Origin of the sequence: Neobacillus vireti (genome assembly GCF_036962345.1) — a bacterium.
Taxonomy (GTDB): Bacteria; Bacillota; Bacilli; order Bacillales; family Cytobacillaceae; genus Neobacillus; species Neobacillus vireti_A.
The window spans coordinates 48833-164175 of sequence record NZ_JBALNB010000007.1; the positions used below are offsets into that span (position 1 = coordinate 48833).

The window sequence follows — 115343 nt, forward strand, 5'->3', positions numbered from 1 at the left end:
AAATTAGGTGGGAGTGGGAATATCGTAAGAATCCGCCGTTGATTGTGCCGATAAATTGGTCGGAGTAGGATATGGTAAGAATCAGTCGATTATTGTGCCTGTAAATTAAGCGAATGTAGGGGTATGGTAAAAATTCAAGGTTTTTCTGCAATATTGAAATAATATAGGCAGCTGGGAAGTTACAAATAGAAAAAACGACGGAGACATTGAGTCCCGTCGATTCATGAATCAAATTTCTTTTGATAATGAGCCAATGCAAGCAGCGGAAAAATATAGCGGTAGCTGTGATAATGGATGTAAAAAGCACCCGCCATACCTTGGCCTTTGGGGTACGCAGTCGTCCAGTCATCTTTTTGCAGGTTTCTCAATAAATAGGCAATACCTTTTCGAATCTCTGATGTCGGTTTGTCTGAAACACTTATTAAAGCATCCAATGCCCAGGCGGTGTGGGTCAAAGTACTAATCTTAAGCGGAACATATTTTTCTTTACTATCACTATAACAAGATTCGCCCCAGCCACCATCTTTGTTTTGAATTCCCTTCAACCACTCTATTGTCTTTTGAAGCGATGTATCGGTGACAGGCACCCCAACGGCTGTTAATCCTGTCACTGCACCCCAGGTACCATAAATATAACAAATACCCCATCTTCCATACCAAGAGCCGTCAGCCTCTTGATGATCCATAAGCCATTTTATACCTTTTTTTATGATCTCATGGTCTTTTGGCAGATTTGTATAGTTACCGAAGAACTCAAGCGTCCTTCCTGTGATGTCCGCACAAGATGGATCGGTGAGGATAAACTCGCCTTTTTCAATTGGTAAAAATTCAATCAGTTTTGTATCGGTATTTTTTTCAAAAGCCGCCCAGCCACCATCGTCATTTTGCATCGACATCAACCAGTTAACCCCACGGGCCCAGGCGTCTTGACCTTCAGAAGGCATTCGAGAAATAGACCTCATTGAAGCGGTTGTATCATCAACATCAGGGTGGATAGTATTTATATTGGAAAAACCCCAGCCCCCAGGTAAACTGTTAGGATTATGAATCACCCAATCTCCGAACTTATCATGCTGTCTTGCTAATAAATAGTGATTTGCTTTCCTAACCATTTCATCCTCAAGGGAAACACCAGCCTCTTGAAGCGCATACCCAATTAACGATGTATTCCAAACATTTGCGGTTGTGTATTGCATATGCGGGAGGCCGTTAATTTCAGTTTTCATCGAATTAATTCCATTAATGGCAGCTGTTATGACAGGGTCGGTTTTCTTATACCCGAGTGAAAGAAGTGCGAAAATCATTAAAAAAGTTGAGCTGTAGTAGCTGTAGAACGTTCCATCCTTTTCGATATGGTCAAGCATATATTTTTTAGCACGATCAATCGCAAGCTTGTGAAGATGGTCAGGCAGCCCCATTAAATTCTTTACACCATCCTCGATAAAAGAAAACAATGAACGCCATTCGTTAGAACGGACCCAGTTATCATCGGAATTCCGACTAACCATTAAATCAGAAAGGTCAGGACTCCTTTTCGTTATTAAGCTAAATTTCTTATCAGCGAGAATCATCATCGGTGTAAGATTTGCCCTTCCATAAACAGATAAAGAATAGAAATTAAATGGGAAATGAAGTGGGAGCAGGATAATTTCAATTGGCAGAGGCGAGAATCTTGGCCATTTAAGTTGACCTGTTAAGGACAACATCACCTTGGTAAACATACTAACCTCTTCGATTCCGCCCTTAGATAAAATAAACTTTTTTGCAGCGGCCATCCGTTTATCCGTTTTTTCAAAGTAGCCAGAATACAAAAGAGCATAATAGCATTCTACTGTAGCCGACAGATTTCCTTCATGTTCATCATAAAAAAGCTTCCATGCGCCATTTTGTTCTTGCTTGCTTAAAATCCTCTCAGCAAGCCCTTTTATTAATTCCTCATCATTAATTTCTAATGTCCGTAATAAAATGATCATATAGGCATCTGTGGATAGTCCAGTTTCAAATGGATCACTCCAAGAGCCGTCGGGAGATTGATTCCTTCTCAGCATTTCAACCAGCCAGTCAATGCCTTTCCTAGTATCCATCATCGCAGCGTTCATTCCTCTCCCTATTGTATATTCTCATCTATACATATTCAGGAAGTTGAAGGAGAATTCTCGAAGGAGGTGATTGTTATCTTTTCTATCAGGAGCCGGGAGAAGACGCCGATAGACACCATCAAGGAGGCATCACAGTTAAAGTTAAAAATTACAGAAGTCCATCACTTAACGAAAGATGAGCATGCTCTTTTAGAAAGGATTAGATGTGATACACAGGAACTGAATCTGAATAATGTCACAAGAACGAAGGCTTATTTTGATTTTTATCAAAAACATCCGGAAATCCATTGGGCATTTTTAGGGCATATGGTGTCACGGAATGGCGGCTGGAACATGACGGATTTAAAGGGGGACTTGCTCACTCGCCTTCTGACGAAAAAGGAGCGGAATGACTTTTTTAACTTTTTAGAACGCGGCAATTGGCTGATTTTTCAAGATGCATATCCACAATTTTTACTCTACAGTGAAAGTTTAAAAAGGGGGAAACCGCTGTTTTACCTTCTGCCCAATTTAAATATTTCTACATTCATGGAGACCATTTGGGATTATTTTTGGAAAAATCCGAACACTTATATCCTTACTATAGCTCTCGTAATTAACGAACAAAATTATTTAGAAAAAAGGGTTATACAAAACTCAGTCTATCAAAAGGATGTTCTAAACACGCTGGAGTTTAAACTGCAGGATCACCTGTCTTTTAATCATATTTTGTTTCCCTATCGAAAAAAAAGCCTAGCGGGTCAGACGCTTCATCAGTTTCAATCTTTACACGAGCGGATTGTATTAGGAAAACGGCTGTACGGTGTTCTTTTTAAAAAGAGAGATTTATTTATGAAATGGGCAAAGGAACATCCTCATACAGGTTCAAGAAAAGATTATTGGCCCCATATATTCAATAATGTGAACGAAGGAATTCCTGGGATTCCCTATCAGCTCCGCTTAAACTCCTGCAAGCTGAGGTGGGGAGCTAGAAAAATTTACAGTCCTGATTTAAAGTCTGCATGGAAAAATGTTAACCACCAAGAAGCGGAAAAGGGAGATTGGTTTCATGATTGGCAGGTAGCCGACTATCTCTCGGAGCTAGATGAAACACAATTAAGTGGGGAGATTGAATATGAATACTGTAAAACGCTCGAAAGGCTTGAACTTGCCGCCTTGGCCAAAAAAGTCATTACCCTTTTTGATTAAAGAATTTGGTCCAACACTCTTTTTGGCGATATTGCTGGGAACTAGCTTGGATCTTTACTTTGTTGGCAAGAATATGTACATGTTCCCGATTAGACCATTTCCTGAGGTGTTTTCGGTTAATATTGCATTTACGTTTGTAGCTTTGCCCGTTATGGTCCTTGTTTACCTTAAAATCATGAAGCAGGTTTCAAAATGGGGGAAAGCAGGAGTTATTTTATTTCTAAGTTTATTAATGCCAATTGTTGAGAGGTTTTCTGAACTGTTTGGTTTATTTGAGCATAGCCCCGAATGGAGGCATATCTATACCTTTTTTGGCTACTTAGTTTTCTTATCGATCATTTTAATATTTTATCGTGTGACAAATAAAGAACATTAAAAAAGCCAAGACCGAAGTCTTGGCTTTACGGAATGCCGCGCGAGCGACACTACGTACCCCTTCCGTCCGTACAGTGGTTAAGTGTCCCGCAACAAGCGAATGTTCGGAAGGGGTACAGTTATAATACCACAATATTGAAGATTTGAACCATGAAACTTTCTTTTCTGCGCTGGAAAGTGTATCATAAAGAAGAATTTTTTTACATAAAGGAGATGTTTATTGTGGCAAAAAAAGGACACATACAAATGCAAAACGGTGAGAAAATCGAATTTGAATTGTATCCAAATGAAGCACCGGGTACAGTTGCAAACTTTGAAAAGTTAGCAAAAGAAGGTTTTTACAACGGGTTAAATTTCCATCGAGTTATTCCTGGTTTTGTTAGCCAAGGTGGATGCCCAACTGGAACAGGCACTGGTGGGCCAGGTTATACAATTAAATGTGAGACACAAGGAAATCCACACACACATGTACCTGGATCTCTTTCAATGGCACATGCTGGTAAAGATACAGGTGGTAGCCAATTCTTTATTGTTCATGAATCGCAGCCACATCTAAATGGTGTTCACACTGTTTTTGGTAAAGTGACTTCTGGTCTTGAAGCAGCAAAAGCAATGAGAAATGGCGATGTCATGGAAAAAGTTGAAGTTTACGACGAATAGGATGTTCGGTAGGAAGGGCCTTTTGATAAGGTCCTTTTTTTGTTCACTTGCCATTGCAGCCAAGAGGCAGCTTACCTTGTGGGTAAATGGAATTACAAATGGGGATAATAAGTGACAAAGATGTGGAAGGGTCTGTTTTTATGCAATGAATCATATAAAAAGAAAACTCCTGCTTATTTTTAGCATGATCTGTATGCTATTTGTTGCAGGTTTTGACAAAACAGCAGAGAGTGAAATTACTTTTACTATTTACTCGATGACAATGGCAATGAATAAAAAAGATTCCCAAGGCTATATACAAACCTTAAGTGATTTTTTTATTAAAGAGAATTATGGAGATGAAAAATATATTACTGAAAAAATTAATGAATTTGGTCAGGTAATTGAAATTGATTTTCAAATTAAAGAGATAAAATCTTATACGGCTGTTGTTCAATATAAACTTTTACATATAAATGCTAACAGAGAAAAATCGACCTTTTATGGGGAAATGATCCTTATTAAGACTAAAGATGGCTGGAAAATCCATTTCGTTGAGGAAAAGATGATTTCTTGAAATACAACTGATTTCAAGATAATGATCGTAGTTGATGATATTTTTCTTACAAGAATGAATCGTCTCTCCCGGGGTAAATTAACGATATCATTTTACTATAGGGGGTTTTTATGAAGATAAAATTTGCAATGCTGGTGATTCCTTTTCTTTTCTTCTCGTTCCAGAGCTCATCGTTTGCAGAAAACAAGGAAACAAAAGAACTTAAAGCAGCCATTATTATTGACGATTTTGGTGGAGGGAATGAGGGCGTTAAAGAATTTTTGGAAGGGAATATTCCGATTACAGCAGCGGTGATGCCTTTTACAGAAAACTCAAAGGCGCACGCAGAATGGGCACATAAAAATGGCTTTGAGGTGATGGTTCATTTGCCCATGCAGCCGAAAAGAGGAAAAAGATCATGGCTTGGCCCTAAACCCATTACCGTGGAACTCTCTCCAGAGGAAGTAAAAAAGCGGGTGAAGGAAGCGCTCGAAAGTGTACCATATGCAGTTGGGATGAACAACCATATGGGGTCTCTAGCTGTTGAAAATGAAGGAATAGTCAGGGCAATTGTTGAAGTGGCGAAGGAAAGGAAATTATTTCTTGTCGATAGTGGTACAAGTCCCGGCACGAAGTTCCCAGAAATTGCAAAAGAACTTGGTGTACCCTTATTAAAACGAGACGTATTTCTTGATGATATTTCGTCCTCAGCACATGTTCGAAAACAAATGGCTAGGCTGGCAAAAGTAACCGAATTTCAAGGCAAAGGAATTGCCATTGGACATGTAGGAGTTACAGGAAAGGAATGTTCAATTGGAGTATTTCAATCAATGGATGAATTTAAGAAAAGAAATATTAAAATCGTACCAGTTTCACAGCTTTTCTCAGGAGAATTAGCGGACCAATATTTTATTCCATAAAACAAGGCACCTGCGGGCTGCCTTGTTTTGTGTTAAAATGACAGTCGTATAAAGAGATAAGCAGTAAGGGAGATGGAATCCGAATGAAACTTGTATCTTGGAATGTTAACGGCCTAAGAGCCTGTGTAAATAAAGGATTTTTAGATTATTTTAAAGAAGTTAATGCAGATATTTTTTGTGTGCAAGAAACAAAATTACAGGAAGGTCAAATCAACCTTGAACTGGAGGGTTATCATCAATATTGGAATTATGCTGTGAAAAAAGGCTATTCCGGCACTGCAGTTTTTACAAAGGTTGAACCGATTTCTATAAGTTATGGTTTAGGAAATGAGGATTCACAGGATGAAGGCCGAATCCTAACATTAGAATTTGAAAAGTTTTATCTAGTGAATGTTTACACACCAAATTCACAAAGAGATTTGGCTAGATTAGGTTACCGGCTTGAATGGGAAGATCGAATCATCTCTCATCTGAAAGAATTAGACGAGCTAAAGCCGGTTGTTCTTTGCGGGGATTTAAATGTGGCGCACCGGGAAATTGACTTGAGAAATCCTAAATCAAATTTAGGGAATTCTGGTTTTACTGTAGAGGAACGTGGAAAGATGACTGCGCTGCTAGAGTCAGGTTTTGTGGACAGCTTCAGGCATTTTTATCCGGAAAAAGAAGGGGCATATTCATGGTGGAGCTATATGGCCAAGGTTCGTGAGCGGAATATTGGGTGGCGGATTGATTATTTTATCGTCTCCGAAAAACTTCGTGACCAACTTATCAACGCAGATATTCATTGTGAAATTATGGGAAGTGATCATTGCCCCGTGGTCGTTGAATTGGAAATATAAGTATTTCTTATCTTAAATTATAAAAACCTCGTAATTCTATTACGTAACAGGATGGCTTAAAATAGAATGAAGAGGTGATTCCGTATGGATATTAAGAAAGAAGTTCAACAACAATTTGGAAAAAATGCGGCTTCATATGTTTCCAGTCCGATTCATAAGGATGGAAAAGACTTAGTAAAAATGGTCGAAATGGCAGATCTAAAGGGTCAGGAGGTTATGCTCGATATTGCTACAGGCGGCGGGCATACTGCTAACGCATTTGCATCGCTGGTTAAAAAAGTAACAGCGGTTGATCTTACGGAGAAAATGCTGATTGAGGCCGAGAAGTTCATAAAAGGAAATGGTCACAAAAATGTAGAATTTGTACATGGAGATGCTGAACAGCTGCCTTTTGCATATGACGCATTTGATATTGTCACCTGCAGGATTGCACCGCACCATTTTCCGAATGTGGATTTATTTATAAAGGAAGTACATCGAGTTTTAAAGCCAAAAGGGCAATTCTTATTGGATGATAATGTAGTCCCAGAGACACAAGAGTTTGATCAATTTTATAATTCGATTGAAAAAATGCGTGATTACAGTCATTTTCGTGCCTGGAAAAAATCCGAATGGATTCAGAAACTTGAGGATAGCGGTTTAGAAGTCTTTGAATGGCACCGATTTGAGAAGACATTTTTCTTTGATCCATGGTGTTCAAACATGAAACTAGCCGATTCTGAAAAAAATCAGTTAACGAATTACATTCTTAAATCTTCACAAGGAATCAAGGATAAGTTTAGGATGGTTATCGAGAATGATAAGATAATTTCCTTTGTTGGTGAAGCAATTGTTTTAAAAGCAATTAAAAGGTAAGCAAAAGCCCAATGTACAAAAGAGAGCTGCCTCTCATTCATACATTGGGCTTTTTAAAATTCGAATGGACTGTGGAGGTCATTCAGCGCTGTACCGAAAACATCAAACTCAGGAGATCTTTCACCGTTACTAGTGTGTTCTTCTTGATCTGCTTGGTTCATAATGGTTTTTTCAGCGTCTTTTTTCTGGTAATAGCTCAAGGTAATTCAGCTCCTTTTTATGGGAATAAAGTATATTGTATTTTTACCCATAAAAAAGGTTCTAAAACATTTTTATATCTTTTCGCTTAAATACTGTATTTTGGTATAATAACAGTAGCTTTTAACTTTTAAAAAAAATCTTTAAAATTTGTTGTTGATTTCTGTCGGAATTCGTTGTATTATTATCAATGTCGCCGATACGAAGTGGCGAAGTTAGTAACTTAGTTTTCTAGTTCGTTTTTATACTATGCGGGTGTGGCGGAATTGGCAGACGCACCAGACTTAGGATCTGGCGCCGCAAGGCGTGGGGGTTCGACTCCCTTCACCCGCACTTATTATTTTTGCGATAGCAATATAATAACTTTCATGATGAATGCGGAAGTAGTTCAGTGGTAGAACACCACCTTGCCAAGGTGGGGGTCGCGGGTTCGAATCCCGTCTTCCGCTCCAAAGTTGCCGGGGTGGCGGAACTGGCAGACGCACAGGACTTAAAATCCTGCGGTAGGTGACTACCGTACCGGTTCGATTCCGGTCCTCGGCACCAGAGTTTTTTCGCGTTAGCGAAAATAACTTTCAATAATGCGCCCGTAGCTCAATTGGATAGAGTGTCTGACTACGGATCAGAAGGTTATGGGTTCGACTCCTTTCGGGCGCGCCATATTTTATCGGGAAGTAGCTCAGCTTGGTAGAGCACTTGGTTTGGGACCAAGGGGTCGCAGGTTCGAATCCTGTCTTCCCGACCATCTTCAAATTAACAAAATGGGGCCTTAGCTCAGCTGGGAGAGCGCCTGCTTTGCACGCAGGAGGTCAGCGGTTCGATCCCGCTAGGCTCCACCAAAGTTTTTTCACGATAGTGAAAATAACTTACAATTTAATCAGATATTTGGCGGTGTAGCTCAGCTGGCTAGAGCGTACGGTTCATACCCGTAAGGTCGGGGGTTCGATCCCCTCCGCCGCTACCAAGTATTTTTATGAAGTAAAAATACAAAAGTATTTTACTAAGCAACATAATTTTCAACATTTAGTATTACTGCGGAGGAATACCCAAGTCTGGCTGAAGGGATCGGTCTTGAAAACCGACAGGCGGGTCAAACCGCGCGGGGGTTCGAATCCCTCTTCCTCCTCCATAAAATTTAATTATTTATTTCTCCGATGTGGAGGGGTAGCGAAGTGGCTAAACGCGGCGGACTGTAAATCCGCTCCCTCCGGGTTCGGCGGTTCGAATCCGTCCCCCTCCACCAATGTTTTTTGCGAAGCAAAATAACCATAGTTTTTTCACGTTAGTGAAAATAACTTTCCAATTTCCATTTAGGGGTATAGTTTAAAGGTAGAACGAAGGTCTCCAAAACCTTTGGTGTGGGTTCAATTCCTACTACCCCTGCCAACGATTTGCCGGTGTGGCGGAATTGGCAGACGCGCACGACTCAAAATCGTGTTCCGTGAGGAGTGTCGGTTCGACCCCGACCACCGGTATCACAAAGAACAAAGTACGTTCATTTTAATAAATATAAATAAGCTCACAAACGTTGATAAAACAAGGTTTGTGAGCTTATTTATTTATTTATTAAGAAAGGATAGAAAAAGATAAGAATTGATTTTGTTTTACTCAATTTTTACGTTTCAATTGCAAGCTGACCTGGCACTCTTTTTCTATTCAATAAATGAATCAATACAACGACATACTGGTTTGTCCAAAATTCCACTTTTGTTTTTCCCATGGTGTAAAGACCGCCTTCCAAGGCTATTACTAAAATATTGGTGAAATACCTGAAAATGCCTTTTAATCTTAACAGATTTATAGTATCGTTCGATATGGAGCTAACGAAGAGGGGAAGAAGGAACTGTGTTGGCAGCCGTTTTTCTTTAAAAGGGCAGGAATTTATGTGTATCGACAGTAATATAAAACATGAGTTTTCCTTCACGCCTTCATTTTCGAACTATGTTACTTGCGAATCAGAAGCTTAAATTGACCATCTCTATCAAAAATTAAATGATGGTGGGGGAGCCTTTATGCCGATTGGGGACTATGGTTTTCAGTCAAAAATTTGGTTGGCTAGTTGATCGTTCCGGTGTGCCATGGCAGCTTGATTTACCTAACTGATATACATACGAACATACGCTTCTTTATAGAAAGTAAGCTTTCACCACCTGTAGATTATTGTTCCACTCTCATAAAAGAAAAAGAAAAAAGGAAGGATAAATTATGGCCCGTTGGCTGACAGGATATAGCCAAAAAGAGTTAGAAGCACTAATGGAAAACAAGACAGACTAGAACTAAGTAAAGACAAGCAAAGAAACACTGGTTTATATCAAATGGAAGAACAAATGCAGACGATCAAGCTAGCAACAAATAATTCCTAGCCATCTGAATATCGTCTTATTTAACAAACAAATTTAATTATTTTTTGGAGGTAACGATTGATGTCGCAACATAATATTAGCCCGGAACAAATTGAAAATGAACAAATATACAAGGAAATGGGATTAACAGACGAAGAGTATCAACTAGCAAAGGATCTATTAAAACGTCATCCGAACTACACGGAAACAGGCATTTTCTCTGCCATGTGGTCCGAGCATTGTAGCTACAAATCATCGAAACCATTACTTAAAAGGTTCCCAACGAAAGGTAGTCATGTTTTACAAGGGCCTGGTGAAGGTGCTGGGGTTGTTGATATTGGTGACAATCAAGCCGTTGTTTTTAAAATTGAAAGTCATAATAGCCCGTCTTTTGTCGAGCCATTTGAAGGTTCAGCAACTGGGGTTGGTGGAATAATGCGTGATGTCTTTTCAATGGGAGCAAAACCAATTGCAGCCATGAATTCCTTACGTTTTGGCAATCTAGATAATGACCATACGAAAATGTTATTTTCTGAGGTTGTCCGTGGGATTGCGAGCTATGGCAATGTGATCGATGTTCCAACGGTTGGTGGCGAGATCCAATTTGATAAGCAATATGAAGAAAATCCATTAGTCAATGCGATGGTTGTTGGACTAATTAATCATGACGATATGCAAAAGGGTGTTGCTGCTGGTGTAGGAAACGTCGTGATTTATGCTGGTGGGGATACCGGAAAGGATGGAGTTGGTGGCGCATCATTTTCTTCAGAGGTTGTTGAAGGTGGAAAAGAAGAAAATTCATCTGCAGTCGCAATTGGTAATCCACATATCGGTAAAAAATTAATGGATGCATGCTTAGAAGTCGTTCATTCGGATGCATTAGTAGGGATTCAAGATATGGGTGCGGCAGGATTAACATCATCTGCGAGTGAAATGGCAGCTAAAGCTGGTACAGGTGTTGAAATGAATCTTGACCTTGTTCCACAGCGCGAAGAAGGCATGAATGCATATGAAATTATGCTGTCTGAATCACAGGAGCGTATGTTATTAGTTGCGAAAAAAGGGCAGGAGCAGGAAATTCTTGATATTTTTGCAAAACATGATGTGGATGCGGCAGTAATCGGTGAAGTTATTGAGGAAAAAGCCTTCCGTATTAAGCAGCATGATGAGATTGTCGCAGATATTCCTGTCAATATCTTAGCTGATGAAGCACCTGTCTATCATTTGCCATCAAAAGAAGCGGCATACTATCAAGAATTTCAAGCGATGGAAAATGAAGTGCCAGCGGTTGACGATCATCAAGCGATGTTAAGACAACTCTTACAGCAGCCGACCATTGCTAGTAAGGAATGGGCATACAAGCAATATGACGCTGAGGCACAAGGAAACACGATTGCTGGTCCTGGATCTGATGCAGCAATCGTGAAAATCGATGGAACGGATAAAGCCATTGCGATTACGACGGACTGTAATTCTCGTTATATTTATTTAGATCCAAAAGTGGGTGGGCAAATTGCCGTTGCTGAAGCAGCACGTAATCTTGTTTGTTCTGGTGCAAAACCACTTGCCATTACAGATGGCTTGAACTATGGGAACCCAAACGATCCAGAAGTATTTTGGCAAATGGAAGAGAGCATTGATGGGATCAGCGAGGCATGTCTTGCGCTTGAGACACCAGTGATTAGCGGTAATGTTTCCATGTATAATCAATCAAAAGACGAAGCGATTCTTCCAACACCAATCATTGGTATGGTTGGACTAATCGAACATACAAAATATGTAACACAAAGCCATTTCCAAAATAATGGTGACCTTGTTTATTTAATTGGTGAAACGCTCCCTGAATTCGGTGGCAGTGAATTGCAAAATATAATTGCTGGAAAATATTCAGGAAAAGCGCCAGTCATTGATTTACAAATTGAAGCGAACCGTCAAAACATACTTGCGACTGCAATTAGAGAAGGTCTTGTCGTATCTGCACATGATTTATCTGAAGGCGGACTTGCTGTTGCCTTAGCTGAGAGTTTGTTTAAGGGACAAGCTTTAGGTGTTGAAGTTAACTTAACAGGTGACGCAACGGTAGTGTTATTTAGTGAATCACAATCAAGATTTTTAGTAACGGTAAAAGCAGAAAACAAAGAGCAATTTGAAACTCTATGGACAGATGCGAGCCAAATCGGCTCGGTAACGAACGATGGGAAATTGATTGTATCTGTAAATGGTGAACCTATAATTGAGGATACCGTTGATGAACTTCATAAACTTTGGAATGAAGCGATTCCTGGGTTAGTAGTAGCAAAATAAATTTTTTGTAGAACACGGCACCTTTCTGAATGGGCCGTGTTCTACCTAGTAATGTGCAAAAAAGAGGAATGTATAATGTTTGGAATTTGGAAACATGAAAAGGCATCAGAAATGAGAAGGGATATGTATTTTCTCTAGTGGGTCACCATTTATTATGCTTCCGAGTTATATTAAAGCACTTTTCTCTTTAACGATGATTATAAAAGCGAAAAAAGTGCTTCCGACACGTTATTGGAAGCACTCTTTTTTCTGCAGAAAGCGTTCTAAATCGTCTATCGAATAGATAAATACATGTGTGCTGCTACTCGGGTATTTAATAATCATAGTTGAAATCGATCCACTAAGAAAACTTACTACCATAGTATCGGCATGATCTTTTTAAATTATATAGAATCCTGTCGGCTTTAACCGCAAAGAGTTTCTGTATCAACTTTACTTGTTTAAACCCTTCATGTATTATTTGAATTGAAATACTTTATTGATTTTTCAGATTTTAAAAAACAGGAGGAAGATGAAATGGAGGAGCGAATTTTACATTTAATACGTAAGAAAAAGCAGTTGATGGCGCCTGCTTTGGCTGCTGCATTACTGTTTTATTTTTTGCTTCCTTTATCTCTTATTTTCATTCCTGATGTGATGACTCGGCCAAGCTTTATTTATAATATTTCTTGGGCATGGTTTTATGCATTTTTACAAATTCCGATGACATGGTTCTTCTGTTGGCTATATCATACAACAGCAAAAAAAATTGAACGACAGATAGAAGCCAGCGCTAAGGAGGAATCGCTGTGAATCCTACTTATTTTTTATTCCTTATTTATATTATTGTTTGTACATTGATTATTACCTATTGGGCAGCCAAACGAAGTAAAACAACTAATCGGTTTTACATTGCTGCTGGGTCATTATCAGGTTTTCAAAATGGAATGGCCATTGCTGGCGATTTCATTAGTGCAGCCTCCTTTCTCGGTATCGTTGGGATGGTTGCAATTCGTGGCTATGATGGTTTTTTATATTCCATTGGCTTTTTAGTATCTTATCTTGTTGTATTATTTTTAGTTGCTGAACCTATTCACCGCTTAGGTAAATATTCACTTGGAGATGTCATTTGTTCACGATTTCCAAGTGAGAGTATGCGATTACTTATGGCATTTTGTACATTTATCATTTCCATCCTATATATAATCCCTCAACTAGTTGCTTCAGGATTTTTACTTCGTTTGCTGCTTGATATCAATTATTCTATTTCCGTCATTGTCATAGGGGGATTAATGACGATTTTTGTCGTTGTGGGTGGGATGATTGCGACTTCTTGGGTACAGATTGTGAAGACCGTTCTTCTTATGTCAGGAACATTTCTCCTCACACTTATCGTTCTTTCTCATTTTAATTGGGATGTTGCGGAGCTGATTGGAGAAGTAAAAACTGGTACGCCATTAGAAGAGAAATTTTTCCTTCCTGGAAATTTATTTGATCATCCACTGGAATTTCTTTCGCTACAACTTGCTTTAGTGCTTGGAACTGCAGGATTGCCTCATATATTGATACGACTATTTACGGTTAGTAATGCTTTTGAGGTTCGCAGGTCTCTAATCAGTTCAACATGGATCATTGGAATTTTTTATGTGATGACACTCGTCTTAGGGCTTGGGACTGTCGCATTCTTGGGATATGAATCGCTAATGTTACTGGACCCTACTGGAAATTTAGCTGCACCATTACTTGCAAAGGCGGTTGGAGGTGACTTCTTATTGGCATTTGTTTCTGCGATTGCCTTTACAACCATTGTTGCAGTCGTTGCAGGGCTTGTTATTTCCGCCACAACAGCTTTTTCCCATGATTTTTTTCATCATATTTTGAAAAAAGGGAAATCAACGGAGAAGGAGCAATTGAGGGTAGCTCGTTGGTCGGCATTAGGAATCGGATTGATTTCCACCTTATTTGCATTACGTTTAGAGAACATTAATGTAACATTTCTCGTTTCGATGACTTTTATTGTTGCCGCATCAAGTATTTTCCCAGTTCTTTTATTAACGATTTATTGGAAACGCTTTACTCAAGTTGGCGCCATAATAGGGATGTTTAGTGGACTTGCTGCTTCTTTATTATTTGTCATTTTAGGTCCTTACATTATGAATCCAAGTGATGGTTGGATTAGAGGAGAGGCAATTTTTTCTCTATATAATCCAGGTATAATTACCATTCCTATTGGTTTTCTAGGTGCATATTTGGGAACTATTCTATCAAGAAGGCAATCCCAATCCATTGTAGATTTTAATAAATTTTATATTCAATCGCAGTCTGGCATTGCCTCTAGGGGAGAAAAGAAATGGAAAACTTAACGATTATATTGTTTGAACGTTTGGGACTACTTCTTATTATTGCATTTGTGATGACACGGACACCTGGTTTCAAATCATTAATGTACCGTAATTATAGTATGAAGATGTCGCTCGTTCATGCAGGAGTGTTTGGTTTATTTGGAATGGCTAGTACGGTTACAGGGATTGTCATACATGAGGATGGATTCATCAGTCATAATCTAGTTATTTTTCCAGTAGAGGATCAACATTTAATTGTTAGCATGAGTCTTGTTGCGATTGTGATTGCGGGTTTATTAGGCGGGCCGATACTTGGTTTTGGCGCTGGGGTTATTACTGGAATCCATCTCCTTTTTCTTGGCGGTGTTGGGGGATTAGCGAATGGCCTTGTCAATCCTATAACAGGCTTACTTGCAGGATTAACGGCAAGATTTTTTTCCAATGAACGCGTTATTTCTCCGCTGAAGGCATTATTTATTGGGGTTTTTCCTCCAGTTTTACATATGCAATTATTACTTATTATATACACAGATAGAATTGATATGATTGCACTTGTCAATACGATTGGCTTACCACTTGTGTTATCAAATAGTGCAGCGATTGCCATTTTTACAGCGATGATAGGAATTGTTTTACGTGAACAAGAGAATGAGGCAGCTCTTGCATCGAAACAAGCATTAACCATCGCGAAGGAAGCACTTCCATTTTTAAAAAAAGATTCTCCTTTTGATGTTGCGAATGGCTTAGCAAATTTATTATATAATCGTCTGAGGCTTGCTGCCGTTTCCATTACAGATCAAAAGGAGGTCTTAGCCCATATAGGATTAGGAGAAGATCATCATCATTTTGGTGATCCGATTACAGCACTTCCAGCACAAAAGGCGATTACATCGAAAAAGATCCAGGTTACACACGAGAAATCAGATTCGTTGTGCACTCATAAAAAATGTAGCCTAGAGGCAGCTATTTTCATTCCAATTATTGAAGATGATCAAGTAACGTATCTTATTACTTTCCATTTTCGAAAAGCAGAGCATATTTCTCCAGTTGAAATGATGATGGCACAAGGGCTTGGACAATTTATTTCAGATCAATTGAACATGCTTGGGGCTGAGAAACTAAAAGCACATATTCGAGATGCAGAGTTAAGGAATTTACAGGCACAAATCAATCCACACTTTTTGTTTAACACCCTTCAATTAATTGCAGGTTTGTTTCGGGAAAATCCAGCGAAGGCACGTCTCTTAACATTACAGTTAGCCAGTTATATGAGGTTTAATCTACGCTTAGTATCGAGATCTTTGGTTGAACTTGAAAAAGAGTGTGAACATGCGGAGGCTTATACTTCTATTATTCAAGAACGATTTAAAGGAAGATTACATATTAATTTTGTAAAGCCAAATGATCTTTCCAATATTTATATTCCGCCATCGACCATTCAGCCTTTGATTGAAAATTCGGTTCAGCATGGTTTAAAGAATGTAATAGATGGTGCAAAGATTGAAATTATAATAGAAAAAGAGAATGGGAGACTTGCCGTTTTCGTTCGGGATAATGGCAGCGGTTTTCCTAAACATATTTTACCGATTGTCAGTCTACAGCCATTAGTAGATCATATTAATGGTGGGATAGGTATTTATAATGTGAACCAACGATTAGTTCATTTATTAGGAGAGTCAGCGAGAATGCATATTCGAAATTTGTCCGATGGAGGCAGTGAAGTGAAGTTTTCGATTCCAATACCAAATCAATTGGAAGAAATGAGGTGATAGGATGAATATTCGTGCGATGATTGCTGAAGATGAGATGATGGCAAGAAAGGAATTGCTTTATTTATTGAAAGATGAAAAGGGAGTTATCCTTACTCCGCATGCGGAAACAGGCGAACAATTAATTGAGTTATATTCTGAACATCGCCCGGATGTTATTTTTCTTGATGTAGAGATGCCAGGTTTTACTGGTATCGAGGCAGCACGATATATTATGAAACAGGAGACAGACACAGTTCCCCTATTTGTGTTCACCACTGCATATGATGAGTATGCAATGGATGCTTTTGAAGTAGAAGCAGTTGACTACTTATTAAAACCATATGACGAGACAAGATTTCGAAGGACGATGAACCGAATTCGCAAAAGTATGGCAAATCGAAAGATTAGTAGTGAAGCAACGGAAAAAAAGGCACAAACGATTGTATCAAAGATGTTAATTGATGATGGAGAACGGATGATTGTAGTCTCTCCTGATTCCATTTTCTACGCTGTACCAAATAAACGATTATTAGAGATTCATACCGAGGATAAAGTCATTATGAGTCGGATGACCTTACAAGAATTAGAGGATCAGTTGGCTGGTCATATGTTTTTCCGTGCACATCGTAGTTATTTGGTAAATCTAAATCACGTTTTAGAAATTACCCCATGGTTTAATGGAACAAGTAATTTGACATTAAAAGATAAAAGTCGAACACAAATCCCTGTAAGTCGTTCTGCGAGTAAATCTATTCTTGATATTTATAAATGATAAGATCCATAGACTAGGATCTACAACCATTCACGAGCTATATATAACCATTGAACCTATGTTTTCGACCGTTCATCCATTTTCTAGTTACAAAATATTCAAAAAATATATAATTATCTATAAATTGGAGCAGAAGGGGATGGTCAATTTTGGCTCAAAAGGAATTAATGACGGGCAAGAAAAAAAGTGTAGATTATGAAAGGGTTCAAAGCAGTCCGCAATTCAAACAATTTTTGAGCAGAAAGAAGAAATTTATTGTACCGTTAACAGTATTTTTCATGATTTTTTACTTTTTATTGCCAATTTTCACCTCTTACACAACATTTTTAAACAACCCAGCGATTGGAAATATTTCTTGGACTTGGATTTTCGCATTTTCACAGTTTCTGATGGTTTGGGTGTTAAGTGGAATGTATGTAAGAAAAGCAGCTTCCTTTGATAAAGAAGCCGAGCAAATCATTCATGAGCAGTTAAAATAAGGGGGTATGTAGATGGATCCGATAGTAGTAGTTCTTTTTCTCGCAATCGTTATTCTTACGTTAGTCATCACTTATATAGCAGCAAAACAAACAAAATCCACCGGTGATTTTTATACAGCGGGTGGAGGATTGACTGGATGGCAAAATGGATTAGCGATAGCTGGTGATTATTTATCGGCGGCATCCTTCCTAGGTATTGCAGGTATGATTGCTTTAAAAGGGTTTGACGGATTTTTTTATAGTATCGGATTTTTGATTGCTTATTTAGTTGTATTGTTTTTAGTTGCAGAGCCATTGCGTAACCTTGGTAAATACACATTAGCGGATATGATTAATTCTCGCTTTGATGCGAAAAAAGTAAGAGGGGCCGCTGCGCTTAGTACGATTACCATTGTCCTTTTCTACATGATTGCACAACTTGTTGGTGCTGGTGCACTTATACAGCTTTTATTCGATATCCCGTATTGGATTGCAGTGTTAATTGTTGGGGTAATGATGACGATTTACGTTCTATTTGGTGGAATGATTGCTACAAGTTGGGTACAAATTACAAAGGCTGTCCTTCTGATGGCAGGAATGGTTGTCATCTCCTTCCTGGTATTATTGAAATTTAACTTTAATATTGGGGCAATGTTTACGGAAGTGAAAACGGCGACCAGTCATGGTGCAGATTATTTAAATCCGGGAGTCAAATATAATAATCCTCTAGGAACGCTTTCCTTAATGCTTGCCTTAGTACTTGGAACAGCCGGTCTTCCGCACATTCTAATGCGTTTTTTCACGGTAAAAGATGCAAAAACTGCCAGAAGCTCCGTTATTACTGCAACTTGGACGATCGGAGTTTTTTATATTTTAACATTATTCCTTGGCATGGGGGCAGCAATATATGTCGGGGAAAGTGAAATTCTCGCAGCAAACCCTGGTGGAAACATGGCTGCACCACTACTAGCCCAGGCAATTGGCGGCAATATTTTATTTGCATTTATTTCAGCTGTTGCATTTGCGACAATTTTAGCAGTAGTTGCTGGCCTCGTGTTATCTGGAGCATCTGCATTTGCACATGATATTTACGGACAAATTATTAAAAAAGGCGAGATAACAGAGAAACAGCAAATGTTAGCAGCTCGCTACGCAGCATTAGGTGTATCTATTTTATCCATCCTATTATCATTAGGTGCTCAATACTTAAACGTAGCCTTTCTAGTTTCTTTAGCATTTTGTATCGCAGCAAGTGCGAATTTGCCAGTTATTTTATACACAGTATATTGGAAGCGCTTTAATACATCGGGTGCAATTTGGGCAGTTCTTTCTGGGTTGATTTCAGCATTAATTCTAGTATCGATCAGTCCTAGCGTATTCTCACCAGTTGAAGGGGCCGCTCTATTTGTAGGAAACCCAATCTTCCCATTAGATAATCCTGCACTTGTTAGTGTACCATTAGGCTTTCTTGGTGGTTATCTCGGAACAATTTTCTCGAAAGAAAATGATATGAAACGCTATGCTGAAGTCACTGTGCGGGCACATACAGGCTTTAAAAAGGCGGAATGAGAGTAGATTAGGAAACCGCGTTTTAAAAATGGGATGTTGTGTGTCTATAAAAATGACCTGTCCTGATAAGGATGGGTCATTTTTTTTGGTTATGATAAGCCGATACCAAAAGCACTTTCCTCCTTAACGATGGTTATCAAAGCGAAAAGAGTGTTTCCGACACGTTATCGGAAGCACTCTATTTTCTGCAGAGGGCGGCTGCAGAAGTATCTATAAAACCATTAATTCATTTAAAGTTTCTATAGATATTATTCAATTTGTTTGTTGAGGTTAAATACATATACCTCCTTTCTTATTTAGAGTTACTTTCTGATCACCTGGACCTATAAATTGTAATGCGGCAGGAGAAAATACCCTAACTTTTCTCTTCGTTTCCTCAAGCTGTATTCGAATTTGACTTGAAATTCTTTTACCTTCTTTTAAGTTAAAATGACATTGTATTGCCAGCTTTTTGCACTCTTTCACCACTTCTTCGGTCATTTTATACATCGTCATGACCTTTACCTTGGGAGGGATCTTTCGGACGGAATCCTTCATTACTTCACCATTGGATTTTTCGGTTTGAGCAGGAACCTTTCGATGTAGCTTAAGAAATTTCATCTTTCAAATCACTACCTTTCCGAAAAGAAATAGGGGATTTTTTTCCCTGTTGGTAATAATTCAGTAAATATTCCTAAAATCCTTTGACGAAGATATCCTTTTTCTTCGTCATTTTCTCTCGAAAACTCTGTAAAATCTATTTATACCGAGTTAATAGGAGAAATTCTTTTATCGAAATTGGAAGATTGCTAGCATTAAATGAGGAAAAGATTCATATTATTTTACCCTGAATTTTTAGAGAAATTTTCAATTTTTATAGAGATGAAAAAATTTTATATGATCCTCAAATTTTTATAGGCATTGTGTGTATTTGTATAGGCTGATATTAGCCCGTTAGCCTTTATATCCTCTTTTTTTACCTCCTTAAATACTAACTGCACTTGTGCTTCCTTCTCCAAAGGAGACATCGAGAGCGAGACGGTATTTATATCATTCCAATTTAACTGTATTGGTTCATTATTAGCGAATGAGAATGCAGGAGAGATTCCATTCCTGAAAAATGAATATTCATTTTCTTTTGTTACACCTGGTTCGTGTAAGCAAATATAAAGTGATAGGTTATCACACCATTTTAAAATGCTTAGATGGTGGAGAAACAGCTTTTCCTTTGCCATATTCCCTAGTATCCCGCACTGTTTTAATAAGCGCAGCCTCCTTGTGCTTTCGTCCTCCATAAATTTAATGCCTATTGGATCTTCTTCATATTGGAGAAAGGACGCATAATGTGCGCTGCAAAGAAGACCTGCATATTTGCTCATTTTTGCGACTTCGTCGATTCCATTTTTATAAAAAGAAACCTTTGCTTCCAAAGGATAATCCATAAAAGTGTACGGTTTTTGCTGTTCCATATTCCATAAAGGGGCTAAATCTGGTTCAATCCAACCACGATCATGTTCGTAAATCCCTAGAACCACTTCTTCTTTTCTTTCCTCTCCCTTAAAATATTCATCCTTCCACTGATGGGCAATTTCCCCAGATATTTTAGCATGGTCATGTTGGGTGATCATAATAAAGCTATCTTCAAGTTCGCGAATAATCATGTTCTCATCCTTTCTACGGCAATGTGTTATTTTTATTTTCCCTAAATTTCTTTAATTATTACCTAATCTTAGAGGCGGCATTGCTGCACGAGAAGTATCCCAAGTGATTTCGTTTCACTTGGGACCTTTTATTAACAATAAAATAAACGAAAGTGCACAAATGATGGCAAATCCAATCAGGAGCCAAAATGCTGCATCAAATGAGCCTTTTGCGGCTTCAACAAGGAATCCAATCGCAATAGGGGTTACAAAGCCTGCAAGCTGCCCGCCGAAACTGACAAACCCCATTGCTGTACCAACAATTTGTGAAGGCACTGTCTTTAGCACGTTTGTTGGAAGGAAGATAATAATAAATGCACCAAAAATCATAATAATAGTCTGATAAATCATAAATTCGGTGACACTGTTTGCAATAAACATCAGATAGAGCAAAATGCCAACACAACCTGCACTAATAATTCCATAAAGATATTCCTTTCCTTTTGGCAGTTTATCTAAAAGATAACCTGATCCAAATGTTCCGATGATGGCCGCTAATCCTGGTATGGCCGCAATCCAGCCTAATTGAAGTAATTCTAATCCACGAACGCTAACAAGATAGGTTGGCAGCCACGATAAAAGTCCCCAGTTAATCGCATTTACACTAAAAGAAGCGATAAACAAGCACCAAATATAAGGGTATTTTAATAATTGAACTAGGGAAGTTGACTGGTTCGTTGTTGTTTCTTCTCGAAGATTCTCTTCCTCTGGCTGAGGATCCTTTATGTAATACCAAAAAATCGCTGCTAAAACTACGCCAATGATACCGATAATATAGAACATTGCCCTCCAGCCAATGGTTGCCATCAAAGTCGTTGCTATTATGGGTGAAAGAATCCCTAAAAATGCTCCAGATGAAAGCACAATGGACATAGCTCTGCCTCTTTCCGAATACGGAAAAGTTTGGGCAATCAGCTTTGAGCCTGCTGGCATGTAACCTCCTTCGCCAATACCAAAAAAGAAGCGAATAATTAATATGGAAGTTAACGACCAAGCAACTCCCGTTAGTACGGTAAAGATGGACCACATAATGATGGCTGTTAATAGAACCTTTCTTGAACCAAAACGATCGGCCAACCAGCCGCCAGGAATTTGCATTAAGGCATACCCAGCAAAAAAACTGCTAAGCAGAAATCCTGTTGCAGCAGCATTAAGATGTAAGTCCTTCGCAATTGAAATGACTGCGTAATTCATGACAAATCGATCTAAATTTCCGAGTGACCATCCAGCAAATAATAATGCTAATATGAAGTGTTTTCCTTCCAATGCTTTAAATTTCGCCAATAGCTTCTCCCCAGTCATTGATTTTCTAGGTAAAAAGTACGGTATCAAATATATTTTTTAAATTATGGATATAGCACTCTTTAAAAAAATAAAGATTCATTAACGAGTAGGCATAATGATCGGAGTATTTTGTTCTATACCTACCTAAAAATTCGATTAACCGCTAGTACTACATCCTTTATTAAATTATGACGAATATGTGAAAGTCTTTAAAAGGACTTTACAAATTTTTTTCAAATCGTATAATACCCATATAGGTATAAACCCTATGGGGTATTATGGTTGTTTCCTAAATACAATTAGATGATATAGACATGAATCAATTAGGAGGGACTAATATGGCACAGAAAGTAATCATTGTAGGCGGGGTTGCCGGTGGAGCTACTGCAGCGGCTAGATTAAGAAGAATTAGTGAAGATGTAGAGATTGTTCTTGTGGAACGTGGGGAACATATATCATTTGCAAACTGTGGATTACCCTATTACATTGGTGAGACTATTAAGGACAGAAGTAAATTATTAGTACAAACAGTTAAAGGAATGTCGGAACGTTTTAATCTAGATATTCGAAACTTAAGTGAAGTAACGAACATAGATCCAGAAAACAAAAGTGTTACCATAAAGAATCTACAAACTGGAGAAGTGTATGAAGAAACGTATGACAAGTTATTATTATCTCCGGGTGCGAGGCCAATTGTACCACCTATCCCAGGGTTAAATGAAAATAAAACATTATTTACGCTAAGAAATATCCCAGATACAGATAAAATTAAAAACTATGTAGATCACAATCATCCCAAAAAGGCTGTTGTTATTGGGGGAGGATTTATTGGAATTGAGATGGCCGAGAACCTTGTCGACAGAGGAATTGAAGTTACACTTATTGAAATGGCAAATCAAATTATGGCACCGATTGATTTTGAAATGGCTAGTATTTTACACACCCACTTACTTGAAAAGGGTGTGAAACTAATCTTAGAAAATGGTATTCATTCTTTCGCTAATCAAGGAAAACAAGTGCTTCTATCAGATGGAACAGAAATTCTAACAGATATGACAATTCTTTCAATTGGGGTAAGACCTGAAAACGAATTAGCCAAAACAGCAGGATTGGACTTAGGAGAGCGCGGAGGAATAATCGTAAACGAATTCCTCCAGACATCTAATGACGATATTTATGCCGTTGGGGATGCTATAGAAGTGGTAGATTACATTAGTGGAACAAAGGCGATAATTCCACTTGCTGGACCAGCCAATCGACAAGGGCGGATCGCTGCCAATAACATGATGGGGAAGAACGAGAAGTATCGGGGGACATTAGGTACTTCGATTGCAAAGGTATTTGACTTAACTGTTGCTGCTACCGGAAACAATGAGAAAATACTAAAGCGTTTAGGAATAAACTATGAAGTGGTACACATTCACCCAAGTTCTCATGCTGGATACTACCCTGGCGCAGCACCCATTTCCCTAAAATTAATTTTTAATAAGAATAATGGAAAAATATATGGTGCACAGGCAGTTGGTGCGGATGGTGTTGATAAGCGTATTGATGTGATTGCAACAGCGATTAAAGGTGGATTAACGGTAGAAGATTTAACGAATTTAGAATTAGCCTATGCACCTCCATATTCTTCTGCAAAAGATCCTGTAAATATGGCAGGTTACGCAGCAACAAATATTATGGAAGGTGAATTAGAACATATCCAATGGCATGAAGTGAATCAAATTGTTTCTGAAGAAGGTGGACTACTTATCGATGTTCGGGAACCAATGGAAAGAGAATTTGGCTTTATAGAAGGTTCTATTAATATCTCCCTTAACGACCTTAGAACTGCATTAGATGAAATTCCAAAGGATAAAACTGTCTATGTAAGCTGTCAGGTAGGATTAAGAGGCTACTTAGCGAGCCGCATTCTAAAAAATCATGGCTATCAGGTTAAGAATGTCGACGGCGGTTGGAAAACGTACTCCTCTGTATATGGCAACAATATAAATAAAAATGTTGAGAAGCAGACAAATGACCTTGGGGAAACGGAGGCAGTTGAACAAATATCAAATGAATTAAAAGCCGATTCTGTGGTGGATGTTAGTGGATTAACATGCCCAATGCCAATAATTAAATTGAAAAAAGGTATCGATTCATTGGAAAGCGGACAAGTAATCGAGCTTCTTGTGACTGACCTGGGTGCCTTAAATGATCTGCCAGCATGGTCTAAAAATGCTGGTCATACTCTTTTAAAAATGGAACAAGAAAAAAAGCTTATAAAATTTTGGATTAAAAAGAAATAATAGATATCTAAAAAAAGCAGGACTTGTATTTTCGAGTTGCGCTTTCTATTTTTTCTTTTTCGCTAGTAGAAGGTGTCTTTAATAATGCGAAATGAATATTTATGGTTGACATTATACCCATAGGGGTATAATATTGATTTTGTCATTGATATTTGTTTCATTCCAGGAGGCTTACATGATATATTTAATTCTAGTGTTGCTTGTAGTAACAATTTCTATATATAAAAGATATTTTCCTGTTTTGGGTATAAAATGTACTCCGTTAACAGAACTTGAATTATCTAGAATGGAAATTCTTGATGTCAGAGATTTTATTGATTCTTACAAGAATCCGATAGAAGGAGCAATAAATATTCCTTTAGCCTATTTTAAAAGAAATATCAATGAGATACCACATAAAGATTTACATTTAGTTGTATCCACCTTACTTGAAAAAAATGTTGGTATACGTACTTTGAAAAAAAAGGGTTATCGAGTTGTTGGATACACCCTTGTTAGGAATAATGAATATAAAAAAAGACATTTGGAAATACACGCTAATTGTTAGGAGGTAAAAAATAATGGAATATAATGATCAAGTCAAAAATCGAGTGAAACGGATTGAAGGTCAGTTAAGAGGTATATTACGATTAATGGATGAAGATAAGGATTGTAAAGACGTCATTACTCAGTTGTCTGCTGCTCGTACCGCTATTGATCGAACAATTGGAGTCATTGTGAGTTCCAATTTAGTTGAATGTGTCCGAAAGGCCGAGGAAACAAATGAAAGAAGCGCCGAAGAGTTAATTAAAGATGCTGTAAACTTATTAGTAAGAAGCAGATAAAAAAGGGTAGACACCCTCTTTTATTTTTGTTGCGATAATACCCATAGGGGTAATGGTAATTAAATTATTTTTTTAATCGAATTAATACCCTGCGGGGTAAAATTTCAGGAGGTCATAAACATGACAGAAAAGAAAAAAACTACAATCGTCCTATTAAGCGGTGATTACGATAAAGCTATGGCAGCTTATATTATTGCAAATGGTGCAGCAGCTTATGATCATGAAGTAACAATTTTTCACACTTTTTGGGGATTAAATGCTTTGCGAAAAAATGAAAGCATTTCGGTGGAAAAAGGGTTTTTGGAAAAAATGTTTGCCAGAATGATGCCTAGAGGCGCGGATAACATGGGATTATCAAAAATGAACTTTGCTGGATTTGGTCCAAAGTTAATCAAGAAAGTAATGAAAAAACACAATGCGCTTCCACTTCCTGAACTCATTGAGATGGCACAAGAACAGGATGTAAAATTAATTGCATGTACCATGACGATGGATTTACTGGGTCTTCAAAAAGAAGAACTGTTAGACAATATTGAATATGCAGGGGTGGCAGCCTATTTAGCTGAAGCGGAAGATGGTAATGTAAATCTGTTTATTTAATTTAAATAGGGATTTCGGCCTACAAATTAGGAGGTTTTAGGAATGGAATTTATAAATTATCTCTTTATTGGACTTATACTCTTTTTGATTGTGAAACGTTTCATTCCAATAAAAGGCATAAGAACGATTTCAACAACAGAATTAAAAAATGAATTAAATGATAAAAATAAACAATATATTGATGTTCGAACAGCTGGTGAATTTAAGGGAAATCATATAAAAGGGTTTAAAAATATTCCCCTCCATCAACTTGCTCAAAAAGCAACTGAGCTTTCAAAAGATAAAGAAGTAGTAGTCATTTGCCAAAGCGGAATGAGAAGCCAAAAAGCTAGTAAGCAGTTAAAAAAACTTGGTTTTACAAACGTTACGAATGTTAAAGGCGGTATGAGTGCTTGGTTTTAAAATAAAAAGGAGGACTTAATCATGAGAGAAATAACAGCTAAAGAAGTGGAAAATAAATTAAATGAAGGATTAACCTTAAACATTATTGATGTGCGCGAAGTAGATGAAGTTGCGTCTGGAAAGATTCCTGGTGCTATGAATATCCGTTTAGGATTATTAGAATTCCGTATGCATGAATTAGATAAAGCAAAAGAATATATTATCGTTTGCCGATCTGGTGGAAGAAGTGCTCGTGCATCACAATTTCTAGAGTATCACGGATATAATATCATTAACATGACAGGCGGCATGATGTCTTGGGAAGGAAAAGTTGAATAAAATTTTTTATCGAAAATAATACCCTGTTAGGTATATAAAATGGAGGTTTTTAGATGGAAAACATAAAAGCAAATGTCATTTTAGACGCAAAAGGATTAGCATGTCCAATGCCAATTGTTAAAACAAAGAAGGCAATGAATGGTTTAGAAGCTGGACAAGTTTTGGAAGTCCAAGCAACAGATAAAGGGTCAAAAGCTGATTTAAAGGCATGGGCACAAAGCACAGGTCATCAATATTTAGGTACATTAGAGGAAGGCGAGGTATTAATGCACTACCTAAGAAAATCCTCTAATGATGAAACCATCGAAAGGAAACATTCAAATGTTATCGATAATGATGAACTAGAAAGAAGACTCGAAACAAATGATAAAATGGTTGTTCTTGACGTTAGAGAAAATGCCGAATATGCGTTTTATCATATCCCAAATGCTATTTCTATCCCGTTAGGTGAATTAGAAAAACGTTATGAAGAGTTAAGCAAAGAAGCTGAGATTTATGTTGTCTGTCGAACAGGCAGCCGCAGCGACCTTGCTGCACAAAAGTTAACAGAAAAGGGATTTACCAAAGTGATTAACGTAGTTCCAGGAATGAGTCAATGGTCTGGGAAAACTACTAATATGGTAAAATAAATTTTTTTAAATGAAAATATACCGTGGGGGGTAAATGGTGATGGCGATAAATGTTATGACTTCAAAAGAAGTAGCGAAAAAAGTCTTTAATAAAGAAGAGTTATTTATTCTCGATGTTCGCAATGAAGGTGACTATTTGGACTGGAAGATTGAAGGTGAAAACTTCGAACATTTCAATATTCCATATTTTGAATTACTAGATGGTATCGAAGGGATTATGGATAAGATTCCTTCAGATAAAGAGGTTTTAGTGGTTTGTGCAAAAGAAGGTTCATCCATTATGGTGGCGGAAATGCTCTCAGAAGCTGGACTTACAGTTTCTTACTTAAAAGGTGGAATGAAAGCATGGAGCGAACACTTAGGACCTGTTAAGGTTGGAGATCTAAAAGGTGGCGGCGAAATTTATCAGTTTGTCCGTATTGGTAAAGGATGTTTGTCTTACATGGTTGTATCGGACGGTGAAGCTGCGATTATTGATGCCACCCGTATGACCGATATTTATCTTGAATTTGCAGAAGGTATTGGGGCAAAAATCACACAGGTTTTTGACACACATCTACATGCAGATCACATTTCTGGTGGAAGAAATATTGCAGGAAAAACGGGTGCAACGTATTGGCTGCCTCCAAAGGACGCAACAGAAGTAACGTTTGCATATCAGCCATTAGAAGACGGAAATAATGTTGAAATTGGAAATGTAAAAATCAATATTCATGCCTTGTATTCACCAGGTCATACGATTGGATCTACTTCATTTATTGTTGATGAGAAATTCTTACTTTCAGGTGATATCTTGTTCATTGACTCCATCGGCAGACCTGATCTAGCAGGCTTGGCACAGGATTGGGTAGGAGATCTAAGAGATAGTTTATATATACGCTACAGAGAATTATCAGAGGATTTAACCGTTCTTCCTGCTCACTTTATGATTATTGATGAACTGAATGAAGATGGTAGTGTATCAGAAAAATTAGGAAACTTATTTGCCAAAAATCATGGCTTAAATATTAATGATGAAAATGAGTTCAGAAAAATGGTAACAGAAAACCTACCGCCACAACCAAATGCTTATCAAGAGATACGGGAAACGAATATGGGAAAAATCAAACCTGATTTAGAAAAACAACGTGAAATGGAAATTGGACCAAACCGTTGTGCGGTCCGTTAAAAATAGGAGGTTATATCAATGGAAGTAAATAAAATTTTAGACGCAAAAGGGCTGGCATGTCCAATGCCAATTGTGAAAACCAAAAAGGCGATCAATGAATTGGAAAGTGGCCAAGTTTTAGAAATCCATGCAACAGATAAAGGAGCAAAAAACGACCTTACTGCATGGGCAAAATCAGGCGGGCATGAATTAGTGAAACACGAAGAGGAAAATGATGTTTTTAAGTTTTGGATTAAAAAAGGTTAAGAATAAGGGAACCAGATTGGTTCCCTTTTCTTAATAGGGGAGGCAGTAAAATGGATATGGCTTTTATTATTATCATTTTCTTAATAGGTTTTATTGGTTCATATATATCCGGGATGTTAGGAATCGGCGGGTCCATTATTAAGTATCCCATGCTTTTATATATTCCACCATTATTTGGTTTAGCAGCATTTAGTGCCCACGAAGTATCCGGTATAAGTGCCGTTCAGGTATTCTTTGCGACGATTGGTGGTGTTTGGGCATATCGTAAAGGTGGCTATTTAAATAAAACGCTTATTGGTTATATGGGAGCAAGTATCTTATTTGGTAGTTTTATCGGGGGATATGGTTCAAGGATAATGACAGAAGGTGGTATTAACGTAGTTTATGGTATTTTGGCAGTAATTGCGGCTGTCATGATGTTTATTCCGAAAAAGGGAATCGATGATATTCCACTTGATCAAGTGAAGTTTAATAAATTGCTTGCAGCATCACTAGCATTCATTGTTGGGATTGGTTCGGGAATAGTTGGAGCGGCAGGAGCATTTTTGTTAGTTCCGATTATGCTAGTTGTATTAAAAATACCAACACGTATGACGATTGCGTCTTCATTGGCGATAACGTTTCTATCTTCAATCGGGGCCACTGTAGGGAAAATTACCACGGGGCAAGTAGAATTCATACCCTCTGTCATTATGATTATTGCCAGTCTAATCGCCTCACCATTAGGTGCAATGGCTGGGAAAAAGATAAACACCAAGATTTTACAAGTTGTACTAGCTTTATTAATTTTAGCTACAGCTATAAAAATTTGGATGAATATACTATAACCTTAAAAACATAAAATGAGTCTGCCTGTCTACACTATTAACTTCGTGAGACAGGCTTTTTTTTATGCCCCTGCCAAGGACCTTTATTTTACCATAAATGATAGGAAGCGTGTAATCTTACATAGTCTTTGTACTAAATCCCTACCTAAAAATTAGATTTAACAGCTTGAAGTATTTTATTAATCAAGGTCCCAGCATCATCAGCCTCGATGGTTGTTAATTGAATCCGGCAGAACGGTCTTACTCTACATTCTAAACACCTGCTAAAGCAGTCTACAATATGAACATCTACGTCATTTTGATGATGCTGGAGAAGAAGGTAAATGACTTTCTCAGCATCGGTCACTTTTATATTTCGCACGCAAAACTTAGCCACTCTCACTCTGTTTTACCTATTAGAATAAATATGCTATTCCTGATCGTAATGGGTAAATTGGATATCTAAAGTACGAAGGTAGGTTTGCAGACCCGCATCTTGAATTGGAATAATGAAGGCAGGTTCCCCTGATTCATTGTGATGAGAGTGCCACAGCCCTGGAGGGGTAACGAATGCTTTTCCTGTTACCCACTCAATCCGAATCGGATCAATGATTTGTTTTGTAAAAGGGTCTACCTTATCCCCAACTAATGTATAGGTCCCAGGTGCAGCATATGCAACAAAGTCGAGAGCAACTGATTTATGACTATGCGGTGCTTGACTTGCGCCAACCGGGACAATTCCATACATAGCCCATAAAACTTGAGTAATCGTTAAAGTTTGATCAAAATTTTGATTGTTTAACAAAATGGAGATGCGGTTTTTTAAATGTGCATCGGGTGCATTTGCTACTTCATCTAATTTTGCTTCCGTCTGTTCCGCTGTATAAAGTGTCGGCTTAAATCGGGCTTCAGTCGCTTTTGCTCCTAAGTAGGTAAGGAGCGGTGTGTCCAAAATGTAGTAAATGGTTGAATCCTCTGCCGCTGTATGAAGGCTGACGGATCCTGCTGGAAGGGTTAAAAAGTCACCTTTTTTCCAACTGATTGTTTGACCATTTACTTCGGTGGAGCCTGCCCCGGAAATAATATAGTATAATTCACTGGTTGCGTTTGGTTGGGTATCAATCGAATCTCCTGCATTAATTCGGATAAAGTGGGCAAGGAGGGATGGGCTCGTTGCCGGATAGTTGGTCCGTAGTTCATTTGATAAATCCAATGAAATTATCCGAGTTTGTCCTGAGTTATATAATTCAGGCGAAAATTCTTTAGGAGAGATAGGACTTGTAATTCCACTGCCAATTGGATCAGCTGCAGCAGTGTACTCGTAAAAAAGGGCATCCTCGGTCCAGTTTTCGCTTACAGTTCCAATATAAAATTCCCCTGGTTGTACATTTGACATATGTAAACCTCCTGTTATATAAATATTATTTTGGCAGCCAGCTGCTCATATAATTCTCAACTTCTAGATGGTGAGCATCCTTAACAATATAAAGTGGACGGAAAGTGTCAACCATGACTGCAAGTTCACGTGTCTCTTTTTTTCCGATACTTTCTTCAATTTTACCAGGGTGGGGTCCATGTGGAAGTCCGCTCGGATGAAGGGTGATGGAGCCTTGCTCAACCCCGCGCCGGCTCATAAAATCACCATCCACATAATAGAGTACTTCGTCACTGTCGACATTGCTGTGTACATAAGGGGCAGGAATGGCCTCTGGATGGTAGTCATATAAACGCGGCACAAATGAACAAATAACAAAATTATAGCCTTCAAAAGTCTGATGGACTGGTGGCGGCTGATGAACACGGCCAGTTATTGGCTCAAAATCATGAATACTAAATGCATAAGGATATAAATATCCATCCCATCCCACTGCATCAAGCGGATGAAAATCGAACGTATAGGAAGTAATCATACCTTGTGCCCGGACTCGAATTTCAAATTCACCTTTTTCATTTTTTGGCTCTAATTTTTCTGGTGTCCGGATATCGCGCTCGCAAAAAGGAGAATGCTCAAGAAGTTGGCCAAATTCATTCCTATAACGTTTAGGAGTAACGATGGATGAATTTGATTCGACAATTAAAAAGCGCGCTTCCTCTGATTCCAAAACAACACGGTAAGTAGTACCTATAGGAATCACCAGGTAATCTCCTGGCCCGAAACTTAACTCCCCAAAAATACTTTCAATTTTTCCAGTTCCTTCATGAACAAATAACATTTCATCCCCTTCGCCGTTACGATAAAAATATTCCATTTGGCGATTCGGGCGTGCCACGCCAACTGCTAGATCATTGTTTGCCATGAAAATTTTGCGTGCGGATAGAAAGTCCCCGCCAGCTTCTGTATTCCAAGAACGAAAATGCCGATGTCTCAAAGGTCCCTTTTCTTCGAATTCATAACGAACATCACAAATTTTTTCAGCTTTTTTCACTTGGGTCGGCTGATTAATATGATAGATAAGAGATTGGATGCTGGAGAAGCCTTTCGTGCCCATTAATTGCTCATAATAGAGACTTCCGTCTTCTTGACGAAATTGAGTATGCCGTTTATGAGGGATGCGACCCATTTTAACATAATATGTCATAGTCTAAACTCCTTTAGTTTTAATATTTTATTTAGATTTTTAATGTAGCTTGATTGATTAATACATTGGTCTCTGAATGTGCGGGCAGGATTTGACCTGTTACTTCACCAAACCCAATTCGATATCCATCTCCTTGGCACCAGCCGCTAATCGTCAAGGTATCACCGTCTTCTATCCAGCTGCGCTCACCACCGCCATTTAACTGGACTGGTTCAGAACCACGCCAGGAAAGTTCGAGCAAGCTGCCGCGTTCTTCTCGAGTAGGACCGCTTATTGTTCCGGATGCATGCATGTCTCCTGGACGGATGTTGCAACCTGTTATCGTATGATGTGCAACCTGTTGAGCAATGGACCAGTACATATAGCTGAAGTTGGTTTTTGTAATCCTGGTCTCTGTTCCAGTGTTTTCAGGTGTTAAATAAACTTCTAGATTAATATTAAAAGACCCAGCTTTTCCTTGCTGCAGGTAAGGAAGTGGCACTGGATCCTGCTTAGGGCCGGCCGTACGAAAAGGTTCAAGCGCCTCTAATGGTACAACCCAAGGCGAGATGGAAGTGGCAAAGTTTTTCGCTAGGAAAGGACCCAGCGGCTGATACTCCCATGCTTGAATGTCCCGTGCGCTCCAATCATTCACAAGTACGAGGCCAAAAACATGATCCTCCGCCTCATGAACGGGGATAGGTTCACCAAGTGTATTTCCAGGGCCGATAAACCATCCAATTTCAAGTTCAAAATCAAGCTGTGTACATGGGCCGAATACTGGATATTCTGAATCCCTCGGTTTTCTTTGACCTAAAGGGCGCCGAACCGGGGTACCGCTTGGGACAATTGAACTTGCTCGTCCATGATAGCCAATTGGCAAGTGTGTCCAATTTGGCATGAGTGCGTTATCCTTACCCCTAAACATCGTTCCTACATTGGTTGCATGTTCCTTTGAAGCATAGAAATCAGTATAATCACCAATTTCTGCCGGAAGCAGCATGGTTACATCTTTTAATAGGTAAAAGGCATGGGCACGAAGTATTTCATGATCACGTAAATCAGGAGTGTTTTCATCCAAAAGATGTTGAAGTTTCTTTCTTACGGCTGACCAGACTGAACGGCCAAGTGCCATAAATGAATTTAGGGAAGGAGAAGTGAAAATATTTTTTCCTTCCACACCTGTACCGTCTAATAAGCCGGCTTCTTCAATTACGGTTAAATCAAGAACATAGTCTCCAATGGCAGTACCAACACGAGGATTTGCACTATTTACCTGGAATATACCATACGGTAAATTTTGAATCGGGAAATGTGATTCTGGTTTTGTTTCAATAAAAGATTTTTTCATCTGACTAACTCCTTCTGAAATAATGCAAGCTCTCCAAGTTCTTCTCGTGGCTCATCAAAACTGCAGCTTCCGTATGATAGAGCAAATAAATTACGTGCCGTATTGATCTCTTTAGAAGTGACAGTTAGATTCCGCCAACAAAGTTCATTTGTTGTAAAGGTAAAATGGTCCGGGTTTTCATCAAGTAATATCGCTTCAATCGTTTCTTCTCTAATGGAGAGGGAATAGGTCATAATCGAAGCCGTAAAAACGTTAACGAATCCATGCATGTAGGCCTCTACTTCTTGACGGTATTGGCGAATCGGGTGGTGAAGACCGGCTGTAAACTTTAGTGAAAGTCCTAGTTTTTTACATTCATGGATAACGTACGCTGCAGTTCTCGCAGATGGAAACAAATTTGCTGTAATTCCACCCATTCGAAGTTTAATCCCAATAGGTCGTGAGGATCCTAGATTCATCATCTTAATTTTTTCAAATGAGGATTGCAGTTGTTCCTTTGTACCTGCTATTTCAGAATAAATTCGATATCCCGAAATCAATTGATCAAGCTTTTCGAAAATTCCAGAATTCAGTTGATAGGTTGGAGGAACTTCAATACCCTCTATCATTCCTGCTGTTTGATAGGTTTCTGAAAAATGCTGAATTGCTACCAAATCTGTTTTTAACTCATGAGATTTTGATAGAATAATGGATAGTCTTAGTGGCAGCTGTTCATGAAATAAATCCCTAAAAGGTTCTAGTTCCCCCAATCGTGATGCCGGAATCACAAACGGCCCAAGCATCCAGCTATCCTCTTCCTGAAAATAAGAATGATAGTTTAAAATTGCTTCTTTAAGAGGAAGTGCTGCAGGTGGGAACAAGCCTGCATAATCAATCAGGTCCGTCATGAAATGACTGACTGCGTCCTCTTTCCAATTTTTCTTTACTGTTGTTAACAATTAACCAGCACCTCCTATGAAAGTAGGTCATGCCAGCTATGAAACTGGCATGACACCGAATCCATTAAATATTTCCTCGAAGTTCCTGCTCGCGTTCAATTGACTCAAAAAGCGCTTTAAAGTTTCCATCACCAAAACCAAGTGCACCTTTTCGTTGAATAATTTCGATAAATAGTGTTGGCCGGTCAACAAGTGGTTTTGTAAAGATTTGGAGCAGATATCCTTCATCATCTCGATCAACGAGAATATTAAGTTCCTGCAGTTTTTTTACATCCTCATCAATTTCACCTACACGGCTGGCGAGGTCTTGATAATAGGTGTCAGGTGTAAACAATAATTCAACTCCGTTTTCTCTAAGTGCGGCAACCGTGCCAATGATATCATTGGTTAATAGAGCAAGATGCTGAACTCCTGGTCCATTATAGTAATCTAGGTATTCTTGAATCTGTGATTTTCGTTTTCCTTCCGCAGGCTCGTTAATTGGGAATTTAATCCGGCCAGTTCCATTCATCATTACTTTAGACATGAGCGCAGAATATTCAGTGGAAATATCTTCATCATCAAAATGCTTAAGAACGTTAAACCCGAATACTTTTTCATAATAATTTACCCATTCTTCCATTACCTCTACATTGCCGACAAGGTGGTCGACACCAATTAGGCCTGTTGGTTTTGTACCATAAATGTCCTCACGCGCTTCAAAACCTGGCATAAAGACACCTTTATAATCGATCGGTTCAACCAATGTATGAATGGTGTCCCCATATGTACCAAGAATCGCTTTTTTTACTTTGCCATTTTCATCTTCTTCTACCCAAGGTTCCCGAATTGCAATGCCACCACGTTCAATTGCACCCGCATATGTTTTTTCTAAGTCCTTCACAAGAAGGGCGATATCTTTAACACCTTCACCGTGAGTTTTTATGAATGTTGCAATGTCAGTTTGATCTGATAGACTACCAGTTAAAATTAAACGAATGGCCCCTTGCTCCAATACATATGAAACACGATCACGGCAGCCAGTTTCCAATCCTCGATAAGCTACAAGCTTGAAACCGAATGCCTTTGCGTAATAATAAGCAGATTGTTTTGCGTTTCCTGTATAAATTTCTACGTAATGAATATTTTTTACTGGGAATACTTCTTCCTTTTTTACCTTAGTTGCTGCTAACATTTTTTCGACCATTTTTACCACTCCCACAATTGTTTTAGACTAACAAACAGAATTTTCAAAAATCACTGCCTGTTAATGTCAAACATCATAATACATAAAAAAAACGGGTGCAAACCTAGGATTTAACGCGTTTTTTCTTTTGAGCAATAACATTTTAATGCGTTAAAGCTAACTTGCGTTTAGGCATGCTCTTGCGAGTTTTTTAAATATTCCCATAAAATATGGGCAATAAAATAAAGGGAGTGCTATCAAGTGAACATTAAAGTAAAGTTTTGTCCTTGTAATTTTGAAGATGAATTGGAAACTACTAAAGAAAAATTAAGAGTACGAGAGGATTTAGAGGTTATTGAAGAAAGATGCTTGTTGTACTGTGGTCAATGTCTAATGGAACCCTTCGCGATTGTAAACGGAAAAAATGTTGTTACAGACCATCCAGATAAACTTTATGAAAAAATTGATCAATGTGTTACTGAATTGAAGCTGGGAGTGGTATATCAATAAATAGTATTTAACTTATCAACAACCTTATGAATATATGCAAAATTCACTTAATCCTTCAGAAGGAGAAAATAAAAATATTTATGGTAAAATAAAAGTAAAGCCCTGCGAAGAAAAATTGTAGGGCATTCTTTGTTTTTGAAGGAGTTTTTTCTGATGACTGCATTGATTGGGAAAAAATTTAAAGATAGTGTTTTAATTATGGCGGATAAAAGAATTACCTATAGAGAAACAACAAGATTTAATGATGATGAAAAGAAAATTATTGCGTTAAATCATAATGTGATATTTGCTTATGCAGGTGTCAAAAATATCATTGATCTGCCCCTAGAGGAACTTAAAACGTTTTCAAATAAATCAAATTCTTTTGAAGAAATTAAAACATACGCACAAGGATTATTTGCTGCTTCTTTACAATTATTCAAAAAATTGAATCCAGATCAAGATTATGCAACTGTTTATATTTTGGCTGGTTTTTCAGCAGATGGTTTACCACGTGTTACTTATTTTTCTTCAGATAACGACTTCCAGAAAGGTAATTTGCTAGAATTTTTTTATAAGACTTTTCCCACTAGCGAAATGGAGCATTTAAGGGAGTTTTTAATAAATGAAGTGGATGTTAACAAGAATAGTTTAAAATACTACATTCGAAAATTTTCCGCAGCCATTCGTCAGATTAACAGTGGAAAAGTTAGCAAAAATGCCTATTCTATCTTTTTATCCAAAAAAGGTTTACAGGAAATTGACATAAATCAGCACGGAAAATTTACTATTGTTCCATTTAACCCTAATTATTAATACTTCTAAAGGATACTTTTTTGCTTTAATACAGTAGTGTAAAGCCTCGTTGAAGTAACAATGCTTTGAAGTGCAGGATTGCAGTATCTCAAAAGTGATTATAAAATTTAGAAAAATCAGAAATGGTTTTAATTTTTTGTTGCTTTAACACTATTATCACAGTAGAATTAGGAGGAATGATAGGCAAAAATAAATGTGGGTGATGTATGCTTTTTCTGCGTGATTATTCTGTATGCATTATCTGAAAATTGCGACTACAGGTGGGGTAAAGGTGAAATCAAAAAACAATCAGTCTAAAACTCTACAAAATCAAGTTTATGAATATTTACATGAAAAAATTGTAAACGGAATCATACCTCCTGGACAACGAATCGTGGAAGAAAAAGTTTCTCAGGAAACAGGGGTCAGCAGAAGTCCGATTCGTGAGGCAATTCGCCGGTTAAATAGTGATGGATTAGTTTCAGTCAGTCCAAGGGGAGGAGTAAGAGTTTATCGACCAACGTTTTCTGATTTCAAATATCTTTATGAATGCCGGTTAGGTCTAGAACCAACTGCTGCTTATTATGCCGCTATACGTATGAATGAGGAGCAACGTAATCATTTGAAAAATTTAGTAGAAGAAATGAACTTGGTTATTGAAAAGCGGGATCTTGAAAAATTAAAAAATCTTAGTACTCAATTTCACTTCTTTATTGTTGAATCAAGTGAAAACCCTTACTTAATGAAAATGATGAAACAGTTAAATTCGTTAATGTCTTTCTACCGGAATGAGGTATTGAATATTCCTATGAGGGTAGAGGATGGTGCAAAAGAACATCAGGCAGTATGGCAGGCTATTCAAATCAGAGATGGAAAAGCAGCTGAAGAGTTAATGAGGACACATATTCAACATGACTACCAATTTTATAGTGATATGTATTCAGAATTTAACAGTAAAAAATTGAAAAACTTTAGTTATTCAGTTAATCATTTATGAATGGAGTGAATTTGCCGTGATTTTTCCTGAAAAGATTAAAATTCGTGATGTTACTTTAAGAGACGGTCTGCAAAATGAACCGGTGTTTGTAGAAACCGAACAAAAGATAAATAAAATTAAAGATTTAATTTCTGCAGGATTTGATCGTATAGAAGTGACATCCTTTGTCCATCCCAAATGGGTTCCTGCCATGCAAGACGCAGATCTTTTAGGACAAAATTTACCCAAGGTTGCTGGAGTTGAATATGAAGCGCTTGTTCCGAATCAACGCGGCTTGGACCGATTTTTAAAATCGAATATAAATACTGCGGTTTTTTTCCTTTCAGCAAGCACTAAGCATAACCAGGCAAATTTGAATAAGAGCAGTGATGATTCGTTAGCAGAAATAAAAAGTTTAGTTGAAAAAACGAAAATGGAAGGTAGAAGGGTGATTGGGGCCATTTCAACCGCATTTATCTGTCCGTTTGCTGGATCTGTTCCATACTCAGAAGTAGAAAGAATTGCAGACAATCTTGTCAGCATGGGAGTAGATGAATTAGGTCTTGGAGATACAATCGGAAAGGCAACACCGAGAGAAGTATATGAATACTGCAGCCGTTTAGCTGAAAAATTCCCGGATATCCCAATTGGACTTCATTTGCATGATACATACGGATACGGCTTAGCGAATATCATGGCTGGTATTCAAGCGGGTGTGCATTTATTGGATGTAGCTCAAGCTGGACTGGGAGGCTGTCCATATGCGCCTGGGGCACCAGGAAATGTTCAGGCAGGCCGGGTTGTTGAGTTTTTAGAACTGCAGAATATTAAAACAGGCCTGAAGCTCGAACAGTTAAAGCAGTTAGATCACTCCTTCTCTCACTTATTAAGAGAAACCAAAGCCTCAACAAAGACCGTACAAAGTTTGTAGAAAAGAGCGATTTATTTCGCATACAATATCTGAATATTCTGTTAAATATTTTACAACAATTAAAAAGGCGGGATTCCATGAGAAAACCATTAGACGGAATAAAAGTTTTAGAATTAGGAAACTTTGTGGCAGCACCCTTTGCTGGAAAGATTTTTGGTGAATTTGGTGCCGAAGTGATAAAAGTTGAGGATCCAAAAAGTGGTGATTCAATCAGGAATTGGCGAGTCATGCATAAGGGAACCTCTCTATGGTGGTATGTTCACGCAAGAAATAAAAAATCGATTACCCTTAATCTTCGTGAAGCAGAAGGACAGGAAATGGTGCGTGAATTAGCAAAAGACGCTGATGTAGTAATTGAAAATTTTCGACCTGGAACGTTAGAAAAGTGGGGAATTGGGTATGAAGATTTAAAGAAAATCAATCCAAGTATAATTATGACCCGGATTTCTGGTTATGGTCAAACCGGTCCTTATCGTGACAAAGTGGGTTTCGGAAGTGTTGCTGAGTCAATGGGAGGTCTTCGATATTTAACCGGGTTTCCTGATCGTCCGCCAGTTCGTGTTGGATTGGCTATTGGAGATTCGATAGCAGGTCTTTATGCAGTAAATGGAACGTTAATGGCGTTAAGAGCAAGAGATATGGATCCATTGAAAAGGGGGCAATATGTCGATGTTGCTCTTACTGAAGCGGTATTCTCTTTGCTTGAGGGGGTTCTACCGGAATATGATTTGAAAGGAATTGTAAGAGAGAGAACAGGCGCTACATTAGAAGGGATAGCTCCATCTAATACGTACCTTTGTGCTGATGGTAAATATATTGTCATTGCCGCAAATAGCGATGGTATTTTCAAGCGATTTATGGAGGGCATTGGTCGAAAGGACCTGGCAGAGGATCCGAATCTCTCTAATAATCAGGGAAGGGCTAAACAAGCTGAACAATTGGATCAAATGATTGAGGAGTGGACAAAACTTCATACGCAAAAAGAAGTAAAAAGAATCCTTGATGAGGCTGGAGTACCAGCAGGACCAATTTATAGTATTGAAGATATTGTGAATGATGAACAGTTCCAGGCGCGAGATATGCTTCAAACGGTTACCTTGCCAGATGGGGAAGAGGTACTAGTTCCTGGTATTGTCCCAAAATTATCGGAAACTCCCGGAAGTATCGAATGGATTGGACCTGAACTCGGACAACATAACGAAGAAATCATAGGTAAGACTCTTTGTAAGCAAAAATAATCTAGTATTTTAAAAGGATTATAGTGCAGTTAAAATTCCAGTCACCAATGATAGTGCAAACGAATCGAACATTGGGGAGGAAAAAGTATATGTTGTCTATTTTGGGGTTTTTGATGATTTTTACCTTTTTATTTTTGATTTTGACAAAGCGTGTATCTCCGTTTTTAGGTTTAACCGTTATACCAATTATTTATGGCGTAATTGGAGGATTTGGGCCGGAACTAGGCGTGTTGATGATGGAAGGTATTCAGAAAGTTGCACCTACTGCTATTCTTTTGTTATTTGCCATTTTGTATTTTGGAATCATGTTAGACACTGGATTGTTTGATCCATTAACTTCCAAGATCATTCAGTTAGCGAAAGGGGATCCATTAAAAATCATTGTGGGAACGGCTGTGTTAGCAGGAATCATTGGATTTGATGGTGATGGATCGACAACGATGATGATCGTTGTAACTGCTTTTCTTCCATTATATAAAAAACTTGGAATCAGTCCGATTATTTTAGCTTCCATAACCATCATGCAAATTGGGATTACTACACTCGTTCCATGGGGAGGTCCTGCCGGTAGGGTAGCAAGTGTTCTAAATCTCGAGCCTAATCAATTATATCTTGAAATGTTACCAGGAATGATTGTAAGTTTACTATTTGTTATTGCTGTAGCTTATTTTATTGGGTTGAAGGAACGTGCAAGATATAGAAAGACAAGTAGTGAAACCATTTCTATGTCTGAGGGAATTGTCGATGCTGCAATTGAAAGCGCTGTAATAGAAAATATTTCTCCTGAAAATCAAAATGTTAAACGTCCTAAATTAATTTGGTTTAATCTTTTTCTCTCAAGCATCATTATGGTTGCCATTGTACTAGAATGGCTTCCTTCAGCAATTGTTTTTATTGTAGGTACGGCTCTAGCTTTACTTATTAATTATCCGGCTTTACAAAATCAGCGCGAACGAATGGCAGCACATGCCCCTAATGCATTAGCCGTGGTAGCTGTCGTTCTAGCCGCAGGTATTTTTTCTGGAATTTTTAAAGGAACTCCTATTTCAGAATCTATGGCACAGTCGTTGGTATCTATTATCCCTGATGGACTAGGTGCTTATATGGCATTATTTACTGCTATTGTTAGTGGTCCTGCCCTTTTCTTAATTGGTGCAGATGGGTTTTACTTTGGAATTCTCCCAATACTTGCAGAAACAGCATCTAATTACGGCATTGGTTCTTTAAAAATTGGAACCGCTTCATTATATGGGACTCCATTTGGTATTATGGGCCCGCTTGTAGCGTCTGTTTATTTACTCATTAACATAACAGGGATTAATTTAGGTGACCTCCATAAGCACGCAGCAAAATGGTCTTTAGGCATTATGCTTATCTATATTATCGTTGGTGTGTTTACTGGAATCATCGCGTTATGGTGATGTGAAATCGAGTGACAGACAAGATATTTTAGTACCAATGCTGGAAGCGGGGGATGAACGTCCTTCGGGATGATTCCCCCTTCTATTAAAAAAATGAGAATAGTCATTAACGATATTCAGTGGAGGAAGTTACATGTATATAAAAAAATTACCCCAGGAACCCATTGAACAGTTATTTAAAGCAATCCTTTCGTTACAAACACGGGAAGAGTGCGCGGCATTTTTGGATGATTTGTGTACCATGAATGAGATAAAGTCTTTTGTTCAAAGGCTTGAAGTTGCAAGATTACTAAAAGAAGGCAATACATATATGGATATTCAAATAGAAACGAATGCCTCATCTTCTACAATTACAAGAGTTAAGAAACTATTAGATTATGGAAATAATGGTTATCAAACTGTTTTAGAACACATAGAAATGAATGCCGTTAAATGAAATATTCCCCTTTAGGAGCACAGGTTTCTTAAAAATATCTGGCGGCCAAAGGGGAGTATTTTCTATGTTCAAGTGCCTTCAACTTGATTACTAAATTGTCCTTGTTTTTTTGCTATTTTCCTATATGCCAGATTTGCAGAGGAAAGAATCACCAGACCTAAAATACTTATACTGAAAAAGAACCCTACTCCAGATAAATAGGTAACAGCGAAATATACGGCAGCAAATCCAAAAATAATATATAGACTTGGCAGCGGATTAGAGATGGTAATAAGTAGGGCATTTTTTATATGAGTTCCCAATGGCTGATCAAATTCAACATAGGAAGCCAGTGTATAGCAAATGATTAGAAAGTAAATACAACTCATAATAATGCTAGAATAAAATAGAAACGATGATATCTCATTAGGTGTTGATTGTAAAAAGTTGATATTCAGATATAAAATAAAACCGATAATTACAATCAATAAACCTAATTTATTACTGTTGAAAAATTCCTTTTTATAATAGTGCCAAAACGTTTGGAATACAGGTGGATGGTTTTTTCTAATAAACTGTCTTAAGGTTGCCAACATCGCTACTGTAGCTGGGAAAAATCCAAACAGCACGAAGCCGCTTAGCGTAAAAAGAATCCATAATAGATTAATATAAGCTAGTCTTGCGACCCAATCACAAAAGGTATAAACTGCATTTGAAAATGAACCTAATTGCATGTGTGCTCCCTCCTTATTAATAAATATATCATGCTTAGCGTGCAAGTGTTTTCCTTTTTAAAAGGAGGTAAAAATATTATCTAAGAAGTAAAAATAAAGCTGAAAATACTAGGAATATCAAGCAACTGTAATGTGAAAGTAAAATATGACGAGAGTAGTAAAAGTTTTCCAACCACTTTTCTGTTGGTGACGAGTTGAAAAGTGAGAAAAAATAGAAAATATAGTTATAATATAGTTAACGTTATCGGATCCACACCTTAAATAAATGGCGTGGATCCTTACAGTTTTGATACATAAATCCGATAGGGCTAGGATAAAGGTCCAATTGTGACTATCGATTGTCAAAGGAGGAAAAAGAGATGTCTGTTGAAATCTATAAAAAAATTGCTGATTACTTGGTCGCAGCAGAAGTAGAAAAACGTGAAGTGGTAAAGGTAACAAAGGTAATCAAACCTGATCTAACAGTTGAGGAAGCGTATTCAGTACAGAATTTGCTTGTTCAAACAAAATTAGATGAGGGGCACAAAATAATAGGGCCGAAAATGGGTTTAACAAGCAAGGCAAAATGGGATCAAATGGGTGTATCTGAGCCAATTTACGGTTATGTATTCGATTATATGCTCATCGATGATGGAGGTGTACTGCCTTTTTCAGATTTAATCCATCCAAAAGTGGAAGCTGAGATTGCTTTTCTAATCGGAGAAGATATCGAGGGCCCTGGGATTACAGCTGAACAGGTGTTAGCAAAAACACAGTATATATTGCCTGCTCTTGAAATTATTGATAGCCGTTACGAAAATTTTAACTTTACACTTCCGGATGTGGTTGCAGATAATGCTTCTACCTCTAGAGTAGTTTTTGGAAATGCACATAGTAAACCAAATGAGTTTGCCCTGGAATTAATAGGCGCAACTTTATCAATTAATGGTCAAATAAAAGAACACGGGACAGGGGCAGCTGTTTTAGGTCATCCAGCCAATGCGATAGCGGAGCTAGCGAATATGCTTGCAAGAAAAGGTGATAAAATTAGAAAAAGGGAAATTATTTTATCTGGTGCCATAACAAGTGCTGTCATGCTAGAAGTTGGAGATTCTGTTTCTGGTAAATTTGATGGTTTGGGTGAGGTTACCTTCTTTGTTGGAGATTGAACGTTAAACAATCATTAAATCAATTTTTAGAGAAGGAAATTGGAAGGTGCTTGCTGCTTTTTTGTATTTATTTACAAACACACACAAATGTTGTAATTCAACGTTTATGTGTGTTTTTTTGTTTTATCGAGATGAATTTATTTTACAATGCAAAAGTAGTAAAAATTTTCTCAATAATGTAAAATTAGAACATTGTTGAAAGCGATTTCAAAAACTATACTTAAACTACAATACAGAAGAAGGGGTGACTATAGTGAGTAGCGAAGTAAAGGTCGAAACAAATGTGGTACATACAGCAAAAAGTAAAGTGAGCAAAAAAACAAAAAATAGAACTCCCTTTAGTGGCTGGAAGGAAAATCTAGCAGGTTATGCATTTATCGCACCAATGTTTATTGGGACTTCTATATTAGTATTATTTCCAATTCTCGCTTCGTTTGTTTTAAGTTTTACAGATTGGAATTTTGTAGCTGGATATGAAAATGCTAAATTTGTAGGGTTTGCAAATTTCTCAAAATTACTTACCAATGCATTATTCCTTAAAGGATTAGTAAATAATATTCTCTTAATTTTAGCAATACCGATTACGTTGATTTTATCACTTGGATTAGCTGTGATCATTAATAAATATGTTTATTTGAAAGATTTGTTTAAGGTGATTTATTTTATGCCATTCATTTCGAGTATTGTTGCAGTTGCGGTTGTCTTTCAAGTGCTATTTCATCCAACGAAAGGTCCTATTAACCAATTGCTTTTGTCGATAGGGGTTGATAACCCTCCTGGTTGGATAGCAGACGTTAACTTTGCGTTACCATCTGTAATGTTAATCATGATTTGGACAGGTATAGGGTTTAATTTAATTATTTACTTGGCAGGATTACAAAACATCCCAAAAGAATTATATGAAGCAGCACAAATGGATGGTGCAACTGCTTGGTCTCAATTTAGAAAGATTACTATACCGTTAGTGTCTCCTACAACTTTCTTATTGTTTGTTACGGGTGTTATTTCCAGCTTTAAAGTATTTGATTTAATCATCGTTTTAACAAATGGCGGGCCAGCAAATTCAACCATAACCCCAGTTGTTTATTTGTATCAGCAGGCATTTATTGAATTAAGAACAGGCTATGCTTCTGCTATTTCATTGGTGATGTTTGTGATTATCTTGATCATTACCTATATTCAATTTATTGGTCAGAAAAAATGGGTGAATTATTAATAGAAAGGAGCAGGACAGATGGCAGCAAAATTGGATATAAGAAAATTGATCGTGACACTCATTATGGTTTTAATAGGAATTGCTTTTCTAATGCCATTTTTATGGATGATATCTGCTTCTTTTAAAGTTGAAGAAGAAGTATTAACGTTTCCGATTCAATGGATTCCTGAAAAATGGAATGCTGTTGAAAATTATAAAGAGGTTTGGACAGGCTCAATGCCATTCCTTCTTTTATATTGGAATTCTATCAAGGTAACAGTTTTAACCACATTGGTTTCATGTACGATATCCTGTTTGGCAGCTTATGGGTTTGCCAAAATTAATTTTAAAGGGAGAGACTTCATCTTTTTAATCGTACTGGCAACTTTCATGATTCCACCGCAAACATTGTTAGTTACACAATTTCTATTGTATAGATGGCTAGGACTTTATGATACTCACACTGGTCTTATTCTATTAAATAGTTTCAGTGTATTTGGTACTTTTATGCTGCGCCAATTCTACTTAGGAATTAGCAATGAAATAATTGAGTCAGCGAGAATGGATGGAGCAGGTCATTTTAGAATTTTTACTTCAATTTGCTTACCATTAGTAAGACCTGCGATAGCAACTTATGCCATTTTACGTTTTATTTGGACCTGGAATGACTTCCAAAATCCATTAATCTTCCTGCGATCAAAAGAATTATTTACCATTCAGCTGGGTGTACAAAGTTTTGGAGATCAACATGGCAGCGTTTACTCATTGATGATGGCCGCATCGGTTTCCGCCATTTTACCTTTACTGATTATCTTCATTATCGGACAGAAAAACGTTATTGAAGGTATACAGCTTGGAGGAGTGAAGGGATAAAAATGGTATGAACTCTCTTAATTTTATATAGGGAGAGTTGATATATAAACTAAAAATAAGGGGGAAATTATCATGAAAAAATGGGGTTCATTGTTTCTAGTCGGACTTTTGGCAATATTTATGTTAGCTGCATGTTCCGGAAACGATAAAGCTTCGTCAGATGATTCAAAATCGGATAAAAAGGATGAAGAAGTTACGCTGAAATTTGTCCACTGGATCAATGAGGATGTTGGAAAATGGGAAAGTGTCATTGCAAAATATGAAGCAGCGCATCCAGGTGTTAAAGTGGAATCTATCCCACTTGTAGAAAACATGAACTCTTTGGATTATTTCAAACAGTTAGATTTAATGGCATCCGCTGGTGATGAAATGGATCTAATTTTGTTCAACAGTTCTCAAGAACTAGCAAAACGAGTGGATGCAGGACTGGTTGAACCAATTACTGAATTTGCTAAAGAAGAAGGTATGGATATTAATAAAGAATACAATAATAGCTATCCGAAATTTAATGGTGAGTACTATGGCTTGCCGATGAAAAATATCACGATGCTTATTATGCTAAATAAAGCACATCTTGATAAGGCTGGCTTAGAGATTCCAACTGAGTGGACATGGGATGAATATACAGAATACGCTAAAAAACTAACAGCAGATGGTCACTATGGTTCTTATTTACACTCATGGCATAACTTCCATTCTGTTTTAAAAGTAATGAGTAAAGCAGAAGATAATTTGATTTTAAAAGAAGATGGCAGCTCTAATGCTAATGACCCTATGGTACGCGCTTCTCTTGAATTACGAAATCAATTAGAAAATGTAGATAAATCATCTGTTCCATTTACTGAAATATTATCGCAAAAAATGGATTATCGTCAGCAATTCTTTAGTCAATCCGCATCAATGGTGCCTGCCGGCAGCTTTATGATTAATGAATGGGGTCAATTTACACCAGAATTCGAAATCGCTTGGGCACCATGGCCAAAAAATAAGGAAAGTGATAAAGCAGTTGCAGTGATGGGCGGGGATTTAATCTCTATTGCAAAAAGCTCAAAACACAAGCAAGAGGCCTATGATTTCATGCGTTGGTTGACAACAGAAGGTATTGTAGAACAAGGAAACTGGGTACCGTCATGGAAGGAAGCAGATATGGACAAAGCGTTGGAAACAGTGGTGAATGGAACCAAAAAGCCTGATGCAATCCATATGGAATCATTGAAGAATGCACTTACCTCGGTAGTGGCAAGTGAAGTCATTGCACCAGCTCCATATATTAATGAAGTTTATACTGAATTTGGGGCAGAGGTAGAATTATATCTCCTTGGTGAACAGGATCTTGATAAGACGATGAAAAACATCAAAGAAAAAATACAAGCGGTTGTAGATGCGAATAAATAATTAGAATATTCATGATATAATAGAGAGAAAACAGAAATGTTTTCTCTCTATTTTTTGTGCTTTTTACCTATTGGAAGCGGTGAACATCAATGAAGGTATTTTGGAAACATATTAAGCAAATGTCCCTTAGAACGAGGTTAATCATTTCAATCATTCTTTGTATATTATTACCATGGATTGGGACCTATATCGTTTCGAACTATTTTACAAAAGATGTATTGGAACAACGTGCAGCAACACAATCAGAAGATGATTTAAGAATGATTGAATTAGGTATAAAGAATATGTTAGATGATATAATGTATACCTCAAATTTTATTCAATTTGATACAAAAATGAATCAGCTACTAAAATCGCATAAGTTAATTGATGCAGATTCACCCAGTGTAAAACAAGAAGTGGCTCTTAATTATAGTAAAATATCGAATGAATTGTCTGGGATTACTGATTTATTAATGCCTCTGTATATTACCATCTTGTTTAATGATAACTTATATTACACCAATTATTCTCAAATAGATTTTAATCCATTGAACTTCAAAGAAGAACCATGGTTTGAAAAATTAGATCACTTAAGTTTTTATCAAACATATTGGCTAGGCGCACATCCCACTTATATTAATTCTGAAAGAGATACATACCCATATCTGATTACCATTGGAAGAAGAATTCAAAGAGCGAGTTCCTTCAATTCTTATTTAATAATTAGTTTAAAAGAAAATGAGATTAAGAAGCTTTTTAGTCAAATTCAAAGTGAAAAGAGAGCTAAATTTTATTTGACAAACAAGTCAGGAGAAATCTATTCTAGTTTGAATACAGATGAAGTAGGAACGATATTACCCTATGATGTAATGAATGCTGATTATCAAATTGTTGACTACCAGGATGACAAGCATTTATTGGTTTCCTATCCAGTGTCTTATTCGAATTGGAGGTTGGTCAGTCTTGTGCCATATAATGATACAATTGGGTCTATTAATAGGGTAACGAGAACAACGATTTTAATTCAAGGTGTTTTTTTAGCTTTATTCTTACTTGGATTAATCATGCTTGTGCGTGAATTTACGAAACCGATCACAAGATTACACCACGTAACAAAAGCAATTAAACAGGGGGACTTAACAGCTAGGATCCATCTGTCCGGAAATAATGACGTCGCTCAGTTAGGCCATTCCTTTAACCATATGTTGGATACTATTGAGGACATGATTGAACAAATTAAAATTCAAGAAGAAGCAAAAAGAAATGCTGAATTAGAAATGCTTCAAGCACAAATTAACCCACATTTTTTATTTAACGTATTAAATGCAATTCGCTTGAAAATAAAAATGGAGGGTAATACTGGCAGTGCTTCTCTCATTTATTCTTTATCAGCACTTCTAAGAATGACGATTAATCGTAACAATGCTTTTATTCCCTTAGAAGAAGAGTTAATGATTGTGAAGCACTATGTAGATTTGATGAATTTTCGGCACCAACATAATGTCGAATTAGAAATCGATGTGAACGAAGCAGCCTCTAGCTTTCAAGTACCAAGATTTTTCTTGCAACCTATTATTGAAAACGCAATCATTCATGGTAATAATAATAAAAAGGAAACGATTAAAATCATCGCAAGTGAACAAATAAATACTTATCTGGAGCTAATTATTTCAGACAATGGTAAAGGTATGGATAAGCTCACACTGGAAGGATTGCGAAAGAAAATTTTTCAACCAAATCGTCATGATACTGTAAAAAGTAGTAAATCGTTTAACGGGATAGGGGTACAAAATGTCTACCAGAGAATGAAATTGATTTATGGAGAAGCATTTCTATTGAGCATAGACAGTATTGAAGGTGAAGGAACAACGTTAACGTTTCAAATTCCGGTCAATAAGAGGTGGTTAGGATGTATGAAGTAGTTTTGGTGGATGATGATGTGATCGTGATTGAATTTTTGAAGAAAGTTATTCCATGGCAGGACTATGACTTCCAAGTAGTCGCAAGCTTTCAAGATAGTAATGAGGCTTTAACATTTATGCAAGAAAACCCTTATGATGTATTGATTACCGATATTGGTATGCCAAAACTAAATGGCATTGAATTAATTGACCAATTGAGAAAATCAAATATCACCTCATATAATGTGATCCTTTCTTGCCATGATGAGTTTTCCTTTGCACAACAAGCTATAAAATTAGAAGCTTATGATTATATTTTAAAAGAATCAATGGAAGAAACAACTATCATGGCTTTACTTGAAAGATTAAAGACTAAGTTGGACCAAGAACGTTATACAAGTAACCAGCACTTAAAAGTAACCAAATTTTTAGAGATGACGAATAAAAATGAGGATGTATTAAAAGCGCAAAAGTATGTACAAACCCATATTGGCGAAAAGATTACTTTGACAGAAGTAGCTGCCCATCTACATTTAAATTCTAGTTATTTCAGTAGAATGTACAAGAAAGAAACAGGAGAAGGTTTTGTTGAATATGTGACAAGAGTTAAAATGGAAAAAGCGATAGATTTACTAGATCACTCGATAAAGTCAGTAGAACAGATTGCTTATGAGCTAGGTTTTGAAAGTAAAAGCTATTTTTTAAAAACATTTAAAAAGTATTATAACGTGTCACCCAAGTCCTATAAGTATAAAGATAAGAAATCTGTATAAAACCATCAAAAGAAAACCCGCCGTCGAAAAAATCGCTGGCGGGTTTCTTTCTATCTTACTTACTTGTTTGTTTTGTTTTATTAAGGTTAAGTTCAGCTTTATTAAGATCGAAACGATCAGCATTCATTACCTTAACCCAGGCAGCAATAAAATCACGTACAAACTTCTCTTTGTTATCATCTTGAGCATAAACTTCAGCAATGGAACGCAGAACTGAATTTGAACCAAACACTAGGTCCACTCTTGTTGCTGTCCGCACAACTTCGCCTGAACGACGATCACGTCCTTCGTAGACTTTTTCATCTACAGGTTTCCACTCTATTCCCATATCAAGTAAGTTCACGAAGAAGTCGTTGGTGAGTGTGCCAACAGTATCAGTAAATACCCCGTGACGGGTACCACGATAGTTTGTACCCAGAACACGCATACCTCCAATAAGAGCAGTCATTTCTGGTGCAGTAAGATTTAAGAGTTGTGCCTTGTCTACTAGGAGCTCTTCTGGACTGACAGAATACTGCTCCTTCTGATAGTTGCGGAACCCATCAGCAATCGGCTCAAGTACGGCAAAACTATCTGCATCTGTTTGCTCTTGCGTTGCGTCCCCGCGTCCAGGAGCAAATGGAACGGTTACATCAAAGCCTGCATTTTGTGCAGCCTTTTCAATCGCAGCACAGCCGCCTAATACAATCAAATCGGCAAGACTAACTTCCTTCTCTATATTACTTTGTAAATCTTCCAGCACATGAAGTACTTTTTCAAGGATTTCTGGCTGGTTCACTTCCCAATTCTTCTGTGGAGCAAGACGGATTCTGGCACCATTCGCACCGCCGCGCATATCTGAACCACGGAAAGTACTAGCAGATGCCCAAGCTGTAGTTACTAGTTCGCTGATGGTAAGTCCTGAATTTAAGATGATTTCTTTCAGTTCGGATACGTCTGTATCTGTTAATCCATAATTGCCGGCTGGGACAGGATCCTGCCAAATAAGCTCCTCTTCCGGAACCTCTGGGCCTAGATATCTTGTGCGAGGTCCCATGTCACGGTGTGTAAGTTTAAACCACGCACGAGCAAATACTTCAGCAAACTCCTCTGGATTCTCATGGAAACGACGTGATATCTTTTCATATTCTGGATCATAACGTAATGCCATGTCCGCGGTAGTCATCATTGTCGGAACACGAACAGATGGATCTTCAGCATCAGGGGCAAGGTCTTTTTCGTCAGGGTTTACAGCAAGCCACTGATACGCACCTGCAGGACTCTTGGTAAGCCACCATTGATAGCCAAATAATAGATCAAAGTAACCATTATCCCACTGTGTTGGGTTCGCAGTCCAAGCACCTTCAATACCGCTGGTTATCGTATCATGACCTTTACCGCTGCCGTGGGTACTTAACCAGCCTAAGCCCATTGCTTCAATTGGAGCTGCTTCTGGTTCTGGACCAACATGTGCAGCATCGCCTGCACCGTGTGCCTTACCAAAAGTATGTCCGCCGGCGATTAGTGCTACGGTTTCTTCATCGTTCATTGCCATACGTGCAAAGGTTTCGCGTATGTCACGAGCACTTGCAATCGGATCTGGAGTACCGTTTGGCCCTTCTGGGTTCACATAGATTAGACCCATCTGTACAGCTGCAAGTGGATTCTCAAGCTCTCGATCACCCGTGTAACGCTTATCACCTAACCATTCGGTTTCAGTACCCCAGTAGATGTCTTCTTCAGGATGCCAAATATCAGCGCGTCCTCCACCAAAACCAAAGGTTTTCCCGCCCATTGATTCAATCGCGACATTCCCTGTTAGAATAAATAAGTCAGCCCAAGAGATCTTGTTCCCATACTTTTGTTTAATCGGCCAAAGCAGTCGCCGGGCTTTATCAAGGTTACCATTGTCAGGCCAACTATTAAGAGGAGCAAAACGTTGGTTACCCGTTCCAGCTCCACCGCGGCCATCACCTGTACGGTATGTACCTGCAGCATGCCAAGCCATACGGATAAAGAATGGACCATAATGTCCATAGTCGGCAGGCCACCAATCTTGACTGTTTGTCATTAAATCGCGAAGATCCTGTTTTAGAGCAGCGTAATCTAACCTTTTAAATTCTTCTGCATAATCAAAATCTTCTCCCATCGGGTTAGATTTTCTGTCATGCTGATGGAGAATGTTCAAGTTCAACTGGTTTGGCCACCAGTTTCGATTTGACGTACCACTCGATTTTGTACTTGTAGCACTGCCATGAAACGGGCACTTTCCAATGTTACCATTGTCTTTCATACGTTTTGCTCCTCCCTATCTGTTAAAGTAAGTGGAGAAAAATTCCCCTCTTGTAATCTGAAAAATGGAAAATTCTTCTCAATTTTAATTATAATAAACTATTAATTATGTTGAAAGAAATATCATTTTGTGAGAATGATATATTTGTCAACATGGTGAACTCTGTCTTGAGGTATACAAATTCTAATCAGCAATAGAGTAGATAAAGGGACCATCAGTAAATGGTTATGTGAACAAAAGACAAAATATGAAGACAAGTTTCAGGTAGAAGGTGAAAAAATGGAAGCAATCGTTTTAGCTGCTGGATATTCCAGTCGTGCGAATGCATTTAAAATGACCTTGCCGCTAGGTCAAATAACGGTGTTGGAGCAAACGATTTCTAAATTCGAAGGATTATGCAGCAGGGTCATTGTTGTAACCGGGTTTCAAGCCGAGCTGATTGAAGAGGAACTGGCAAGGATCAGCAGAAAAAAAACTTATTCCTTTCAGATGAAGTCTGTTTATAATGAAAATTTTAACCAGGGAATGTTTCGTTCCATTCAAAAGGGAGTGAGCGAGATAAATGCCCCAACCTTCTTTATCACACCTGGAGATTGCCCAGTTGTTAAAAAAGAAACACTTCAGATACTAAAAGAACACCTAGGGCACGTAGGGATTCCCAGTTTCCATTGTAAAGGGGGCCACCCCATTAAATTATCTAGCGATGTGAAACAGAAAATTCTCGAAACCAATCCAGAAAGTAATTTACGAATGGTTCTTAACGGCTTCGAAAAGCAATACATCGATGTAGATGACCCAGGAGTAATCATGGATGTGGATACGCCGGAGGATTACCAAAAAGCCATTGATTATTATGATAAAGCTATTTTTGGCTTTTAATGTTGTGTGTTTTGATTTTTGTACCTACGCCCACACTCTGAAACAAAACCAATCATAGTTTATCAAAAAGATTAGTGAAGAAGGAAGACGTTATGGAGGAGATTGTAAATAAACAGAAAAAGGAATCGAATGGAGAAGTTGACCTGTTTTCAAGATTAATGTTTGGAAACAAGAAACATAGAGAAACTTACGAAGAAGGCGATAATCATTCAAAAGAATTGCCCGAGTCCGAAAAAAAAGAGCAATCTTCTTTTGATAACAGATTGCGACGGAACGATGATTGGATACTTGGTTTTAGGAGAAAAGAAAATAAAACCAGAACAGAATCCATTCAAAACCAGATAGAAAATCTTTTTAACAATGTTGATGTCGAATTGCTTAAGCAAACAATCGATATGTTTGTTACAACATCTAAACAATTAAAACCAATAATTAAAGAAGTCACCCCTTTTATCCATCGATTTATTAAGAAGTTCAAATTCGATAAAGATGCCTAATATCAGAAAAAATCAGTATGAATACTTTATTAATACGTAATTGCCCCTTATAGTTCACAACAATCGTAATCTGCTATCAACGAAAAAATTGGTATTGAAAGGACCACTCAAATCATTGAGTGGTCCAAAAAAGTAAAGACAATATGGACCTACTTTTAAAGTTAATAGAATCTACGCCTTCTTCTTCCATCAAAACGTCTTCTTCTCTCTATATCAAATACAAATACAAAGGGAAAAAACGGTCTTCTTCTAAAGTTGTTACGAAAAAACCGATCTCTTCGGTTAAATCCAAAAAGTGGCATTTTATTCACCTTCCTTTTAAATTGAGAAGTTTATATAAAAAAGGCAGTTTGAGAACTAACACCAACTAGACAGTACGATAATCAACAGAATAAACAATACAACGATTAGTACAAAGCTACTGCCGTTATAGCCGCCACTATACCCGCCACTATAGCCATAACCGCCACAACCGTATCCAAATCCCATATCTTCACCACCTCTTGGAAATCCGAAAATAAATATCCCTTTATATATATTTCTTAAGACAAGAATGGTTTGGACATTTACCATAAGGGTTAAGACAAAATCAGCAATTTGCATAAACAGTTTCTAAAAATACAAAAAGGCGTCTGAAATTCATGCAAACGCCTTTTCAGTGGGTATTTATAAACTCTTTTTATTTTTGGTACAAACATACACACTCGGATACAAAAACAATCATAGTTTATTTAAATGAGTAAAAAGAGAGGAGAAGAAGTCAGTGGCGGGGAATGACAATAAACAAAAAAAAAAGCCGAAGGAAGAAATAAAGTTCGAAGAACATGTCATGCCTTTAGAAAAATACAATTTAGTTCACAATTGGAAACTCATAATGCAATTCAATTTTGCTTTATTTACAAACAAAGATGAATACGTAATTATTAATAATAAAGATGAATATATAGCTCGTTTTAGCATTACCGATGTAGGAGTAATTGAATTAAAAAAAACGTCAAAGGACTTAACTCCAAAGATTGATTTTAAGAATAAAACGATAAAGTTCCCTATTTATTACAAAGCACAGTAAATGATGAGTATTAATAATAAAAAAATTACATTTAACGCAGTTGATTCGATTCAGCCTTCCAAACCGAATCAAACTGCTTTTTTATTACAAAAATTCTTGATTGAAATGATTCATAATTCATCACTCTTATTTATAGAATCGTAGGAAGAGGATTCTATTCATTATATGTCAGCTTTTAAAAAATGAGTCGAAGGGTGTTGTTGGAAGGAATGAATCTTAAAGACATAAGCACCTCAGTGCCCAGAAAGGATCATAAAGGAAAAGTATCTGGACAGATGCCCTATATTAGTGACGTGAAAGTAGAAAACATGGTTTATGGCGTACTTTATCGGTCGCCTATTGCCTATGGAAAAATCAAATCCATTCAATTACCAAACCTTCCGGAAGGATATGAAGCGGTTGGTGCAGAGCATATACCTGGACCGAACTATGTCAAAATTATCAAAGAAGATCAGCCCATTTTTGCCAATAAGTGGGTCAATTATATTGGTGAGCCGATTCTCATGCTCGTTGGAAAAGACCTAGAGATACTGTACCAGTTATTAAATGAAATGAAGGTCGAAATCGAAGAACATGAGGCTATTTATACATTAGACGAAGCGATAAAACAAATTTTAGACCCAGGTGTAACGATGGCTTGCTATGAATTTGGGGAAAGCTTAGCAGACATTTCAGCTATTGAGCAGAAAGCCTACAAAATAATCGAAGAAGAATATGAAACCGGTTATCAGGAGCATGTCTACTTGGAGCCACAAGGAATGCTCGCGATTTATAAGGATGATGAAATTGTCGTCCAGGGATCGATGCAGTGTCTGTATTATATAAAAAATGCTTTAATAAATGCTTTAGCGTGTGGTGACGATGACGTCAGAGTGGTGCAAAGCCCTACCGGCGGGGGCTTTGGCGGAAAAGAAGAGTTTCCTTCGATGATGGCGTGTCACGTAGCTATAGCTGCAAAGGCAGTCAAAAAATCGATAATGCTCGTGTTCGACCGTTCAGAAGATATGGTGGTGACGACAAAAAGGCACCCGGCCAAATTTAAATACCGAACCGCCCTTGATGAGGAAGGAAATATTTTAAGCATGTGTGTAGATCTTTTTCTAGATGGAGGAGCGAATGAGGGGTTAAGCTCTGTCGTGCTTCAGCGTGCATTACTAAATAGTGCGGGTGTTTATAAAATTCCGCATTTTCATGCCAAAGGCTATGTTTTAAAAACCAATACCGTTCCAAATGGTGCCTTCAGAGGCTTTGGTGCGCCCCAAAGCTTTGCTGGAATTGAAAGTCATATCGGTCATCTTAGTAAACTAGCAAACATCGATCCACTTGACTATAAACGAAAATACCTCGTCAAACAAGGAGACCCCACCATCACCAAAGGAAATTTCCGCGATCCAATTTTAATGGAAGAAATGATAGAAGACTTGCTCAATACCTCGGATTACAAAAAGAAAAAAACAGAGTTTCAAACGTTCAATCAGCAAAACCTGCGTTTTAAAAAAGGGATGGGAACTTCATTGTTTCTCCATGGTTGTGGATTTACAGGCAGCGGGGAGAGAGACCATATTAAAGCAAAGGTAAAGTTGGTCAAATCAAAGGACGACCAGGTGTCTCTAAAAATATCAAATTCTGATATGGGACAAGGCATTTACACCACGCTTTGTAAAATTGTTGCCAAAGAATTAGACCTTCCATTTGAAAATGTCCTTTACCCAGCTCCCGATACAAAAGAAGTTCCCGACTCTGGTCCGACCGTAGCATCCAGGACGACGATGATTGTTGGTAAATTACTTGAACGTGCTGCAAAAAAACTGAAGGCTCAGTGGCAATCAGGGGTAGAACAGGAAGTGGTAGAGGACTATGTTCATCGCGAAATGATTCCTTGGAATGAGAAAACTTTTACGGGGGATGCATACCCTGCCTATTCATGGGGTGTAAATATCGTGGAAGTAGAAGTAGATACGTTGACCGGAAATGTAAAGTTGGAAAAAGTATACGCCAATTATGAAGTAGGAAAGGTCATCGATGACAGAGTGATGAAAGGGCAAATAGACGGTGGTTTAGCTCAAGGATTGGCGTACGGCTATTTAGAAAAAATGACGTCAAAACAAGGAAGAATCCAACAAAAAAGCATATCCGATTACGGTCCTCCGACTTCATTGGATGTTGTGCCAATTGAAAGCAAGGTTTTTGATAACCCCTATGCAGACGGACCATACGGCGCCAAGGGTGCAGGTGAGTTGACATTAATTGGCGGCGCACCAGCTGTCCAAGGTGCAATAGAGGATGCCCTGCAAACTTCTTTTCAGCAAATTCCAATTACACCTGAAGTCATAATTGAACGTCTTTGGATGGAGGAAGGTGAAGAAGGTTGATTACATTTACTCTTAATGGAAGAACGATAGTAACGGGCGCTCCGCCTACAACAAGATTACTAGATTTAATTCGAGATGAGTATCAGTTAATTGGAACAAAGGAAGGCTGCGGGGAAGGAGAATGCGGAGCCTGCTGCGTGTTTGTGAATAACCTTCTGCAAAACAGCTGTCTGATTCCGATTGGCGCAATTGATGGCGCCGAAATTGTTACGATCGAAGGGATCATGGAAAGTGAGCAATTTAAGATTTTAGATGAGAGCTATTCCCATGCCGGTGGAGTGCAATGCGGATACTGTATTCCTGGGATGGTGATGGCAAGTGCCGCCCTTTTATTCAAAAATCCGCATCCTTCAGAAGCTGAAATTCGTGAAGGGATTTCTGGGAACCTGTGCCGTTGTACGGGCTACAACATGATTGTTGATGCGATTAATCTGGCAGCGAAAAAAGGGGACGGCTTATGGCAGAAAAAATAATCGCGTACCGATTCGAAAGGTTGGACGAAACCTTGAGCCAATTGAGTAAAGAAAACTGTTTGATTATGGCTGGAGGAACCGATGTCATGGTCCTTCACAAAAGTCGCAGGGGAGTGCCTCCGAAAATTACGAAACCGGTCGTTTTTATTGATCATCTTTCTGAGCTAAAGCGGGTGTACAAAAGAGGTAAGGATGTCTATATTGGCGCATGCTGCACCTATAGTGAATTACTAGAAAACCCGTTAATTCCTAATGCCTTAAAGGACGCAATCAAAGCTATTGCGGCACCGGCGATTCGAAACAGAGGGACATTGGGTGGCAATATTTGCAACGCTTCCCCCGCGGGTGACACACTGCCACTTTTATATGTATATAACGCAAAACTTTTACTGCGGTCTGTTACTGGTGAACGTGTGGTTTCCATTAGTGATTTTATTCAAGGTGTGAGAAGGATTCAACGGAGTTCTAATGAGATTTTAGTCGAAATTATTTTGCCCTCCGTATTAGAAGAAGGGGCTAATGTGGTTTTTGAGAAAGTGGGCAACCGCAACGCAGATGCCATTGCCAAAGTGGGGTTTGCAGGTTATATTCGGGCAAATGGCGCTGTCATTGAGGATGTTCGCTTTGCCTTTGGGGCGGTTGGACCTACGATGGTTCGGTCCGTTGATATAGAGAAGAAACTGCTTGGGAAGACCATCCCGTTAGTGGATGCTGACATCGCTCAGGTGGTGGCAGCTTTCGATAAAATCATCAAACCAATCGACGATCAGCGCTCCACAGCCGTATATAGAAAAACAGTCGCCTTAAATCTTTTACGTTATTTTCTTAGTAGAAAGCAATACCCACCGAACGAATGGTAAAAAGCTATGTTAATTTTCGTTGCTGATTTCTTGGGAAGCGGTTTAATAATTCGATGAAGGACAAATCAGAAAAGATTACAGTGAGATTTGTCCTTCATGAGGGGGATGAAGGACTAATCATAAGAAATCCCAACGAGATTGGTCCTTCATAAGGAATTCTATGGAAAAACAAAATTTGTTTTAACAAAACCATGTTGATAAAGGAGGGAGCTAGTCATGCTACTGATGGAAAAAGTGGCTTTGCTGACTCGCCAAAACGAAAACTTTGCACTAGCGATGATTATTGAATCAAAAGGCTCGACTCCCAGGCATGTTGGGAAAATGATTGTCTATCGGGATGGTACGATTGAAGGCACGGTCGGAGGGGGCTTGGCTGAACACTATATCATTGAAGAAAGTGTAAAAGCTCTTCAAATGGGGAAATCAAAAATCGTTGAATACAAATTGAATAAACATGCGAAAGACGGAATTCAAATGAATTGCGGCGGTACAATAAGGGTGTTTATTGAAATCTATCAAAGCAGACCAGAACTCATTTTGGCCGGCGCCGGACATCTGGCTTCTGCTCTTGCAAAGCTCGCGGATATGCTTGAATATCCCTATTGCGTGGTGGATGACCGTATTGGTTATGCTACGAAAGAACGCTTTCCCAATGCAACCAACATTTTTGTGAATGAGGATATTGGCGAGGCTTTACTCGAGGCCGGACCAACAGAAAGGTCATATGTGATCATTGTTACAAAAGACCGTGATGATATTGTATTAAAAACGGCACTGCAATTTCCAATAGCCTATGTGGGGATGGTCGCCAGCAAGCGCAAAACGATAACTATATTTGAAAAATTAAAAAGTGAAGGCATCACAGAAGAACAGCTGGAGCAGGTACATTCGCCCACCGGATTAGAAATTGGCTCGGAAACAACAGAAGAAATTGCTATCAGCATTATTGGAGAAATCATCAAACTAAGCAGAGAAACGAAGCCTATTAAAGTAAAGCAGTTAAATAGATAAGTTAAAAAGGGGCAATGGTATTTTGCCAATTTCCCCTTTTGCTTTTAATCTGTTATTTTTTATTATAGATAGAAATTAAAAAATGACAGAGAGGAATTGTTACTATGAATATATGTGTTTTAGACGGCTATGCATTAAATCCTGGTGATTTAAGTTGGAGTGAATTGATTCAGATTGGGGAAATTGCTATTTACGACCGGACACCTGAGGAGCTTATTGTAGAAAGAGCTGTAAACGCTGAAATCGTCTTAACGAACAAAACCCCCTTAAGCAGGGGTACTCTCGACTGTCTACCTAAACTAAAGTATATTGGGGTATTGGCAACAGGCTTCGATGTTGTCGATATTCAGGCTGCTAAAGAACGAGGAATCGTAGTAACGAACATTCCCGCTTATGGTACGGAATCAGTGGCTCAAATGGTATTTGCGCTGATTCTTGAACATTGCAATCATGTGCAGCGCCACAGTGATGCCGTTATGGACGGGCAGTGGGGAAAGAATCCTGATTGGTGCTTCTGGAACTACGCTTGTTGAGTTGGCAGGTAAGACGATTGGCATTATCGGTTTAGGACGAATTGGGCTACAAACTGCCAGAATTGCTTCAGCTTTTGGAATGCATATTTTGGCATATGGCAATCATCATCGCGAAATGGACCTGCCTAATTTTCAATGGTGCGATTTGAATGAATTGATGATGTTATCTGATGTCGTTAGCTTGCACTGCCCATTGACCAAGGAAACGGAAGGGATTATAAACTCCAAAAATTTATCAATGATGAAACCAACCGCTATTATTATTAACACGTCACGCGGCAAGTTAGTCAATAATAAAGATTTAGCAGATGCGCTCAATACAGGAAAGATTGGCGGCGCAGGACTGGATGTGCTGGCGGTAGAGCCTCCAGAGGATAGCAATCCTCTGCTGCATGCAAAAAATTGTATTATCACGCCACACATAGCTTGGGCTACGAAGGAAGCACGCACCAAGCTTTTGGATATAGCAGTTGAAAATATAAAGGCATTTATCGACTCGAACCCAAAGAATGTTATCCAATAGACTGGTAACACTGGTCCACCATTCTCCCTTCGGTGGACTTTACTTTTTATTAGATAGACTTTTAGCAATGGGGAAGAAGCCTGGAACTTTCTCGAATATATTGTCATCTTTATTGGTTTGGTTATTTGGTATATTACCTTTTTGATCTTTGTGAAGACTTTCTATTAACTCTTTACGGGTAATCGGTCGAGCATGTTCCATTAATTCATACCCTAACCCGCCATCGGATTCGAGTGTAGCGGTTTTTACATCAGAAATATACGAAATGCCTTCTTGCCGGAGTTTAGCTTCAAGTTGTTCAGTTGTCATTCGTAATTTTTTTAAGTTGTCAAATTCAATTTGACCATTAAGTATAACAATAATGGCATTACCTGATATGTAGCGGTGAATAATCGTAAACTTTAATTGTAGATATTGAACGAACACTAGATAAATCACAAACAAAGTTAAAATTACTATTATTTGCCAAAGCTTGTGTTCTCTGATTGCATGTCCCATTGTGGTTCCAATACCTAAGATGATTATGACCTCAAGGCTGGACATTTGAGCAATAGATTTTTTTCCAGCAAGCCTAAGGAGAAGGGTGCTGGCAACAAGTAAAAGCAGGGTTTCTCCAATAAATTCCATACCCAATTACTCACCTCACAAAAATATGTAATTATCTAGAAGTAGTCCTTTGTTCAAAAGGAAATCGAAATGTTTTTAAATACATTGAAAGGTGATAATGGAACACAGCCATCACTCCGCCTATTAAATCGGATAGTAAATCCAGGTTTGTATCCAGCAGGCTGGGTTGATTTTTGATTATCGGTTTAAAAATTTCATCTTCCATAAACTCCAATAATTCATAAATCGTACCCAATGCTAATGAAAGAATTAGTAAAAATAAAATGGTCAGTCTTTTGTTGGTTAATTTTATTTTAATAAATTGCTGGATGACAAAAAATATCCAAAGTGCCAAGGCATAGGTGCCAAATATATGCTGCAATCTGTCATACATCCAAGAGGTTACATATAGATTAAAATAGTCACCAAGTAGGTCGTTAAACGTAATGGAAAGTAAAGTTACGACCCTAATATAAAAAGGGATCCGCCAGTTCTGTTTTTTCTCCAAAATCATATCATTCTCATATAGTCGAAGTTTTTAATTTTAAAAAGTGCTATGATACAAATGATTTGGATACCTATAAAGAGGATATCGACAACTTTTTCATTATATCTGTTTGATGCCACGGATTTTTCCCTTTTTCTATTCATATCTGTTTTCTAAATGCCAACAGTGTGGTTTTTAATGAAGCATATGAACCAATGGCAGCATATCCATAAAACCAACCCATAAAAAGACCTGCTATGAAATGGTGACGATGGCTGATAAAAATAGAAATGCATAAACCAAGGATAAGCGCTATGGTCGGAACATATTTTTTCTTTATAGGGAAAAAAATCTTTATTAGCTGAGTAATCAACATGACCATGGGAACAGCAATCACAGCGTCCCAAAAGTTTGTATGTATAGTCGGAAAGTCCAAGGGATCCACCTACTTAACAGGAATATGTTCTAACAATCAAAAGATCATCACAAATCAAACACACCATTACTATTTACTTGATAGTATATATTTATTACCTGTTTATATTATAAGATGTAATATATTGACAACGTTTACAACGTGGAATACAATTTATTTAAGTTAACATTTTGTGTCGGAGACTAGGAGATTCACACTGATTAACCTATTTTAATAGGTTTCTTCTGTGTAAGTCTCTATTTTTTTACGTCAGTTCTTTATATGGTTAAATTTTTAGGAAGTAAAGGGGCAGAACATTTTAACGGATGAGGGGAATAGATTGAAATGGAAAAATATATTTTATCTTTAGATCAAGGAACGACAAGTTCGAGGGCCATTCTGTTTAATAAAAAAGGTGAAATTGTCCATTCTGCTCAGAAAGAATTTACACAATATTTTCCTAAACCAGGCTGGGTTGAACATAATGCAAATGAGATTTGGGGCTCTGTACTGGCTGTTATTGCCGGTGTTTTAACTGAATCGGGAACGAAGCCTGAACAGATATACGGGATTGGTATTACGAATCAGCGTGAAACGACTGTCATTTGGGATCGAGAAACGGGAAATCCAGTCTATAATGCCATTGTATGGCAGTCACGCCAAACGAGCGGAATTTGCGATGAGTTAATGGAAAAAGGATATAATAACCTGTTTAGAGAAAAAACGGGTTTATTAATCGATGCTTATTTTTCAGGAACAAAGATTAAATGGATTCTAGACAATGTAGAGGATGCCAGAGAAAAAGCAGAACAAGGGAAATTGCTATTTGGCACGATTGACACTTGGTTAATTTGGAAGTTGTCTGGCGGGAAAGCACATGTCACAGACTACAGTAATGCCTCAAGGACGTTACTATTTAATATTTATGATTTAACTTGGGATGAGGAATTGTTAAACATTTTAGGAGTTCCTAAATCGATGCTTCCAGAAGTAAAATCATCATCTGAAATTTATGCGCACACGATAGATTATCATTTTTTTGGACAGCAAGTTCCGATTGCTGGAGCGGCGGGTGACCAGCAGGCTGCTTTATTTGGGCAGGCATGTTTTGAAAAAGGAATGGCCAAGAATACGTATGGTACAGGTTGTTTTATGTTGATGAATACAGGCGAAAAAGCAGTTCGTTCTGAACATGGCCTTCTCACGACCATTGCCTGGGGACTAAATGGAAAGGTAGAATATGCGCTGGAAGGCAGTATTTTCGTTGCTGGTTCAGCTGTCCAGTGGCTTCGAGATGGGTTACGATTATTAAAGGATGCTAAACATAGTGAAGTATTAGCAAGAAAAGTCGAGTCAGCTGATGGAGTGTATGTTGTTCCTGCTTTTGTTGGGTTAGGAACACCTTATTGGGATAGTGATGTTCGCGGTGCTGTGTTTGGGTTAACACGCGGGACGACAAAAGAGCATTTTGTTCGGGCAACATTGGAGTCCCTTGGTTATCAAACGAAGGATGTTTTAGGTGCAATGGAAAGTGATTCTGGTATTGAAGTGAAAACGCTCCGGGTAGACGGTGGTGCGGTAAGGAACAATTTCCTCATGCAGTTCCAAAGTGATTTGTTAAATGTCCCTGTTGAAAGACCAGTGGTGAATGAAACCACCGCCCTCGGAGCTGCCTATCTTGCCGGTCTCGCAACAGGATTCTGGGAAAGCCAGGAAGTGATTGCAAGCCAGTGGGCAATTGACCAAAATTTCCAACCAGCAATGACAGAAGAAAATCGAGAAAAACTATACAATGGCTGGAAAAAGGCAGTAAAAGCTGCGATGGCGTTTAAATAAGTAAGTCTGTTTCATTATTAAAAAGCGGGAGGTCAAAGATGCATAAAATATTACCTGCTTCGACTTCCTTACGGGACTTCGAAAAATTCTTAACGAGTGACTATGAGATTGGCTTATTCTTGGATGTTCATATTGCACAATTAAAGAATATCGCGTTGATGGCTAAGCAACATAGGAAGAAAATGATTTATCATTTGGATCTTATACAAGGATTAAAAAATGATGAATATGGAACAGAATTTATTTGTCAGGAATACAAGCCATTAGGCATTATTTCAACAAAGTCTGGTGTGATCCTAAAAGCGAAACAAAAAGGGGTAATCGCCATTCAACGGATGTTTTTATTGGATTCTTATGCATTAGAAAAGAGCTACGCCATTATTGAAAAGACAAAACCAGATTATGTGGAGGTCCTGCCGGGCGTCATTCCTTCCATGATTAAAGAAATAAAAGATCGTACACAGACAAAAATTATTGCAGGCGGACTAATCCGCACGGTAGAGGATGCCGAAAATGTTCTTGAAGCTGGAGCTGAGTCAATTACCACTTCCAATAAAGAAATTTGGGACCATTTTAAAGGCAGATTGTAGAAATTACTTTATAAGCATTTTTTACCTTTTCTAAGATGAAATACTAAGTTATAATAATAATAAGTTAATAGTTGACGGTATGAGATGTGGAGAGGCCAAAAACGAAGTTATAGCTTTTGCTATAATGCAGTTTTTGGTCTCTTTTTTATACTTAATGAAACTTCACATAGGAGGAACTAATAATGTCAGAATTATTTTCAGCATTAAAAAGAGAAGAGGGGCTTAACATCATGTCAGAGGAGCAATATGACATGTTGATTATCGGCGGAGGCATCACCGGTGCCGGAATCGCTTTGGATGCGGTCCTTCGAGGAATGAAAGTGGCATTAGTGGAAATGCAGGACTTCGCTGCAGGTACCTCTAGTCGATCAACAAAGCTGGTCCATGGCGGGTTGCGTTACTTAAAGCAGTTTCAGGTGGGAATGGTGGCGGAAGTGGGAAAAGAACGGGCTATCGTTTATGAAAATGGTCCACATGTCACCACACCAGAATGGATGCTCCTCCCGCTGCATAAAGGCGGAACATTCGGTACGATAAGTACATCGATCGGCTTACGGGTTTATGATTTTTTAGCTGGAGTGAAAAAATCGGAGCGCCGCAGCATGCTTTCTCGAAATGAGACCATTGAAAAAGAGCCGCTGGTCAAAAAAGAAGGACTTAAGGGCGCAGGGTATTACGTAGAATACCGAACCGATGATGCCCGTTTGACGATTGAAGTGTTAAAAGCGGCCTTTGAGAATGGGGCTCATCTGTTGAACTATGTAAAAGCTGAGGAGTTTATCTATCATAATAATGTGATAACCGGTGTCAAGGTAAGGGATATGCTTTCAAATAAGGTAGTTGTTATTCAGGCGAACAAAGTGGTGAATGCAGGAGGTCCTTGGGTCGATAGTATTCGGAAAAAAGATTACGCTCGAAATAATAAGCAGCTGCGATTAACGAAAGGTGTCCATCTGGTGATCGACCAGTCTGTTTTCCCGCTGTGTCAAGCGGTTTACTTCGATACTCCAGATGGACGGATGGTGTTCGCGATTCCCCGTGATGGAAAAACTTATGTGGGAACAACCGATACATTCTATGATGGAGACGCAGCACATCCTAAAATGCTGACAAAAGACCGTGAATATCTACTAAAAGCCATTCATTTTATGTTTCCAGAGGTTAAGGTAACTGAAAATTACATTGAATCAAGCTGGGCCGGTGTTCGTCCATTAATATATGAAGAAGGAAAGGACCCTTCAGAGATTTCCCGTAAAGATGAAATTTGGGAAGCGGAGAGTGGTCTTATAACGATTGCGGGTGGGAAGCTAACCGGATATCGGAAGATGGCAGAATCCGTAGTGGACTTGATTGCAGCACGCCTCGATGAAAAAGGGCAAAAGTTTAAAGAAGCACGAACCAAAAAATTTCCAATTTCAGGCGGGAATGTTGGAGGCTCGAAAGGTTTTCAATCACTTATTACCCTTAAGGAACAGGGAGCAACGGGTTATGGATTGACAAAGGAAGAAGGACGCAGGTTCGTTCAAATATACGGATCAAATGTGGATGAACTTTTCAAGTACGCTAGAATCTATGATGAATTGGAAAAGGTAAAGCTAACAAGGGGCGTTTATGCACAAGTCATGTATTCGATTGAGCATGAAATGGTAACGACCCCTGCAGACTTTTTTATCCGCAGAACCGGGGCGTTATATTTCAACATCGACTGGGTCCATTCGTGGAAGGATGAAGTCATTGCTTTCATGGAAGAGAAATTTGGCTGGAATCAGAAACAAAGTGCTCAATATAAAGAAGAGTTGGAAAAAGAATTAACCGATGCTGTTATCCCTGTTGATGAACAACTTAATAATTCCATTTAATGGTAATATTATTAATATTAAAAAAGTTCCTGGCACCATTCGGTAATAATGGAAGGTGCCTGGCACTTTTCAGTCTTTACTACTAGAAGAAAAATTTTAGTTCCAAGCCCCACGATATTTATTTCGCCTGCATTCCAGAGAAATAGCAATACCAAAGAAAAGGATTCCCATGACTGGCGTGAAAAAGTACCTTGTAAAGTAAGTCATCTGTACCAAGCCTTTTTTATCACCTCCTGTTTGGCCTCCCCATACATTGAATCGATCAATTAAGTTTCCCAGCATATAATCTTGACTAAATCACTCAAGATTCAACCCGTAAAAAAATGGTTGACAATGTTGGAAAATTTTGATAAATTAATTCATAGTTAACCAATCGGAATAATGAAGGTTCGATCAGACCACTGAAGGCCTTGCAATGTTGAAATCTCAAGATTAAATATTGCGGGGCCTATTTTGTTTTCCTTTACTAAATTTAGGATGGAAACATGTGGGAGACTTTATTAGGAAGACTGTAAAAGAAAGGAGACAAGATTAATCAATTAAACAAAACATCCCATCCCCACAGTAATTTAGGGGCAAATCGAATAATCATGACGACCGATCAGACAGCTGAAGGTCCTTAACTTATTAAAGGGTTAGGGGCCTTTTTATTTTTAAAATAATTTATTAAAAAAAGGAGTAATGTAAATGTCTAAAATCTTAATTATTTCAGGGAGCCCTGCCACTGTTTCACGAACGGCAGCCATTGCTTCATTTGTCAGTAATATCCTCGTAGAAGGAGGAAATGAGGTAGAACAGGTTTCCGTTAGGGATTTTCCTGCCGAAGCGCTGTTACATGCACAGTTTAACCATCCAGAAATAAAGAAAGCCCTACAGTTAGTAGAACAGTCAGATGCACTGATTGTGGTGAGTCCTGTTTATAAAGCCAGTTTCCCAGGAATTTTGAAAAGCTTTTTTGATTTGCTGCCGGAGAAAAGTCTGGGTGGAAAAAAAGTGCTGGCGATTGCCTCAGGTGGGACGATTGCTCATCTGTTGACACTGGAATATGCATTTAAACCTTTATTTTCTACCCTTGGTGCACGTGAAATCCCTCAAGGAGTCTATATCGTTGATTCACAGGTAAGCTATTCCGGTGAGCAGTTAAATTTCATTGACCTTCACCTTAAAGAAAGACTGGAATCAGCCGTGGTTGAATTACAGGCATCCTTAGACCTTTTAATACAGTATTAAAAAAATACAGAAAAATCAGGAGGTATACCAATGAAGTCAATACGAAATAAATTCATGCTGATTAGCATGACACTGTTTTTATTTTTACTAAGTGCATGCACCAATCAAAATTTCACAGAAAAGGCTTCCGCGGATAAGAGTGGAAGTGCAACCATTCACATCGGTTATCAAAAGTTTGGTTCCCTGAATTTCCTAAAAGCAAAAGGAACATTGGAAAAGAAGCTAGAGCCTCTGGGATATAAGGTAGAATGGATTGAGTTTCCTGGCGGTCCTCAGCTCCTAGAAGCATTAAATGTAGGCAGCCTGGATTTCGGGCATACTGGTGAGGCACCTCCGATCTTTGCTCAGGCAGCAGGCGCTCCATTGGTCTATTTCGCTAATGAGCCGGCTAATCCAAAGGGTGAGGGAATCCTTGTTCCTAAAGATTCAGAGATTAAGAGTATTAAAGATTTAAAAGGAAAAAAGGTAGCCTTAAACAAAGGGTCTAATGTTCATTATTTGTTAGTTAGAGCATTGGAAGAAAATGGAGTGAAATATGAAGATATCGAAACGGCCTTTTTACCTCCATCAGATGCAAGAGCTGCCTTTGAAAAAGGGGCTGTGGATGCCTGGGTCATTTGGGATCCATTCTTAGCAGAAGCGCAAAAACAAACAGGAGCTCGTATTTTGGCAGATGGTACAGGGCTAGTCAATAATCGTGAGTTCTTCCTAGCCTCTAAGACATTTGCCGAAAAACATCCGAAGGTTCTTGAAATCCTGATTGAGGAATTAGGAAAAGAAGAGCAGTGGGTGAAGAATAACCAATCAGAAGCAGCTGAATATTTAGTTCCGCAAATCGGAATCGATAAGGAAACACTGGAAGTCGTACTCGGACGCAGAGCATTCGGCATTGAAAAGATTACGAAGGAACGAATTAAGGATCAACAAGAAATTGCCGACAAATTTTTTGAACTACAGTTAATCCCGATGGAAATTAGCACATCCGAAGCACAATGGAACCCAAAAGAGTAAGAGGAGGAAATATGATGAATGTATTTTGGTTTATTCCCACGCATGGAGACTCACGATATTTAGGTGTAACGACCGGGGGAAGAGAAGTGAATACTCCTTATCTCCAGCAAATCGCTCAAGCCGTTGACAATCTCGGATTTACGGGTGCATTACTGCCGACTGGAAGATCCTGCGAAGACGCTTGGGTGGTTGCGAGTTCGTTAATTCCGGTAACCTCACGTATGAAATTTTTGGTGGCAGTTCGTCCTGGTATTATGTCGCCAACCAATGCAGCCCGGATGGCTGCAACTTTTGACCGGTTATCGAATGGCAGACTTCTTATTAACGTCGTAACCGGTGGCGATCCTGTGGAACTTGCGGGTGATGGAATCCATCTATTTCACCAAGAACGGTATGAGCTGACCGATGAATATCTAACGATTTGGAAGGACCTACTTGAAAAAGGAGAAGCGAATTATTCAGGTACCCATTTAGAGGTTTCGGGGGCTAAGCAATTATATCCTCCAGTTCAGAAACCATATCCTCCACTTTATTTTGGGGGCTCTTCGGCAATTGGACAGCAAATTGCGGTGGATCATGTCGATGTTTATTTAACATGGGGCGAGCCGCCAAAGCAAGTCGAAGAAAAGATAAAAGCTGTGAAAAAATTAGCTCAGGAACGAGAAAGAACAGTTCGTTTCGGCATCCGCCTCCATGTCATAGTTCGGGAGACAGAACAAGAGGCATGGGACGCGGCCAACAAGTTAATTAAGTATGTCGATGACGATATGATAGCTGCATCACAAAAGGTCTTTTCCCGGATGGACTCTGTTGGACAAAAGAGAATGTCAGAGCTTCATAGAGGCAGGAGAGATCATTTAGAAATCAGCCCTAACCTTTGGGCTGGGGTCGGGTTGGTACGAGGCGGTGCGGGTACCGCTCTAGTTGGAGACCCAGAAACAGTGGCCAAACGAATGAAAGAATACGAGGAAATTGGAATCGAAACGTTTATTTTATCAGGCTATCCACATTTGGAAGAGGCCTACCGCGTATCGGAGTTATTGTTCCCACACTTGAATTTAGAGGGACTAAAGCCTTCAACCATCGTCAGTCCATTTGGTGAGATTGTGGCCAACAGCATTTTACCCAAAAATAGGGCAGTGAGGTAGGAGGCAAATGAAAACGAAAAAAATTTTACCTTGGATTTTTCCTGCTGTATTAATTATCGCTTGGCAAGTATCTTCTTCCACCGGGATACTCTCCAATAGAGTACTCCCAAATCCGCTGGATATCTTTACTGCAGCCGGTGACCTGATGAAGAACGGCCAGCTTGTATCGGATGTCTGGACCAGTACCAAAAGAGCCTTTGTTGGGTTTTTGATTGGCGGGGGAATCGGTTTTGCATTAGGGTTGGTTAACGGTATATCGAAAATCTCAGAAAGTTTGCTGGATTCATCAATTCAAATGATCCGCAATATCCCGCACCTGGCATTACTGCCCATTGTAATCCTGTGGTTTGGGATTGGTGAGGAAGCGAAACTATTTCTCGTTGCCCTTGGAACGTTTTTCCCAATTTATCTAAATACCTACCATGGAATTCGTTCGGTTGACCCTTCCTTGATTGAAATGGCGTATGTATATGAACTAAAAGGATTTTCATTGTTTTGGCATGTCATATTTCCCGCTGCATTACCATCCATCCTTGTCGGGGTAAGATTTGCGCTGGGAATTACCTGGGTAACATTAATTGTGGCGGAAACGATTGCCGCTGATTCGGGAATTGGCTACATGGCAATGAATGCTAGGGAATTTATGCAACTGGATGTCGTGATTTTGAGTATTCTGCTTTACGCACTATTAGGAAAACTGTCTGATGTGATGGCAAAGCTAGCGGAAAAACAATTTTTAAAATGGCATCCAAGCCATCAGAAGTAAGAGGGGGAAAAGAAGATGGCAACGAAACAACCGATAATCGACCTTTCAAATATCCGTAAAGAATTTGATGGGAATGAAGTTTTAAGAAGTATTGATTTACAGGTAAATCGGGGAGAGTTTATTGCAGTCGTTGGAAAAAGCGGCTGCGGCAAGAGCACCTTACTGCGTATTATGGCGGGTCTCGAAGCACCCAATTCAGGTAAATTAGTCGTAAACGGTATGGAATTAAAAGGGCGTAATGATTTGGCTAAAATCATGTTCCAGGATGGAAGGCTTCTCCCTTGGAAAAAGGTATATGATAATGTAGCACTGGGGCTAAAAAAGGAAGCTCAGAAAGACCAGATTGATAAAGTCCTGAAACAAGTAGGATTGGCGGACCGTGCCTCTTCTTGGCCCTCTGAGCTTTCAGGGGGTCAAAAACAAAGGGTAGCACTTGCTAGAGCACTGATTCATGAGCCGGAACTGTTATTACTAGATGAACCGCTCGGTGCTTTAGATGCTTTGACCCGACTCGAAATGCATGAATTGATTGAAGGATTGTGGAGTGAGAAGCAATTAACAGCAATTCTGGTGACCCACGATGTTGAGGAAGCAGTAGCGTTAGCGAACCGAGTCATTTTAATTGAGGAAGGGAGGGTTGTACTCGAAGTTCCTGTCCGTCTTCCCTATCCAAGGCACCGGGACCACCCTCTATTCACGAAACTAGTCAGTCAAATCTTAAATAAAATTATGGGTCATAAACAACGGGGGATTGCAACGGAGGTAGCTGCTGCAAGCTTGCCGGCCATGGAATGGTGAAATTCAATTTGGTATATTACCCCGATTTTAAAAGCTTCCGACCTGAATCTGGCCGGAAGCTTTTATATCTATTTTAAGTACATCCAAAAATAAATACAGCAAATCTGTAAAACTTTTCCTTAATAAAAAATATTAATTCCCAGCCCCGCGATATTTTTTTACGCCGGTATTCCAGAGAAAAATCGCCATCCCGAAGAAAAGAATTCCCATCACAGGTGTAAAAAAGGCGTAGCCAACCCATTCTTCTCTATTTAAAAAGTATGATGCTGGATACACCCCGACAAAGGCGAAAGGTAAAATCCACGTTAACACAAATTGAATCACTTTGTTGTAAATATTGACAGGGTAGCGGCCGTAATTGCTGATATTGTACATCATGGGCATGATATCGGTGCGGCTGTCTGACCAAAAACCAATCGTGGCAATCGAAATAAAGATCCCAGCATAAATAAAAGCTCCGCCCATAACCATAACGATAAAGATTAAAACATCATACCAAACAAAGGTTAAGTCAAGGTTCACCATCGCATATCCCATAATCAGTAAACCGGTAATGACACCAAATAAAGATTCCAGTTCCATCCGTTCCATGATAATTTGGAAAAGGCTGTGAACAGGGCGAGTTAAGACCCGGTCCATTTCTCCTTTGACAATATAACGTTCATTAAAGTCCCATATGTTAAAAAAGGATGAAAATAAGGCATAAGGAACAAGGAAAAATCCATAAATAAAAATGATTTCATCACGGTTCCAGCCGCCTAAAGCAGCTGTATGGCGAAATACGATTAAAATGAAAATTAAATTGACGGCTTGTGACAATAGATCTGAAAAGATTTCAATTACCGTATCAACACGATATGTAAACCTAGTCTTTAAATATTGAGAGGCATATTGAAAGAACAATGATAGATAAAACATTGGTCAGCCCCCTTGTACGATTAAGTGTTTTTTTGCGAGCAGCCATAAAAGGAAGATCGGAATCAGTAAGATGAAAACCCAGAACGCTTGCAGGAGCAAGGCGTTATAAATCTCCTGACCGACAAACCCTTCTGTAAATATCATACTAGGAACATAGCTGATTGCTTGAAATGGCAAATAGGACATCAAGTCCTGAGCCCAGCCTGGATAAAAAGAGATTGGCAGCAGCAAACCTGAGAACAAATCGATTACAACACGTTTTGCCCGAATCAGCCCTGTGTTATTAAACAAAAAGAACGTCATAATCCCCGTTAATAAGTTGATATGAGTATTGATAATAAAACTAAAAACAAGCGAGAGGAAAAACAACATCCACGTTGTCAAACTAGCATCAAAGCGGACAGGAAAAATTAATGCCACAATGATCATGCCTGGGACTGAGAAAAACAATAAGCGGAAGATTCCTTCCCCGAGTGCCTGCATGGTTTTCATTCCTAAATAGTTATACGGACGAATCATTTCAATCGCGACTTTGCCATCTTTGATTTCAGCTGCAATTTCACGATCAATATTGTTGTAATAAAACGCTCTTGCCATCCAGGCGACAGCCAAATATGTGGTCATTTGGATGACGGACAATCCTTGAATTTCTTCTTTTCCTCCATAAATTGCAGACCATAAAAAATAGTAAGCTCCTATATTAATACTATAAATTAAAATCCCGCTATAATAGTTTGTCCGGTAGGCAAGCATCATTAAAAAACGAACCCGGATCATTTCTAAATACATACTCATGTCAGGGCCATTCCTTCTTCATAAATCTTCCGGACAATCTCTTCGGTAGAAACTTCATTTATTCGGACATTTTTAATCGGATTTCGTTGTACCACATCACTTATTAATTTAGATACAAGTTGTTCATCCCCATTAATATACCCGAGCCAGGTGGTCGCATCCTTTTGTTCCCATTGAATATTTTCAGTGCGAGGCAGGGAACTGCGAGGGACTTCTGACAAAAATTCAAATTCGATTTGTTTTCCTTCCACCGCATGTGCTTGAAGTTGATTCAGCTTGCCGTCATAGATAATTTTACCTTCATCTAATAGTACAACGCGTTCACAAAGGGCTTCAATATCCGTTAAGTCATGTGTCGTCAAGAGAATGGTGGTCTTATATTGCTCGTTAATTTCCTGTAGAAACTTACGAATTTTTAATTTCACCAATACATCCAGCCCAATCGTTGGCTCGTCCAAAAAGAGGAGGGGAGGATTATGTACGAGAGCAGCAGCTAATTCACAGCGCATTCGCTGTCCAAGCGAAAGCTTTCGCACCGGTTTATCTAGTAAAGGACCGATTTCTAACGTCTCTATCACATGGCCCATGTGATGGTTATAGTCTTCATCCGAGACACGGTATACCTTTTTTAATAACCGGAAACTCTCTTGTACCGCGATATCCCACCATAGCTGTGAACGCTGACCAAACACCACGCCAATGGTTCGCACGAATTCTTCCCGCTGCTTATGCGGGTTCATCCCATTGACGATAATGGAACCGGATGTAGGCGTTAAAATACCGGTTAACATTTTTATCGTCGTTGATTTACCAGCACCGTTTTCTCCAATATAGCCAACCATTTCTCCTTGTTTAACCGTTAAGGAAATATTATCAACAGCTGCATGGACTTTGTAATTCCGCGTAAATAAATCCCTAAATGCTCCAGCCAAACCTGGCCGGCTTGAATAGGAATTAAATTCTTTTCGTAAATTTTGTACCTCAATGACATTCATTTCGTTTCCCCCTAATAATAGAAAAAGAAAAACATGATAACATAAACGTATTACCAAATTTAAATATTAACGTGAGCAGGTTATTCATGCAAGCAGGATGATTGAAGATTATGTCTGCTTGACTTGTATCATAATTTTGGTGACATAATCCTCCTTATGATTCTTTACAACTGAATCATAGATATATTCTTCGAAAACATATTCACCTATCGTCACATTTAACTTTTCCATCTCTAAAAAAAGCCGGTTATAGGTGAGATGTATGGTGTGCACATCCCCGATATGATAGCCGATGATAAAATCACCCTTAACACTTTTAAAATACGGATGTCCTTCTTTTGGATTTGGCTGTTCAATATATAAAAAGCTGTAATTGGTGTATTCACCTTTTAGTACTTGCTCTCGCTTCGTGATAACACCTATGGGATATCCGGTATCAAGATGTGATTCGTTCAATTCATTTAGAAAGTCTGAAACAACTTCGACAAATTCCTCTTCTGTTATATTTTCAATGTTTCTACTTAAATAAAGTGTTTTTTCTGGTAATGGTTCAAGTGTAATTTGATGAAAATCAAGGTGTGACGCTTCTTCTATTAATGCTATTTGTGCCTCGATAAACTTTTCCTTCATTTCTATCTCCTGACGCTTTTTCACAATCTCATCTTTCTTTTGATACATTAACGACAAATAACTTTCAGGAGATTTCGTTTGCATATAGAGTTGAATATCGTTAAGCGACATATCAAGATCTTTTAATAAATCGATAACAAAGAATAACTCGATTTGGTGAATTGAATAATAACGGTACCCTTTTTCATTTTTCAATATCGGCGATAAGAGTCCAATTTGATCATAATAAAAGAGAGTCTGTTTGTTTACTTTACAAAGCTTCGCAAATTCGCCCGTAGTTAAATATTTCCCAGTCTTTTGATTCATTTTTTACAGCACCACCCTTGACTATATAGTAACTATATACACTAGGATGGGGATTGTAAACAACAAGTGTTTGGTTAAGGAGAATATAGAAGATGAAGTCTCAAAAAGTCACTTTAGGATTATTATTACTGAATTTATTCATAGCTTTTTTGGGGATTGGACTTGTGATTCCAGTTTTACCAACGCTGATGAATGAATTAGGCATAACAGGAACAACCATTGGTTATTTAACAGCCGCTTTCGCCATTGCTCAATTGATTGTTTCACCATTTGCAGGGAAAGCAGTGGATCAATTCGGCAGGAAAATTATGATTGTCATTGGCTTATTTATTTTCGGCATATCTGAATTTTTATTTGGAATCGGCAAAGAAATAGAAATGTTATTTTTCTCCCGTATTTTAGGTGGAATTAGCGCTGCCTTCATTATGCCGGCAGTTACTGCTTATATTGCAGATATCACAACTTTGGATACTCGTCCCAAAGCACTTGGTTATATGTCAGCTGCTATTAGTACCGGATTTATCATTGGTCCGGGTATTGGTGGATTCTTAGCCGAATTTGGAACACGTGTACCATTTTTATTCGCAGGTGCACTTGGTACAATCGCTGGTATTCTTTCGATTATTTTATTATCTGAGCCAAATCGTCCAGGGGAAAATAATGAACAAGTCTCAGAAACGAAGAATAGTTTCAAACGTGTACTTGAACCAAAATATTTCCTAGCATTTGTTTTAATTTTTATTGGCTCATTTGGTTTAGCAGCTTTTGAATCGTTCTTTAGTTTATTTGTTGACCACAAATTTCAATTTAAACCATCGGATATAGCCATTGTTATCACAGGTGGTGCTATTATTGGTGCAGTTTCACAAGTCATTTTATTTGATAGACTTACGCGAATTTGGGGTGAAATTAAACTGATCCGCTACAGCTTACTTTTATCTGCCGTGCTGGTCTTTTTAATGACCGTTGTTCATTCGTATTTCTCTATTTTACTTGTTACCTTTATTGTTTTTGTAGGATTCGATTTATTCCGACCAGCAGTAACTTCCTATCTTTCAAATATCGCTGGAAATGAACAAGGGTTTGTTGGAGGAATGAACTCGATGTTTACCAGTTTAGCGAATATTAGCGGGCCCATTCTAGGGGGGATTTTATTTGATATAGATATTAACTACCCTTACTACTTTGCGACTGTCATATTAGCTCTGGGAATCGTGATAACATTGTTTTGGAAGAAACAAACAAAACGTTCCTCTATCGAAGTGAAGGCTAGTTAATAATAAAAATTTACCTTCCCTAATTAGAATTGTGCGGAAACTAGTGTCAATAATATATCAAGGCTGTTTGTAGTAAAATGATCATTACTGGGGACAAAGAATATAACGTGTGGAGGGTACACTGTTGTTGCAAGATATAGTTATAAGAAAATCAATAGAATCTGATTTAAATTCCATACTAGAAATTTATAATCAAGGCATAGAGGACAGAATAGCAACATTAGAAGTTGAAACTAAAAATTACTCCTATATAATGAGTTGGAATGAAAATCATAAAGGCCGTTTTTCAGTAATTGTCGCTGAAATTGAAGGAAAAGTAGTAGGGTGGGCTTCTTTAAATCAATATAACAACCGAAGTGCATATGGCGGGGTGGCAGATCTATCGGTCTATATTTCCAGGGATTATAGAGGTCAAGGTGTTGGACAGAAGCTTCTAGCAAACCTTGAAACACTAGCCAAAGAAAATGGATTTCATAAAATCATCCTATTTACCTTCCCTTTTAATCAATTAGGGCAAGGTTTATATAAAAAAATGGGATTTCGTGTTGTAGGGGTATTTGAAAACCAAGGGATTTTAGATGGTGAATTCGTTGATGTAATGGCAATGGAGAAGTTATTGTAAACTCTTAAATGAGATTGATAGCTACGGTTATCAATCTTTTATTTTTACAATATCTTTACAAGAAACGGTTGATTTCTATTGTTTTTTGTTCTAGTATATAAGCAAATAGCTATATATCAATTTGAATGGAATTTTAATAGCCATGTAATTGAATAAATATACTCGATAAAACACAACTTAAAAAATATAGTTGGAATCTATATAAGCAAATTCTTATTTGCTTATATACCGTGAGGAGGTGCTTCTGTGTTGAAATCTACCGTTGAATTAGAGCGGACTGCAAATGTTTTGAAATTATTAGGTGATAAAACGCGTTTAACCATTATGGGGATTTTAAAGCAACGTGAGTGCTGTGTATGTGAATTTCTTGAAGTTTTTGAAATGAGTCAGCCTTCTATCAGCCAGCATCTTCGCAAGTTAAAGGATGCAGGAATGGTTAAGGAAGAACGCAGGGGCCAATGGATATATTATTCAATGAACACTCAGAGTGAGTTCTATGGACTTATTGAAGATATTTTGGAACATGTACCAGAGCAGACAGATAAAATTAAAATGATCGAAAAAGCGAATCCGACACTTCAGTGTGGATGTTAGCTAGGAACCGTGGTTACATATCTCGTTTTGATTAATTTGGGGGTAGCACATTGATATCAGTTATTTTAGCATCTGTGATTTTCTTATTAACACTTATTTTAGTAATATGGCAGCCGAAAGGATTGTCGATTGGCTGGTCTGCCTGTGGTGGAGCAATCCTAGCACTTATTGTAGGAGTAGTAGATTTTGATGATGTACTTGATGTAACATCCATCGTTTGGAATGCAACGTTAGCATTTGTTGCCATTATTATTATTTCACTCATTTTGGACGAAATCGGATTTTTTGAGTGGGCTGCTCTTCATATGGCAAAAGCAGCAAAGGGTAATGGTGTTCTTATGTTTGTTTATGTTTCGATATTAGGTGCCTTGGTGGCCGCATTTTTTGCTAATGATGGAGCTGCTCTTATATTAACTCCGATCGTTTTAGCAATGGTGAGAAACTTAAAATTTGAAGAAAAAATGGTTTTTCCATTTATTATCGCAAGTGGTTTTATTGCAGATACAACATCGCTGCCACTCGTTGTCAGTAATTTAGTAAACATTGTATCTGCAGACTTTTTTGGAATCGGATTTGCTGAGTTTGCTTCAAGAATGATTGTTCCTAACTTGTTTTCATTAGGGGCAAGTATTCTTGTGTTATTTCTATATTTCCGAAAAAACATTCCAAAGCAATATGATTTGACACAATTAAAGAAGCCAGTTGAAGCCATTCGAGATATAAGAATGTTTCGGTTGTCCTGGGTCGTGTTAGGGATTCTTTTAATCGGGTATTTCCTAAGTGAGTTTTTAAATATACCAGTTTCTATTATTGCTGGTATTGTGGCTGTTTTCTTTTTATTTATGGGAAGAAGAAGTCCTGCGATTGAAACAAAGAAAGTGATCAAAGGAGCACCCTGGGCAATTGTATTCTTCTCAATTGGAATGTATGTGGTGGTGTATGGATTAAGAAATGTTGGTTTAACGAATGTTTTAGCAGATTTAATTCAAGTAACTGCTGATCAAGGTCTATTCGCAGCTACAATTGGGATGGGTTTCATCGCTGCCATCCTTTCTTCTATCATGAATAACATGCCAACGGTGATGATTGATGCATTAGCGATTGCAGACACCAATACAAGTGGTGTAGTAAGAGAAGCGCTTATTTATGCCAATGTAATTGGGTCAGATTTGGGTCCTAAGATAACTCCGATTGGTTCACTTGCGACCTTATTATGGTTACACGTTTTATCTCTTAAAGGGGTAAAAATCTCTTGGGGAACGTACTTTAAAACAGGTATTGTGTTAACAATACCAACACTGTTCATTACATTAGTAGGTCTTTATATTTGGCTGTTAATATTATAAAAATTAATTGACAAAAGGAGAATAGAGCATGTCAAAAAAATCAATATATTTTCTTTGTACAGGTAATTCTTGCCGAAGCCAAATGGCAGAAGGATGGGCAAAGAAACATTTAGGTGATGAGTGGGAAGTACAAAGTGCTGGGATTGAAGCACATGGATTAAATCCGAATGCAGTAAAGGCGATGAAAGAAGCTGGAATTGATATTTCAAGTCAAACTTCAGATATAATCGATGCCGAAATTCTAAATCATGCTGATTTGGTTGTTACTTTATGTGGAGATGCCGCAGATAAATGCCCCATTACACCACCAAATGTGAAAAGAGTACATTGGGGATTCGATGATCCTGCCAAAGCACAAGGAACTGACGAAGAAAAATGGACATTTTTCCAGCGAGTTCGTGATGAAATTGGAGATCGAATCAAACAATTTGCCGAAACTGGTAAGTAATAAGTATTAGAAAGCCAGGTGTGAGATCCCTTGGCAAATCATTCAATTATTAGAGCTATGCAATGTATTCTTCCAAAATCTTCATAATACTATTTAAGGCTTCCCTATTTTGTTAAGGAAGTCTTTTGTCAAGATGAGGGGGGAGAGCAATAATTTACGATGTTCTTGTTATCGGTGCAGGTCAAGCAGGGCTTGCAATGGGATATTATTTGAAACAAACGAATTTATCTTTCCTAATAGTAGATAAAGGAAGTGAAATTGGAGAGAGCTGGAGAAATAGGTATGACTCCTTAACTTTGTTTACACCCCGTACATATAGTTCACTCCCAGGTTTAGCTTTACATGGGAAGGAGAAACAGTACCCTGCCAAAGATGAAATTGGTGATTATTTGTCTTTGTACGCAAAAACATTTTTACTTCCCATTCAGCATAATACCTTTGCGACAAAGTTGGAAAAAGAAGAAGAGTGTTTTAAATTGTCAACCACCCAGGGTGAAATCAAAAGTAAAAATGTGATTGTAGCAACAGGTCCTTTTCAAGAACCATTCATTCCAAAATTTTCACAACTTCTATCGGAAAACATTCTTCAACTTCATTCATCTAACTATAAAAATCCTAATCAATTACAGGATGGACCGACACTGGTAGTTGGAGCAGGGAACTCGGGGGCACAAATAGCAGTTGAAATCTCACGAGGAAGAAAAGTTTATCTGTCAGTTGGCCAGCCATTAAGATTTTTGCCACAGGATATATGTTCCAAAAGTATATTTTGGTGGTTTGATAGATTTGGAGTTTTAAAAGCAAATGTAAATAGTAAAATGGGCCAATTTATCAAGAACAAGCCTGATCCGATTTTTGGTTTAGAGCTTAAGTCACAGCTCAAAATTGGGGATATTATTCTAAAACCAAGAGTAACGTCAGCTGATAGAAATCATGTATCCTTTGAAGATGCTACTCGTATAGAAGTATCAAATGTCATTTGGTCCAATGGGTTCCAGTCAGATTATTCCTGGATTAAGATTCCTTCGGTTTTTAGCGAAAAAGGGATGCCGATTCATAATAGGGGCATTACATCCATGAAGGGACTCTGCTTTTTAGGGCTGCCATGGCAATATCGGAGAGGTTCAGCCTTACTCCAAGGTGTTGGAGATGACGCTGAGTATTTACTTAAAATGCTATTTTAGCATAGAGAAAGCATTGGATATCTTGAAAAAGAATGTAAATGGACTAACGAACTCTCAGGAATATCCCAGTAGTTTTATCTCATTGGTACTGTAATATTTATTGTTGTATACTAGAGGGAGACTTCAGGATGAAAGGTAGAATAATATGAAAAAATTTCCCATTACCATTCCCATTATGATTATTGTTATGGTAATAGCGATGTGGATGCTTGAGAAGGACTACTCCGAAATTAACTTGATGACCAGAATAATGATTTCAATAGGTGCAGGAATCTTTTCTGGGTTAATTTCGTTCTTTTTATTTAGGTTTGACAAAGGTAATGATAAGTAATTACTTAAAAAGAGTTTCTCTTAAAAGAAAAACTCTTTTTCTGTGTAGACATATATAATTGATGGGAATCCAACGACACCGCCAATGTTATTAATGTGAGAAGTGTGGTGGTCAAATGTACCCAAAATATTACAAAGGAGTAAATAGCATAAAACACAAAATTTCGGATGTTCTTTAAACAAAAAAAGGACCGGGCTGGTTCACCCGGTGGCTGAAAAACTAAATTACTTATGAAAAATGATCCTCTTATTTCCAAAACGTTGTAAGAAATTTACTACCTATAAACTCTTCAGCAAGTATAGAGTAATTATTCCTCTGATTATATCTTTTTCGAATCATTTCCATTAATCTGAGTGGAATTGGTTTCCCCTCAATTAAATGGTAATACTGATCATATGCTTTTTTTAAATGCTCCCATCTTAAATCATTTCCGGGTTGAACATATTCGGAAACATCAATTATTTTTGCTCTGCCATTTTGTAGAAAAACATTTTTCAAATGGATGTCACGAGGATTTAATCCTTTTTGACGCGCATACTCTCTTGCATGGTCAACATCTTTTATAATCTGTTTTGGAATCGGTATACCTTGAAGTAAACAATCATATAAAGTGATTCCTTCCTCGAAATTTAGAACAAGGTAATTATCTTTGAAACCAAAACATGTTGAAAAATAGGGGGAGTCATTTAATAATTCATAGACTTTCTTTTCTATTTGAATTTTAGCGATTTTATCATCCGCATACATTTTAAATGCATAGGCTGGATTTTCAAGGGATTGAAATACAGCTGCATCCGTCCCTATACCCATACACCTTAAATGATTAGATGATCCATGGATCGAAACAGGTTCGTTGTTTGGGTTTGATGAAATCGAGATTTCTGATAAATTTTTATCAGCAAATATCCAATCCTCTTTCATGATTATCCTCTCCTTTGAAGGTTTTTCGTTACTTGTTATTGGCGCAACTCCAAATTTATATACTTATATAAACGATAGTTTAAATATCTAGTGAACTCTACTAAGTTTTCCTGCTGCTTACAATTTGCCTACAGCTTGTACAATCAAAATCGTTCATTTCATCCGTTATCTAATGAGATATTTCCGTTTTTGCATTTAGTCTTTTGGTAAGTTTATGTCTATTTTCCTTATATAAATAGATGATTTCTAGTAAAGAAATACATATCACTAGCCAAACACTTCCAGCTATAAATCCTGCCAGCACATCAGAAGGATAATGCACTCCCAGGTAAATGCGACTGATACCAATTAATAAAATAACGAGAGAAAGCAAAATTCCCAAGCCTAACTTTGAAAAAGGCTTTCGTTTACTTCGCAATACTAAATAGCCTAAAAACCCGTAATATGTCATACTGCCCATGGAATGCCCGCTTGGAAAACTAAATCCATCCGCCTCGATGATTCGATTGATGTTGGGACGTTCTCTCTCAAAAAAGTTCTTTAACAAAAGATTTAATAGACCTCCGCCTGCTACAGTAATGAAGTACAATCGCATTCCCCAAACATCTTTACGTTTCACGAATAGCCAAATCATACTAATTACGAGAAGAATACTAAGCATAAACTTGGAGCCCATTTCCGTCACAAACAGCATGAATCCATCAATTGTTGGTGAAGAATAAGATCCGATAGTATCAATAAAGTTCTGATCAAATAGGAATGGCTTCTTTTCTATAAAATCGGTTGATAAACTACTATATATGTATAAACAAATAGTAGAAAATAACAGGCCAGTAATTGCCCACATAGTTACATGGGGTATGGAAGACATAGCCTCTTTACGTTTTCGAAACAATATACTTCACTCCTATCTATCAATATGTTTAAATATATAAATTAATAACGTTCCCGAAAGTGAAAAAACCTTTACTATTGTAGTAAAGGTTTTTAAAAATAAAAAGAGACCTTTACCAAGTATACTGGTAAAGGTCTCGCTAGCAATTGACATTGCCAACAAAGCCGGGGACTCTCATCCCGGAATGACGACTTTGTTGTTAAAGCTACTCCCCTTTGGAGAATCACGTTCATTTATATTATTACCATTGTAACGTTAAAAAAGTTGAAAGTCAAAAGATATGTATAACTACTAATTACGGACGAAGGTGTTTTTTATTCAAAAGGGTGCGAAGGGTTCAGGGTGTATTTACGAGTTTTCCAGCCAAGCGGGGTGTTATAAGCAGGGAAGAATTTGACTCATTGTTTTTTGGATGATTATCATGATAAGGGAATAGACTTGTTTTTATGTGAAGTTTTCCTATCTCATTTACGAATTGCCTTAGTTCAATATGAACTAAGGCTTAATTCTTTCATATTCTAGAGTATTTTCACACTAACAGGGTAAAGATAGGGTTCTTTAGGTTCCTTAATTTTTTTCCAATTGGTAATTTTTATGATGGGAAGTTCGGTTCCATTATAGGTTGTCGTGTCCAAAACCCCTTCAACATCAATCCATGTATTCATTTCAAGAGATGAGGCCTCTGGCAATTCTGATATAAACCCAATAATGCCTGCATCAGCAACACAATGAGTAATCATAAATCTCGCTATCACCAGCTGATCCTTTTGAAGCCCTTCTTCTTTATAAACAAAGCCCTTTATCTTGATCTCTCTACCTCTATATTTATCGAAGTCCATATTGATTTCATCGTAATAGCTAGAAAAAAGATCATCGTTCATCTCGATAATTGAACTTTGTTGCAGTTGCTGTTGTAATTGTTCATATTCTTCTTTTGTATAGACTTTTGGAACACTCAAACGAGATTGATTGATAAGATTCTCTTCAATAGATGGTTCTCCTGCATCATTAGTGGTCGGAGTTGTCTTTTGCTCTTGTTTTTGCGTTTGATTCATTATAACAGCCATACCTCCTTTTTTTTCAGCAATGGAGGCGTCCAGGACCTTTGCAGGGAGCAGGAATCCGGTGACCAACGGAAAAACAATAACTAGATATGCGATTAATTTTCTTATATTAAAAGGAGAATCACCATGATCATGGCTACAGTTATGGTCATGATCATCGTGATGGCAATGATGATGATGGCTAGTTTCTTTTACCGTCCATATTCTTGTGGTTTGGATAATAAACAAAATTAAAAATAATACAGAAGCGGACTGGCTTAAACCCTCATATTTTGGATTAATAAACTTTGTCATTTCGCCGCTAAAATGCAGTTTCAATAGTAAAACTGAAAATGCCAGTAAAATAAACGCTCGGACAGCCTGTTGAAAATGGAATTTCACGCCTCTTCCCCCTAAATAAAGCTTTGTACAAGCATCATCGTAATGAAGACAATCGATATAATTAACGCCAAAACACCCATAACAAACTTCACTCGAAATACGCTAAGCATCATAAGGGTATTTTTTAAATCCATCATTGGACCGAATACCAAAAATCCTAAAATAGCTGAAGTTGGGAAAATACTGCTAAAGGAAGCACCAATAAATGCATCTGCTTCAGAACATAGTGATAAAAAGTAAGCTAATCCCATCATGATACCGATAGAAGATACAGTTCCGCTTCCAGCTTCCAATAGAGCTTTTGCCGGCATATAGGTTTGAACAAAAGCAGCTAAAAATGCTCCCATAACTAGATACTTCCCCATATCAAAAAACTCATCAATCGAATGGGTCAGCATCTCCCAAAATCTATTTGTAAAAGGTTCCTTTTTAGAATGGGAGTGAGAGGGGCCTGTAGGGATGGTGGATTTAAATTGATTTCCTTTAAATATCAAGCTGACAACAAAAGCAACCATAATAGCGATAAAAAAACCTAAACCCATTCTTAATCCCGCAATCTTAAAATCGTTCCCAAATGCCATAAATGTAGAGGCTATGACAATGGGATTAATAAGAGGACCTGTTAGCATAAATCCTATGGCCGCATGAATGGGTACACCTTTTCCTACGAGACGACGGACAATGGGTACAATTCCACATTCGCATGCTGGAAAGAGGGCTCCTATAACACAACTCATGATGATCGCCAAATACTTATTTTTTGGAATCCAGCGTCGAATATGTTCTTCGGTTACAAAAATTTGAATCACACCTGCGATGAGGACTCCAATTAAAACAAAAGGAAGTGCCTCTATTAAAATACTTAGAAATATCGTGTTTAGATTTAACAAAGACTGAGGCAGCTCGAATGAAAGTTTAAAACTAGTACTGAAAGAAACAAGCAGCAGGGCTAAACCGATAAGGATTATACCTGTAATATCTATGATATTAGTGCGGAAAATACGCTGCATAATTACCTCCCATAAATGTAGTATTTAATAGAATATATAAGTACATCTAATAGATTATGTATAAATGATTTGAAAATGTACCTATTATGTAAAAGGAATCCCTGCCAAAACATTATGGTAGGGATTGGATATCTTATTCATTTAATGCTGTTTCTAAAGTTTCTAAATTCCTGCGCATGATGCTAAAGTAATCATCTTTTTGCTTTATGTTCTCATCTGTAATCGCTTCAAGATTATGGAGAGTTAGTGACTTTGCCCCTATTTCATCTTGAATGATTTTAGCTACTTTTGGTGAAACATTCTGCTCAAAAATCACATAATGAATATTGTGTTCTGTAGATTCCTCAATAATTGTTTGCAACTCTTTCTGAGAGGGTTCCTGTGTAGGTGATAGACCTGATATAGCAATCTCTTCAATGCCATAACGCGCTTCCCAATATCCATAAGCTGCATGTGCAACTAATAATTCCTTCGTTTTTGCGCTTTCAATCGTTGTTTTAAATTCTTGATCTAGCTTTTCTAATTCACTTTTTAGTAGATTAAAATTAGCTTCGAACTCTGATGCATGTTCTGGCAATAAGTTACTCAAAGAATTTTTTATGTTATTTGCTAGATCAATAGAAAGGATAGGATCTAACCATACATGGGGATCTAAGTCACCATGGGCACCATTTTCTTCTTCATGGACCTCAGATTCTGTGTTTTCATCCTCATGGGATTCGCTTTCCGAGTGACCTTCTTCACCTTCATGATGATGCTCATCAGCAGATTCGATGAGAGCGATTCCTTGCGCAGCTTTTAAAACTTGTACGTTTTCCTTTACTAAGGCTTCAGATGCTTTTTCTGCAAACCCTTCAATTCCAACTCCTGTATAGATAAATAAATCGGAATTGGCAAGTTGAAACATGTCTTTTGTTGAAGGCTCATAGGAATGCGCATCCACGTTAGGAGGATAGATACTTTTTACTTCGACATAGTCACCGGCAATTTTTCTTGTGAAATCTTCAAGCGGATAAATGGTAGTAAACACGGTTAGAGTGTCTTTAACATTATTTTCTTCTTCGGTTTTTATAACTTCTTGGGATCCACAACCAGTTAACAAAAGGCTAAAAGCTAGAATAGAGGTAGATATAAGTGTTGATATTTTCATAGTTTTGCTCCTTTTTAAAAAATGATAGTTTGTAATAAAACGAAATCATTACGTTTTACATTCTAAAATAAATCTATGCGATTGTAAATGAATTTAGGAATCATTACGATTTATTTTTTAAAAAAAAGAAGGATGTAGGTTTTCCGCTTGACAGAAAAAAGAAATTTTGATAAAGTCCAAATCGTAACAATTTCGATTTGAAACCTAAAATAAAAAGGAGGACAATGTCATATGCGTGTAAATATAACCTTGCAATGTACTGAAACTGGCGACAGAAATTATATCACAACAAAGAACAAACGAAATAATCCGGATAGACTCGAGCTGAAGAAATATTCTCCTCGATTAAAACGATACACCATACATAGAGAAACAAAGTAGGAATTTGGGAAAAGGAAATAGGTCTAAAGGAAAATGGGGAAAATTCTCGCTTAGATAAGGAGAAATGCAGTTTGCAAATCGTAATAATTACGATTAAAACGAAAGGAAGGAATACGATGAAAGACACAAAAATACCAGTAACTGTTTTAAGTGGATATTTAGGAGCAGGTAAGACAACATTATTAAATCATATTCTCCAAAACCGTGAAGGCTTAAAAGTGGCAGTTATTGTCAATGACATGAGCGAAATTAATGTGGATGCTGAACTGATTAAACAAGGCGGGGGGCTAAACAGAACGGAAGAAAAGCTTGTAGAACTTTCAAATGGGTGTATTTGCTGTACATTAAGAGAAGATCTCTTAATGGAAGTGGAAAGGCTCGTTGAGAACGGAAATATTGATTACATTGTGATTGAATCAACAGGTATAAGTGAGCCAGTTCCGGTTGCTCAAACTTTTTCTTACATAGATGAAGAGTTGGGGATTGATCTAACAAAGCTTTGTAGACTCGATACCATGGTTACAGTAGTGGATTCCAATAGATTTTGGCATGATTTTGCATCGGGGGACCTCCTTTTGGAAAGAAGCCAGGCTGCTGGTGAAGAGGATGACCGAACTGTAGCGGACCTATTAATAGACCAAATTGAGTTTTGTGATGTTCTGATTCTTAATAAATGCGATTTACTTGAAGAGGAACAATTAAAAAAGCTGGAGGCTTTTTTAAGAAAGCTGCAGCCTTCAGCGAAAATTCATCGTTCTATAAAAGGAAAAATTCCTCCAACAGAGGTTTTGAATACGGGTTTGTTTGATTTTGAAACGGCAAGCGAATCTGCCGGTTGGTTAAAAGAATTGGAGGCACCGGAGCATACACCGGAAACGGAAGAGTATGGGATAAGCTCCTTCGTTTATAGAAGCTCGGTTCCATTTCATTCTGAAAGATTTAATCGCTGGGTGGAAGAAATGCCAGAAGAAATAGTGAGGGCAAAGGGAATCGTATGGTGTGCAACCAGAAATGACCTTGCTTTACTATTCTCGCAAGCAGGTACATCAGTCCAATTAGAGCCAGTTTCCTATTGGATTGCATCCTTGTCCCAAGAGCAACAAGCCCAGTATTTTCAGGAAGACCCTGCTTTAAAAGAAAGTTGGGATGAAAAGTTTGGAGATAGGAAAAATGAACTCGTTTTAATCGGAATCGGCATGGATAAAGACGTTGTGAAAAGTACGTTAGATCACTGTTTATTGACTGAAGAAGAGATGACACAAAATTGGAATCGAATGAATGATCCATTTGTATGGAACATTACTACTGCCGTGTAGCATACGTGAAACGGTCAGTAATAAACGCAAGAAGGTTAAATTAAATTAATTATTGATCTCACTCTAGAAACATTAAACACCTATATTCTTGCTTAAGTTCATACTAAAATGCAAAAACGATCATTTTGATTATGTTTTTTATGGTCATCTTCATCATGAACGTAAAGGATACTTGGATGATTTTATAATTCCCGTTAGTGATATCAACTAGGGAGTGATTAAATTGAAGAAAGTAAAATTAAGAAAAACTGGACAAATTTACCTTCCAAAAACTGTAGCTAAGATACTAAATATCAAAGTAGGTGATTTTATTAATATTTTTTTAGACGGTAAAAAAATTGTATTAACAAGTAGAGAAGGATTCGAACAAGAAAATAAGTGTATTTATAGCCGATCGGGCACCGTCCATATACCCGTTGAAATTAGAAAATTAAACAATATTAACTCAGACACATCTTTTACTATTAGTATTGATGAGAAAGTAAAAAGTTTATGTCTTATTCCTGAGGCTGACAAAGTGGTATTGGCTATTGATTAAGAAGGTTCGCAGGCGATTATAGTATACGCCGTCCAAACACATGCTGAATTTATTTTAAAAACTTTTAAACACTCACAAATGTTTGATACATCAATATTTGTGAGTGTTTTTTGTTTAAAGTGAATAGAGGGCTAAATAAAGTTTATTAGTAGAAATGCTGCGGTTAGATTGCCAAGAGCATGGGCTAACCATAGTATATATAGGTTATTTGTTTTTAACAAAAAATAACCACCCTTGAAGGATGGTCATAATTGCTTTAAAGGAGTAGTACTAATTATTTTTTTTTAGCAGTCCGTTGAGAGCCAAATCCGCTAAGAAACTCGCAGCCTCGTCTAATGGTAAAATTTCCGCTATTTGTTTGGTCATTTGAGGGTTTATCATATTTTGAAGGAAAATTTCAAGTAATCTAGGATCAACCTCTCTAAAAATATTTTCCTTTTGTCCATTTATAATAATCTCAGTATGTAGATTTTTTAATCCTAATAAAAAGGTTTGTTTAAACTCTTCATCATTTTCCTTTGAAACTAATAAATCAACAATCATAGGATGGATGTTTCCATACTTTTGAGAGATTTTTGCATAGCAGGCAAATATCTTTTTAACCTTTTCGACCGTTGATAGATTGGATTTCAAAATATCCACTTGTTCTTCGTAAGTTTCTGCAAGAACTTCATTGGCAACTGCGTTTGCCAATTGGTTCTTATTGTTAAACCGTCTATATACGGTTCCTACACCTACATTGGCTTCCACTGCGATTTCTTCAATTGTTGTATCTAAACCCTTTAGGGCGAAAACTTTTTTCGCAGCTTCAAGAATTTTAACCGCATTTTTATTGGCATCTCTTCTTTTAGAAGTAATGATAAATTCACTCTCCATATTCCAGTTGAGCTTCCCTTCTTCAAAAAATTATTAATGAGTCCTAATTATAGTTATTATAAAGTATTTAATGGAAAAAAACATGAGAATGGGAAAATGATTGACTATCTTGTAAAAAACTAGTAGATTGGTAATGAAAACGGAGTGCATATTCCGTTTTGCAAAAAACAAGTAGAGGATTGATTTGTTTTAAATTTTTAGAACAATCAAAATAGTGATAAAAAAATGGTTGACCAGCTTTTTAAAACCTAGTAGAATGTGATTGAAGCGGAATATAGATTCCGTTTTTTAAAAAATTAAGAATGAAAACGCTTAAAGTATGAGGAGGAGAACAATGACGAAAGAACTAAAATTCGTGGATACGACTTTACGTGATGGAACCCAAAGTTTATGGGCAGCTGAATCTCGAATTGGAATGGTAGAGGCAGTAGCTGAAGAACTTGATCAAGCGGGGTTTGAGGTAGTAGAAGTTCCATTAATGCCATACAATTTTAAAAAAATTGCCCGTGAATTAAAAGAAGACCCATGGTTGTTAGCAGATATAGTGGCGGAGAAAATGCCAAATGCGAAAAAAGCATTCATGGGTGAACCAGGACTTGTTCTTTTTGAGCTATTAGAAACTCCTCCATCTGTTGCGAAGCTGTTCTATGATTTATTAATTGAACGGGGAGCACTGAATCGTGTACAGACCATGGCAAATATTTTTGGAAATTTAAAAACAGATTTCCCATGGTTCCTGCCTTATTTACGCAGTAAAGGAATGGAAATTGCACACGCCATTGCCTACAGTATTTCGCCAAGACATACAGATGAATACTTTGCAGAGAAGACGAAAGAAGTAGTAAAAAATAAGCCAGATATTATTTATTTTAAAGATGCGGCAGGGTTGTTGACGGTTGAAAGTCTTAGAAGACTATTACCTATTATTATCGAAAATTCAAATGGAATTCCTGTAGAATTCCATGGTCATTGTACGACAGGAATTGCAGATGAGCTCTATGTTGAGGCGATGAAACTCGGTGTCCGAACTCTACATACCGGAATTCCACCATTGGCAAATGGTTCAGGACAGCCATCTGTATTGACAACAATAGCAAATGCAAAATATTTGAATTTAGATCATAACTTAGATATCGAACGTATTCAAAGAATTTCAGAGCGTCTCATGGTGGTTGCAAAGACTGACAATTTACCAATCGGTGCGCCGCTTGAGTACGATTACTCGCAATATATACATCAAGTACCTGGCGGTGTTATTTCAAATCTGCGCCATCAGCTGCAAGCGATGAATCTTCAGAATAGAGTAGATGAAGTAGTGGAAGAATCCATACGAATTCGTGCAGAACTAGGTTATCCAGTAATGATTACACCATATTCACAATTTATGGTAACACAAGCAGCAATCAATGTTGCTACAGGGGAACGCTACAAAGTGGTTATCGATGAATTGATTCAATTTGCAGCAGGTATCTATAGCGAAGATTCAGGTTACTTAATGATGGATCAAAATTTGAAGGATAAATTCTTGAGCTTACCACGTGCAAAAGAATTACATTATGAGCCAGTTGCAGATATACCAATCAAAAAATTGAAAGAGCAATTCGGCGGTCCGACACTCTCAGATGAAGAGTTCATGCTGCGTTATATCATGAAAGGGACAAAAGATATTGTGGAAATGCGAAAAGCAGGTCCGTATCGTCAATATTTTTCGGCTTCTACACCGATCGTCCAACTTTTAGACAAGTTAAGTAAACAACCATCTATAACACATGTACAAATTCAAGGCCGTGATAGCTCACTTATTTTAACAAATAACTGATTATTGTAAATGGACTGATTGTTTTGAATTAACCAAGAATATAGGAGGAATGAAAGATGAGCAAGAATCTTTTAGGTGTACTGAATGAAAAGGATGTAGAAACGCTAACCACGTTAATTGATAAATTAGAGGCGTCTTCTTTTAACTTTTTAAAATTAGAAAATCAAGATATTAAAATTGTGATCGGTAAAAATGGTGTAACTGAAAATGCTGAAACTAACGTTCAACAAGCAAGTAACGTGGAACAAATAGAACCACAACAAATCACACAGCTTGAAGCTGCGGCAGCAATCGAAGTACCGGTAGAAGAAGCAGAGGTAGTGGAAGAAAAGCAAGGAGTAAAGACAGCAGAAGAAATTGTGACGATCAATGCAGAAACTACCGGGTTATTCTATGCACAACCTGAGCCTGGTGCTGAGCCGTATGTAAAAGTGGGTGACACGGTACAAAAAGACTCTACCGTTTGTTTAATTGAAATTATGAAAGTATATAGTGCTATTGCGGCCGGTGTAGAAGGCGTTATTACTGAAATTCATGTTGAAGATGCAGATTTAGTAGAAGTGGGACAACCATTATTCTCAGTAAAAGTGAAATAAATCTATAAGAAGAGAGGGGATAGTTGAATGGCAATTTCACGTATTTTCATAATTAATCGTGGTGAAATAGCAGTACGTATTATTCGAACATGTAAAGTTTTAGGTATTGAAACGATTGTGGCTGTTTCAGAAGCAGACAAAGATAGTTTGCCAGCGAGATTAGCAGATAAAGCCGTTGTGATTGGACCAGGACCTGCAACGAAAAGTTATCTTAATATCCCAACAATCATATCGACAGCTGTATCCGTTGGAGCGGATGCCATCCATCCAGGGTATGGATTTTTAGCAGAAGTGCCGGCATTAGCAGAGGCTTGTGCAGAAAATGGAATTATCTACGTTGGTCCACAGCCAGATCATATTTTGAAAATGGGGAATAAGCTTGTTGCACGTGCGATTGCACAAGAATGTGATGTACCTGTTCTTCCAGGTTCAGAAAAGGTAGCTACATATGAAGAAGTCCTTCAAACGATTGAAAAAATTGGTTTGCCTGTTATGTTAAAAGCAGCTGCTGGCGGCGGGGGCCGCGGTATGAAGATTGTTACTGACAGAGCACAAGTGAAAATCGTTTTTGAATCTGCTTCAGCAGAAGCTAAGGCTGCTTTTGGAGACGGAACGATGTACGTAGAAAAGTATATTGCCAATGCTCGTCATATCGAAGTTCAGGTACTTGGAGATAAATATGGCAACGTGGTTCATTTGGGTGAACGTGATTGTTCGACACAGCGCCGTCATCAAAAATTAGTGGAAGAAGCGATGGCACCGATTATTTCAGAAGAGCTTCGCCAAGATATTCGCAATGCAGCAGTAAAACTAGCTGAAAATATTTCTTATGAAAATGCTGGTACGGTAGAATTTATCGTTGATCAAGACGAAGCAACATTCTATTTCCTTGAAATGAATACACGCATTCAAGTCGAACACCCAGTTACCGAAACAATCACGGGTGTGGATTTAATTCAAGAGCAAGTGAACGTGGCCAACGGAGAAACACTACGTTTTGCCCAATCAGATATTCAATTCAATGGCCATGCCATCGAGTGCCGAATCAATGCAGAAGAACCAGCGGAAGGATTCCGCCCAACTCCAGGAGTGATTACAAAATGGGAAATGCCGCAAGGTCCTGGGGTACGAGTAGATACGCATTGTTACCAAGGATATAAAGTGCCGGTCTATTATGATTCCATGATTGCAAAAGTAATTGTTCATGGAAATACCCGTGAACATGCGATTCAAAGAATGCTCGTAGCTTTAGATGAGTTTGCAGTAGAAGGAATCAGCACGACCATCCCATTCTTAAAACAAGTTTTGCAGGATGAAGATTTTGCAAGCGGTCATGTGCATACACGTTTATTGGAAAAAATTATGGCTTAAATCTTCTTTAGAAGTTTGCCTTTTTAATAGAATCCTATTGAAATGGGCAGTTTCCTATCATATAGATTCTAGTTTTAGATATAAATAAAAGGAGGATACTAGAATGGAAAAATTAATTATCACTGTCGCGCCAACAGGAGATTTTGCGACGAAGGCCCATACTCCATACTTACCGACGACACCGCAAGAAATTGCTGACTCTATTTATGAATCATGGCAGGCAGGTGCCGCTATTGCTCATATTCATGTTCGAGATGAAGAGGGAATCCCGACACTGGATACTGAGAAGTATTGTGAAGTAAGAAGATTATTAGACGAAAAGAACTGTGATATCATTATCAACTATACTACTGCCGGTGGAGAACTTAGAGATGTAACCAAACGTTTTCCTGTTGTGGAATTACAACCTGAGCTTGCTTCCTTTGACGCAGGGTCTTTCAACATAGGACCGAACGCATTTATTCATACTCCTGCCATGCTGGAACAATTGGCGGAAGTGATGCAGAATAATAACGTGAAACCAGAACTTGAAGTCTTTGATGTTGGGATGATTCATAATGCGTTACGCGTTGCCAAAAAGGGATTAATCAAACCACCATTCTTTTTCCAATTTGTATTAGGGGCACAGGGTGGAATCCCGGCGACACCTGAAAATCTGATGTTTATGAAGAGCAATATTCCGGAAGGAGCTCTCTGGTCAGCGATTGGAGCCAGTAAAGATCAGTTAATGATTAATACGATGACGATTTTACTTGGCGGGCATGTACGTGTCGGCATGGAGGATGCTGTGTATTTCCGCAAGGGGGAACTAGCAACTTCTAACGCTCAATTTGTAAAGAGAATTGTAGAATTAGCGCATACATTAGGCCGGGAAGTGGCTACACCAGATGAAGCGAGAGAAATGATCGGGTTAAAAGTGAAAAAGGCAATCAACTCTTAAAGTAACATCTGAAGGGAGGTAGTGAAAATGATTGTAGAGTACACGTTTAAGGTCAGATGGGGAGATACGGATGCTGCGGGAATTGTGTTTTATCCAAACTTTTATAAATGGATGGATGAAGCTACACATGAATTTTTAGCCAGCATTGGGCTGCCATCTTCTACCTTGTACAGTGAGCAGCAAGTGAGTGTTCCACTACTCGAAGCGCATTGTGAGTTTAAGAGTCCATTATTTTTTGAAGACGCTGTCATCGTTCGTAGTTCGGTTGTAGAAATGCAACGAAAAGTATTCAAAATAAGTCACAAGTTTTTTAAAGATGAAAAAATGGTCGCAGAAGGATATGAAATCCGTGCTTGGACATCGTTTAAAGAAAAACCAAAAGCTTATCCGATTCCAGATGAGGTAAGGGGAAAAATGATGCCTGCAAATGCTGAGAAAGTAATGAATTGATGTAAAAGTTGAAACTGCTGATTGCCAGTATTACACTGAGCATCAGTAGTTTTATTTTTTTGCTTGAAATCATAATGATTTATCGAACGTTATCTTTTAAAGCGGCATTTTTTCAAGTTAAAGGTATCCGGAGATGAACAATGTTCTGCGTATTAACATATCTAATCTCATTTAGGTAATTTTAGTAGTAGTGTTACTAATTAACAGAGAGGTGGTGATCACATGAATGGTAAAAAAATAACGGTAATAGGAAGCATTAACATGGATTTAGTAACAAGTACTAACCAAATACCGGAGGTCGGCGAAACGGTGTTAGGTCATTCATTCCATTCAATACCGGGTGGAAAGGGTGCGAATCAGGCTGTGGCCGCAGCCCGGCTTGGCGCGGATGTAAAGATGGTCGGTGCTGTAGGGGATGATTCTTTTGGTAAAACACTCGCGGATCATTTAAGCAATCAAGGAATAAACACCGAAAATATCATGAAAGTGAAGGATAGTTCTACTGGAATTGCTTCCATTACAGTATCAGAGGGAGACAACAGTATTATTGTTGTATCTGGGGCAAATAACCATGTCACACCAGAGGTAATCGAAAAAAATGAAGATAAAATAATAAATAGCCATATTCTCTTATTACAATTGGAGATTCCCCTTGAGAGTGTTATCAGAGCTGTAGAACTTGCAAAAAAGCATAGGATCATCACGATCCTAAATCCGGCGCCTATTCAAAAGCTTCCGAAGGGATTACTAGAGATGGTAGATTATCTGACACCGAATGAACATGAACAAGCCCTGCTATTTACTTCAATAGAAGGGACAGAACAAGAAGTAGAAAAATTAAAAGAAAAATGTATTGTAACAAAAGGATCCAAAGGGGTAATGATTAATAAAAACGGCGAGGAAATAGAAATTCCCAGTATTCAGGTTGAGGCTGTGGATACAACAGGTGCAGGAGATTCCTTTAATGGTGCATTGGCTGTTGCTTTGAGTGAAGGGGCTGAAATCGAAGAGGCATGCAGGTTTGCCAATGTTGTTGGGGCAATTTCTGTTACGAAGCTAGGGGCACAAAGCGGAATGCCAACGAAAAAGGAAGTTGAGGAATTTTTAAAAATACATAATTTGGAGTGAGGTTGAATGAAGCCAGTTATACTGGATGTGGATACAGGTGTTGATGATGCACTCGCGATTGCCTATGCCTTGAACTCTCCGGAGTTAGAAGTCATTGGTTTGACAACATGCTTTGGGAATGCGCCCATTGAATCTACCACCCGCAATACTTTAGTGGTGTTAGAGAAGCTTGGGAAAATGGTTCCTGTCTATGCAGGAGCAGATAAACAGCTAAAAGGAGGGTTAAAAAAATACCCCACACATGTTCATGGGGAAGATGGCCTGGGTAACCAAGTTGATAGGACTCCTGAAAAGAGAGCAGAATCTGAAGGTGCAGTGGATTATATCATTAATCAGGTAATAAAGCAGCCGCAAGAGATTACGATTATAGCAGTGGGGCCGCTTACAAATCTAGCGCTCGCTGTTAAGAAAGAACCTGAAATTGCTTCTCTTGTAAAAGAGGTAATCATTATGGGCGGCGCTGTCTTTACGGCTGGAAATGTTACCCCTTATAGCGAAGCGAATATCATCACTGACCCTGAAGCTGCTGATATTGTGTTTTCATCCGGGCTGCCAGTAACGATTGTAGGGCTTGATGTGACGATGAAGACACTATTACCAAGAGAAGCATTAACAGATTGGCGGGATTTGAAAAGGGACGCGGCACATTTTTTTGCTGATATGACCAGTTTTTATATGCAATCTTATGAAACGCATCACCCAGGTATTGGCGGCTGTGCCCTGCATGACCCACTGGCAGTAGGAGTGGCAATTGACCCTAGTTTCGTTAAGAAAGAAGAATGGAGTGTTAAGGTTGTCTTAGAAGGGGAAGAGAGAGGGAGAACAATTGCGCACACTGAAGGTGGGCCGAAGATTCAAGTATGTACCCACGTAAAATCAGAAACCTTTTTAAAGCATTTTCTGGGTCGGATTTTTTAGAGTTAGGTAAAACCCAGCTATCCTTACATCTTTGTTTTAATTATTGCTATCTCATATAATAGAAATAAGACTCGGATCAGCGCTTAGAGTATATTTATGGTGAATTCTCAATGTAAAAGCCTTATTTAAATAGGCTTTGTTATAGGGAGATCTTGATTTTTTATACGAAAATCTTTATAAAGGACAAATCTCACTGGGAATTCTCCTGATTTGTCTTTCATTGACCTTATGGAGGACAAATCTTACTACAAATTCTCCTGATTTGACTTTCATTGCCCTTATGAAGGACAAATCTTACTGGAAATTCTCCTGATTTGTCTTTCATCACCCTAATGAAAGAGAAAGCTTAAAGGGAACTCTCCTGATTTGTCTTTCATTGCCCTTATGAAGGACAAATCTCACTACGAACTTTCCTGATTAGTCTTTCATCACCCTTATGAAGGACTAATCTCATGGTGAACTTTCATGATTTGTCCTTCATCAGCATTTTATACAGTTATACTAATTTTCAAAAATGATATTTAACAAGGCTTAAATAGTAGAAAATAAAACCGGTCGAATTGATTGGCTTTCTAAGCAAAAGATAAAGAGGGAAGGGAAAAACGATGGATTTCGATATAGTAATGAAAGAACTAGAATCGCTTGGTAAGGAACGAATCAAAAAGACATACATAAGCAATGGAGCACATGAGCCGCTATTTGGCGTAGCAACAGGTGCCATGAAGCCACTCTCAAAGATAATTAAGAAAAATCAGCCTTTGGCCGAGCAGCTTTACGCAACTGGGAACTACGATGCCATGTATTTTGCCGGCATTATTGCGGACCCAAAAGCAATGACGGAGGCAGATTTCGATCGTTGGATCGAAGCTGCGTATTTTTATATGCTGAGCGATTATGTGGTTGCCGTAACGTTGGCAGAAGCAGATATTGCGCAAAAGGTAGCCGATAAATGGATCGCGAGCGGTGAAGAACTGAGAATGTCCGCAGGCTGGAGCTGTTACTGCTGGCTATTGGGTAATCGTAAGGACAGTGAATTTAATGCAGACAAGCTTGCTAGTATGCTTGATCAGGTGAAAATTACGATTAAAGATGCTCCTGAACGAACTAAATCGGCTATGAATAACTTTATCTACACAGTCGCTATTTCCTATGTGCCGCTCCATGAAAAGGCGGTTGAAACCGCTAAGGCAGTGGGTCCGGTAGAAATGATGCGGGACAAGAAAAAAAGCAGTATTCTCCATGCCTCTGAAAATATTCAAAAGGAATTAGATAGAGGGAGGCTTGGTTTCAAACGCAAATATGTAAGGTGTTAGGATGGTTAACAAATTTGAGGTCCCGCTGGTAAATACTGGTGGGCCGATTTGCCGTTTAGGAATATGAATTGAACTTTCTTAGTAAAAATAATGTGATAGTATAGATAGAATATGCTCGGTATCGTAGGGAGAGGCTTTCTTCCATTTATATAGCTGAATGACTGTATCAATACAAAGAAAAGAGGATATCCATTGCAAGTAAATAGGAACAACTCAGAAAAACTATGGACAAAAGACTATTGGCTAACGTTTATTTATGCTATGTCCACATCTATTGCAAGCAATATGTTAATGACTGGACTCCCGTTATACGCAATCCACTTAGGCGGAGATAGTTCGATTTCAGGAATGCTTTTTGGTTTCTTCATGTTTGTAGCGATCCTCTTTAGACCTTATTTTGGTAAACTATCAGATGAAAAGAGTCGTAGAATTGTGCTCATTATTGGTGCTGTGACCACCGCATTTATTACTCTTTCTTATCTTGTTGCTTTTTCTATTAGTCTACTACTGATATTAAGAAGTTTACACGGAATAGGATTTAGTGCTACCACTAATGCTTCCGGAACAATTATTTCGGATATTGTGCCAAAAAGTCGTTTGGCTGAGGGTGTTGGTTATTTCGGATTATCCAGTACAATCGCAACGGCCGTAGGGCCTGCTTTAAGCATATACCTGATTCAACAATTCAATTATCAAATCTTATTCATTGTTGCCGGTTTGATTGGCTTGCTTTCCATTGTTTGCAGCCTATTTATTAATTATGAAAAAAGAAATCCAACCTTTGTTGGTAAAGCCACTGAAAGAAAAACAAAAAGAAAAATTTCGGAATTGCTTTTTGAAAAAACAGCGATTCCCACTGGTGTAGTTACCGCATTTGTTTATGTTGGGATGGGGGCATCGTTAACCTTTATTCCAATTTTTGCTCTTTCTTTAGGGATTGAAGACATCGGTTTATATTATACGTTTTATTCATTTGCTCTATTGTTCACAAGAATTGTTGGAGGGAAATTGGCAGATAAATATGGAAGTTCCTACGTTATCATCCCTGGTTTAGTCATCATGACGCTATCGTTTGTCGTCTTAGCCAATGCCCAATCACTTGGAGGTTTTATTCTTTCAGGCGTCCTTTATGGATTGGGATTAGGTTCTGTAGAGCCAGCTTTGAATGCGATTATGATCAAGCTTTGTCCGCCTGATAGAAGAGGCGCTGGAAACTCAACGTTTTTTACAGCCAAAGATATAGGCGGGGGAGTGGGAGCCATTGCATTAGGATTTATTTCCCTTCATGCTGGTTTCAAAGCAGTATTTTTATATAGTGCATTATGTATTATTCTTGCCTTTTTGGCATATGTTTTCATCCTTCGAAGACAAATGAGAAACGTAAAGAGAGATGAAGAGTTAAAATTGCAGGCCAATATAGTTTAGATTTATAATATTCATTTATTTGCTATACTAAATTTATTCCTGTTAAATAACCCAAGAGGTTATTCTTTTTTTATATAAATATTTCTAAATATTATTTATATTTTCAATATATATAGTATACGAGTAATATGGATTTTACTTTTGAATGGAGGGTAACTAACCTATGAAACATCACCTAGAAGAAGAGAGTAATGATTTTTATATCGAAAAATTGCAAGTTGGACACTGGGTAGATACGAATATTCTTTTTTTACCTCCTACAACTAGTTTAAAAGATGCAGCAGAATTTATGATAAAACAACAATTAAATGAAGTGGCGGTTACGGATGAAAATCGTCACTTTCTTGGTATATTGTCTTTAGGTATGGTAACGAAAGCTTTATTAAAAGATGTTTCTCCGGATATATCGATTGAGAACCATTTTGACAAACAGGCTAAAACTTTATACTTTCAAGAAGTATTATCGATTGTTTCATTAACAAAAGGGAGTATACCAGTTGTTGATAAACAAAATGTATTGCTAGGCATGTTAAATCAACATGATGTTTTAGATGGATTAGAAAAAACTTACCAAGAGTTAGAGCGATTGGAAAAGACTATCGAATGGTTGAGTATTTGTTTTGATAATGTCTCTGAAGGAATTGTAGTGGTTAACGAAAATGGGTTCGTCAAAATGATTAATAAAGCATATTGTAATTATTTAGGAGCTGAACAAAAGTCAGCAATCAATCAACATGTTGTAAATATCATTGAAGGCACACGATTACATATGGTCATTCAAACGGGTATTCCTGAACATAATCAAGTTCAATTTTTGCAAGGTCAAGAAGTCGTTGCCCACCGCATCCCTATTTGGAAAAACAATAAAATCATCGGGGGAATAGGTATCCTTGTTTTTCAAGGAGTTTCTGAACTTTATACCATTTTTGATAGAATTCAGGAATTAAATGGAACAACGGACCTGACATCCGTAAATATTGAACAGCCAAAACGAAAAGAAGAACCGACTACTTTTAACCAAGTCATTGGAAAGAGCGAACGGTTTATCCATGCAAAAAACATTGCCCGGCGTGCTGCACAAACCTCTGCCTCTATATTAATTACCGGAGAAAGCGGCGTAGGAAAAGAGATCTTTACAAAGGCTATTCATTCCCTGAGTAAATATAGTGAAGGTCCGTTTATCAGTGTGAACTGTGCTTCGATTCCAGAGCATTTACTTGAATCTGAACTATTTGGATATGAAGAAGGTGCGTTTACTGGTTCGAGAAAAAAGGGGAAACCAGGAAAATTCCTTTTAGCCCATAAGGGGACATTGTTTTTAGATGAAATTGGAGATATGCCTTTACATATGCAATCAAAAATATTACGTGTTTTACAGGAACGGGAGGTAGAACCAGTAGGAGGTTCGAAACCGATTCCCGTTGATTTCCGGCTCATTGCGGCTACAAACTGTTCAATTAAGGAAATGGTAAAGGAAAATAAATTCCGAGAAGACCTATATTATCGTATCAATGTTATCCCCATTACGATTCCGCCGCTAAGAGAAAGAAAAGAAGATATCCCACTTTTGATTGGGCAATTTATGAAAACAATCTGTGAGAAATATCAAATACCACTGAAAGATATAAGTAAAGAAACCGTTGCGGGTATGATGGAATATACATGGCCAGGAAATATCAGAGAGTTATTTAATGTGATGGAAAGGCTTATCACATTGGTAGATGGTCAAGGAATTTATTTTGATGACTTTCAACGCTACTTCTTGGAACGGAATAAAACGAATAAAGAACAGGCAATCGAGTATCAAATGTTGGAGAGGGAAATTGCCCCGATTACCTCCTTACATACACTGAAACGCTCTGAACTACAAAAGGAAAAAGAGCTTCTCATACAAATACTAAAAGAAGAACAAGGGAATAAGACACGTGCGGCTAAGAAGCTAGGTATTTCAAGGGCTACTCTATATAATAAAATAAAAGAGTTCAACCTATAAAAGTGTCCAATCAATTAAACGTAGTGTCTAAACTTTTAAACATTTTGTCTAATAGTTTAGACGCTTTTCGTTTTAAATGTTTCGAATATTTACTATTTTCCCAAAGATGTAAGTTGGCACACTTCTTGCAGTATAAAGGTTATAAATACAAACAATGATTTGGGGGTGTCGCATGCTTAGTTTTATTGGTCTTTTCCTAAGCTTGGCTTTATTAATTCTATTTACAATGCGAGGAGTAAATATTATTATTGCTGCCGTTCTCTGCTCTACTTTGCTTGCGTTAACAAGTGGTTTGTCCTTGGAGAAAGCGCTTACGGAAAATTATATGACTGGATTCACTGGTTATTTTGCTTCATGGTTTCTCGTATACCTATTAGGCGCTATTTTTGGAAAGGTAATGGAGGAAACGAAAGCCGCAGATTCCATTGCGGAATGGGTAAAAGTCAGAGTGGGTGCAAAACGAGCAGTCTTTGCCGTTGTGGCGGCTTGTGCATTAATGACATATGGGGGAGTAAGTATTGCAATCGTTGGTTTCTCTGTTTATCCGATTGCTGTTTCCTTATTCAAAGTAGCCAATCTGCCTCATCGATTTATCCCTGCAGCGATCGTTTTCGGATCCATCTCTTTTACGATGACTGCACCGGGATCTCCGGAGGTTCAAAATCTTATTCCAATGCAGTTCTTTGGAACACAGCCTACTGCAGGAGGATGGATTGGTGTAATCACTGCGATATTTATCATGGTTTCAGGGGGCTATGCCCTTAAGTACATGGTTACAAAGGCAGTGAAAAATGGAGAGTCGTTTGCCTTACCAGGTTCGCAAAAAGGAAGTGGAAGTGCCCTTTCTGAAGTGGCAGCAGCTTTAGAAACGCAAACAAATGAAAAACTGCCGCCTTTCATTTTAGCTATTTTGCCATTAGTCATGGTTGTCGCGGTATTAAATGTTGCTTCAAGGTTTATTTCTCCAACTGCAGCCGCATTATTAGGTTTATTCTCAGGGGTCATTGTTGGATTAGTCTTAATGAATCAATACTCTAGGAAGTATAGCGCCATCTTTGGAAAAGGCAGTGAAAACGCTATTGTAGCAACGGCAAATATATGTGCGGTCGTTGGTTTCGGTGCGGTAGCCCAACAGTCACCCGCTTTTGGATCAATTGTCGATTCACTTGTGAGTATGCCTGGAATGGCATATGCCGGATTAGCAGCAGCTGTAACGATTATTGCGGGAATAACAGGTTCAGCATCAGGAGGACTTGGAATTGCACTACCTATTTTAGCACCTGCCTATATGGCACAAGGGCTTGATCCAGGTGCGATGCATCGGATTTCATCGCTTGCTTCTGGCGGACTTGATTCTCTTCCTCATAATGGATATATTGTCACAACCATCCGTGCCGTATGTAATGAAACGCATGAGAAAGCATACATGCCTATCTTTGTTCTTACAGTTGGAATTTCATTGATTGCACTCGCACTAGCTGTCTTGTTATACACATTCATGGGTTAGTAATCGATCAACTTAATAAAGGAGGAATAATAATATGAGTAACCTATCAAAGATTGCCTTCATCGGGTTAGGGAATATGGGCCTTCCGATGGCTATTAATCTTGTAAAAGCGGGGTATGAAGTTTATGGAGTAGATACGATTTCAGAGGCTGAACACAAATTTTCGCAAGCTGGCGGAAAAATCGGAGTGGCTCCTGCTATTTTAGCGAAGGAAGTAGACATTATTATGACAAGTCTTCCAACGCCACAAATCGTAGAGAAAGTGTATCTGGGTGAAAATGGAGTGATAGAAAATGCACACCCTTTGCTAACAATTATTGATTTTAGTACAATCTCTCCTCAATTAAATGAAAATGTCTATACTGTTTCAAAGGAAAAAGGGATTGACTACCTAGGTGCTCCCGTAAGTGGAAGTGTATCTGGTGCAGTGAATGGAACTCTTACCATCATGGTAGGCGGAGAAAAATCTGTTTATGAAAAATCCCTTCCAGTTCTGCATGTACTTGGAGATAATATCTTCCATTTAGGTGAAAGTGCTGGTACTGGAACGGTTATTAAACTATTAAATAATCTAATGATCGGCTTCTATACGGAGGCAGTAGCTGAAACCGTTGCATTAGGGGAGCAGATGGGTGTAGATGCACAAACGATCTATGATGTATTAAGCGTAAGTTTTGGGCAAAGCAGAATCTATGAAAGAAACTACAAAGGGTATATTGCTCGAAACGACTTTAACCCTGGATTCTCTACAAACCTATTACTAAAAGACCTAAAACTAGCAAAACAAATGGCGGCGGAAGTTGGAAGCCCTCTCCCGATTGGGGATCAATTAATTGATTTATATACAAAGGCCGTTGAAAAAGGATATGGTCCACAAGATATGTCAGCAGTCTATCTAATGGTAAAAGAGTCTATTGAAGAGAACAATCTAGTAACATCAAAAAATTAATTAGGGGGAGAAATGAATATGACTACTACAACACAAGGTACAGTAAAAAAATTAACCCATTTTATTGGCGGTGAAATGACGCCAGGTAAAAGTGAACGCTTCGGGGAGGTATATAGCCCATCTACAGGTGAAGTCATTGGATTATGTCCTCTTGCGTCAACAGAGGAAGTAGATAAAGCGGTTGTAGTGGCTCATGCTGCATTCGAAAAATGGAAGAAAGTATCTTTAGGAAAAAGAGTAGAGGTTCTTCATCGTTTTAGAAGTTTATTAGTGGAAGAAACGGATCGCCTGGCTGAAATGATTGGTTTGGAAAGTGGAAAAACAGTCGCTGATGCAAAGGGAGAAATTGTTCGTGGAATTGAATCTGTTGATTTGGCGATCAATGCCCCACATTTGTTAAAGGGAGAATACTCCGTAAATGTGGGGGGAGATATTAATTCGTTCTCGATCAAACAACCATTAGGCGTCGTGGCTGCAATCTCTCCATTTAACTTTCCAGTTATGGTACCACTAGCAATGACATCTATGGCGGTAGCGGTCGGAAATGCCGTAATCTTAAAACCATCCGAAAAGGTTCCGAACTCTGCCTTATATATATCGGAGCTTTGGAAAAAAGCTGGCTTGCCGGATGGAGTTTGGACCGTTATCAATGGAGACAAAGAAGCTGTAAATACGATCCTAAAGAATCCAAGGATTCATGCGATTAGTTTTGTTGGATCTACCCCGGTTGCTGAATACGTGTACACGGAAGGAACCAAAAATAATAAGCGTGTAGCAGCTTTCGGCGGCGGGAAAAATCATATGATTATCATGCCTGATGCAGATTTAGATCAAGCTGTAACGGCATTTCTAGGTGCTGCATACGGATCTGCTTCACAACGTTGTATGGCTATTTCTGCAGCAATGCCTGTTGGGGAAAAAACAGCTGAAGCATTTGTAACCAAATTGAAAGCTCGTGTAGCAGAGCTTAAAGTGGGAGCATATACAGATGAAAGTGCAGACTTTGGGGCTGTCATTTCGCAGCAATCAAAAGATACGGTTCTCAAGTATATTAATGAAAGTCTTGAAGAAGGCGCTGTTTTAACCGTAGATGGTCGTAATCCTGAAGTGAATGCACCAGAAAAGGGATTCTACTTAGGAGCCACTCTTTTAGATCATGTTACTCCAGATATGAAAATATACCGTGATGAAGTATTTGGGCCAGCACGTATCGTCGTACGGGTTAGCACCTTAGACGAAGCGATTAACCTAATTAATAGTCACGAATTTGGTAATGGGGTTACCATCTACACTGAGAGTGGTCCTGCCGCAAGAAAGTTCACACAAGAAATTGAAGTAGGAATGGTTGGTGTGAACGTCCCGATTCCAATACCAGTCGGATACCATAACTTTGGAGGATTAAAACGTTCGAAATTCGGTGAAGCACACATGTTTGGACCAGATACAGCACGCTTCTTCACAAAATCTAAAACGGTATCAGAAAGATGGCCCGAAGCCAAGGAAGAAAGCAAGACAGAGTTTGCTTTCCCTAGTAGTAATTAATAATTACGTTATTCGTGAACATCATGTTTCACTCATAATTATTAATCGATTGGAGGAATATGTATGAAGGCAATTGTTATCAAAGAATTTGGTGGTCCTGAAGTCTTAAAAATTGTTAATCTGGATACTCCTTCAATCAGCACAAACCAACTATTAATACGCGTAGAAGCAACTAGTGTCAATTTTGCTGATATACAGACAAGGCAAGGTACCTATCATGCGGCAGGGAAGCCTCCAATTATTCCTGGTTTAGATGCCGCAGGAATCATTGAGGCTGTAGGTTCAGATGTAAAAGGCTTTAAAGTGGGACAACGAGTGATTGCTTTTCCAAAAACCGGATCATATTCGGAATATATCACGGCAGATGAAAATCTTACTTTTGCCATCCCAAATAACGTTGATTTTCGGACAGCAGCAGCAAGTCCAGTCGTTGCTTTTACGGCTTATAAACTTCTCGCCGATGTAGGCAGGGTGCAACCGGGTGAAACGGTTCTGATCCATGCAGCGGCAGGAGGCGTTGGGACGACAGCGATCCAGCTGGCGAAAATCTTAGGTGCGAGCTGTGTTATTGGAATCGTAGGAAGTGAAAGCAAGGTTTCGACTGCGATAGAAGCGGGGGCAGACCATGTCATTTGTAACGAGAAGGATGAATTTGCGCCTAAAGTTAATGAACTAACCAATGGAAAAGGAGCCGATGTCATTTTAGACTCCATTTCTGGTAAAGTGACAGAAAAGAGCCTGGATTGTTTAGCGATGTATGGGCGTTTGGTCAACTTTGGGAATGCGAGCGGTGATTTCGGTCAATTTATTACGAAAGATTTGCATGCCAGCTGTCGAGCTGTTCTAGGATTTAGTTTAGGTACGACGAGAAATAACCGTCCGGAACTATTACGTGAACCGGCTAAACGGTTAATGAGTTATTTAGCAGAAGGTCGTTTGAACATGAAGGTCGGAAAAAGTTTTAAAATGGAAGAGGCAGCAGAAGCACATCGTTTGGTGGAGAGCAGAAAAAGCACAGGAAAAGTTTTATTGGAAATGAACAAATGATGTGAGTCGGCACTTCTTGACATCGTTGTGGGAAGTTAAATTTTATGCAGAAAGATCAAGTCGTTATATTGAAAGGATGCTTTGCTTCTATCAGGGAGTAAAGCTTTTTTTCCATTTATGTTGCAGGCTTTTCAGAATTAATTATTAGTTTAATATATATCTTATTCAAAGAAATGGAGGAGAAGAAATGATGAAAACACGAGTAACAGAGATTTTCGGAATTAACTATCCAATTGTACAGGGAGGACTTGCTTACCTCGCCTATGCTGAACTGGCGGCAGCAGTTTCGAATGCAGGTGGACTCGGACAAATTACGGCGGCTACACTACGTACACCTGAAAACCTGCGGAATGAAATTCGTAAAGTGCGAACACTAACAAATAAGCCATTCGGTGTAAACTTTGCAATTGCGAGACACGACGGTCAATATCAGGAGTTGCTTGAAGTTGCTATTGAGGAAAAGGTACCGGCCATATCTATAACTGGGGCTAACCCACAACCTATCTTTGAACGGATTAAAGGGGAGAACATAAAAACGCTTGTCCTTGTAGCAGGTGTTAGACAGGCACAAAAAGCCCAAGAACTTGGTGCAAATGCGGTAATGGCGGTTGGGCAGGAAGGTGGAGGACATTTAGGACGTGATGGAATTGGTACAATGGTGCTTATTCCGCGTGTGGTTGATTCTGTATCAATCCCAGTATTGGCAAGTGGAGGCATTGGAGATGGACGAGGTTTATTGGCGTCATTGGCTCTAGGAGCAGAAGGAATTGAAATGGGTACTCGCTTTATTGCAACCCAAGAGTGTATTCATGCAAATGAAAAATATAAGCAGGCAATCCTTCATGCCAAAGAGACGGATACAGTAATTATTAAAAAAACAATAGGCTCACCAGGACGAGTTTTGAAAAATGACTTTGCTTTAAGTATTATCGAACGCGAACAGGGAGGAGCAACTTATGAGGATCTGAAAGAAGTGATTAGCGGTGAAGCTAATTGCAGGTATATCTATGATGGAAATGAATCAGAAGGCTTCGGATGGGCTGGGCAGGTAATAGGGCTTATCAACAATATTCCTACGGTTCAGGAATTATTTGATGAGATAATTCTAACAGCAGAAAAAGGATTAAGTCATATAGGTAATCTTTTCGAAAGAGCGGACGAATAGATTATATTACTATATTTATTGCAAAATTAGGAAAGGGGAAATTATTTTATCTCGTTTCCTTACAAGTGTATCCCACAATCATAATAAAAAGAGACACACACAAATGTTGTTTTCTAACGTTTGTGTGTTTTTTTTGTTTGGAGAACGATTAGATTATAGCTTTAGTTTTTGGAAGTCCAATTTATTACAAAAAAGAAATGAATTAATTATCAGAATATACACAAAATGGTGAATTATGTTACAACTGCTCTAACTCCCAAAATGATAGGAAGGTGATAGATTTGACTTATAATTTAAGTACTTTAAATGGTGAAAAAATAACTTTCCTGCCTGAAAAGGGGCAAATTTGCCTTGAAGATGCCCGGTTTTTATTAGTTAGTGCTGACGGTCTCGGCACCCTTACGAAGGATTTAATTTCTACCTTAGGCAGGGATCGGGCTAAAGGATTTTTACTTCGATATGGCTGGACTTGCGGATATAATGATGCACGAATAGCGCAAAGACAAAATCCAGACCATTCAGAGTTATCCTTACTTTACCATGGGGCATATCTTCACTCACTTGAGGGAAGTACACATGTTAATGTTTTAAAAGCAGAGATTAATCTTGAAGAAAAACACTGTTTGATGGAAAGTACTTGGTCGAATTCACATGAGGCAGAACAATACTGTCGTCATTTTGGTCTTTCAGAAGAACTGGTCTGTTGGACTTTAACAGGGTATGCAAGTGGTTTTGCCAGCGCTATATTTGGTCAACGTGTACTTTTTCGAGAAGTAAAGTGCGTTGGTATGGGGGACCAGTATTGTCAGGTTATATGCAAACCTGTGGAGGAGTGGGGGACAGAATTAGAAGGTGAATTAGACTATTTTACCGAATCCAAAATTTCTGAAGAACTTGAAGAAGCCCATCGCCGGATCAAGAAACAAAATAAATTCCTTAAACAAGTTATGGGAATCCATGAAGAGTTAAATCGCTTAATCTTAGAAGGTGGACACCTTAAGGATATAGTCGAGGTTGTAGGAAACACACTAGGAAACCCCATTATCGCAGAAGATCGGTATTTGGAAACACTGGCAGCCTGGGCTGAACCTGGAAAAGAACTCTCCTCATTTTTACTTTCTTCTATAGAACCTGCTTCTGATTTCATTCGTAAACAGCTTGCAATCATAAAGAGAGAAAAGAAAACGATTGATATAATCTGTAAGGATCATTCACTATTACCTCGTACGGTGACACCAATTATAATAGAATCAAATGTATATGGTTATTTGTCCATTATCCATTCAACTAAAGTGAATATTGAATTAATACACCTGATCGCTGAACGTGTAGCGGAAGTAATCGGCTTTATTCTCCTTCAGGAGCGTATGATATTTGAAACAGAGAATCGGTTTAAAGGTAAATTTATAAGATAGAGGCTGGTCCTGGAAAACATGGTGTCAGTCAAGCGTACTTTATGTATGTTTTCGAGCCAGGCGGAAATCGCGTTGAATTATTCGGGGATTCTGGCTATCTTATTTTGGATCCTGATTGGAAAACGGTTACTTGGAATGAGAATGAGCTAGAAAAAGGAGTCATCTGGTACGGATCAGCGCTTCCAGAAGAGTATTTCCTATATGGGACTCCAGACGCTTCAAAAGTACAAGTGAAATAATTCTTCATTAAAGAGTAGTGCGGAGGTGAACTGAGTGAAGGTACATCAAGGGGGATCATTATTTTTACCTTCCTCGATTACCGCCATTGGCGCGTTTGATGGTGTCCATCTTGGTCATCAAATGTTGATTGAAAGATTGGTGGAGAGAAGTAAGAAATTGGGTGTACCAAGTGTGGTCTATACATTTGATCCACCACCTCGTATTTATTTTAATGACGTTAAACAGTTGACTTTAATTGAGGAAAAAGTAAAGAGGATACATGCTCTGGGTGTAGTTCATGTAGTGGTTGCCCAATTTAATAAAGATTATTTGAACCGCAGTGTGCAGCAGTTTATAAATGATTTACTTGCCTTTCATCCAATTGAAATAATCGTGGGCTCGGATTTTCGTTTTGGAAAAAATCGGAGCGGGGGAATCGAGGAGTTAAAGCAATATTTTCAAGTTTACTTAATGGATAGCATTTGCTGTGCTAAAGGGAATGTTATTTCTTCCACCCGAATACGCGAACTGCTACTATCAGGTAAAAAGAAGGAAGCGGAAATATTGTTAAACTGGTGACCCTTTGCTGCTTGATGAAAACATGTTTATAATAGAATTTTAAAACATTCAGGGCCCTTCTGGAAAATACAGAAGGGTCATTGTTGTCGCATATGAAAATGATTGAAACGAGGCAAATAAATGCGAAGAATGAGCTTATATTAAAAAATACTCATTAAATTGTCTAAGAGGATTGCTTTAGGAAATCCTTGATTTCATCAAAAGAAATTCCTAAATTTCTTGCTTCTACTATCAGTTCTAGCCATTCTTTATCTAGTTCTTTATCACCAATTAAAGCAGTGTCCATTCTATTTATGTATCCTCCTAAGATTAAAAGACATTTTAGTTAATAACCCTATATCCAAAGGTTCACAATTTTATTTTGCACATTCAAGATAATCATAGCTTAAGAGTTTTGAGGCGCATTTCTTACAAGTTACTTTGCCTATTTCGGCAAACTTAATTTGTTTAAGTGTTTTCCTTTTAATAACCAAATCGGAATGATACTTTAGACCACATTCACAGGAATTTAAATCTTTTACAATATGAACCCTTTTTTTCTGTTTTATTAGTGGATATAACATTATTACTTCACGCCTTTTTTTATAAAACGTTCTTTATTTAGAACTGCTATTGATGTAATTGTAGTTTAATTTCTAGAATTTGTAAATGAATATATGGAAAAAACATCCAAATTTATTGGAGTTAGAAAATGTCTTTTGAACCTATTAAAACTTCTTTAAATTTCTATAAATAGTACTCACAGCACAGTGTCTTAAATGCAACTGCAAAAAAGAGCTGACCCAAAAGTAATATTTAATAGTACTTTTGGGTCAGCCTCAATGATATTCATCTTAGAAGAATTTATCAGTAGTAACGATGGTTGATTAATTAATCTCTCGTAGTAGGATCTTCAATTCTGTTAGTTGATTCTGGAATCGCGTCATAAATCGCTGTATCCACATCATGAATTGATCCGTCTGCAAGCCCTTTAAATACCTCAAATAATGGTACTTTTACTGTTTCCTTCAGCATGCCGGCTTGTTTTTGTCCTAGTGTTTGGGTTTGTCCTTTAATTTCAATCAGCATGATGGCTGCATCATTTAAAGCAAACGCTCCAAGTGCTGTACCTGGAAGGTTAACGTCAGGATATTTTTGAATGGCGCCATAATGTGAGTTCCCTCTTTGAAGAGCAAGATTGGCCAGTGCATTCACTTGTTTACCTAGTTTTAAGACGTCCGCATCTACTTCATAGTGTTTGCCTGTAAAAGGATCCGTGTAAGGATCTGCCACTACTGCAGCTACTTGAACAGGAACGGATCTATTGTCCTCATCTGAAAGTGTATTAAATCCACGGTGGTGAACATCAACAAAAACATCAGGTTTAAATTCCTGAAAAACTTTTGTTACTGTACGTGCTTCAGCTGTTACATAAAAACCACCATTATTGCTGTTATTGGTTGCTCTATTATTCAGGAATTGTGCTACTTCGGCTGGATCTTCATTTTCCACCCTAAAATCCAAATTTGGATTATAGTCACGGTTCTGGTCGTAACCAGGGATTCCATACACCACACGGCCATTATTTGCCTGACCTCTTTCACTGCCATCCGCATTATAGTACCAAGGTGCCAGCGTACCTGCAGGCAAATCTATATTTTCTGGAAGCCAAGTTTGGTGTGTATAACGAGTAGGGTACCATTTACCTTCAAAGGTATTATCTGATCCTTCGGGATTAATTCTTGGCATAACCCAAACGGAAACTTTTTCCAGTATTTTATTGATTTCCTGTCCACCGCTTGATAGTTTTTGAATAATATCAATGGCAGCCTCTGTTCCAATTTGCTCGTTGCCGTGAATTTGCGTCGTAATTAAAATTCTTTTTTTGTTAGGACCGGCGTCACCGAATTTAACAACATACAATGGATCACCTTTATCTGCTTCTGTTTGATATCCATCTGATGAAAGGTTAGAATATCCGACAACTTCTAGCCTCATTTTCCCTTTAGAGGATGCTTCAAGTTTCTGTAGAGTTTTAGATAGTTCCTCATTTGACATGTAACTAGATAAAGAGATATTTTGTTCTCCCTCAATATAAGGTCCATTTGGATTTGATTGAGGTCCAGCCAATGCAGTAGATGAAAGTGTCATGGTTAATGCCATTGCGGCTGGAATAACAGCCTTTGAAAACTTTTTCATAGAAATTCCCCCCGTTATGTAATAGGTACCATTTTTACTATTTCGAGAATAGAAATAAATGGTAGTTATTAAATATATTACCAGAGGGTAGCGTGAATATTAACTGAAAAGTCATTATATTTGGAAAATAAGTCAATAGAACTTGTCTATCATTTCATTTTAGACCATATTACCCAAAGTACCCTTATAGATAGATGGGTTTTTTATACTGTTTTCATAAATTTAGCAGTTATTTTCTTTAGTTATTGTAGTGAAAATGACTTTATATTACTTGCGAATCATTTGTAAAAACAAAAAAACACTCATAAATGTTGTTAACTCAACATTTATGAGTGTTTTGGGTTGTTGAAGCAAAATCCTTGTCCTTCATTAACAAATATCTTGAATCGTTGTTTTGTCTTGAATACGTAACATGCTCTTAATCTTTTCAATAATAACGTCAGGAGAAGTATGAAGTGTGATGGCCAATTCTTTAAACAAGATATTTTGTATGGTATTTAAAATTCTACTATCTTGCTGATAAAACTTTCTTTTCCCCATTTCAATTTCATGCTTTTTCCGCATCAGGGTATTGGCTACTTTTGCAATATCCATTCGATTTCCAGTATTTACAATATTTTTATACACTTGGACACGTAATTGCGGCTTTTCAATCCAATTAATTCCTGCTGAATGAAATGATTCTAAAATTCTTTCAGCTTCCTCTTGTTCCATTAATTTAACTTTTCCGATGTTGTCATTATCTACAGGGGTATTAATCGTTAATTTCTGATTATTTTCAATCGGATGTAATACATAGTAAGTCTTAGTAATCCCGGCATATGTCTTATCAGAGATATCATCCACTCTGCATATACCATGTCCTGAATAGACGATTAAATCACCAATCTTAAACATAGTGCTACCTCCTATTTAAAAGTAATATCAAATTGGTTGATAAACTTATTATACCATCATTTTTGAATTTTGTAAACCAAGTTGACAAAGTGAATGTATTTTTATGCAAAAGTATACAGTTATCTGTTACAGACTTTTCCTCTATCTATTTCCCGAATTTTGCGAGGCAGGTACTCCAATCAAAAAATATTATAAAGAGATAATAAGTTTATCTTATTATCACAATAGTTTTCCGATATTTCCGATTATTACGTGAATTATATATAGTAAAAATAGGCTAACAGCGTGATGAGATAGGAATCTTTCAAAAATATGGTGTCGATGTTCAGTTTGGAAGTTTTAAAGGTGCGCAGCCAATGTCTATCGCTGTTCAAACGAATGAGGTAGAAGTGGGAACAGGTGCATTTACAGCAGGTTTATTTAATCTATTAATGGAAGGGGACTCCCCTATTCGAATTGTTGCGGATGGCACTCAAGAAAAAAAGGGTTATCCTTCAACAGCTTTGATTGTTACAAAAGAGCTTTATGATAGTGGTGTAACCACGATTGAAGCGTTAAAAGGTAAAAAAGTCGGGATTACTCAAAACGGTGCTTCTGTACATTATATGCTAGGTAAGGCACTTGAAACAGCAGGATTAACCTTCAAAGATGTTGAGGTAACCCCATTAGGATCGTTAGGTAATATTGCAGCTGCACTTGAAAGCGGACAAATTGATGCTTCGTCATTGCCAAGTACCTTAGTTGAAAAGTTGGTGGCAAATGGTCAAGTAGAAATGCAAGCAGCAGGCGTCTATTTCTCGGGTAAAATGATAGAGAATAAAGATTTAGCAGTTCGATTCCTTGCTGGTTACTTTGAATCTACAAGATATTATTACAATAATGTCCTCAAAGCTACAGACACAAGTTCAGAGGACTATAACCTCGATCTCCAAATATTAGCGAAACAAACAAGTATTCCAAAAGAAGGTATAGCAAAAAATTTAAATTATATTGATGAAAATGCAGAGTTCTGGGCTGAAGACTTGAAAACTTGGTCTGATTGGTATTTAGAAAATGGATTAATCCAAACACCGCTTGATATAGAAAAAGTAGTAGATAAAGAGTTATACAACGAGGCGTTAAAATTAATAGAAAAGCAATAATAGGAAAAGCCGATTTAGATGTGATTTTCACTCTCTAAATCTGCTTTTTTTGAGATGTAGAAAATGATATTTTTAGAGCATTTAAATACATATAAATTTTAACTGAATAACAAGAATCATTAATTAAGAAAATCATGTATAAACACTAATATTTATTCATGTTTGTGAAGTGATGCTTACTGCACTAACTGGCAGAAGAGTTGAAGAAGAACATCTAACAAACATATAAATGAAATCTTATGAAACGTCTTTAATAATTTATAATTACCCTTATAGTATAAAGCTGTTAGCATAGAATGTAACGAAAGGTTTACTAAAAAGAGGAGGGGTTTTATTGGAGGCAGAAATAAGTTTTAGAATAGCTACTGAAAAAGATTTAGATAGTATTGTTGCAATGCTTGCTGATGATGTTTTAGGAAGTAGGCGTGAACGTTATGAGCATCCACTTCCAATTAGTTACATAAAAGCATTCGAGGCTATTACATCCGACCCTAATAACGAGTTAGTAGTGGCATGTGACGGTAATAATGTAATTGGGGTGCAGCAAATTACTTTTACACCATACATAACACACCAAGGTGGATGGAGAGCTACTATCGAAGGAGTGAGAACATCAGCTTCTGTAAGAGGTAAAGGCGTAGGTACTGAACTTATTAAATGGGCAATTCAACGTTCAGTAGAACGAGGTTGTCATTTAGTACAACTAACAACTGATAAAAAAAGACCAGATGCGTTAAGATTTTATGAACGGTTAGGTTTTAAAGCAACACATGAAGGTTTAAAGCTGAAACTTTAAGGAGGCAGAACTATGTCTACAGAGGTAAAGCGAAGAAGAGTTATTTTAGATTTAGCAGTTACGTTAGATGGTTTTATTGAATGGCAAAATGGAGAAGTTGATTGGTGCATAATGGACTCGGACATGGAATTCATTAATTAATTAAATTTAGCGAGCTCAGTGGATTGGGAAAACAAACATTCTAGCTTAATGATCAATAAATAGTAAAAAACAGCTGGCTTAGATGGATCGGCCAGCTGTTTGTTTGTGTCTGATTGATAGAGCGAGAACTGCGATTTAGGGATTGTATGGCATCTTCTATTGCAAATGTTGTAGTTTATCGGAATTAGCAACCGAGTAGATTGTCTGAACTCGATTGCCACTAAAAGCAAAGGAGTACACATATTGTAAGTAATCATCGAGTGTTAACATCAGTCCCGGCAGACCGTTGATAGAAGTATAGGTAATAATTAACGGGAGGAGTTAAGTTGAAAAAACACTTTACCAAAAATAATATTTCTGAGATGGTTAAAAATGAAAAGAAATTATGTTATCGTGTGCATTATTGGAACAGCAGTAATGCTTTTTCTACTTCATGTAAAGGAAGTGATAGTTTATCCATTAAAATAATTTCTAGTGCCTCTCATAATGCAAATTATGATAACTTTAGGAATTTAATGATCTACTCAGTTCTTTTGTGCAATCAATAAAATTTAGGTGCCTGTAACTTATCGAATGCGACAAATTTCGAGTAGTGACAGGCACTTTATTTATTATCAAGATTTTTCAATTGCCTATAAAGGATCTTTGTGAAAAAAAGCGAAAGAATTGCCCCTGCGAGTAAAAGTGCCATATCCTTCTGGGAGTCCCATATGTCTCCTTGCATACCTAAAAAGTCTTTTGTGGCTTTTCCTTCTTTTCCTATTTTTGTACCTAACCATTCAATGATTTCGTATAAAGCCCCTATTGATAGTGTTATACATACAGCAATTATATTTGTCGTTTTACTTTTTAATAAAACTGTTTTCCTTAATAATATCTCGATTATAAC

116 protein-coding genes, 11 tRNA genes and 2 pseudogenes (1 of these 129 cut by a window edge) are annotated in these 115343 nt (G+C 37.9%); 98 read left to right on the forward strand and 31 right to left on the reverse strand.

The window, feature by feature from the left end:
* Positions 1-221: 221 nt before the first annotated feature.
* Positions 222-2099 (reverse strand): squalene--hopene cyclase, encoded by a 1878-nt coding sequence (gene shc / locus V7108_RS07665; RefSeq protein ID WP_335567793.1) that lies wholly within the window; start codon positions 2097-2099, stop codon positions 222-224.
* Positions 2100-2168: 69 nt separating this feature from the next.
* On the opposite strand from shc, the gene V7108_RS07670 reads away from it, so the two are divergent.
* The 7 genes from V7108_RS07670 (at position 2169) to V7108_RS07700 (ending at position 7471) form a co-directional block, all read left to right on the forward strand.
* The gene (locus tag V7108_RS07670) at positions 2169-3287 is read left to right on the forward strand and encodes a DUF2515 domain-containing protein (protein ID WP_420489178.1); all 1119 of its coding nucleotides are present in this window, start codon (positions 2169-2171) and stop codon (positions 3285-3287) included.
* Positions 3214-3663: a CBO0543 family protein gene (locus V7108_RS07675; protein ID WP_335515511.1), complete on the forward strand. Its 450-nt coding sequence runs from the start codon at positions 3214-3216 to the stop codon at positions 3661-3663. The genes V7108_RS07670 and V7108_RS07675 overlap by 74 nt, the downstream gene beginning before the upstream one ends.
* Positions 3664-3884: 221 nt before the next feature.
* Positions 3885-4322 carry a peptidylprolyl isomerase gene (locus V7108_RS07680; protein WP_132097090.1) on the forward strand — a complete coding sequence of 146 codons (438 nt, stop codon included), beginning with the start codon at positions 3885-3887 and terminating at the stop codon, positions 4320-4322.
* Between the two features lie 145 nt (positions 4323-4467).
* Positions 4468-4878: a hypothetical protein gene (locus V7108_RS07685; protein ID WP_335515507.1), complete on the forward strand. Its 411-nt coding sequence runs from the start codon at positions 4468-4470 to the stop codon at positions 4876-4878.
* 110 nt (positions 4879-4988) lie between these two features.
* Positions 4989-5777, forward strand: a complete 789-nt coding sequence (locus V7108_RS07690) for a divergent polysaccharide deacetylase family protein (protein ID WP_335567794.1) — start codon at positions 4989-4991, stop codon at positions 5775-5777.
* Between the two features lie 83 nt (positions 5778-5860).
* Entirely contained in the window at positions 5861-6616 is a 756-nt protein-coding gene (locus tag V7108_RS07695; protein WP_335567795.1) for an exodeoxyribonuclease III, read from the forward strand.
* 84 nt (positions 6617-6700) lie between these two features.
* Positions 6701-7471: a class I SAM-dependent methyltransferase gene (locus V7108_RS07700; RefSeq protein WP_335567796.1), complete on the forward strand. Its 771-nt coding sequence runs from the start codon at positions 6701-6703 to the stop codon at positions 7469-7471.
* 53 nt (positions 7472-7524) lie between these two features.
* Here V7108_RS07700 and V7108_RS07705 read toward each other — a convergent pair whose 3' ends face one another.
* A complete protein-coding gene (locus V7108_RS07705; protein ID WP_335567797.1) occupies positions 7525-7671 on the reverse strand; it encodes a hypothetical protein in 147 nt (48 codons plus the stop codon).
* Positions 7672-7920: 249 nt separating this feature from the next.
* On the opposite strand from V7108_RS07705, the gene V7108_RS07710 reads away from it, so the two are divergent.
* The 19 genes and pseudogenes from V7108_RS07710 to V7108_RS07800 all read left to right on the forward strand — a co-directional run bounded on the left by V7108_RS07710 (position 7921) and on the right by V7108_RS07800 (position 19186).
* Positions 7921-8002: transfer RNA gene (locus V7108_RS07710), tRNA-Leu, on the forward strand.
* Between the two features lie 44 nt (positions 8003-8046).
* Positions 8047-8121, forward strand: a tRNA-Gly gene (locus V7108_RS07715).
* A 5-nt stretch (positions 8122-8126) separates the two neighbouring features.
* Positions 8127-8215: transfer RNA gene (locus V7108_RS07720), tRNA-Leu, on the forward strand.
* Between the two features lie 37 nt (positions 8216-8252).
* Positions 8253-8329: transfer RNA gene (locus tag V7108_RS07725), tRNA-Arg, on the forward strand.
* A gap of 8 nt (positions 8330-8337) precedes the next feature.
* Positions 8338-8414 (forward strand) — tRNA-Pro (locus V7108_RS07730).
* Positions 8415-8432: 18 nt separating this feature from the next.
* Positions 8433-8508 (forward strand) — tRNA-Ala (locus tag V7108_RS07735).
* Between the two features lie 48 nt (positions 8509-8556).
* Positions 8557-8633, forward strand: a tRNA-Met gene (locus V7108_RS07740).
* 72 nt (positions 8634-8705) lie between these two features.
* Positions 8706-8798: transfer RNA gene (locus V7108_RS07745), tRNA-Ser, on the forward strand.
* Positions 8799-8827: 29 nt separating this feature from the next.
* Positions 8828-8912 (forward strand) — tRNA-Tyr (locus V7108_RS07750).
* A gap of 69 nt (positions 8913-8981) precedes the next feature.
* Positions 8982-9055: transfer RNA gene (locus V7108_RS07755), tRNA-Trp, on the forward strand.
* Positions 9056-9062: 7 nt separating this feature from the next.
* Positions 9063-9144 (forward strand) — tRNA-Leu (locus tag V7108_RS07760).
* A gap of 317 nt (positions 9145-9461) precedes the next feature.
* A pseudogene (locus V7108_RS07765) lies at positions 9462-9772 on the forward strand (VOC family protein); the annotation flags it as partial.
* Positions 9773-10092: 320 nt separating this feature from the next.
* A complete protein-coding gene (purL, locus tag V7108_RS07770; protein ID WP_335567798.1) occupies positions 10093-12315 on the forward strand; it encodes a phosphoribosylformylglycinamidine synthase subunit PurL in 2223 nt (740 codons plus the stop codon).
* A gap of 516 nt (positions 12316-12831) precedes the next feature.
* Complete coding sequence (locus V7108_RS07775; protein WP_335510952.1) at positions 12832-13107, forward strand: DUF485 domain-containing protein; 276 nt, start codon at positions 12832-12834, stop codon at positions 13105-13107.
* Positions 13104-14657: a solute symporter family protein gene (locus tag V7108_RS07780; RefSeq protein ID WP_335510950.1), complete on the forward strand. Its 1554-nt coding sequence runs from the start codon at positions 13104-13106 to the stop codon at positions 14655-14657. Before V7108_RS07775 ends, V7108_RS07780 begins: the two co-directional genes overlap by 4 nt.
* The gene (locus V7108_RS07785; protein WP_335510949.1) at positions 14645-16405 is read left to right on the forward strand and encodes a LytS/YhcK type 5TM receptor domain-containing protein; all 1761 of its coding nucleotides are present in this window, start codon (positions 14645-14647) and stop codon (positions 16403-16405) included. Before V7108_RS07780 ends, V7108_RS07785 begins: the two co-directional genes overlap by 13 nt.
* A 4-nt stretch (positions 16406-16409) precedes the next feature.
* Positions 16410-17159 carry a LytR/AlgR family response regulator transcription factor gene (locus tag V7108_RS07790; protein WP_335510947.1) on the forward strand — a complete coding sequence of 250 codons (750 nt, stop codon included), beginning with the start codon at positions 16410-16412 and terminating at the stop codon, positions 17157-17159.
* Between the two features lie 149 nt (positions 17160-17308).
* Positions 17309-17638: a DUF485 domain-containing protein gene (locus tag V7108_RS07795; RefSeq protein ID WP_420489024.1), complete on the forward strand. Its 330-nt coding sequence runs from the start codon at positions 17309-17311 to the stop codon at positions 17636-17638.
* Between the two features lie 12 nt (positions 17639-17650).
* On the forward strand, positions 17651-19186 hold the full coding sequence (locus V7108_RS07800; RefSeq protein WP_335510945.1) for a solute symporter family protein: 1536 nt from the start codon (positions 17651-17653) through the stop codon (positions 19184-19186).
* A gap of 270 nt (positions 19187-19456) precedes the next feature.
* On the opposite strand, the gene V7108_RS07805 is transcribed toward V7108_RS07800, so the two are convergent.
* The 3 genes from V7108_RS07805 to V7108_RS07815 form a co-directional block, all read right to left on the reverse strand.
* Positions 19457-19786, reverse strand: a complete 330-nt coding sequence (locus V7108_RS07805) for a hypothetical protein (protein ID WP_335510943.1) — start codon at positions 19784-19786, stop codon at positions 19457-19459.
* 272 nt (positions 19787-20058) lie between these two features.
* Complete coding sequence (locus tag V7108_RS07810; RefSeq protein WP_335567799.1) at positions 20059-20826, reverse strand: DUF3891 family protein; 768 nt, start codon at positions 20824-20826, stop codon at positions 20059-20061.
* Between the two features lie 114 nt (positions 20827-20940).
* Positions 20941-22149: an MFS transporter gene (locus V7108_RS07815; protein WP_335567800.1), complete on the reverse strand. Its 1209-nt coding sequence runs from the start codon at positions 22147-22149 to the stop codon at positions 20941-20943.
* 338 nt (positions 22150-22487) lie between these two features.
* Between V7108_RS07815 and V7108_RS07820 the strand changes: the two genes are divergently transcribed.
* The 10 genes from V7108_RS07820 to V7108_RS07865 all read left to right on the forward strand — a co-directional run bounded on the left by V7108_RS07820 (position 22488) and on the right by V7108_RS07865 (position 29454).
* Complete coding sequence (locus V7108_RS07820; protein WP_335567801.1) at positions 22488-24440, forward strand: CoA-disulfide reductase; 1953 nt, start codon at positions 22488-22490, stop codon at positions 24438-24440.
* 175 nt (positions 24441-24615) lie between these two features.
* Entirely contained in the window at positions 24616-24987 is a 372-nt protein-coding gene (locus V7108_RS07825; RefSeq protein ID WP_335567802.1) for a hypothetical protein, read from the forward strand.
* A gap of 13 nt (positions 24988-25000) precedes the next feature.
* Positions 25001-25264: a metal-sensitive transcriptional regulator gene (locus V7108_RS07830; protein WP_335510582.1), complete on the forward strand. Its 264-nt coding sequence runs from the start codon at positions 25001-25003 to the stop codon at positions 25262-25264.
* Between the two features lie 120 nt (positions 25265-25384).
* Positions 25385-25864, forward strand: coding sequence for a DsrE/DsrF/DrsH-like family protein (locus V7108_RS07835; protein WP_335567803.1), 480 nt, complete (start codon positions 25385-25387; stop codon positions 25862-25864).
* A gap of 42 nt (positions 25865-25906) precedes the next feature.
* Positions 25907-26266 carry a rhodanese-like domain-containing protein gene (locus tag V7108_RS07840; protein WP_335510585.1) on the forward strand — a complete coding sequence of 120 codons (360 nt, stop codon included), beginning with the start codon at positions 25907-25909 and terminating at the stop codon, positions 26264-26266.
* A gap of 21 nt (positions 26267-26287) precedes the next feature.
* Entirely contained in the window at positions 26288-26584 is a 297-nt protein-coding gene (locus V7108_RS07845; RefSeq protein ID WP_335510587.1) for a rhodanese-like domain-containing protein, read from the forward strand.
* Positions 26585-26637: 53 nt separating this feature from the next.
* The gene (locus V7108_RS07850) at positions 26638-27213 is read left to right on the forward strand and encodes a sulfurtransferase TusA family protein (protein WP_335567804.1); all 576 of its coding nucleotides are present in this window, start codon (positions 26638-26640) and stop codon (positions 27211-27213) included.
* Positions 27214-27253: 40 nt separating this feature from the next.
* Positions 27254-28381, forward strand: a complete 1128-nt coding sequence (locus V7108_RS07855; RefSeq protein ID WP_335567805.1) for an MBL fold metallo-hydrolase — start codon at positions 27254-27256, stop codon at positions 28379-28381.
* Positions 28382-28399: 18 nt separating this feature from the next.
* Positions 28400-28627, forward strand: a complete 228-nt coding sequence (locus V7108_RS07860; protein ID WP_335510593.1) for a sulfurtransferase TusA family protein — start codon at positions 28400-28402, stop codon at positions 28625-28627.
* Positions 28628-28677: 50 nt separating this feature from the next.
* Positions 28678-29454, forward strand: a complete 777-nt coding sequence (locus tag V7108_RS07865; protein WP_335510595.1) for a sulfite exporter TauE/SafE family protein — start codon at positions 28678-28680, stop codon at positions 29452-29454.
* Between the two features lie 145 nt (positions 29455-29599).
* Here V7108_RS07865 and V7108_RS26875 read toward each other — a convergent pair whose 3' ends face one another.
* From V7108_RS26875 to hppD, 6 genes are all read right to left on the reverse strand, one after another.
* Positions 29600-29836: a DUF1450 domain-containing protein gene (locus tag V7108_RS26875; RefSeq protein ID WP_420489017.1), complete on the reverse strand. Its 237-nt coding sequence runs from the start codon at positions 29834-29836 to the stop codon at positions 29600-29602.
* A gap of 27 nt (positions 29837-29863) precedes the next feature.
* On the reverse strand, positions 29864-30829 hold the full coding sequence (locus V7108_RS07870) for a cupin (protein WP_335567806.1): 966 nt from the start codon (positions 30827-30829) through the stop codon (positions 29864-29866).
* Positions 30830-30854: 25 nt separating this feature from the next.
* The gene (locus V7108_RS07875; protein WP_335510598.1) at positions 30855-32012 is read right to left on the reverse strand and encodes a homogentisate 1,2-dioxygenase; all 1158 of its coding nucleotides are present in this window, start codon (positions 32010-32012) and stop codon (positions 30855-30857) included.
* 31 nt (positions 32013-32043) lie between these two features.
* A complete protein-coding gene (gene fahA / locus V7108_RS07880; protein WP_335567807.1) occupies positions 32044-33342 on the reverse strand; it encodes a fumarylacetoacetase in 1299 nt (432 codons plus the stop codon).
* On the reverse strand, positions 33339-34280 hold the full coding sequence (locus V7108_RS07885) for a hypothetical protein (RefSeq protein ID WP_335510602.1): 942 nt from the start codon (positions 34278-34280) through the stop codon (positions 33339-33341). The genes fahA and V7108_RS07885 overlap by 4 nt, the downstream gene beginning before the upstream one ends.
* A 64-nt stretch (positions 34281-34344) precedes the next feature.
* Positions 34345-35466, reverse strand: a complete 1122-nt coding sequence (gene hppD, locus V7108_RS07890) for a 4-hydroxyphenylpyruvate dioxygenase (RefSeq protein ID WP_335510604.1) — start codon at positions 35464-35466, stop codon at positions 34345-34347.
* Between the two features lie 240 nt (positions 35467-35706).
* On the opposite strand from hppD, the gene V7108_RS07895 reads away from it, so the two are divergent.
* The 7 genes from V7108_RS07895 (at position 35707) to V7108_RS07925 (ending at position 41731) form a co-directional block, all read left to right on the forward strand.
* The gene (locus tag V7108_RS07895; RefSeq protein WP_335510605.1) at positions 35707-35955 is read left to right on the forward strand and encodes a DUF1450 domain-containing protein; all 249 of its coding nucleotides are present in this window, start codon (positions 35707-35709) and stop codon (positions 35953-35955) included.
* 153 nt (positions 35956-36108) lie between these two features.
* The gene (locus V7108_RS07900) at positions 36109-36750 is read left to right on the forward strand and encodes a hypothetical protein (protein WP_335567808.1); all 642 of its coding nucleotides are present in this window, start codon (positions 36109-36111) and stop codon (positions 36748-36750) included.
* Positions 36751-37021: 271 nt separating this feature from the next.
* On the forward strand, positions 37022-37726 hold the full coding sequence (locus V7108_RS07905; RefSeq protein ID WP_335567809.1) for a GntR family transcriptional regulator: 705 nt from the start codon (positions 37022-37024) through the stop codon (positions 37724-37726).
* A 16-nt stretch (positions 37727-37742) separates the two neighbouring features.
* Positions 37743-38636, forward strand: a complete 894-nt coding sequence (locus V7108_RS07910) for a hydroxymethylglutaryl-CoA lyase (RefSeq protein ID WP_335567810.1) — start codon at positions 37743-37745, stop codon at positions 38634-38636.
* 77 nt (positions 38637-38713) lie between these two features.
* Entirely contained in the window at positions 38714-39874 is a 1161-nt protein-coding gene (locus V7108_RS07915; protein WP_335517255.1) for a CaiB/BaiF CoA transferase family protein, read from the forward strand.
* Between the two features lie 47 nt (positions 39875-39921).
* Positions 39922-41295, forward strand: coding sequence for a CitMHS family transporter (locus tag V7108_RS07920; RefSeq protein WP_335568126.1), 1374 nt, complete (start codon positions 39922-39924; stop codon positions 41293-41295).
* Positions 41296-41428: 133 nt separating this feature from the next.
* Positions 41429-41731, forward strand: a complete 303-nt coding sequence (locus tag V7108_RS07925; RefSeq protein ID WP_335517249.1) for a YerC/YecD family TrpR-related protein — start codon at positions 41429-41431, stop codon at positions 41729-41731.
* Positions 41732-41799: 68 nt separating this feature from the next.
* Here V7108_RS07925 and V7108_RS07930 read toward each other — a convergent pair whose 3' ends face one another.
* A complete protein-coding gene (locus V7108_RS07930; RefSeq protein WP_335567811.1) occupies positions 41800-42444 on the reverse strand; it encodes a YesL family protein in 645 nt (214 codons plus the stop codon).
* Positions 42445-42803: 359 nt separating this feature from the next.
* On the opposite strand from V7108_RS07930, the gene V7108_RS07935 reads away from it, so the two are divergent.
* The 6 genes from V7108_RS07935 to V7108_RS07960 all read left to right on the forward strand — a co-directional run bounded on the left by V7108_RS07935 (position 42804) and on the right by V7108_RS07960 (position 49711).
* On the forward strand, positions 42804-43592 hold the full coding sequence (locus tag V7108_RS07935) for a 2-keto-4-pentenoate hydratase (RefSeq protein ID WP_335567812.1): 789 nt from the start codon (positions 42804-42806) through the stop codon (positions 43590-43592).
* Positions 43593-43845: 253 nt separating this feature from the next.
* Positions 43846-44808, forward strand: coding sequence for a carbohydrate ABC transporter permease (locus V7108_RS07940; RefSeq protein ID WP_335567813.1), 963 nt, complete (start codon positions 43846-43848; stop codon positions 44806-44808).
* Positions 44809-44826: 18 nt separating this feature from the next.
* Positions 44827-45660: a carbohydrate ABC transporter permease gene (locus tag V7108_RS07945; RefSeq protein ID WP_335567814.1), complete on the forward strand. Its 834-nt coding sequence runs from the start codon at positions 44827-44829 to the stop codon at positions 45658-45660.
* 72 nt (positions 45661-45732) lie between these two features.
* Positions 45733-47055 carry an ABC transporter substrate-binding protein gene (locus V7108_RS07950; RefSeq protein ID WP_335519241.1) on the forward strand — a complete coding sequence of 441 codons (1323 nt, stop codon included), beginning with the start codon at positions 45733-45735 and terminating at the stop codon, positions 47053-47055.
* A gap of 89 nt (positions 47056-47144) precedes the next feature.
* The gene (locus tag V7108_RS07955) at positions 47145-48959 is read left to right on the forward strand and encodes a cache domain-containing sensor histidine kinase (RefSeq protein WP_335567815.1); all 1815 of its coding nucleotides are present in this window, start codon (positions 47145-47147) and stop codon (positions 48957-48959) included.
* Entirely contained in the window at positions 48947-49711 is a 765-nt protein-coding gene (locus V7108_RS07960; RefSeq protein WP_335513423.1) for a response regulator transcription factor, read from the forward strand. The genes V7108_RS07955 and V7108_RS07960 overlap by 13 nt, the downstream gene beginning before the upstream one ends.
* 55 nt (positions 49712-49766) lie before the next feature.
* Here the strand turns inward: V7108_RS07960 and katG are convergent, their stop codons facing one another.
* Complete coding sequence (gene katG / locus V7108_RS07965) at positions 49767-51983, reverse strand: catalase/peroxidase HPI (protein WP_335567816.1); 2217 nt, start codon at positions 51981-51983, stop codon at positions 49767-49769.
* Between the two features lie 279 nt (positions 51984-52262).
* On the opposite strand from katG, the gene V7108_RS07970 reads away from it, so the two are divergent.
* Both V7108_RS07970 and V7108_RS07975 read left to right on the forward strand, forming a co-directional pair.
* On the forward strand, positions 52263-52862 hold the full coding sequence (locus V7108_RS07970) for a nucleotidyltransferase family protein (protein ID WP_335513420.1): 600 nt from the start codon (positions 52263-52265) through the stop codon (positions 52860-52862).
* A gap of 92 nt (positions 52863-52954) precedes the next feature.
* The gene (locus V7108_RS07975; protein WP_335513418.1) at positions 52955-53359 is read left to right on the forward strand and encodes a hypothetical protein; all 405 of its coding nucleotides are present in this window, start codon (positions 52955-52957) and stop codon (positions 53357-53359) included.
* 357 nt (positions 53360-53716) lie between these two features.
* Here the strand turns inward: V7108_RS07975 and V7108_RS07980 are convergent, their stop codons facing one another.
* Positions 53717-53848 carry a YjcZ family sporulation protein gene (locus tag V7108_RS07980; RefSeq protein ID WP_335567817.1) on the reverse strand — a complete coding sequence of 44 codons (132 nt, stop codon included), beginning with the start codon at positions 53846-53848 and terminating at the stop codon, positions 53717-53719.
* 274 nt (positions 53849-54122) lie between these two features.
* On the opposite strand from V7108_RS07980, the gene V7108_RS07985 reads away from it, so the two are divergent.
* From V7108_RS07985 to V7108_RS08015, 7 genes are all read left to right on the forward strand, one after another.
* Entirely contained in the window at positions 54123-54428 is a 306-nt protein-coding gene (locus V7108_RS07985; RefSeq protein ID WP_335567818.1) for a hypothetical protein, read from the forward strand.
* A gap of 209 nt (positions 54429-54637) precedes the next feature.
* Complete coding sequence (locus tag V7108_RS07990) at positions 54638-56800, forward strand: xanthine dehydrogenase family protein molybdopterin-binding subunit (protein WP_335568127.1); 2163 nt, start codon at positions 54638-54640, stop codon at positions 56798-56800.
* Positions 56797-57273: a (2Fe-2S)-binding protein gene (locus V7108_RS07995; RefSeq protein WP_335567819.1), complete on the forward strand. Its 477-nt coding sequence runs from the start codon at positions 56797-56799 to the stop codon at positions 57271-57273. Before V7108_RS07990 ends, V7108_RS07995 begins: the two co-directional genes overlap by 4 nt.
* Complete coding sequence (locus tag V7108_RS08000; protein WP_335567820.1) at positions 57258-58133, forward strand: FAD binding domain-containing protein; 876 nt, start codon at positions 57258-57260, stop codon at positions 58131-58133. Before V7108_RS07995 ends, V7108_RS08000 begins: the two co-directional genes overlap by 16 nt.
* Before the next feature lie 216 nt (positions 58134-58349).
* A complete protein-coding gene (locus V7108_RS08005) occupies positions 58350-59144 on the forward strand; it encodes an XdhC family protein (protein WP_335567821.1) in 795 nt (264 codons plus the stop codon).
* A 104-nt stretch (positions 59145-59248) separates the two neighbouring features.
* Positions 59249-59677 (forward strand): hypothetical protein, encoded by a 429-nt coding sequence (locus V7108_RS08010; protein ID WP_335567822.1) that lies wholly within the window; start codon positions 59249-59251, stop codon positions 59675-59677.
* Positions 59613-60200: an NAD(P)-dependent oxidoreductase gene (locus V7108_RS08015; RefSeq protein ID WP_335567823.1), complete on the forward strand. Its 588-nt coding sequence runs from the start codon at positions 59613-59615 to the stop codon at positions 60198-60200. The genes V7108_RS08010 and V7108_RS08015 overlap by 65 nt, the downstream gene beginning before the upstream one ends.
* A 39-nt stretch (positions 60201-60239) precedes the next feature.
* Here V7108_RS08015 and V7108_RS08020 read toward each other — a convergent pair whose 3' ends face one another.
* From V7108_RS08020 to V7108_RS08030, 3 genes are all read right to left on the reverse strand, one after another.
* Positions 60240-60827: a DUF421 domain-containing protein gene (locus V7108_RS08020; RefSeq protein WP_335567824.1), complete on the reverse strand. Its 588-nt coding sequence runs from the start codon at positions 60825-60827 to the stop codon at positions 60240-60242.
* 31 nt (positions 60828-60858) lie between these two features.
* The gene (locus V7108_RS08025) at positions 60859-61314 is read right to left on the reverse strand and encodes a hypothetical protein (protein WP_335567825.1); all 456 of its coding nucleotides are present in this window, start codon (positions 61312-61314) and stop codon (positions 60859-60861) included.
* A 139-nt stretch (positions 61315-61453) separates the two neighbouring features.
* Positions 61454-61729, reverse strand: coding sequence for a hypothetical protein (locus V7108_RS08030; protein ID WP_335567826.1), 276 nt, complete (start codon positions 61727-61729; stop codon positions 61454-61456).
* A 324-nt stretch (positions 61730-62053) separates the two neighbouring features.
* Between V7108_RS08030 and glpK the strand changes: the two genes are divergently transcribed.
* The 8 genes from glpK to V7108_RS08070 all read left to right on the forward strand — a co-directional run bounded on the left by glpK (position 62054) and on the right by V7108_RS08070 (position 70946).
* Positions 62054-63544: a glycerol kinase GlpK gene (gene glpK / locus V7108_RS08035; protein WP_335567827.1), complete on the forward strand. Its 1491-nt coding sequence runs from the start codon at positions 62054-62056 to the stop codon at positions 63542-63544.
* A gap of 38 nt (positions 63545-63582) precedes the next feature.
* Positions 63583-64134 carry a glycerol-3-phosphate responsive antiterminator gene (locus tag V7108_RS08040; RefSeq protein WP_335514673.1) on the forward strand — a complete coding sequence of 184 codons (552 nt, stop codon included), beginning with the start codon at positions 63583-63585 and terminating at the stop codon, positions 64132-64134.
* A gap of 182 nt (positions 64135-64316) precedes the next feature.
* Positions 64317-65993 carry a glycerol-3-phosphate dehydrogenase/oxidase gene (locus tag V7108_RS08045; RefSeq protein WP_335567828.1) on the forward strand — a complete coding sequence of 559 codons (1677 nt, stop codon included), beginning with the start codon at positions 64317-64319 and terminating at the stop codon, positions 65991-65993.
* 687 nt (positions 65994-66680) lie between these two features.
* The gene (ssuE, locus tag V7108_RS08050; RefSeq protein WP_335567829.1) at positions 66681-67223 is read left to right on the forward strand and encodes an NADPH-dependent FMN reductase; all 543 of its coding nucleotides are present in this window, start codon (positions 66681-66683) and stop codon (positions 67221-67223) included.
* A 30-nt stretch (positions 67224-67253) separates the two neighbouring features.
* Positions 67254-68234, forward strand: a complete 981-nt coding sequence (locus V7108_RS08055; RefSeq protein ID WP_335567830.1) for a sulfonate ABC transporter substrate-binding protein — start codon at positions 67254-67256, stop codon at positions 68232-68234.
* Between the two features lie 14 nt (positions 68235-68248).
* On the forward strand, positions 68249-69382 hold the full coding sequence (gene ssuD, locus V7108_RS08060) for an FMNH2-dependent alkanesulfonate monooxygenase (protein WP_335567831.1): 1134 nt from the start codon (positions 68249-68251) through the stop codon (positions 69380-69382).
* Between the two features lie 7 nt (positions 69383-69389).
* Positions 69390-70148: an ABC transporter permease subunit gene (locus V7108_RS08065; RefSeq protein WP_335567832.1), complete on the forward strand. Its 759-nt coding sequence runs from the start codon at positions 69390-69392 to the stop codon at positions 70146-70148.
* A gap of 15 nt (positions 70149-70163) precedes the next feature.
* Entirely contained in the window at positions 70164-70946 is a 783-nt protein-coding gene (locus V7108_RS08070) for an ABC transporter ATP-binding protein (protein ID WP_335567833.1), read from the forward strand.
* Positions 70947-71078: 132 nt separating this feature from the next.
* Here the strand turns inward: V7108_RS08070 and V7108_RS08075 are convergent, their stop codons facing one another.
* The 4 genes from V7108_RS08075 to V7108_RS08090 all read right to left on the reverse strand — a co-directional run bounded on the left by V7108_RS08075 (position 71079) and on the right by V7108_RS08090 (position 74590).
* Positions 71079-71864 carry an ABC transporter permease gene (locus V7108_RS08075; protein ID WP_335567834.1) on the reverse strand — a complete coding sequence of 262 codons (786 nt, stop codon included), beginning with the start codon at positions 71862-71864 and terminating at the stop codon, positions 71079-71081.
* A gap of 3 nt (positions 71865-71867) precedes the next feature.
* Positions 71868-72659 carry an ABC transporter permease gene (locus V7108_RS08080; protein WP_335567835.1) on the reverse strand — a complete coding sequence of 264 codons (792 nt, stop codon included), beginning with the start codon at positions 72657-72659 and terminating at the stop codon, positions 71868-71870.
* Positions 72656-73654 carry an ABC transporter ATP-binding protein gene (locus tag V7108_RS08085; RefSeq protein WP_335514663.1) on the reverse strand — a complete coding sequence of 333 codons (999 nt, stop codon included), beginning with the start codon at positions 73652-73654 and terminating at the stop codon, positions 72656-72658. Before V7108_RS08085 ends, V7108_RS08080 begins: the two co-directional genes overlap by 4 nt.
* Positions 73655-73762: 108 nt before the next feature.
* Positions 73763-74590, reverse strand: coding sequence for a MerR family transcriptional regulator (locus V7108_RS08090; RefSeq protein WP_335567836.1), 828 nt, complete (start codon positions 74588-74590; stop codon positions 73763-73765).
* Positions 74591-74682: 92 nt separating this feature from the next.
* Between V7108_RS08090 and norA the strand changes: the two genes are divergently transcribed.
* From norA to V7108_RS08125, 7 genes are all read left to right on the forward strand, one after another.
* On the forward strand, positions 74683-75867 hold the full coding sequence (norA, locus tag V7108_RS08095) for a multidrug efflux MFS transporter NorA (RefSeq protein ID WP_335567837.1): 1185 nt from the start codon (positions 74683-74685) through the stop codon (positions 75865-75867).
* Between the two features lie 127 nt (positions 75868-75994).
* Positions 75995-76489, forward strand: a complete 495-nt coding sequence (locus V7108_RS08100) for an arsinothricin resistance N-acetyltransferase ArsN1 family A (protein WP_335568128.1) — start codon at positions 75995-75997, stop codon at positions 76487-76489.
* Positions 76490-76735: 246 nt separating this feature from the next.
* A complete protein-coding gene (locus tag V7108_RS08105; protein ID WP_335567838.1) occupies positions 76736-77083 on the forward strand; it encodes an ArsR/SmtB family transcription factor in 348 nt (115 codons plus the stop codon).
* 50 nt (positions 77084-77133) lie between these two features.
* Complete coding sequence (locus V7108_RS08110; protein WP_335567839.1) at positions 77134-78429, forward strand: arsenic transporter; 1296 nt, start codon at positions 77134-77136, stop codon at positions 78427-78429.
* Between the two features lie 28 nt (positions 78430-78457).
* The gene (gene arsC, locus V7108_RS08115; RefSeq protein ID WP_335567840.1) at positions 78458-78877 is read left to right on the forward strand and encodes an arsenate reductase (thioredoxin); all 420 of its coding nucleotides are present in this window, start codon (positions 78458-78460) and stop codon (positions 78875-78877) included.
* 149 nt (positions 78878-79026) lie between these two features.
* Positions 79027-80061: a flavin-containing monooxygenase gene (locus tag V7108_RS08120; protein WP_335568129.1), complete on the forward strand. Its 1035-nt coding sequence runs from the start codon at positions 79027-79029 to the stop codon at positions 80059-80061.
* Between the two features lie 145 nt (positions 80062-80206).
* Positions 80207-80392, forward strand: a complete 186-nt coding sequence (locus tag V7108_RS08125) for a histidine kinase (protein WP_335512381.1) — start codon at positions 80207-80209, stop codon at positions 80390-80392.
* 246 nt (positions 80393-80638) lie between these two features.
* On the opposite strand, the gene V7108_RS08130 is transcribed toward V7108_RS08125, so the two are convergent.
* The 5 genes from V7108_RS08130 to V7108_RS08150 all read right to left on the reverse strand — a co-directional run bounded on the left by V7108_RS08130 (position 80639) and on the right by V7108_RS08150 (position 85813).
* A complete protein-coding gene (locus V7108_RS08130; protein WP_335512379.1) occupies positions 80639-81313 on the reverse strand; it encodes a serine/threonine protein kinase in 675 nt (224 codons plus the stop codon).
* Positions 81314-81482: 169 nt separating this feature from the next.
* On the reverse strand, positions 81483-82208 hold the full coding sequence (locus V7108_RS08135; RefSeq protein WP_335567841.1) for a phosphatase PAP2 family protein: 726 nt from the start codon (positions 82206-82208) through the stop codon (positions 81483-81485).
* Between the two features lie 518 nt (positions 82209-82726).
* Positions 82727-83653, reverse strand: coding sequence for a TIGR03943 family putative permease subunit (locus V7108_RS08140; protein WP_335567842.1), 927 nt, complete (start codon positions 83651-83653; stop codon positions 82727-82729).
* An 11-nt stretch (positions 83654-83664) separates the two neighbouring features.
* Positions 83665-84663, reverse strand: a complete 999-nt coding sequence (locus V7108_RS08145) for a permease (RefSeq protein WP_335567843.1) — start codon at positions 84661-84663, stop codon at positions 83665-83667.
* A gap of 133 nt (positions 84664-84796) precedes the next feature.
* Complete coding sequence (locus V7108_RS08150; RefSeq protein WP_335567844.1) at positions 84797-85813, reverse strand: metal ABC transporter solute-binding protein, Zn/Mn family; 1017 nt, start codon at positions 85811-85813, stop codon at positions 84797-84799.
* Between the two features lie 231 nt (positions 85814-86044).
* Between V7108_RS08150 and rpmG the strand changes: the two genes are divergently transcribed.
* The 3 genes from rpmG (at position 86045) to V7108_RS08165 (ending at position 88048) form a co-directional block, all read left to right on the forward strand.
* Complete coding sequence (gene rpmG / locus V7108_RS08155) at positions 86045-86194, forward strand: 50S ribosomal protein L33 (RefSeq protein ID WP_335512368.1); 150 nt, start codon at positions 86045-86047, stop codon at positions 86192-86194.
* 116 nt (positions 86195-86310) lie between these two features.
* Positions 86311-87510 carry a GTP-binding protein gene (locus V7108_RS08160; RefSeq protein ID WP_335568130.1) on the forward strand — a complete coding sequence of 400 codons (1200 nt, stop codon included), beginning with the start codon at positions 86311-86313 and terminating at the stop codon, positions 87508-87510.
* Positions 87511-87733: 223 nt separating this feature from the next.
* Complete coding sequence (locus tag V7108_RS08165; RefSeq protein WP_335567845.1) at positions 87734-88048, forward strand: AbrB/MazE/SpoVT family DNA-binding domain-containing protein; 315 nt, start codon at positions 87734-87736, stop codon at positions 88046-88048.
* Positions 88049-88318: 270 nt separating this feature from the next.
* Here V7108_RS08165 and V7108_RS08170 read toward each other — a convergent pair whose 3' ends face one another.
* A complete protein-coding gene (locus tag V7108_RS08170) occupies positions 88319-88924 on the reverse strand; it encodes a TetR/AcrR family transcriptional regulator (RefSeq protein WP_335567846.1) in 606 nt (201 codons plus the stop codon).
* Between the two features lie 334 nt (positions 88925-89258).
* On the opposite strand from V7108_RS08170, the gene V7108_RS08175 reads away from it, so the two are divergent.
* The 18 genes from V7108_RS08175 (at position 89259) to V7108_RS08260 (ending at position 109300) form a co-directional block, all read left to right on the forward strand.
* A complete protein-coding gene (locus tag V7108_RS08175; protein WP_335567847.1) occupies positions 89259-90743 on the forward strand; it encodes a hypothetical protein in 1485 nt (494 codons plus the stop codon).
* 56 nt (positions 90744-90799) lie between these two features.
* Entirely contained in the window at positions 90800-91339 is a 540-nt protein-coding gene (locus V7108_RS08180) for an acetyl-CoA carboxylase biotin carboxyl carrier protein (RefSeq protein WP_335567848.1), read from the forward strand.
* 27 nt (positions 91340-91366) lie between these two features.
* Entirely contained in the window at positions 91367-92710 is a 1344-nt protein-coding gene (locus tag V7108_RS08185) for an acetyl-CoA carboxylase biotin carboxylase subunit (protein ID WP_335567849.1), read from the forward strand.
* Between the two features lie 103 nt (positions 92711-92813).
* Complete coding sequence (locus tag V7108_RS08190) at positions 92814-93650, forward strand: 3-keto-5-aminohexanoate cleavage protein (RefSeq protein ID WP_335567850.1); 837 nt, start codon at positions 92814-92816, stop codon at positions 93648-93650.
* Between the two features lie 30 nt (positions 93651-93680).
* Complete coding sequence (locus V7108_RS08195) at positions 93681-94100, forward strand: acyl-CoA thioesterase (RefSeq protein WP_335568131.1); 420 nt, start codon at positions 93681-93683, stop codon at positions 94098-94100.
* 222 nt (positions 94101-94322) lie between these two features.
* Positions 94323-95228 (forward strand): ribokinase, encoded by a 906-nt coding sequence (gene rbsK / locus V7108_RS08200; RefSeq protein ID WP_335567851.1) that lies wholly within the window; start codon positions 94323-94325, stop codon positions 95226-95228.
* 6 nt (positions 95229-95234) lie between these two features.
* Positions 95235-96146: a nucleoside hydrolase gene (locus tag V7108_RS08205; RefSeq protein ID WP_335567852.1), complete on the forward strand. Its 912-nt coding sequence runs from the start codon at positions 95235-95237 to the stop codon at positions 96144-96146.
* A gap of 605 nt (positions 96147-96751) precedes the next feature.
* Positions 96752-97459 carry a DNA alkylation repair protein gene (locus V7108_RS08210; protein WP_335567853.1) on the forward strand — a complete coding sequence of 236 codons (708 nt, stop codon included), beginning with the start codon at positions 96752-96754 and terminating at the stop codon, positions 97457-97459.
* A 192-nt stretch (positions 97460-97651) separates the two neighbouring features.
* A complete protein-coding gene (locus tag V7108_RS08215; RefSeq protein WP_335515609.1) occupies positions 97652-98884 on the forward strand; it encodes an MFS transporter in 1233 nt (410 codons plus the stop codon).
* Between the two features lie 163 nt (positions 98885-99047).
* Positions 99048-100877 carry a sigma-54-dependent Fis family transcriptional regulator gene (locus V7108_RS08220; RefSeq protein WP_335567854.1) on the forward strand — a complete coding sequence of 610 codons (1830 nt, stop codon included), beginning with the start codon at positions 99048-99050 and terminating at the stop codon, positions 100875-100877.
* 172 nt (positions 100878-101049) lie between these two features.
* Positions 101050-102384, forward strand: coding sequence for a GntP family permease (locus V7108_RS08225; RefSeq protein ID WP_335512901.1), 1335 nt, complete (start codon positions 101050-101052; stop codon positions 102382-102384).
* A gap of 34 nt (positions 102385-102418) precedes the next feature.
* The gene (locus V7108_RS08230) at positions 102419-103333 is read left to right on the forward strand and encodes an NAD(P)-dependent oxidoreductase (protein ID WP_335567855.1); all 915 of its coding nucleotides are present in this window, start codon (positions 102419-102421) and stop codon (positions 103331-103333) included.
* Positions 103334-103351: 18 nt separating this feature from the next.
* Positions 103352-104875, forward strand: a complete 1524-nt coding sequence (locus tag V7108_RS08235) for a CoA-acylating methylmalonate-semialdehyde dehydrogenase (RefSeq protein WP_335567856.1) — start codon at positions 103352-103354, stop codon at positions 104873-104875.
* Positions 104876-104938: 63 nt separating this feature from the next.
* A complete protein-coding gene (locus V7108_RS08240) occupies positions 104939-105922 on the forward strand; it encodes a quinone oxidoreductase family protein (protein WP_335567857.1) in 984 nt (327 codons plus the stop codon).
* 190 nt (positions 105923-106112) lie between these two features.
* Positions 106113-107087, forward strand: a complete 975-nt coding sequence (locus V7108_RS08245) for an NAD(P)H-dependent flavin oxidoreductase (RefSeq protein ID WP_335512921.1) — start codon at positions 106113-106115, stop codon at positions 107085-107087.
* Between the two features lie 281 nt (positions 107088-107368).
* Positions 107369-108502, forward strand: a complete 1134-nt coding sequence (locus V7108_RS08250; RefSeq protein WP_335567858.1) for a XylR N-terminal domain-containing protein — start codon at positions 107369-107371, stop codon at positions 108500-108502.
* 41 nt (positions 108503-108543) lie between these two features.
* Positions 108544-108741, forward strand: a complete 198-nt coding sequence (locus V7108_RS08255) for a hypothetical protein (RefSeq protein ID WP_335567859.1) — start codon at positions 108544-108546, stop codon at positions 108739-108741.
* 34 nt (positions 108742-108775) lie between these two features.
* Complete coding sequence (locus V7108_RS08260; protein ID WP_335567860.1) at positions 108776-109300, forward strand: FAD synthetase family protein; 525 nt, start codon at positions 108776-108778, stop codon at positions 109298-109300.
* Between the two features lie 163 nt (positions 109301-109463).
* Here V7108_RS08260 and V7108_RS08265 read toward each other — a convergent pair whose 3' ends face one another.
* From V7108_RS08265 to V7108_RS08275, 3 genes are all read right to left on the reverse strand, one after another.
* Positions 109464-109586: an anti-repressor SinI family protein gene (locus V7108_RS08265; protein ID WP_335567861.1), complete on the reverse strand. Its 123-nt coding sequence runs from the start codon at positions 109584-109586 to the stop codon at positions 109464-109466.
* A gap of 584 nt (positions 109587-110170) precedes the next feature.
* Complete coding sequence (locus V7108_RS08270; protein ID WP_335567862.1) at positions 110171-111478, reverse strand: M14 family zinc carboxypeptidase; 1308 nt, start codon at positions 111476-111478, stop codon at positions 110171-110173.
* A 369-nt stretch (positions 111479-111847) separates the two neighbouring features.
* The gene (locus tag V7108_RS08275) at positions 111848-112375 is read right to left on the reverse strand and encodes a CarD family transcriptional regulator (RefSeq protein WP_335567863.1); all 528 of its coding nucleotides are present in this window, start codon (positions 112373-112375) and stop codon (positions 111848-111850) included.
* Positions 112376-112674: 299 nt separating this feature from the next.
* Between V7108_RS08275 and V7108_RS08280 the strand changes: the two genes are divergently transcribed.
* From V7108_RS08280 to V7108_RS08295, 4 genes and pseudogenes are all read left to right on the forward strand, one after another.
* Positions 112675-113517, forward strand: a complete 843-nt coding sequence (locus V7108_RS08280) for an ABC transporter substrate-binding protein (RefSeq protein WP_335568132.1) — start codon at positions 112675-112677, stop codon at positions 113515-113517.
* Between the two features lie 394 nt (positions 113518-113911).
* Entirely contained in the window at positions 113912-114313 is a 402-nt protein-coding gene (locus V7108_RS08285; protein WP_420489179.1) for a GNAT family N-acetyltransferase, read from the forward strand.
* 12 nt (positions 114314-114325) lie between these two features.
* Positions 114326-114445, forward strand: a pseudogene (locus V7108_RS08290) (dihydrofolate reductase family protein); the annotation flags it as partial.
* A gap of 335 nt (positions 114446-114780) precedes the next feature.
* Positions 114781-115002, forward strand: a complete 222-nt coding sequence (locus V7108_RS08295) for a hypothetical protein (protein ID WP_335567865.1) — start codon at positions 114781-114783, stop codon at positions 115000-115002.
* A gap of 56 nt (positions 115003-115058) precedes the next feature.
* Here the strand turns inward: V7108_RS08295 and V7108_RS08300 are convergent, their stop codons facing one another.
* Positions 115059-115343: the 3' end of a DUF2238 domain-containing protein gene (locus tag V7108_RS08300; RefSeq protein ID WP_335567866.1), read on the reverse strand. The gene runs 342 nt beyond the window's last position; 285 of the gene's 627 nt are visible here — the last part of the coding sequence; the start codon falls outside the window, past its right edge — the gene reads right to left on this strand; it ends in the stop codon at positions 115059-115061.

Excerpts from the sequence above, each read along its gene's own strand:
- shc (WP_335567793.1), bottom strand. The coding sequence starts at position 2,099 with ATGAACGCTGCGATGATGGATACTAGGAAAGGCATTGACTGGCTGGTT.
- V7108_RS07675 (WP_335515511.1), top strand. The coding sequence starts at position 3,214 with ATGAATACTGTAAAACGCTCGAAAGGCTTGAACTTGCCGCCTTGGCCA.
- V7108_RS07685 (WP_335515507.1), top strand. The coding sequence starts at position 4,468 with ATGAATCATATAAAAAGAAAACTCCTGCTTATTTTTAGCATGATCTGT.
- V7108_RS07690 (WP_335567794.1), top strand. The coding sequence starts at position 4,989 with ATGAAGATAAAATTTGCAATGCTGGTGATTCCTTTTCTTTTCTTCTCG.
- V7108_RS07695 (WP_335567795.1), top strand. The coding sequence starts at position 5,861 with ATGAAACTTGTATCTTGGAATGTTAACGGCCTAAGAGCCTGTGTAAAT.
- V7108_RS07700 (WP_335567796.1), top strand. The coding sequence starts at position 6,701 with ATGGATATTAAGAAAGAAGTTCAACAACAATTTGGAAAAAATGCGGCT.
- purL (WP_335567798.1), top strand. The coding sequence starts at position 10,093 with ATGTCGCAACATAATATTAGCCCGGAACAAATTGAAAATGAACAAATA.
- V7108_RS07775 (WP_335510952.1), top strand. The coding sequence starts at position 12,832 with ATGGAGGAGCGAATTTTACATTTAATACGTAAGAAAAAGCAGTTGATG.
- V7108_RS07785 (WP_335510949.1), top strand. The coding sequence starts at position 14,645 with ATGGAAAACTTAACGATTATATTGTTTGAACGTTTGGGACTACTTCTT.
- V7108_RS07790 (WP_335510947.1), top strand. The coding sequence starts at position 16,410 with ATGAATATTCGTGCGATGATTGCTGAAGATGAGATGATGGCAAGAAAG.
- V7108_RS07800 (WP_335510945.1), top strand. The coding sequence starts at position 17,651 with ATGGATCCGATAGTAGTAGTTCTTTTTCTCGCAATCGTTATTCTTACG.
- V7108_RS07805 (WP_335510943.1), bottom strand. The coding sequence starts at position 19,786 with ATGAAATTTCTTAAGCTACATCGAAAGGTTCCTGCTCAAACCGAAAAA.
- V7108_RS07810 (WP_335567799.1), bottom strand. The coding sequence starts at position 20,826 with ATGATTATTCGCGAACTTGAAGATAGCTTTATTATGATCACCCAACAT.
- V7108_RS07820 (WP_335567801.1), top strand. The coding sequence starts at position 22,488 with ATGGCACAGAAAGTAATCATTGTAGGCGGGGTTGCCGGTGGAGCTACT.
- V7108_RS07825 (WP_335567802.1), top strand. The coding sequence starts at position 24,616 with ATGATATATTTAATTCTAGTGTTGCTTGTAGTAACAATTTCTATATAT.
- V7108_RS07830 (WP_335510582.1), top strand. The coding sequence starts at position 25,001 with ATGGAATATAATGATCAAGTCAAAAATCGAGTGAAACGGATTGAAGGT.
- V7108_RS07835 (WP_335567803.1), top strand. The coding sequence starts at position 25,385 with ATGACAGAAAAGAAAAAAACTACAATCGTCCTATTAAGCGGTGATTAC.
- V7108_RS07840 (WP_335510585.1), top strand. The coding sequence starts at position 25,907 with ATGGAATTTATAAATTATCTCTTTATTGGACTTATACTCTTTTTGATT.
- V7108_RS07845 (WP_335510587.1), top strand. The coding sequence starts at position 26,288 with ATGAGAGAAATAACAGCTAAAGAAGTGGAAAATAAATTAAATGAAGGA.
- V7108_RS07850 (WP_335567804.1), top strand. The coding sequence starts at position 26,638 with ATGGAAAACATAAAAGCAAATGTCATTTTAGACGCAAAAGGATTAGCA.
- V7108_RS07855 (WP_335567805.1), top strand. The coding sequence starts at position 27,254 with ATGGCGATAAATGTTATGACTTCAAAAGAAGTAGCGAAAAAAGTCTTT.
- V7108_RS07860 (WP_335510593.1), top strand. The coding sequence starts at position 28,400 with ATGGAAGTAAATAAAATTTTAGACGCAAAAGGGCTGGCATGTCCAATG.
- V7108_RS07865 (WP_335510595.1), top strand. The coding sequence starts at position 28,678 with ATGGATATGGCTTTTATTATTATCATTTTCTTAATAGGTTTTATTGGT.
- V7108_RS07870 (WP_335567806.1), bottom strand. The coding sequence starts at position 30,829 with ATGTCAAATGTACAACCAGGGGAATTTTATATTGGAACTGTAAGCGAA.
- V7108_RS07875 (WP_335510598.1), bottom strand. The coding sequence starts at position 32,012 with ATGACATATTATGTTAAAATGGGTCGCATCCCTCATAAACGGCATACT.
- fahA (WP_335567807.1), bottom strand. The coding sequence starts at position 33,342 with ATGAAAAAATCTTTTATTGAAACAAAACCAGAATCACATTTCCCGATT.
- hppD (WP_335510604.1), bottom strand. The coding sequence starts at position 35,466 with ATGGTCGAAAAAATGTTAGCAGCAACTAAGGTAAAAAAGGAAGAAGTA.
- V7108_RS07900 (WP_335567808.1), top strand. The coding sequence starts at position 36,109 with ATGACTGCATTGATTGGGAAAAAATTTAAAGATAGTGTTTTAATTATG.
- V7108_RS07915 (WP_335517255.1), top strand. The coding sequence starts at position 38,714 with ATGAGAAAACCATTAGACGGAATAAAAGTTTTAGAATTAGGAAACTTT.
- V7108_RS07920 (WP_335568126.1), top strand. The coding sequence starts at position 39,922 with ATGATAGTGCAAACGAATCGAACATTGGGGAGGAAAAAGTATATGTTG.
- V7108_RS07925 (WP_335517249.1), top strand. The coding sequence starts at position 41,429 with ATGTATATAAAAAAATTACCCCAGGAACCCATTGAACAGTTATTTAAA.
- V7108_RS07930 (WP_335567811.1), bottom strand. The coding sequence starts at position 42,444 with ATGCAATTAGGTTCATTTTCAAATGCAGTTTATACCTTTTGTGATTGG.
- V7108_RS07935 (WP_335567812.1), top strand. The coding sequence starts at position 42,804 with ATGTCTGTTGAAATCTATAAAAAAATTGCTGATTACTTGGTCGCAGCA.
- V7108_RS07945 (WP_335567814.1), top strand. The coding sequence starts at position 44,827 with ATGGCAGCAAAATTGGATATAAGAAAATTGATCGTGACACTCATTATG.
- V7108_RS07950 (WP_335519241.1), top strand. The coding sequence starts at position 45,733 with ATGAAAAAATGGGGTTCATTGTTTCTAGTCGGACTTTTGGCAATATTT.
- V7108_RS07955 (WP_335567815.1), top strand. The coding sequence starts at position 47,145 with ATGAAGGTATTTTGGAAACATATTAAGCAAATGTCCCTTAGAACGAGG.
- V7108_RS07960 (WP_335513423.1), top strand. The coding sequence starts at position 48,947 with ATGTATGAAGTAGTTTTGGTGGATGATGATGTGATCGTGATTGAATTT.
- katG (WP_335567816.1), bottom strand. The coding sequence starts at position 51,983 with ATGAAAGACAATGGTAACATTGGAAAGTGCCCGTTTCATGGCAGTGCT.
- V7108_RS07970 (WP_335513420.1), top strand. The coding sequence starts at position 52,263 with ATGGAAGCAATCGTTTTAGCTGCTGGATATTCCAGTCGTGCGAATGCA.
- V7108_RS07975 (WP_335513418.1), top strand. The coding sequence starts at position 52,955 with ATGGAGGAGATTGTAAATAAACAGAAAAAGGAATCGAATGGAGAAGTT.
- V7108_RS07980 (WP_335567817.1), bottom strand. The coding sequence starts at position 53,848 with ATGGGATTTGGATACGGTTGTGGCGGTTATGGCTATAGTGGCGGGTAT.
- V7108_RS07990 (WP_335568127.1), top strand. The coding sequence starts at position 54,638 with ATGAATCTTAAAGACATAAGCACCTCAGTGCCCAGAAAGGATCATAAA.
- V7108_RS08000 (WP_335567820.1), top strand. The coding sequence starts at position 57,258 with ATGGCAGAAAAAATAATCGCGTACCGATTCGAAAGGTTGGACGAAACC.
- V7108_RS08005 (WP_335567821.1), top strand. The coding sequence starts at position 58,350 with ATGCTACTGATGGAAAAAGTGGCTTTGCTGACTCGCCAAAACGAAAAC.
- V7108_RS08010 (WP_335567822.1), top strand. The coding sequence starts at position 59,249 with ATGAATATATGTGTTTTAGACGGCTATGCATTAAATCCTGGTGATTTA.
- V7108_RS08015 (WP_335567823.1), top strand. The coding sequence starts at position 59,613 with ATGCCGTTATGGACGGGCAGTGGGGAAAGAATCCTGATTGGTGCTTCT.
- V7108_RS08020 (WP_335567824.1), bottom strand. The coding sequence starts at position 60,827 with ATGGAATTTATTGGAGAAACCCTGCTTTTACTTGTTGCCAGCACCCTT.
- glpK (WP_335567827.1), top strand. The coding sequence starts at position 62,054 with ATGGAAAAATATATTTTATCTTTAGATCAAGGAACGACAAGTTCGAGG.
- V7108_RS08040 (WP_335514673.1), top strand. The coding sequence starts at position 63,583 with ATGCATAAAATATTACCTGCTTCGACTTCCTTACGGGACTTCGAAAAA.
- V7108_RS08045 (WP_335567828.1), top strand. The coding sequence starts at position 64,317 with ATGTCAGAATTATTTTCAGCATTAAAAAGAGAAGAGGGGCTTAACATC.
- ssuE (WP_335567829.1), top strand. The coding sequence starts at position 66,681 with ATGTCTAAAATCTTAATTATTTCAGGGAGCCCTGCCACTGTTTCACGA.
- V7108_RS08055 (WP_335567830.1), top strand. The coding sequence starts at position 67,254 with ATGAAGTCAATACGAAATAAATTCATGCTGATTAGCATGACACTGTTT.
- ssuD (WP_335567831.1), top strand. The coding sequence starts at position 68,249 with ATGAATGTATTTTGGTTTATTCCCACGCATGGAGACTCACGATATTTA.
- V7108_RS08065 (WP_335567832.1), top strand. The coding sequence starts at position 69,390 with ATGAAAACGAAAAAAATTTTACCTTGGATTTTTCCTGCTGTATTAATT.
- V7108_RS08070 (WP_335567833.1), top strand. The coding sequence starts at position 70,164 with ATGGCAACGAAACAACCGATAATCGACCTTTCAAATATCCGTAAAGAA.
- V7108_RS08075 (WP_335567834.1), bottom strand. The coding sequence starts at position 71,864 with ATGTTTTATCTATCATTGTTCTTTCAATATGCCTCTCAATATTTAAAG.
- V7108_RS08080 (WP_335567835.1), bottom strand. The coding sequence starts at position 72,659 with ATGAGTATGTATTTAGAAATGATCCGGGTTCGTTTTTTAATGATGCTT.
- V7108_RS08085 (WP_335514663.1), bottom strand. The coding sequence starts at position 73,654 with ATGAATGTCATTGAGGTACAAAATTTACGAAAAGAATTTAATTCCTAT.
- V7108_RS08090 (WP_335567836.1), bottom strand. The coding sequence starts at position 74,590 with ATGAATCAAAAGACTGGGAAATATTTAACTACGGGCGAATTTGCGAAG.
- norA (WP_335567837.1), top strand. The coding sequence starts at position 74,683 with ATGAAGTCTCAAAAAGTCACTTTAGGATTATTATTACTGAATTTATTC.
- arsC (WP_335567840.1), top strand. The coding sequence starts at position 78,458 with ATGTCAAAAAAATCAATATATTTTCTTTGTACAGGTAATTCTTGCCGA.
- V7108_RS08125 (WP_335512381.1), top strand. The coding sequence starts at position 80,207 with ATGAAAAAATTTCCCATTACCATTCCCATTATGATTATTGTTATGGTA.
- V7108_RS08130 (WP_335512379.1), bottom strand. The coding sequence starts at position 81,313 with ATGAAAGAGGATTGGATATTTGCTGATAAAAATTTATCAGAAATCTCG.
- V7108_RS08145 (WP_335567843.1), bottom strand. The coding sequence starts at position 84,663 with ATGCAGCGTATTTTCCGCACTAATATCATAGATATTACAGGTATAATC.
- V7108_RS08150 (WP_335567844.1), bottom strand. The coding sequence starts at position 85,813 with ATGAAAATATCAACACTTATATCTACCTCTATTCTAGCTTTTAGCCTT.
- rpmG (WP_335512368.1), top strand. The coding sequence starts at position 86,045 with ATGCGTGTAAATATAACCTTGCAATGTACTGAAACTGGCGACAGAAAT.
- V7108_RS08160 (WP_335568130.1), top strand. The coding sequence starts at position 86,311 with ATGAAAGACACAAAAATACCAGTAACTGTTTTAAGTGGATATTTAGGA.
- V7108_RS08170 (WP_335567846.1), bottom strand. The coding sequence starts at position 88,924 with ATGGAGAGTGAATTTATCATTACTTCTAAAAGAAGAGATGCCAATAAA.
- V7108_RS08175 (WP_335567847.1), top strand. The coding sequence starts at position 89,259 with ATGACGAAAGAACTAAAATTCGTGGATACGACTTTACGTGATGGAACC.
- V7108_RS08180 (WP_335567848.1), top strand. The coding sequence starts at position 90,800 with ATGAGCAAGAATCTTTTAGGTGTACTGAATGAAAAGGATGTAGAAACG.
- V7108_RS08185 (WP_335567849.1), top strand. The coding sequence starts at position 91,367 with ATGGCAATTTCACGTATTTTCATAATTAATCGTGGTGAAATAGCAGTA.
- V7108_RS08190 (WP_335567850.1), top strand. The coding sequence starts at position 92,814 with ATGGAAAAATTAATTATCACTGTCGCGCCAACAGGAGATTTTGCGACG.
- rbsK (WP_335567851.1), top strand. The coding sequence starts at position 94,323 with ATGAATGGTAAAAAAATAACGGTAATAGGAAGCATTAACATGGATTTA.
- V7108_RS08205 (WP_335567852.1), top strand. The coding sequence starts at position 95,235 with ATGAAGCCAGTTATACTGGATGTGGATACAGGTGTTGATGATGCACTC.
- V7108_RS08210 (WP_335567853.1), top strand. The coding sequence starts at position 96,752 with ATGGATTTCGATATAGTAATGAAAGAACTAGAATCGCTTGGTAAGGAA.
- V7108_RS08220 (WP_335567854.1), top strand. The coding sequence starts at position 99,048 with ATGAAACATCACCTAGAAGAAGAGAGTAATGATTTTTATATCGAAAAA.
- V7108_RS08225 (WP_335512901.1), top strand. The coding sequence starts at position 101,050 with ATGCTTAGTTTTATTGGTCTTTTCCTAAGCTTGGCTTTATTAATTCTA.
- V7108_RS08230 (WP_335567855.1), top strand. The coding sequence starts at position 102,419 with ATGAGTAACCTATCAAAGATTGCCTTCATCGGGTTAGGGAATATGGGC.
- V7108_RS08235 (WP_335567856.1), top strand. The coding sequence starts at position 103,352 with ATGACTACTACAACACAAGGTACAGTAAAAAAATTAACCCATTTTATT.
- V7108_RS08240 (WP_335567857.1), top strand. The coding sequence starts at position 104,939 with ATGAAGGCAATTGTTATCAAAGAATTTGGTGGTCCTGAAGTCTTAAAA.
- V7108_RS08245 (WP_335512921.1), top strand. The coding sequence starts at position 106,113 with ATGAAAACACGAGTAACAGAGATTTTCGGAATTAACTATCCAATTGTA.
- V7108_RS08255 (WP_335567859.1), top strand. The coding sequence starts at position 108,544 with ATGTATGTTTTCGAGCCAGGCGGAAATCGCGTTGAATTATTCGGGGAT.
- V7108_RS08265 (WP_335567861.1), bottom strand. The coding sequence starts at position 109,586 with ATGGACACTGCTTTAATTGGTGATAAAGAACTAGATAAAGAATGGCTA.
- V7108_RS08270 (WP_335567862.1), bottom strand. The coding sequence starts at position 111,478 with ATGAAAAAGTTTTCAAAGGCTGTTATTCCAGCCGCAATGGCATTAACC.
- V7108_RS08275 (WP_335567863.1), bottom strand. The coding sequence starts at position 112,375 with ATGTTTAAGATTGGTGATTTAATCGTCTATTCAGGACATGGTATATGC.
- V7108_RS08285 (WP_420489179.1), top strand. The coding sequence starts at position 113,912 with ATGCTTGCTGATGATGTTTTAGGAAGTAGGCGTGAACGTTATGAGCAT.